The sequence below is a fragment of the Mesomycoplasma hyopneumoniae J genome (genome assembly GCF_000008205.1).
In the GTDB taxonomy this organism is placed as follows: domain Bacteria; phylum Bacillota_I; class Bacilli_A; order Mycoplasmatales; family Metamycoplasmataceae; genus Mesomycoplasma; species Mesomycoplasma hyopneumoniae.
In genome coordinates, this window is the sequence record NC_007295.1 from 288,358 (window position 1) to 403,700 (window position 115,343).

The 115,343-nt window shown below is 26.7% G+C and carries 100 protein-coding genes and 5 tRNA genes (2 of these 105 only partly in view); 53 read left to right on the forward strand and 52 right to left on the reverse strand.

From position 1 onward, the window contains the following. The 3 genes in view from MHJ_RS01300 to MHJ_RS01310 are tightly spaced (each overlapping or abutting the next) and all read right to left on the reverse strand, a layout consistent with a single transcriptional unit that may run on beyond the window. Window positions 1-1,200, reverse strand: the 5' portion of a protein-coding gene (locus tag MHJ_RS01300; protein ID WP_011284022.1) for an Mbov_0396 family ICE element transmembrane protein. It extends 1,047 nt beyond the left edge of the window; only the first 1,200 of its 2,247 coding nucleotides appear in the window; its start codon is at window positions 1,198-1,200; the stop codon falls past the left edge of the window. Beyond that, window positions 1,200-1,508, reverse strand: coding sequence for an Mbov_0395 family pilin-like conjugal transfer protein (locus MHJ_RS01305; RefSeq protein WP_011205969.1), 309 nt, complete (start codon window positions 1,506-1,508; stop codon window positions 1,200-1,202). The genes MHJ_RS01300 and MHJ_RS01305 overlap by 1 nt, the downstream gene beginning before the upstream one ends. After that, on the reverse strand, window positions 1,508-2,287 hold the full coding sequence (locus tag MHJ_RS01310) for a DNA-processing protein DprA (RefSeq protein ID WP_011284023.1): 780 nt from the start codon (window positions 2,285-2,287) through the stop codon (window positions 1,508-1,510). Before MHJ_RS01310 ends, MHJ_RS01305 begins: the two co-directional genes overlap by 1 nt. A 294-nt stretch (window positions 2,288-2,581) precedes the next feature. On the opposite strand from MHJ_RS01310, the gene eno reads away from it, so the two are divergent. The 3 genes from eno (at window position 2,582) to MHJ_RS01325 (ending at window position 5,839) form a co-directional block, all read left to right on the forward strand. After that, window positions 2,582-3,937, forward strand: a complete 1,356-nt coding sequence (gene eno, locus MHJ_RS01315) for a phosphopyruvate hydratase (protein WP_011284024.1) — start codon at window positions 2,582-2,584, stop codon at window positions 3,935-3,937. A gap of 11 nt (window positions 3,938-3,948) precedes the next feature. Beyond that, window positions 3,949-5,190, forward strand: coding sequence for a serine--tRNA ligase (serS, locus tag MHJ_RS01320; protein WP_011205966.1), 1,242 nt, complete (start codon window positions 3,949-3,951; stop codon window positions 5,188-5,190). Between the two features lie 112 nt (window positions 5,191-5,302). Beyond that, a complete protein-coding gene (locus tag MHJ_RS01325) occupies window positions 5,303-5,839 on the forward strand; it encodes a DJ-1/PfpI family protein (RefSeq protein WP_011205965.1) in 537 nt (178 codons plus the stop codon). Window positions 5,840-5,841: 2 nt separating this feature from the next. Here MHJ_RS01325 and MHJ_RS01330 read toward each other — a convergent pair whose 3' ends face one another. From MHJ_RS01330 to MHJ_RS01340, 3 genes are read right to left on the reverse strand one after another with little or no spacing between them, the layout of a single operon-like run. Further along, window positions 5,842-6,642, reverse strand: a complete 801-nt coding sequence (locus MHJ_RS01330) for an alpha/beta fold hydrolase (protein WP_011284027.1) — start codon at window positions 6,640-6,642, stop codon at window positions 5,842-5,844. Further along, on the reverse strand, window positions 6,643-7,641 hold the full coding sequence (locus tag MHJ_RS01335; protein WP_044284614.1) for a lipoate--protein ligase: 999 nt from the start codon (window positions 7,639-7,641) through the stop codon (window positions 6,643-6,645). Between the two features lie 16 nt (window positions 7,642-7,657). After that, window positions 7,658-7,993 carry a hypothetical protein gene (locus MHJ_RS01340; protein WP_011205962.1) on the reverse strand — a complete coding sequence of 112 codons (336 nt, stop codon included), beginning with the start codon at window positions 7,991-7,993 and terminating at the stop codon, window positions 7,658-7,660. Between the two features lie 120 nt (window positions 7,994-8,113). Here MHJ_RS01340 and dnaX point away from each other — a divergent pair, with 120 nt between their 5' ends. The 12 genes from dnaX (at window position 8,114) to MHJ_RS01400 (ending at window position 19,775) form a co-directional block, all read left to right on the forward strand. Continuing rightward, window positions 8,114-10,267, forward strand: a complete 2,154-nt coding sequence (gene dnaX, locus MHJ_RS01345) for a DNA polymerase III subunit gamma/tau (protein WP_044284615.1) — start codon at window positions 8,114-8,116, stop codon at window positions 10,265-10,267. 61 nt (window positions 10,268-10,328) lie between these two features. After that, entirely contained in the window at window positions 10,329-10,610 is a 282-nt protein-coding gene (locus MHJ_RS01350; RefSeq protein WP_020835642.1) for a YbaB/EbfC family nucleoid-associated protein, read from the forward strand. Between the two features lie 2 nt (window positions 10,611-10,612). Then, a complete protein-coding gene (locus tag MHJ_RS01355; protein WP_011284032.1) occupies window positions 10,613-11,197 on the forward strand; it encodes a toprim domain-containing protein in 585 nt (194 codons plus the stop codon). Between the two features lie 2 nt (window positions 11,198-11,199). After that, a complete protein-coding gene (gene tmk, locus MHJ_RS01360) occupies window positions 11,200-11,835 on the forward strand; it encodes a dTMP kinase (RefSeq protein ID WP_011205958.1) in 636 nt (211 codons plus the stop codon). Beyond that, on the forward strand, window positions 11,816-12,688 hold the full coding sequence (locus MHJ_RS01365) for a DNA polymerase III subunit delta' (RefSeq protein WP_044284743.1): 873 nt from the start codon (window positions 11,816-11,818) through the stop codon (window positions 12,686-12,688). Before tmk ends, MHJ_RS01365 begins: the two co-directional genes overlap by 20 nt. A 3-nt stretch (window positions 12,689-12,691) precedes the next feature. Continuing rightward, window positions 12,692-13,426, forward strand: a complete 735-nt coding sequence (rsmI, locus tag MHJ_RS01370; protein WP_011205956.1) for a 16S rRNA (cytidine(1402)-2'-O)-methyltransferase — start codon at window positions 12,692-12,694, stop codon at window positions 13,424-13,426. 32 nt (window positions 13,427-13,458) lie between these two features. Further along, window positions 13,459-13,995: a hypoxanthine phosphoribosyltransferase gene (gene hpt / locus MHJ_RS01375; RefSeq protein WP_011205955.1), complete on the forward strand. Its 537-nt coding sequence runs from the start codon at window positions 13,459-13,461 to the stop codon at window positions 13,993-13,995. A gap of 29 nt (window positions 13,996-14,024) precedes the next feature. After that, a complete protein-coding gene (locus MHJ_RS01380) occupies window positions 14,025-14,843 on the forward strand; it encodes an energy-coupling factor transporter ATPase (RefSeq protein ID WP_011284036.1) in 819 nt (272 codons plus the stop codon). Continuing rightward, on the forward strand, window positions 14,816-15,718 hold the full coding sequence (locus MHJ_RS01385; protein ID WP_011205953.1) for an ATP-binding cassette domain-containing protein: 903 nt from the start codon (window positions 14,816-14,818) through the stop codon (window positions 15,716-15,718). Before MHJ_RS01380 ends, MHJ_RS01385 begins: the two co-directional genes overlap by 28 nt. Then, window positions 15,708-16,670 (forward strand): energy-coupling factor transporter transmembrane component T family protein, encoded by a 963-nt coding sequence (locus MHJ_RS01390; RefSeq protein ID WP_011205952.1) that lies wholly within the window; start codon window positions 15,708-15,710, stop codon window positions 16,668-16,670. The genes MHJ_RS01385 and MHJ_RS01390 overlap by 11 nt, the downstream gene beginning before the upstream one ends. 3 nt (window positions 16,671-16,673) lie before the next feature. Then, entirely contained in the window at window positions 16,674-18,752 is a 2,079-nt protein-coding gene (ligA, locus tag MHJ_RS01395) for an NAD-dependent DNA ligase LigA (protein ID WP_044284616.1), read from the forward strand. 69 nt (window positions 18,753-18,821) lie between these two features. Beyond that, window positions 18,822-19,775 (forward strand): nucleotidyltransferase, encoded by a 954-nt coding sequence (locus MHJ_RS01400; protein WP_011284038.1) that lies wholly within the window; start codon window positions 18,822-18,824, stop codon window positions 19,773-19,775. Here the strand turns inward: MHJ_RS01400 and MHJ_RS01405 are convergent. Next, complete coding sequence (locus MHJ_RS01405) at window positions 19,772-22,387, reverse strand: cation-translocating P-type ATPase (RefSeq protein ID WP_044284617.1); 2,616 nt, start codon at window positions 22,385-22,387, stop codon at window positions 19,772-19,774. The two genes, MHJ_RS01400 and MHJ_RS01405, sit on opposite strands and share 4 nt — an antisense overlap. 89 nt (window positions 22,388-22,476) lie before the next feature. On the opposite strand from MHJ_RS01405, the gene smpB reads away from it, so the two are divergent. Beyond that, window positions 22,477-22,914 carry an SsrA-binding protein SmpB gene (gene smpB, locus MHJ_RS01410; protein ID WP_011284040.1) on the forward strand — a complete coding sequence of 146 codons (438 nt, stop codon included), beginning with the start codon at window positions 22,477-22,479 and terminating at the stop codon, window positions 22,912-22,914. A gap of 134 nt (window positions 22,915-23,048) precedes the next feature. Beyond that, on the forward strand, window positions 23,049-23,540 hold the full coding sequence (locus tag MHJ_RS03840) for a thermonuclease family protein (RefSeq protein ID WP_269076329.1): 492 nt from the start codon (window positions 23,049-23,051) through the stop codon (window positions 23,538-23,540). A 130-nt stretch (window positions 23,541-23,670) separates the two neighbouring features. Here the strand turns inward: MHJ_RS03840 and MHJ_RS01420 are convergent, their stop codons facing one another. Together MHJ_RS01420 and mhp107 are read right to left on the reverse strand one after the other, a co-directional pair. Beyond that, window positions 23,671-26,703 (reverse strand): P110/LppT family adhesin N-terminal domain, encoded by a 3,033-nt coding sequence (locus MHJ_RS01420; protein ID WP_044284619.1) that lies wholly within the window; start codon window positions 26,701-26,703, stop codon window positions 23,671-23,673. A gap of 50 nt (window positions 26,704-26,753) precedes the next feature. Then, the gene (gene mhp107, locus MHJ_RS01425) at window positions 26,754-29,852 is read right to left on the reverse strand and encodes a P97 family multifunctional adhesin Mhp107 (protein ID WP_044284620.1); all 3,099 of its coding nucleotides are present in this window, start codon (window positions 29,850-29,852) and stop codon (window positions 26,754-26,756) included. Window positions 29,853-30,349: 497 nt separating this feature from the next. Here mhp107 and MHJ_RS01430 point away from each other — a divergent pair, with 497 nt between their 5' ends. The 11 genes from MHJ_RS01430 to MHJ_RS01480 all read left to right on the forward strand — a co-directional run bounded on the left by MHJ_RS01430 (window position 30,350) and on the right by MHJ_RS01480 (window position 36,580). Continuing rightward, window positions 30,350-31,030 carry a hypothetical protein gene (locus MHJ_RS01430; RefSeq protein ID WP_014579732.1) on the forward strand — a complete coding sequence of 227 codons (681 nt, stop codon included), beginning with the start codon at window positions 30,350-30,352 and terminating at the stop codon, window positions 31,028-31,030. 10 nt (window positions 31,031-31,040) lie between these two features. Next, window positions 31,041-33,197, forward strand: coding sequence for a phenylalanine--tRNA ligase subunit beta (locus tag MHJ_RS01435; RefSeq protein WP_011284045.1), 2,157 nt, complete (start codon window positions 31,041-31,043; stop codon window positions 33,195-33,197). A gap of 58 nt (window positions 33,198-33,255) precedes the next feature. Continuing rightward, a complete protein-coding gene (gene rpmF / locus MHJ_RS01440) occupies window positions 33,256-33,453 on the forward strand; it encodes a 50S ribosomal protein L32 (protein ID WP_011284046.1) in 198 nt (65 codons plus the stop codon). Window positions 33,454-33,571: 118 nt separating this feature from the next. Next, window positions 33,572-33,646, forward strand: a tRNA-Asn gene (locus MHJ_RS01445). A 3-nt stretch (window positions 33,647-33,649) separates the two neighbouring features. Next, a tRNA-Glu gene (locus MHJ_RS01450) sits at window positions 33,650-33,725 on the forward strand. 7 nt (window positions 33,726-33,732) lie between these two features. Further along, a tRNA-Val gene (locus MHJ_RS01455) sits at window positions 33,733-33,808 on the forward strand. 4 nt (window positions 33,809-33,812) lie between these two features. Next, a tRNA-Thr gene (locus MHJ_RS01460) sits at window positions 33,813-33,889 on the forward strand. Window positions 33,890-33,924: 35 nt separating this feature from the next. Further along, window positions 33,925-34,008 (forward strand) — tRNA-Leu (locus MHJ_RS01465). Window positions 34,009-34,076: 68 nt separating this feature from the next. Continuing rightward, window positions 34,077-34,919 carry a tRNA pseudouridine(55) synthase TruB gene (truB, locus tag MHJ_RS01470; RefSeq protein WP_011284047.1) on the forward strand — a complete coding sequence of 281 codons (843 nt, stop codon included), beginning with the start codon at window positions 34,077-34,079 and terminating at the stop codon, window positions 34,917-34,919. A gap of 13 nt (window positions 34,920-34,932) precedes the next feature. Continuing rightward, a complete protein-coding gene (locus tag MHJ_RS01475; RefSeq protein WP_014579735.1) occupies window positions 34,933-35,742 on the forward strand; it encodes a YcsE-related riboflavin metabolism phosphatase in 810 nt (269 codons plus the stop codon). Between the two features lies 1 nt (window position 35,743). Next, window positions 35,744-36,580, forward strand: coding sequence for an FAD synthase (locus MHJ_RS01480; RefSeq protein WP_044284744.1), 837 nt, complete (start codon window positions 35,744-35,746; stop codon window positions 36,578-36,580). Here MHJ_RS01480 and MHJ_RS01485 read toward each other — a convergent pair. Further along, entirely contained in the window at window positions 36,577-37,392 is an 816-nt protein-coding gene (locus tag MHJ_RS01485; RefSeq protein WP_044284621.1) for a MurR/RpiR family transcriptional regulator, read from the reverse strand. The two genes, MHJ_RS01480 and MHJ_RS01485, sit on opposite strands and share 4 nt — an antisense overlap. 529 nt (window positions 37,393-37,921) lie before the next feature. On the opposite strand from MHJ_RS01485, the gene MHJ_RS01490 reads away from it, so the two are divergent. Continuing rightward, window positions 37,922-39,526, forward strand: a complete 1,605-nt coding sequence (locus tag MHJ_RS01490) for a CTP synthase (protein ID WP_011284051.1) — start codon at window positions 37,922-37,924, stop codon at window positions 39,524-39,526. Window positions 39,527-39,537: 11 nt separating this feature from the next. Here the strand turns inward: MHJ_RS01490 and pgsA are convergent, their stop codons facing one another. From pgsA to MHJ_RS01540, 11 genes are all read right to left on the reverse strand, one after another. Then, window positions 39,538-40,125, reverse strand: coding sequence for a CDP-diacylglycerol--glycerol-3-phosphate 3-phosphatidyltransferase (gene pgsA / locus MHJ_RS01495; RefSeq protein ID WP_044284745.1), 588 nt, complete (start codon window positions 40,123-40,125; stop codon window positions 39,538-39,540). Next, window positions 40,107-40,754: an MHJ_0274 family protein gene (locus tag MHJ_RS01500; RefSeq protein WP_011284053.1), complete on the reverse strand. Its 648-nt coding sequence runs from the start codon at window positions 40,752-40,754 to the stop codon at window positions 40,107-40,109. Before MHJ_RS01500 ends, pgsA begins: the two co-directional genes overlap by 19 nt. Before the next feature lie 30 nt (window positions 40,755-40,784). Further along, on the reverse strand, window positions 40,785-42,695 hold the full coding sequence (gene topA, locus MHJ_RS01505; RefSeq protein ID WP_044284622.1) for a type I DNA topoisomerase: 1,911 nt from the start codon (window positions 42,693-42,695) through the stop codon (window positions 40,785-40,787). Between the two features lie 4 nt (window positions 42,696-42,699). Then, window positions 42,700-43,065: a 50S ribosomal protein L19 gene (rplS, locus tag MHJ_RS01510; protein ID WP_011284055.1), complete on the reverse strand. Its 366-nt coding sequence runs from the start codon at window positions 43,063-43,065 to the stop codon at window positions 42,700-42,702. Between the two features lie 53 nt (window positions 43,066-43,118). Continuing rightward, window positions 43,119-43,802: a tRNA (guanosine(37)-N1)-methyltransferase TrmD gene (trmD, locus tag MHJ_RS01515; RefSeq protein ID WP_011284056.1), complete on the reverse strand. Its 684-nt coding sequence runs from the start codon at window positions 43,800-43,802 to the stop codon at window positions 43,119-43,121. Between the two features lie 21 nt (window positions 43,803-43,823). Further along, a complete protein-coding gene (gene rpsP / locus MHJ_RS01520) occupies window positions 43,824-44,090 on the reverse strand; it encodes a 30S ribosomal protein S16 (protein ID WP_011205932.1) in 267 nt (88 codons plus the stop codon). Between the two features lie 287 nt (window positions 44,091-44,377). Next, window positions 44,378-44,830 carry a hypothetical protein gene (locus MHJ_RS01525; protein ID WP_011284057.1) on the reverse strand — a complete coding sequence of 151 codons (453 nt, stop codon included), beginning with the start codon at window positions 44,828-44,830 and terminating at the stop codon, window positions 44,378-44,380. A 159-nt stretch (window positions 44,831-44,989) separates the two neighbouring features. Beyond that, window positions 44,990-46,939 carry an ATP-binding cassette domain-containing protein gene (locus MHJ_RS01530; protein ID WP_237697249.1) on the reverse strand — a complete coding sequence of 650 codons (1,950 nt, stop codon included), beginning with the start codon at window positions 46,937-46,939 and terminating at the stop codon, window positions 44,990-44,992. After that, entirely contained in the window at window positions 46,834-47,298 is a 465-nt protein-coding gene (locus MHJ_RS03845) for an ATP-binding cassette domain-containing protein (RefSeq protein WP_237697236.1), read from the reverse strand. Before MHJ_RS03845 ends, MHJ_RS01530 begins: the two co-directional genes overlap by 106 nt. Beyond that, a complete protein-coding gene (locus tag MHJ_RS01535) occupies window positions 47,285-49,081 on the reverse strand; it encodes a hypothetical protein (RefSeq protein ID WP_237697237.1) in 1,797 nt (598 codons plus the stop codon). Before MHJ_RS01535 ends, MHJ_RS03845 begins: the two co-directional genes overlap by 14 nt. A gap of 93 nt (window positions 49,082-49,174) precedes the next feature. Continuing rightward, window positions 49,175-49,717, reverse strand: coding sequence for a hypothetical protein (locus MHJ_RS01540; RefSeq protein ID WP_044284624.1), 543 nt, complete (start codon window positions 49,715-49,717; stop codon window positions 49,175-49,177). Window positions 49,718-50,206: 489 nt separating this feature from the next. Between MHJ_RS01540 and MHJ_RS03975 the strand changes: the two genes are divergently transcribed. Beyond that, on the forward strand, window positions 50,207-50,332 hold the full coding sequence (locus tag MHJ_RS03975; protein ID WP_269076328.1) for a hypothetical protein: 126 nt from the start codon (window positions 50,207-50,209) through the stop codon (window positions 50,330-50,332). A gap of 284 nt (window positions 50,333-50,616) precedes the next feature. After that, window positions 50,617-50,841, forward strand: coding sequence for a hypothetical protein (locus MHJ_RS03820; protein ID WP_044284625.1), 225 nt, complete (start codon window positions 50,617-50,619; stop codon window positions 50,839-50,841). 119 nt (window positions 50,842-50,960) lie between these two features. On the opposite strand, the gene ychF is transcribed toward MHJ_RS03820, so the two are convergent. From ychF to MHJ_RS01580, 6 genes are all read right to left on the reverse strand, one after another. Continuing rightward, window positions 50,961-52,064, reverse strand: coding sequence for a redox-regulated ATPase YchF (gene ychF, locus MHJ_RS01550; protein ID WP_011284062.1), 1,104 nt, complete (start codon window positions 52,062-52,064; stop codon window positions 50,961-50,963). 9 nt (window positions 52,065-52,073) lie between these two features. Then, a complete protein-coding gene (rpsR, locus tag MHJ_RS01555) occupies window positions 52,074-52,337 on the reverse strand; it encodes a 30S ribosomal protein S18 (protein WP_011206141.1) in 264 nt (87 codons plus the stop codon). Between the two features lie 17 nt (window positions 52,338-52,354). After that, on the reverse strand, window positions 52,355-52,915 hold the full coding sequence (locus MHJ_RS01560; protein ID WP_011284063.1) for a single-stranded DNA-binding protein: 561 nt from the start codon (window positions 52,913-52,915) through the stop codon (window positions 52,355-52,357). 17 nt (window positions 52,916-52,932) lie between these two features. Next, entirely contained in the window at window positions 52,933-53,658 is a 726-nt protein-coding gene (rpsF, locus tag MHJ_RS01565; RefSeq protein ID WP_011284064.1) for a 30S ribosomal protein S6, read from the reverse strand. Window positions 53,659-54,363: 705 nt separating this feature from the next. Continuing rightward, a complete protein-coding gene (locus tag MHJ_RS01575) occupies window positions 54,364-55,506 on the reverse strand; it encodes a hypothetical protein (RefSeq protein WP_011284065.1) in 1,143 nt (380 codons plus the stop codon). 38 nt (window positions 55,507-55,544) lie between these two features. Next, a complete protein-coding gene (locus tag MHJ_RS01580; RefSeq protein ID WP_011284066.1) occupies window positions 55,545-56,309 on the reverse strand; it encodes a hypothetical protein in 765 nt (254 codons plus the stop codon). A 180-nt stretch (window positions 56,310-56,489) separates the two neighbouring features. Between MHJ_RS01580 and MHJ_RS01585 the strand changes: the two genes are divergently transcribed. Then, window positions 56,490-57,242, forward strand: a complete 753-nt coding sequence (locus MHJ_RS01585; protein WP_011284067.1) for a hypothetical protein — start codon at window positions 56,490-56,492, stop codon at window positions 57,240-57,242. Between the two features lie 632 nt (window positions 57,243-57,874). Here MHJ_RS01585 and MHJ_RS03980 read toward each other — a convergent pair. Next, complete coding sequence (locus tag MHJ_RS03980; RefSeq protein WP_014579770.1) at window positions 57,875-58,006, reverse strand: hypothetical protein; 132 nt, start codon at window positions 58,004-58,006, stop codon at window positions 57,875-57,877. 119 nt (window positions 58,007-58,125) lie between these two features. Between MHJ_RS03980 and MHJ_RS01590 the strand changes: the two genes are divergently transcribed. The 6 genes from MHJ_RS01590 (at window position 58,126) to MHJ_RS03625 (ending at window position 62,791) form a co-directional block, all read left to right on the forward strand. Beyond that, window positions 58,126-59,190, forward strand: a complete 1,065-nt coding sequence (locus MHJ_RS01590; RefSeq protein ID WP_044284626.1) for an Mbov_0400 family ICE element protein — start codon at window positions 58,126-58,128, stop codon at window positions 59,188-59,190. A gap of 13 nt (window positions 59,191-59,203) precedes the next feature. After that, window positions 59,204-59,359 carry a hypothetical protein gene (locus MHJ_RS03760; protein ID WP_167513696.1) on the forward strand — a complete coding sequence of 52 codons (156 nt, stop codon included), beginning with the start codon at window positions 59,204-59,206 and terminating at the stop codon, window positions 59,357-59,359. Window positions 59,360-59,976: 617 nt separating this feature from the next. Beyond that, window positions 59,977-60,222: a hypothetical protein gene (locus tag MHJ_RS03850; protein ID WP_237697238.1), complete on the forward strand. Its 246-nt coding sequence runs from the start codon at window positions 59,977-59,979 to the stop codon at window positions 60,220-60,222. 152 nt (window positions 60,223-60,374) lie between these two features. Next, the gene (locus MHJ_RS01600) at window positions 60,375-61,808 is read left to right on the forward strand and encodes an MFS transporter (protein WP_011284071.1); all 1,434 of its coding nucleotides are present in this window, start codon (window positions 60,375-60,377) and stop codon (window positions 61,806-61,808) included. Next, a complete protein-coding gene (locus MHJ_RS01605; protein ID WP_011284072.1) occupies window positions 61,801-62,535 on the forward strand; it encodes a glycerophosphodiester phosphodiesterase family protein in 735 nt (244 codons plus the stop codon). Before MHJ_RS01600 ends, MHJ_RS01605 begins: the two co-directional genes overlap by 8 nt. Before the next feature lie 37 nt (window positions 62,536-62,572). Further along, window positions 62,573-62,791, forward strand: coding sequence for an amino acid--tRNA ligase-related protein (locus tag MHJ_RS03625; protein WP_406823296.1), 219 nt, complete (start codon window positions 62,573-62,575; stop codon window positions 62,789-62,791). 317 nt (window positions 62,792-63,108) lie between these two features. Here the strand turns inward: MHJ_RS03625 and MHJ_RS01610 are convergent, their stop codons facing one another. The 4 genes from MHJ_RS01610 to MHJ_RS04020 all read right to left on the reverse strand — a co-directional run bounded on the left by MHJ_RS01610 (window position 63,109) and on the right by MHJ_RS04020 (window position 68,652). Beyond that, complete coding sequence (locus MHJ_RS01610; RefSeq protein WP_011284073.1) at window positions 63,109-65,061, reverse strand: ABC transporter ATP-binding protein; 1,953 nt, start codon at window positions 65,059-65,061, stop codon at window positions 63,109-63,111. Between the two features lie 76 nt (window positions 65,062-65,137). Beyond that, the gene (locus MHJ_RS01615) at window positions 65,138-67,420 is read right to left on the reverse strand and encodes an ATP-binding cassette domain-containing protein (RefSeq protein WP_011284074.1); all 2,283 of its coding nucleotides are present in this window, start codon (window positions 67,418-67,420) and stop codon (window positions 65,138-65,140) included. Then, a complete protein-coding gene (locus MHJ_RS01620; protein ID WP_237697239.1) occupies window positions 67,386-68,189 on the reverse strand; it encodes a hypothetical protein in 804 nt (267 codons plus the stop codon). Before MHJ_RS01620 ends, MHJ_RS01615 begins: the two co-directional genes overlap by 35 nt. A gap of 313 nt (window positions 68,190-68,502) precedes the next feature. Then, window positions 68,503-68,652, reverse strand: coding sequence for an IS3 family transposase (locus MHJ_RS04020; RefSeq protein ID WP_225973034.1), 150 nt, complete (start codon window positions 68,650-68,652; stop codon window positions 68,503-68,505). 139 nt (window positions 68,653-68,791) lie between these two features. Between MHJ_RS04020 and MHJ_RS01625 the strand changes: the two genes are divergently transcribed. Then, window positions 68,792-74,719: an MGA_1079 family surface serine endopeptidase gene (locus MHJ_RS01625; RefSeq protein ID WP_044284629.1), complete on the forward strand. Its 5,928-nt coding sequence runs from the start codon at window positions 68,792-68,794 to the stop codon at window positions 74,717-74,719. Between the two features lie 306 nt (window positions 74,720-75,025). Here MHJ_RS01625 and MHJ_RS01630 read toward each other — a convergent pair whose 3' ends face one another. The 4 genes from MHJ_RS01630 to MHJ_RS01645 are packed head-to-tail and all read right to left on the reverse strand — an operon-like array spanning window position 75,026 to window position 78,411. Further along, window positions 75,026-76,198: an NADH-dependent flavin oxidoreductase gene (locus MHJ_RS01630; protein ID WP_011284077.1), complete on the reverse strand. Its 1,173-nt coding sequence runs from the start codon at window positions 76,196-76,198 to the stop codon at window positions 75,026-75,028. A gap of 2 nt (window positions 76,199-76,200) precedes the next feature. Next, on the reverse strand, window positions 76,201-77,232 hold the full coding sequence (locus tag MHJ_RS01635; RefSeq protein WP_011284078.1) for a lipoate--protein ligase: 1,032 nt from the start codon (window positions 77,230-77,232) through the stop codon (window positions 76,201-76,203). A 2-nt stretch (window positions 77,233-77,234) separates the two neighbouring features. Beyond that, window positions 77,235-78,098 carry a deacetylase SIR2 gene (locus MHJ_RS01640; RefSeq protein ID WP_014579759.1) on the reverse strand — a complete coding sequence of 288 codons (864 nt, stop codon included), beginning with the start codon at window positions 78,096-78,098 and terminating at the stop codon, window positions 77,235-77,237. Further along, window positions 78,079-78,411 carry a glycine cleavage system protein H gene (locus MHJ_RS01645; RefSeq protein ID WP_011206161.1) on the reverse strand — a complete coding sequence of 111 codons (333 nt, stop codon included), beginning with the start codon at window positions 78,409-78,411 and terminating at the stop codon, window positions 78,079-78,081. Before MHJ_RS01645 ends, MHJ_RS01640 begins: the two co-directional genes overlap by 20 nt. Window positions 78,412-78,823: 412 nt before the next feature. Here MHJ_RS01645 and MHJ_RS01650 point away from each other — a divergent pair, with 412 nt between their 5' ends. From MHJ_RS01650 to MHJ_RS01675, 6 genes are all read left to right on the forward strand, one after another. Beyond that, a complete protein-coding gene (locus MHJ_RS01650) occupies window positions 78,824-79,645 on the forward strand; it encodes a hypothetical protein (protein ID WP_011284080.1) in 822 nt (273 codons plus the stop codon). 2 nt (window positions 79,646-79,647) lie between these two features. Then, window positions 79,648-81,966, forward strand: coding sequence for an ATP-binding cassette domain-containing protein (locus tag MHJ_RS01655; RefSeq protein ID WP_011284081.1), 2,319 nt, complete (start codon window positions 79,648-79,650; stop codon window positions 81,964-81,966). Between the two features lie 91 nt (window positions 81,967-82,057). Next, window positions 82,058-84,010 (forward strand): ATP-binding cassette domain-containing protein, encoded by a 1,953-nt coding sequence (locus tag MHJ_RS01660; RefSeq protein ID WP_011284082.1) that lies wholly within the window; start codon window positions 82,058-82,060, stop codon window positions 84,008-84,010. 149 nt (window positions 84,011-84,159) lie between these two features. Further along, on the forward strand, window positions 84,160-84,546 hold the full coding sequence (locus tag MHJ_RS01665; protein ID WP_044284630.1) for a hypothetical protein: 387 nt from the start codon (window positions 84,160-84,162) through the stop codon (window positions 84,544-84,546). Next, window positions 84,524-85,861, forward strand: coding sequence for a site-specific DNA-methyltransferase (locus MHJ_RS01670; RefSeq protein ID WP_323749056.1), 1,338 nt, complete (start codon window positions 84,524-84,526; stop codon window positions 85,859-85,861). The genes MHJ_RS01665 and MHJ_RS01670 overlap by 23 nt, the downstream gene beginning before the upstream one ends. 4 nt (window positions 85,862-85,865) lie before the next feature. Next, complete coding sequence (locus MHJ_RS01675) at window positions 85,866-88,277, forward strand: DEAD/DEAH box helicase family protein (protein ID WP_011284083.1); 2,412 nt, start codon at window positions 85,866-85,868, stop codon at window positions 88,275-88,277. Between the two features lie 558 nt (window positions 88,278-88,835). On the opposite strand, the gene MHJ_RS01680 is transcribed toward MHJ_RS01675, so the two are convergent. Beyond that, complete coding sequence (locus tag MHJ_RS01680; protein WP_011284084.1) at window positions 88,836-90,494, reverse strand: IS1634-like element ISMhp1 family transposase; 1,659 nt, start codon at window positions 90,492-90,494, stop codon at window positions 88,836-88,838. 381 nt (window positions 90,495-90,875) lie between these two features. Between MHJ_RS01680 and MHJ_RS01685 the strand changes: the two genes are divergently transcribed. The 4 genes from MHJ_RS01685 (at window position 90,876) to MHJ_RS03855 (ending at window position 93,912) form a co-directional block, all read left to right on the forward strand. Beyond that, window positions 90,876-91,871: a hypothetical protein gene (locus MHJ_RS01685; RefSeq protein WP_014579752.1), complete on the forward strand. Its 996-nt coding sequence runs from the start codon at window positions 90,876-90,878 to the stop codon at window positions 91,869-91,871. 22 nt (window positions 91,872-91,893) lie between these two features. Further along, window positions 91,894-93,222 (forward strand): hypothetical protein, encoded by a 1,329-nt coding sequence (locus MHJ_RS01690; RefSeq protein WP_020835684.1) that lies wholly within the window; start codon window positions 91,894-91,896, stop codon window positions 93,220-93,222. After that, window positions 93,212-93,565, forward strand: a complete 354-nt coding sequence (locus tag MHJ_RS01695; protein ID WP_011206170.1) for a hypothetical protein — start codon at window positions 93,212-93,214, stop codon at window positions 93,563-93,565. The genes MHJ_RS01690 and MHJ_RS01695 overlap by 11 nt, the downstream gene beginning before the upstream one ends. 170 nt (window positions 93,566-93,735) lie before the next feature. Continuing rightward, on the forward strand, window positions 93,736-93,912 hold the full coding sequence (locus tag MHJ_RS03855) for an alcohol dehydrogenase catalytic domain-containing protein (RefSeq protein WP_237697241.1): 177 nt from the start codon (window positions 93,736-93,738) through the stop codon (window positions 93,910-93,912). A gap of 422 nt (window positions 93,913-94,334) precedes the next feature. Here MHJ_RS03855 and MHJ_RS01705 read toward each other — a convergent pair whose 3' ends face one another. Together MHJ_RS01705 and MHJ_RS01710 are read right to left on the reverse strand one after the other, a co-directional pair. Further along, window positions 94,335-95,807, reverse strand: coding sequence for a hypothetical protein (locus MHJ_RS01705; RefSeq protein WP_044284633.1), 1,473 nt, complete (start codon window positions 95,805-95,807; stop codon window positions 94,335-94,337). Further along, window positions 95,797-96,444: a hypothetical protein gene (locus MHJ_RS01710; protein WP_044284634.1), complete on the reverse strand. Its 648-nt coding sequence runs from the start codon at window positions 96,442-96,444 to the stop codon at window positions 95,797-95,799. The genes MHJ_RS01705 and MHJ_RS01710 overlap by 11 nt, the downstream gene beginning before the upstream one ends. 536 nt (window positions 96,445-96,980) lie before the next feature. On the opposite strand from MHJ_RS01710, the gene MHJ_RS01715 reads away from it, so the two are divergent. After that, entirely contained in the window at window positions 96,981-97,217 is a 237-nt protein-coding gene (locus tag MHJ_RS01715; protein ID WP_044284635.1) for a hypothetical protein, read from the forward strand. 131 nt (window positions 97,218-97,348) lie between these two features. Here the strand turns inward: MHJ_RS01715 and MHJ_RS03860 are convergent, their stop codons facing one another. The 7 genes from MHJ_RS03860 to MHJ_RS01750 all read right to left on the reverse strand — a co-directional run bounded on the left by MHJ_RS03860 (window position 97,349) and on the right by MHJ_RS01750 (window position 103,807). After that, complete coding sequence (locus tag MHJ_RS03860; protein WP_237697242.1) at window positions 97,349-97,699, reverse strand: hypothetical protein; 351 nt, start codon at window positions 97,697-97,699, stop codon at window positions 97,349-97,351. Beyond that, a complete protein-coding gene (locus tag MHJ_RS03865) occupies window positions 97,681-98,019 on the reverse strand; it encodes a hypothetical protein (protein WP_228365424.1) in 339 nt (112 codons plus the stop codon). The genes MHJ_RS03860 and MHJ_RS03865 overlap by 19 nt, the downstream gene beginning before the upstream one ends. 98 nt (window positions 98,020-98,117) lie before the next feature. Next, window positions 98,118-99,539 carry an Eco57I restriction-modification methylase domain-containing protein gene (locus MHJ_RS01725; RefSeq protein WP_044284636.1) on the reverse strand — a complete coding sequence of 474 codons (1,422 nt, stop codon included), beginning with the start codon at window positions 99,537-99,539 and terminating at the stop codon, window positions 98,118-98,120. A 168-nt stretch (window positions 99,540-99,707) separates the two neighbouring features. Then, window positions 99,708-100,595, reverse strand: coding sequence for a hypothetical protein (locus tag MHJ_RS01730; RefSeq protein ID WP_044284637.1), 888 nt, complete (start codon window positions 100,593-100,595; stop codon window positions 99,708-99,710). Window positions 100,596-101,628: 1,033 nt separating this feature from the next. Continuing rightward, window positions 101,629-102,537, reverse strand: a complete 909-nt coding sequence (locus tag MHJ_RS01740) for a hypothetical protein (RefSeq protein WP_011284096.1) — start codon at window positions 102,535-102,537, stop codon at window positions 101,629-101,631. Window positions 102,538-102,744: 207 nt separating this feature from the next. Beyond that, the gene (locus tag MHJ_RS01745; protein ID WP_011206179.1) at window positions 102,745-102,972 is read right to left on the reverse strand and encodes a hypothetical protein; all 228 of its coding nucleotides are present in this window, start codon (window positions 102,970-102,972) and stop codon (window positions 102,745-102,747) included. Window positions 102,973-103,174: 202 nt separating this feature from the next. After that, window positions 103,175-103,807, reverse strand: coding sequence for a hypothetical protein (locus MHJ_RS01750; protein ID WP_011284098.1), 633 nt, complete (start codon window positions 103,805-103,807; stop codon window positions 103,175-103,177). 412 nt (window positions 103,808-104,219) lie between these two features. On the opposite strand from MHJ_RS01750, the gene MHJ_RS01755 reads away from it, so the two are divergent. Both MHJ_RS01755 and MHJ_RS01760 read left to right on the forward strand, forming a co-directional pair. Further along, complete coding sequence (locus MHJ_RS01755) at window positions 104,220-105,284, forward strand: hypothetical protein (protein ID WP_044284638.1); 1,065 nt, start codon at window positions 104,220-104,222, stop codon at window positions 105,282-105,284. A 69-nt stretch (window positions 105,285-105,353) separates the two neighbouring features. Beyond that, window positions 105,354-106,001, forward strand: a complete 648-nt coding sequence (locus tag MHJ_RS01760) for a LemA family protein (RefSeq protein ID WP_011284100.1) — start codon at window positions 105,354-105,356, stop codon at window positions 105,999-106,001. Window positions 106,002-106,537: 536 nt separating this feature from the next. On the opposite strand, the gene MHJ_RS01765 is transcribed toward MHJ_RS01760, so the two are convergent. Continuing rightward, a complete protein-coding gene (locus MHJ_RS01765; RefSeq protein ID WP_044284639.1) occupies window positions 106,538-106,984 on the reverse strand; it encodes a hypothetical protein in 447 nt (148 codons plus the stop codon). A 495-nt stretch (window positions 106,985-107,479) separates the two neighbouring features. Here MHJ_RS01765 and MHJ_RS01770 point away from each other — a divergent pair, with 495 nt between their 5' ends. After that, complete coding sequence (locus MHJ_RS01770) at window positions 107,480-108,232, forward strand: hypothetical protein (RefSeq protein ID WP_011284102.1); 753 nt, start codon at window positions 107,480-107,482, stop codon at window positions 108,230-108,232. Window positions 108,233-108,299: 67 nt separating this feature from the next. Here the strand turns inward: MHJ_RS01770 and MHJ_RS01775 are convergent, their stop codons facing one another. The 5 genes from MHJ_RS01775 to MHJ_RS01795 all read right to left on the reverse strand — a co-directional run. Further along, window positions 108,300-109,958 (reverse strand): IS1634-like element ISMhp1 family transposase, encoded by a 1,659-nt coding sequence (locus MHJ_RS01775; protein WP_011284103.1) that lies wholly within the window; start codon window positions 109,956-109,958, stop codon window positions 108,300-108,302. A gap of 847 nt (window positions 109,959-110,805) precedes the next feature. Then, a complete protein-coding gene (locus MHJ_RS01780) occupies window positions 110,806-112,278 on the reverse strand; it encodes a hypothetical protein (protein ID WP_237697243.1) in 1,473 nt (490 codons plus the stop codon). A 1-nt stretch (window position 112,279) separates the two neighbouring features. Next, window positions 112,280-113,047, reverse strand: a complete 768-nt coding sequence (locus MHJ_RS01785; protein ID WP_237697244.1) for a hypothetical protein — start codon at window positions 113,045-113,047, stop codon at window positions 112,280-112,282. After that, window positions 112,981-113,721 carry a hypothetical protein gene (locus MHJ_RS03870; protein ID WP_044284640.1) on the reverse strand — a complete coding sequence of 247 codons (741 nt, stop codon included), beginning with the start codon at window positions 113,719-113,721 and terminating at the stop codon, window positions 112,981-112,983. Before MHJ_RS03870 ends, MHJ_RS01785 begins: the two co-directional genes overlap by 67 nt. Further along, on the reverse strand, window positions 113,708-115,343 hold the 3' portion of the coding sequence (locus MHJ_RS01795) for a S8 family serine peptidase (RefSeq protein ID WP_148166899.1). It continues 743 nt past the right edge of the window; 1,636 of the gene's 2,379 nt are visible here — the last part of the coding sequence; the start codon falls outside the window, past its right edge; the stop codon is at window positions 113,708-113,710. Before MHJ_RS01795 ends, MHJ_RS03870 begins: the two co-directional genes overlap by 14 nt.

Consider the following 115,343-nt stretch of genomic DNA (forward strand, 5'->3'; position numbering starts at 1 on the left):
TAAAGCCCCCATTATTGATGGTCCTCGCCAATTTGTTAATTTTGAATTACCCGGGGCAAGCGAGTTATCAACAACATTGAATGGATTTTTATTTTTATTTTTTTCAAACAAACCACTAACATCAAGTTTATCATTTTTACCATTTTTATTTAGAAATCCTAAAACACCGGCAGCTCCGGCAATTCCAACTGCTCCAACCTTTAATGTTGATGAAGCAAGTCTTTGTTGGTGATCAACTGCTCCTTCTTGACCAAATTGTGAGGCAATTTGGCGGGTAAAGGCAGCGATTGCCAAACCACCACCGATAATAAAAGAAATTCTGATTAAAAATCGAAAAATTTGCGAACTAGTTACTTGACTTAGATCAATTAAGTCTGCAATTTGGTATGTTGATCCAACCCAAATTAGAAACAAATTAAAACTAATTTGGTAGACAATAATTATTGCAAACTGTCCTAGAAAATTTTTAGTTCAAGTCTTTAGTCTGCGGCCATCATCCCAGATACTTGTCATTGCTCAGACAGGCATTGTCAAAAAATTCATAAAAAGTTGAGCCGATGAGGTAAACCAAGAAATAAAACTTATCCCTAAAATGTATGCAATAACAAGTGAGGAAGCCGAAAGTGTGATAATCAAACTAATCGCCTCACCGGATTCCATTCCGGAAAAAGTTGAATAACTAGGGGAACCATAATTTTCTGAGATTCATTTTATTTCTTCTTCAGGAATTTTATCGCTTGCTGATTTTAGCATCACAGTAATTAAATTTTGATCGCCGCGAATGTGTTGATTAATTAAAAAAAGTGTTGACTGAATTGTAATAAGTAAGGCAAAAAAAATGATTGGAAAAAGGAAAATAAAAGCAAAGGAACCAAAACCAACTCTTCCCATTGCAATTATTTCACTATCAGCTGACCTTTTTCGAATTATTAAAAATTTAATATATCGTAGAATAAAAACGATAAATCCCATTGAAACCGATGTGATGGCAAAAATTCAAAAGCCAACTGGTAAATTTTCAAAAGCAAAACTTTTCTTTTGAAAAATTGCATTTACAATAACATTAATTCCGATTTGATCAAAAATAAAATTAAAAAACGCAATAACTGATAAAGGCAGATAAACTAGTAAATATCAACCTAGTGTAAAAAAAGGGTAAGTAATTAAACTGACTAGACCACTAAAAAGTCAGCCAAACATTAGCCTTTTGCCCCTGAAGCCGCCGAGCTAGCAACTGAGATTATTACCGTTGAAAGTCCAAGGGCAACTAAAATGATTATAAAGCCGATTGAAGACCAAATTAGGGCTTTTTTTCATTTATCTCGTTTTTCAACATCATGTGAAATTGCTAACATTGTTGCAAAAAAAACTACGGATGCAACAAGTATCCCAGCAGCAATCGGCATTCCGATCTGTGTTAGATATTTTATTCATTTTTGTAAAGTGGTAGCTAATGTTGATAGCTCTGCACCCACTTGGACATCCTCAAATAAACTTAAAATATACATTATTCTCCTCTAGTTTGACTCTCATAATAGACATCTTTTATTTCGGTAATTCAATTTGCGCCTTGATAAATTAGATCAGAACAACCTGTATAATCGAGTTGATCTTCATCATTTTTATCAAAAAAGCAATAAATTTCCTTACCAAAATCAAGAAAATAGTTAACTAAATTTTGTGATCCACCTGATTTCCGAATTGAATAGACAACTAAAAAATTAGCAAGCGCTGCAATTAAACGGTTCCTTTCAATTAATCTTTTTTTATTAACATTGCATCCTGTTGGATATTCAGAGATAATTAAAATATTTTTATAATCCTGAAAATTCTCAAAAGGTCATGGATTTTTTATCCCATTTGCCGAAACAGCGATAATAGGTGCTTCATATAATCGGTAATATTCCATTATTTTTTGCTCAACACCTTTATAACCGTTTGTAACTAAAATATGACGCTTGATAATTTGATCTAATGATTTGTTAAAAAATTCCTGAATTTTACTATTATATTTTTCGCCAATAAGCGCGCTTTTTGGATTTTTATTTTCAAGAAATTCAATTTTACCTTGATAAAATAGAACATAAGGCGGATTTTTTAGTACTTGAAAGGCTTCAGGATAGTTTTCATCTAATATTGTAATTGCTTTTATTTTTCCTGAATCAAGTTTTTCTTGAAGTTTTAAAAATTCTTCTTTTGTTATTTCCTCTTTTGTTTGGATAGCATTCTGGATTAATTTATAATCTCCTTTATATTTAATGGCATAGTAAATTAGACTGCTCTTCATTTCCCTTCCTTTCATTTATAAATTAAGAAAATTTAGTTTTTATTTAATAAAAAAAACTTTTAACATAAAAAGTTTTTTTATGTCTTTTTTTTGAAATCAAATAAAAGAAATTATTTAAACTTAAGTTTAAGTCTTATTTAAAATTACCCTGTATTTATCATACTTATTTTTCATAAGAAACTTTAATAAAAAAAATAATTTAATTTTTAAATTATGGTATAATTTTTTACATTCTAAGTTTTTTAGTATTAATTTAAGATTTGAATGAATAAAAAATAAAATAGAGAGGTTATTATGTCAAAAATTACTAAAGTTTTTGCTCGCGAAATTTTAGATTCCCGCGGAAATCCAACAATTCAAGTTGATGTTTATACTCTAGCAGGTGGATTTGGTTCAGCAATTGTTCCATCAGGAGCATCGACTGGTTCCCGAGAAGCGCTTGAATTACGTGATACAAATACAAAATATGCAGATAATTGATATGGTCAAAAAGGCGTAATGACCGCTGTGGATAATGTAAATAATATAATAGCACCGGAAATTATTGGGCTTTGTTGTAAAAATCAAAGATTAATCGATCAAAAAATGATTGAATTAGACGGGACTCCAAATAAAGAAAAATTAGGTGCTAATGCAATTTTAGGGGTTTCACTTGCAGTTGCAAAAGCTGCGGCAAACGAATTAAGAATGCCACTTTTCCGTTATTTAGGAGGAACCAATCCGACTTTAATGCCAGTTCCGATGCTTAATGTTATAAATGGGGGCGAACATGCCTCAAATACACTTGATTTTCAAGAGTTTATGATAATGCCACTTGGTTTTAGAACTTTTAAAGAGGCATTACAAGCGGCAAATAAAGTTTTTCATAATTTAGCAAAACTTCTTAAAAAATCAGGTTTTGAAACGCAAGTAGGCGATGAAGGAGGGTTTGCCCCTAACTTTAATTCCCACGAACAAGCGCTTGATTTTTTAGTTGATGCGATCAAGGAATCCGGATTTAATCCCGGATTTAAAGGGGAAAATGCTGTTGCAATTGCAATTGATGCAGCTGCTTCTGAATTTTATAATGGGCAAAAATATGTCTTTAAGAAACTAAAGTCTGCCTCTTTAAATAAAAACCAAGCAGATTTAGATGAAAAATTTGAATTTAATTCAGAGGAATTACTTAATTATTATGGTCAACTTTTAGCAAAATATCCAATAATTTCAATAGAAGATGGATTTGCTGAATCTGATTGACAGGGTTTTATCGCCTTTAATCAAAAATATGGTAATAATCACCAGATTGTCGGCGATGATTTAACTGTTACAAATGTAGAAATCCTCAAAAAAGCTATAAATTTAAAAGCAATTAATTCAATTTTAATCAAATTAAACCAAATAGGAACCTTAAGTGAAACACTTGATGCAATTCATTTAGCACAAAAATCTGGGATGACCGCTGTAATTTCCCATCGTTCAGGAGAATCTGAGGATACAACAATCGCCGATCTTGCGGTTGCAGTATCTTCAGGACAAATTAAAACAGGTTCACTTTCCAGAACGGATCGGATTGCAAAGTATAACCGACTTTTAGTAATCGAGGAATATCTAAATTCTTATGCAAAAGCCGATTATATTGGTAGGGAAGTTTTTTATAACTTAAAATAATAGTCTAAATTATGAATATTCGTTTAATTTTGAATAATAAATCCTTTGTTGAAAAAAAACTCGCGACCCGCGGTTTTGATATTTCAATAATTAACGAATTATATATAAAAGGTCAAAAAAGAAATATTTTACGTCAGAAAATTGATGCCTTATTAGCAAAAAAAAACTTAATTAGTAAAGAAATTGGAGCTTTTTCAAGACAAGAAAAGGATTCAAGTTTTCTTAAAAGCCAAGTTAGTAAAATAAAAACTGAGATCGAAACCCTTGAAGCTGAATGATATCAGCTTGATACTTGATTAAATCAAAAAATTTTAGAAATTCCAAATTTACCCGATGATTCAGTGCCTTTTGGGACTTCAGAACTTGATAATCAAGTAATTTCACATTGAGGAATTCCAAAAAAATTTGATCAAAAATGTAAACCACATTATGAATTCGGGATTTCTAATAAAATTTTAGACTTTAAGCGAGCAGTAAAAATTTCCGGTAATCGCTTTGTAATTTATAAAAATCTTGGAGCTAAATTAGTAAGGTCCTTGATTAATTTTATGATTGATACTCATATTGCAAACGATTATCAGGAAATTATCCCAAATACTTTAATTCTCTCGGAATCACTTTATGGTACTGGCCAACTTCCGAAATTTCATAATGATTTATACCCATTAAAGGATCCAAATCGCTGGCTAATTCCGACTGCTGAGGTTCCGTTGACTAATTATTTTCGTGAAGAAATAATTGATTTAGCAAAACCAATTTCACTTGTTGGTTATAGTAAATGTTATCGTTCCGAGGCTGGAAGCGGAGGCAGAGACACAAAAGGACTAATTCGCCTTCATGAATTTCATAAGGTTGAACTAGTAAAAATCACAAAAGAAGCAGATGGTTTAACTGAATTTGAAAATGTAGTAAAGGATGCTTCGCGAATTTTAAAATTACTGGAAATCCCATTTCGTGTTGTAGTTTTATCAACTTATGATTTAGGATTTTCATCAAAAAAAACAGTTGATCTTGAAGCCTGACTGCCTTCAGAAAATACCTATCGAGAAGTATCATCAATTAGTTATTGCGGCGATTTTCAAGCAAGAAGAGCAAAAATTCGTTATCGTGATGGTAAAAATAACCATTATGCACACACAATTAATGGTTCTGGCTTGGCAATTGATCGTCTAGTCGCAATTTTATTAGAGCAATATCAAAATTTAGATGGTTCCTGAACGGTGCCAAAAGTTTTAGAACCTTATTTTCGCTAATTAGCTCTTATTTTACAAAATTAAAGGACATTATATCATAAATAAATTTTTAAATTACAGAAAAGAATTTAAAATTTATTTATTTATTTATTTTAAGTTTAAAGGAAGAATAATGAAAAAATTATTAGTTATTTTGCTTGATAAATTCCAGGATATTGAACTTACAACTTTTATTTCCCTGATTAAAAAAGCAGAAATTTTTACAGATATTGAATTTTTTAACCCTAAAAATAAATTAGTAATAGGTCAATTCGGAGTTGTATCAATTCAAGCACATAATCACTGGAAATCAGATGACTTTGATGCTGTTTTTATTCCGGGGGGTTTTGCGGCCCAATTATTCCGCAAGGATTCAAAATCAATTCAACTTGTGAGCGAGTTTTTTGCGCAAAACAAACATATTTTTGCCATTTGTGATGCACCAAATGCAATTTTTGAACTAAAATTAGCAGAAAATTATCAATTTAGTTCATATCCAAACCAACATAATTCCAAAATTAGACTAAGACAAGATTCGTTAGTAACTATTGACCGCAATTATATTTCGGCAAGAAATGCAGCAAGTTCGGCAGATTTTGCTTTCGTTGTAATTGAAAAGCTGGGATCAAAAGAGTTAGCTCAAAAAATTAGAAATGGATTTTATCTTTAAATTTATAGTATTTTTTCAATTTCAGCATTAATTAGGTCACTTTTTTCATAAAAAATTGCATGGCCAGTTTTTTCAAATTTTACCACCTTTTTGCCAAAAGTAGCTCCAACTTTTTCAACACTTCTTAACGGGACAAATTTATCCATTTCAGCCCCGATTAAAAAATATTCATTTTTTTGCTCATAAAGCGGTAAAAGCACATTTTTGTGTCAATCTAAATTAAGAATTTGATCAAAAACCATATCTGAAAAAAGTTCCTTTTTTTCCTCAACAAGTTTGAAAAAAGCAATCGCACTTTTAAATAAACTAGCCTCAGAATTAGGTTTATCCTTATAAAATAAATTTGTAACTGTTTCTTTTGCCTCATATAAATTTCGTGGTAGAAGTCAGAAGCCTAATCTTTCCATTTGTTTTTTAAAGCTTGAATCAAAAATAAACGGGTTTAAAGGTCCGGCTAAAATTGCTTTTTCGACAAGATTTTCTTTTAGAATATGCAGTCCAATCGCGGCCCCAAGTGAGTGGGCTACAACAATTTTTACTTTTAAATCAAGTGTTTTTATAAAATTTACAGCAATTTTTTGGTAATTTTCAACACTAATTTTTTGATTATTACTACTTTTACCACAGCCTGGAAAATCAAAGGCAACAATATCATATTTGCGTTTTTTGTTTTGCCGAAGTTGAAAAGTAAAATTATGGCTTGAGTTAAAACCATGGAGAAAAAGTACTTTTGGTCGATTATTATCTTCTAAAAAGTAGAAAATTTCTTCATTGTCAATTTTAATTTTTCGATTTACTACCATTTAAACTCCAAAAATTGTATCTAAAATTTCATAAGGCAGAATTTGACCAAAATACTCATTTAAATTATGAATTTTTTCTAGTTCTCTTTCAAGACTATCACGGTCAAATTCTTTATTTTCCAAAATTTCTTCTATTTCTTCAATTGGCCTTTGTGATAAAAAATCACCTTCAAACTTAATTTTTATAATTATATTTTTTTCAATATTTGCTAAGACCTTCAAAATTCCGGCACTTGTTCGTTTGATATTTTCATAACTAAAAAATGGGTTGGTTCCAAAAATTCAGTTTTTTGATTCTCGTAATTGACTTATTTCCTTGAATTTTTCAGTATTTGAAATTCCTATATCAAAATGATTTTCAACATCAACTGATTTTGTTTGATATTTTTTTTCAAAAAATGAAATTAAACGGTAAATAAATTCATTATCATCAATTTGCTCTTCCATTTCATAGAGAATGTTTGTTACTCGTTGGCGGACAGATTTAATTCCTTTTGATTCAATTTTTAGTCGACTTGGCTTTAAAACTTGTGCTAATTTTGCTAAATTAGCATTAAATAAAATTGTTCCATGATGAACAATTTTATTTTTAAAAATTATCTGGGCATTACCTGAAACTTTTGCGCCATTGACAATTAAATCATTTCGTCCCTTAAATTCAGCTTTTAGCCCTAAGGATCGAAAAAATTCGATAATTGGTGATAGAAATTTTTGATAATTATGATTTTGCTTTTGACTAATAAAGGAAAAATTTATATTACCTAGATCATGATAGACCGCCCCACCCCCTGAAAGCCGACGGTAGATTTCAATATTTTCCTCTTCAACTTCCTCGAGTTTAATTTCTTCGTAAATATTTTGATTTTTTCCAATAATTATCGCATTTTTATGTTGGTAGAAGTAAAGAATATCCTCTTGGTTTTCTTCATCTTTTAGAATAATTTCTTCACAGACTAGTGTATAAAACGGGCTTGTATTTTTTGTTGTATAAATTTTCATAATTATCTCCAAAATTTTAGTTATATTCTAAATTAAAAGTCGTAATTAGTTTAAATTTTGATTTAAAATCGGCTAGATTTTCGCCTAGTCGCAAATTTTCTAAATTAAAAATTTGCACTTTTTCATAATCCCAGCGTAAAGCATATCCACTTTTTGTCAAAAAAAAGATTAAATCTTCTACAAACCAGAAAAAATAGTTCGAATTATATTCTAATTTATCATCTACACTCTTAACTGCGATTTCTAATTGCCGAAAATGGTAGTTTAGAACTCGGAATTCAAAGGATAATTTTCAATTTTTACTACATTTTTTAGCTTCTTGATTTTTTTCCTTTAAAAATGAGGTTGACATAATTTTTCCTTTTATTTATAAAATTAATGTTTTTATTTTATTATAATTTATAATTATAAACTATTAAAGAATTAATTTTATTTATAATTAAATTTATTTTATAATTTTGAAAGGGTTCTTGTGGAAATAAGAAAAGATTATATTGCTTTCTATCGGAAATATCGGCCAAAAAAATTTTCTGATATTGTCGGTCAAAAATTTTTGCTTGAAAGTTTAAAAAATATCATCAAATCAGGTAATTTTTTTCATGCCTACCTTTTTTCAGGACCTCATGGCACTGGAAAGACAACTGTTGCAAAAATTTTTGCAAACGCTATAAATTGCACCCACAAAACGGATTTAATTGAACCTTGTCAAAACTGCATTAAAAATTTTAATAATTCACTTGATATTATTGAAATGGATGCCGCATCGCATAATGGCGTGAAGGAAATTAGAGAAATTATCGAAAATTCAATCAATTTTCCCCAAATTAGCCCCTATAAAATTTATATTTTAGATGAAGTTCATATGCTTTCAACTTCTGCTTTTAATGCTTTTTTAAAAACCTTAGAAGAACCACCAAAACATATGATTTTTATTCTAGCAACAACAGAAGTCCACAAAATTCCTTTAACAATTCTCTCCCGTGTCCAAAGGTATAATTTTCTAGCGCTAAAAGAAGACGAAATTTGTCACCGATTAGAATTTATTCTTGAAAAAGAAAAAATAAAATACGAAAAAAATGCTTTAAAATCAGTCTTTTTATTAAGTCAAGGTAGTCTTCGCGATGCAATTTCAATTCTAGAGCAAGTAGCAACATTTGGGTCAGGGTATGTTAATCAAAAAAATATTAATGAACTTTTTGGTCTAGTAAATAAGGAAATTCTTGTCAATTTTGTTAATGCCTTATTTTTAGCTGATTCTAAAATTTCTTATGAAATTTTAGAACAAATTTCATTTCAAAGTAAAAATTTCCAATTATTTTTAGAATCATTAATTAACCTTGTAAAAGAATGAATTATTTGAAAGTCAACCAAAACAAATGAACTACTTGAATTTTATAGCAATTTTGATTTAGAAAATCTAAAAATAAGCCAGGATTTTGCTTTTAAATTTTTAGAAATTGCATTTTCAAGTCTAAAAGATATAAATTTTGCTGATTTCCAAAATTTAACTCTTGAAATTTTTATTATGCGCATATTATCGCTAAGTAATTTAGAAATTAGTGATCAAAATAATATTAAATTTAAAAAATTAGAAGAAAATAAAGTCGATAAAAGTGATATCCCCGAAAAAATTACTGAGAAAGTTAGTGAGATTAAGTCTAGCCCTACTAATTTTTATAAAATTGAGGATCGGCTTGAAAAGTTAGGAAAATTGGATCTAAAAAATTTAGAAGAAGATATGCAAACAAAGCAAAATAAAAATTATTCATCAATTTTTAATCGAAAATTAGAACAAAATTTGGAAAGACCACCTTTAAAAACAGAGGTTTTTTCCAAATCAACAACTGAATTTAACCAATTTGGACAAATAGGTAATCCATTTATTGAAACTGAAAATCATAAAAAAATTGAAAATCAAAATCTGAAAAATAACGGTGAATTTGATGGTGAAATTGATTTTTCTAATTCTTTTATGCCTGAAAATGGTAATAAAATTGATGAAAATATAAATTCTGTGTCTGATTTTAGTGATATTTCGGCTAATTTATCAGAAGATAAGACAAATTTTGCCCAATCCTTTAATAACAAGGATACTAATTTAATAAATTTAGATACAAATTTTGGTAATAATTCTAGTAAATTTTTAAAAAAAATTGGTTCAAAAGACTATTTGAGTGCTGAAGAAGTTTTGAATTTTATATGATTAGGTAAAAATTTTCGTAGTCAAAATCAGGTGGAATATGAAAATTTAGTTCAAAATTGAAGAAAAAATTTGCCACTTTTCGAGTATAATGTTGAATTTATGGAAATTGTTAGCGTGTTAAAATATGCTAAAATTCTCTCATTAGGTGCAAATTTTGTTTTTTTTATGGCCGCTCGTGATGAATATGAAGATTTATTAATTGAAACTATAAAGGAAAAATATCAAGTCAATGAGTTATTATTACAAATTTTTAACGTGGAAATGCATCCATTAGTTGCAAGCAAAAACCTTATTAATAAAGCTAAAATTTTGCCTACCAAAATGCGGAATGAGGGCAAACGAATTGTTGCAAAACCTTTTGAAATCCCCAAAAAAACGACTATTTCAAAGGAGGATTTGGAAAAACTTTTGTTTGATAAGTAAAATTTCTAATAAATTTATATAATTTATTTTGTAATTTTTAAAATTATCGAAAGGACCAATTATGAATTTTCAAAAATTATTAAAACAAGCACAAAAAATCCAAAAAGATCAAAAAGTTAAAAAAAATGCACTTGCAAAAATGGACTTTGACTTTGAAAATCAAGGAATTTCATTAACAATTACCGGTGATTTTGAACTAAAAAAAATAAAAATTTCACCAATTTTAGTAGATAAAGACGATATTGAAACATTAGAAGATTTACTATCAATTACATTAAATCAAGCATTATTGAAAATTAAAGAAGAAAACGAAAAAATAAGCGATTATCCAAATCAAGTTTAATTATGATCAAAGAAACATTTAAAAATCTTGCTGAGGATCTAAGAAAAATCCCGGGAATTTCCAAAAAACAAGCAATGCGAATTTTGTCTTTTTTGGTTGATGTTCCAATTGAAAAAATTGAAAATTTTGTTAGAGCAATTTATGATTTAAAAAAAAACACACAATATTGTGAAAAATGTGGGTATTTAAATACTAATCCAGTTTGTGAAATATGCCTTGATTTCCAACGGTCTTTTAAAATTTTAGTAGTTGAAAATACCGAAATGATTGCTAAATTTGAAGAATATGGAAAATATGATGGTCAATATTTTGTTTTTGGTAAATATGATATTAAAAATTTAGAAAATCATAATGCCCAAATTAAAAAATTAGCTGATTTAGCCGCTAATAAAAGTGAGATAATTCTTGGTTTATCTTCGACAATGGAGGGACTGATTTTTGCAAATTATCTCGCAAAACACGAGTTTTTATCCGGCCTTAAAATTACTCGGCTTGCAACTGGAATTCCATTTGGAGCAATAATTGATTATATCGATAATATCACCTTAGATCAAGCGCTTAAAAATCGACAAGAAATGGAAAAATAAATATGTTTATTAGTTTTGAAGGAATTGATGCAAGCGGAAAATCAACCGTGATGGACTTATTTGCAAAGTATTTAAAAATCAAATTTCCCGAAAAAGAGATTGTTACTACTTTTGAACCAGGAGGCAAAAATTTAAAAGAGGCGCTGCAGATCCGTGAATTTTTACTAAGTAAGAATAATCAAATCAGCCCTTATGTAGAAATGCTTTTATTTGCAACCGCAAGACGAATTCATCTAGAAAGACTAATTTGGCCCGCACTAAAAGCAGGAAAAATTGTTCTTTGTGATCGCTATATTGATTCCTCGATTGCCTATCAAGGTTTTGGAAATGGTCTTGATATTGATTTAGTTACTAGTTTAAATAGTTTGATATCTGAGAATACTTTTCCTGATTTGACAATTTTTTTAGATATTAAAATTTCAAAAGCCTTTGAAAGAATGGGCATTTTTCGCGATCATAATCGTGATCGCCTGGAGAATAGAGGTGTTGAATTCTATGAAAAGGTGATTAATGGTTATGAATTTTTGGCTAAAAAAAATAAAAATTTTTTTAAAATTGATGGAAATGGTACTTATGATGAAGTTTTAGACCTCATAATTGATTTTTTTGAGAAATATTATGCAAGCTGACCAAAATAATTGAAGTAGTTTTCTTTATAATCTTGATAAAAACGGTAAAATTCCTCATGCCATTTTACTAATTTCAAATTATCCTAACTTATTAGATAGTAAAATTAACGAGTTTCTTGAAATTTTTGAACATAAATACGAAATTTTCCTATATGATATTTTCGATAAAAATCTTTCAAAGCAAGAATTTCTTGAAGATATTAATAAATTATATTTTAGCACTTTTGCAGATTCTCAGTCAAAAATTTTCATCCTAAAAAATATTGAAAAAACACATATATCCTTGTTAAATTCGCTTTTGAAAATTCTTGAAGATCCACCAAAGTCAACTTATTTTTTATTAATTGCCAAGTCACAAAATTTAGTTATTCCAACAATTGTTTCGCGTTGTCAAGTTTTTTGATTTACTGAATTTGACCGCCAAAAAGATCTTAAAAAAAAATTAGATCAGTGGAAAAAAACGCCATACAATTCGGTTTATGCAAAAATTTTTTCAAATTTTGAAACTGCAATTACTTCAATTGCGAAAATTAGTGAAAATGATTTGGTAAAATTTGAGTCCTTATTTAATAATCTGGCTAAAAAAAAATTTGAATTTTTAATTTTTCTGAATAACATTTTAACAAAAGAAAATGCGCTGATTTTGGTTAAAATGTTAATTTTTTATTCTAAATCAATTTTTTTGAATAAACCGAAAAAAAATTCAAAAAATTCAAGAAAAGAAACATTTATGCCAGAAAATTTCAAAAAAATAACTAAAGTAATGCAGTCCTCACACAAATTTTTAACTACCTTAGATCAGAACGAAAATTTTAATGTTCAAAAATCCGCATTTTTAGTACGGTTGAACATTATTTTATAAAAAATGTCAGCAAAAATTACTGTTTTAGCCACCCCAATTGGAAATTTAAAGGACATCAGTCTCCGCGGAATTGAGGCCTTACGTGAAGCCGAACTAATTTTATGCGAGGATTCACGGGTTTCGCGAAAATTATTAAATTTTTTAGAAATTTATGATAAAAAACTTATTTCTTATCATAAATTTAACGAAAATTCTGTTATTTCAAAAATTTCGCCGTTAATTTTTTCGGGAAAGAAGGTCTTATTAATTTCAGATGCAGGTTCTCCCTTAGTTAGTGATCCAGGGCAATTTTTAATAAACTGAGCACATAAAAATGAAATTGATGTTGATTTTTTGCCAGGACCTTGCGCATTTGTTTCTGCTTTTGTCCTTTCCGGTTTTGATTCACCTCTGATTTTTATGGGTTTTTTTAATTCACGAAAACAACAAATAATTAAGCAAATAACTATTTTTAAGCCAAATTTTAGTTATATTTTTTATATTTCACCGCATAAATTAATTAATATTCTGGAAGTAATTAAAGAAATTTATGGTGATAATATTGAAATATTTTTGGTAAAGGAGATGACAAAATTACACCAAAAATATTTTTTTGGCACACCAATTTCTATAATTAATCAGCTAAAAGACTCATTAAAAGGCGAATTTACAATGGTTTTGCGGCTAAAAAATGAGAAGGATTTGCAGATAAAAAAAAAGAAAAATAAATATCAAAAATTTTCTAAAAATAATGTATAATTAAAAGTTAAAAATATTTGAGGTGTTAAAAAATGATTAATAAACATATAAGTCAAATTCTCTATAACCGTGATCAAATTAAAGCGAGAATTGCTGAAATCGGGAAGTGGATAAATGAAACTTATAAAGATTCTAATGAAATTGTTTTTATAGGTGTGCTTAAAGGTTCGCTAATTTTTTTAACTGAATTAATTCAGAGTGTAGATGTGGATTCAATGGTTGATTTTGTGATTGCAAAATCATATTTTGGTGGGTCAGAATCAACTGGTGAATTAAAAGTTATTACAGATATTGATATTCAAATCCAAAATAAAGATGTAATTTTAATTGATGACATTCTTGATTCAGGGATAACATTATCAAAAATTAGGGATCATTTAAAATTAAAAAACCCAAAATCCTTAAGGGTTATTACTCTTTTTGATAAAAAGGTAAAAAGAAAATACGATATTCAAGCAGATGTTTCTGGCTTTGTAGTTCCGGATGCTTTTCTTGTTGGATATGGTCTTGATTATCAGGATAAATATCGTAATTGACCTTTTGTAGCTATTTTTGATCCTAATAAATAGTAAAAAAAAAAAAAAAAAAAAGGTAATTAATGATAAAAGTTTCCGATGTTTGCTTTAGTTATACAAACAACATGGACCAGCTTGTGCTGAAAAATATTAATGTTGTTTTTGAAAAAGGTAAATATTATGCAATTCTAGGGCATAATGGTTCAGGAAAATCAACGTTTTCTAAGATTCTTTCAGGAATTTTTAAACCTCAAAAAGGTAGTATTGAAGTTGATGGAGTTTTACTAAATAAGGAAAATTTAACGAAAATTAGGAAAAAAATTGGTATAATTTTTCAAAACCCAGATAATCAATTTGTTGGGGCAACGGTTGAAGATGACATCGCTTTCAGTTTGGAAAACATTAATGAGGATCCAAAAAAAATGAGTCAAATAATCGCAAATTTAGCTGCAAAAGTGCAAATGGAGTCATATTTAGACCGTGAGCCACAATTTTTATCTGGGGGCCAAAAGCAAAAAGTAGCAATTGCATCAGTTTTAGCACTAAATCCTGAGATTATAATTTTTGATGAAATAACTTCAATGCTTGATCCCAGAGGTAAATATGATGTTGTTAAAATTCTTGATGATCTAAGAAAAGATAAAACAAAAACTTTAATTTCAATCACCCACAATATGAATGAAGCAATTTTAGCTGATGAAATTATTGTTTTTGCAAATGGGGGAATTATCGCTCAGGGGGATCCAAAATTAATTTTAAATGATAAAAATATCATCGAAAAAGCGAAAATTGACTCCCCATTTATCTATAAAATTTCCAGCGCACTTAAATTAGTTAGTCCAACTTATGACGAAAATGAATTGCTAGAGCAACTATGAAAATTAAAGCAAAAAACATCGTAAAAATTTATGATCAAAAATTACCATCAGAATTAAAAGCCCTTGATAAAGTAACTACTGAAATAAATCAGGGCGAGTTTATTGCAATTATTGGCCAAACTGGTTCAGGAAAAACAACTTTTATTCAGCATATGAATGCACTTTTGCTACCAGATCAAGGCGAAATTGAGTATCTCTATTTTGATTCAAAAAATCAAGAAAAAAAATTAGTTGTTCAAAAACCGCGTTTTTTTAGAAAAAAACTAAAATTTATTAATGAAATTCGTCGGCGTGTGGGCGTCGTTTTTCAGTTTGCTGAATATCAGCTTTTTGAGCAAACAATTGAAAAAGACATCATATTTGGGGCTGTTTCAATGGGAACTCCAAAAAATGAGGCAAAAAAAATTGCCGCAGAAATAATTGAATTAGTTGGTCTTGATCAAAGTTTTTTACAAAAATCACCTTTTGAACTTTCAGGTGGCCAGAAACGCCGAGTTGCAATTGCCGGAATTTTAGCAATGGATCCTGATATTATTTTTTTTGATGAACCCACGGCCGGACTTGATCCCCAAGGAACGCTAAAAATGCTTGAAATTCTTGATACTTTATATAAAAAGGGCAAGACAATCATTCTGGCAACTCATGATCTTGATAGTGTTTTAGAATGAACAAAACGTTGTATTTTTTTTAAAGATGGTAGAATTATTTATGATGGTGATACTTATTCAATTTTAGCAAATAATAAATTTTTAATTGAAAATAAGATGTTACCAACTAATTTACTCAATTTTCGCGAAAAATTAATCAAAATTGGTTATCCAATTTCTAATGTTAGATCAGTATCTGAGTTAATCAGTGAAATTAATATGCTAATTCAAAAGGAAACAAATGCAGATTAGTGTTGCAAAATATGTAGCTCAAAATACAATCATTCATAAAATGGACCCGCGGCTAAAAATTGCTTTTAACATCCTTTTTGCGGTACTTTTTTTTGTTACAAGTCATCTAATTACAATTTTAATCTTGCTTTTTGCAGCATTAGTATTTTTTTATATTACTACCAAAAAAATAAAGCAAATTTTTACCTTGATGAAACTGCCTTTAATAATTTTTCTGATAATGATTATAATTTATGGATTTATTATTGACCAGAAAAATATTAACATAATTTTAGGGATAACCGCACCAGATAAAGCGCCACAATACCGGGTTTTGGGTCTAAATGAACAACAGACAAATGATTTTATTTCCTGATATTTAGTAAAGCCGACTGTTTTGTTTTCAAATCTTAAGTTCTCAATTGGCACTGTTAGCATAATTCGCTCATTTGTTTTGGCGATCCGAATTTATGCAATGATAATTTCAACAACAATTCTGACCTATTCAACCAAACCATTTTTATTAACTAGGGCAATCGAGGACTTAATTCTGCCTTTAAAACTTTTATTTATTCCCACACACATTATCGCAATGATTATTTCAATTGCAATCCGGTTTATTCCTACTTTGTTATTAGAAGCAACCCGAATTATGAAAGCACAGTCTTCACGCGGAGTTGATTTTAAACACGGAAAAATTAAGGATAAAGTTAAGTCATTAATTACCTTGATAATCCCACTTTTTGTATTAGCGTTTTCTCGAGCTGAAGATCTTTCAAATGCAATGGATGTAAGAAATTACGATGTTTATGCAAAAAGAAGTCGTTATCGCAGGCTAGTTTTTAATAAAATGGATTATTTATTTGCCCTAATTTTTATTAGTTTAATTATTTTAACAGTTTTAATGGAATTAAATATAATTCCAATTTCGCATCTGCCAAAATGATGATTATACACTAATCAAAAAATTTAAATTATGAAAAAAAACAGTCAAATTCGCGCGAAAATTATTGAACTAAGAGAAAAAATTGAAAAATGAAATCACCATTATTACCAATTACAGAACCCACTTGTCGATGATTTAGTATATGATAAAACTTTAAGAGAACTAGAAAAATTAGAACGCGAAAATTTTTTCTTATTTAGTCTTGAAGAACTAAATCAATCACCAAGTCAAAAAGTTGGATCAAAAATTACCTCAAAATTTGAAAAAGTTGCTCATTCAAGTCCGATGTTATCGCTTAATAAGGCTTATTCAAATGAGGAATTGGAAAAATGAGCAAAAAAAGCTAGCGAAATTCTTAAAACAGTTACATTTTTTGTTGAGCCTAAAATTGATGGGATTGCCCTATCACTTTTTTACCAAAATGGCAATTTGATTAAGGCATTAACACGCGGCGATGGAGTTTTTGGGGAAAATGTTTTAGTTAATGCACTTAAAATTAATGATGAATTTATTCCGAAAAAAATTAATTATCTTGAAGATTTAGAAGTCCGTGGGGAAATTTATATTGATAATTCCACATTTGCAAGTTTACAACTTGAGACAAAAAAATTTAAAAACCCCCGTAATGCTGCAAGCGGAATTCTGCGCCGTTATAAAAATCACAAGCCAAAAATTGATGCAAAAAGTATTAAATTTCTTGAAGAAGAATCCGATTTTAGATATTTAAAAAGTTTTTTTTATACTTTAGTAAACCCTGAAAAACATAAGATAAATTCCCAATTTGATAGCATTAATTTTCTAAGAAACTTAGGTTTTCAAGTAAATCCTTTCCAAAAAAAGTGCTCTGATTTAAAAGATGTTTTTAATTTTATTAGCATAATAAAGCAAAAAAGAGATTTCCTAAATTATAATATTGATGGTGTTGTAGTTAAAGTTAATGAATTTTCTATCTATGAAAAATTAGGCTCAACTTCTAAATTTCCTCATAGCGCAATTGCTTTTAAATTCGAAGACGATATTGCAAAAACTAAGCTTTTAGCGATTTTTGCAACAATTGGAAGAACAGGAAAAGTTACTTATAATGCAAAAATTGAGCCAGTAACACTGGCTGGAAGTAAAATTTCATCAGCAATTTTACCAAATTATTCTTATATTGAAAATTTAAAATTGAATTTAAATACAGAAGTTTATATAAAAAAAGCCGGCGAAATAATCCCACAAATCATTGGTAGCGTTCATAATTATCCAAAAACTAATTTTTCAATAGTAAAAAATTGTCCAAAATGTAATTCAGAATTAGTCAATAGTGAATCTGGACTTGATCAGTTTTGTCAAAATCAATTTTGTCCTGAAATTATTTTGCAAAAAATAGTGCATTTTTGTTCAAAAAATGCTTTAAATATTGAGTCCTTAGCCCAAAAAAGAATTGAAAAATTCCTTGAAAAAGGTTTGATTTCTTCGGCTTGCGATATTTTCTATCTAAAAGATAAACTCGAATTAATCTATGAAAGATTATCTAATAAAAATCAACTACTTACCAAGCAAAATGCTTCTCAGTCAATGCAGATTAAGTCAATTATGAAGCTATTAAATGAGGTCGAGAGAGCAAAAAATATTGATTTTTATAGACTAATTTTTGGTTTGGGCATACGAAATGTGGGTCTAAAAGCAGCAAAAATTCTTTCACGTTATGCAAGTAATCTTTCAGAATTGAGAAATTTAGACTTTAATTTACTTAAAAATCAGCATGATTTTGGCCCTGTTATTATTGAATCTCTAATCGATTATTTTAATAATCAAAAAAATTCTGAGCAATTAAATTGTCTTGAAACTGTTGGGTTTAATTTTAAAACTACTTTTTTAACTAATCAGTCAAATTCCTGAGCTAGTTTTGCAATTTCGGGAAAATTGAGCAAGCCACGCGATGAATATGTTAGAATTATTGAGGAATCAGGCGCTTCTTTTCATGAATCACTTACAAAAAAAACTGATTTTTTATTGCTAGGCCAATCTGCGGGTTCAAAGATAGAAAAGGCTAAGAAAGCCGGGATAAAAATCATTAACGAGGTACAATTTTTTGATTTAATTAAAAATTCTAAAAAAACTTAAATTAAAAAAATACTATAAATTACGTTGTTTTTTTATTTTTTCGAATCACAATAGAAGAAAGTTTAGACTATGGCAATTGCAATAATCGCTGAATATAACCCGTTTCATAATGGGCATATTTATCAACTTGAATATACAAAAAAAAATTTCCCTAATGATAAAATTTATATAATTTTAAGTGGAAATTTCACCCAAAGAGGTGAAATTTCCCTTGCAGATTTTAAAACAAAAAGTAAAATAGCACTTAAATATGGGGCTGATTTTATAATTAAACTCCCTTTTGAGTATGCAACTCAGGCCGCTCATATTTTTGCAAAAGGCGCAATAAAAATTGTTAATCAGCATAAAATTGATAAAATTATTTTTGGATCCGAATCAAATGATGTAGAAAATTTATATAAACTTGCAAATTTATGAAATCAAAATCAAGAAGCCTATAATGCATTTTTAAAATATGCCCTTAAATTAGGTTATTCCTTTCCAAAAGCATCAGCATTTGCTTTAGAAGAAATAAGTGGTCAAAAAATTGTTTTTCCAAATGACATTCTTGGCTTTGAATATATCAAGCAAATAGTTGCAAATAATTACCCAATTCGCGCTTATACTTTAAAAAGAAGTGAAGAATTTAGCCTGAAAAATCCTGAGCCAAACATTGCATCAGCAACTTATTTACGCCAACTTGTTAACGAAAATAAGTCAATTTCGCGATTTTCGCCGATGAAATTTATACACCCGGTTTGTTCTTTGGCAAATTTATACCCTGAATTTCAAAAAATAGTCCGTGAAACTTCCCCTGAAAATTTAGCAAAAATTTGACTAATTAGCGAAGGGATTGAAAATTTATTTAAAAAACATATTAATGAGCCAAATTTTGAAAAATTTTTAAATGCTGTTAATTCCCGAAGATATACAAATTCCCGAATTAAACGAGCGATGGTTTATATTTTATTTAGAATTGAAGATCCAAGTCAATTTGATGAAGAAAAAATTCAACTTGATTGCTGAAAAAATCAGGGTTTTTAGCGTTTTTTTTGTCAGGAAATAAAAATTTTTCAAATCTGATCAAGGAAAATTGCGGCTGGGATTAAAAAAAGTAGAAAATAATGATTGTTATTTTTCAGTATTATCAAATTAGAAAAAACAAAATCTTTTGGCGAAAAAACGGCGTTTAGTCCAGGAGTTAAACATACTAATAAAATTGATAAAAAGCTTACACTAAATCCAAGATGTAAAAATTTTAAATCAGAAAAATTATACCTAATAATTGGCTTGTTTGTAGCTAAAATATAAGAAAGACTTCCAAGATTTAAGCTGATAATTATAAAAGAAATTACTGAAGATTTTGTAATCCAAAAACTAAAAAGACCTAAAAAAGTAATAAAAATTGCCCAAAAACCAATTTTTAATAACAACTTTTTATTAAAAAGTTGTTGATTTTCCTCTAGAAAATTTTTATTCATTACATTTGTTACAATGTTTGTAAGTCCTAAAGCTATCCCACCAAAAGTTTCCGAGACAACGTTAATTCAAAGAATTTGCAGACTTGAAAAAATTTGTTCCCTGAAAATTAAAGTAGCAAAAATCACCGATAAAAGCATCGTAAAATTAGCAATTAGTAAAAACGCAAAAATTTGCTTAATATTTCGAATAATATTTCGTCCTGTTTTGATAGCCAAATAAAGAGTTTTAAAATTATCATCGGCAAGAATAACATTTGCTACCTGTTTTGATACCTGTGAACCTGTTATTCCCATTGCAAAACCAACATCAGCTTTTTTAAGCGAAGGCGCATCGTTTACTCCATCACCGAGCATTGCCACAACTTGTTTTTTTGCTTGTAGGGCGCTGATAATTTCTAGTTTATCCTCTGGTTGAGATCGTGAATAAAGGTGAAATTTTTCGACATTTTCTTGTCAAAAGTTGTCTTTTTTCCAATTTGATGCATCAACAAAATAGGAATTATCTTTAATAATTCCGACATTTTTTGCAATTGCAAACCCAGTATGAAAATTATCACCTGTTATCATCACTGTCGAAATTTGCGATTTTGTAAGTGAGTTAATAATTGATTTTATTTTTTTTCGGGGTGGGTCTTGGAAACCAATGAGGCCCGAAATTTTAATATTTTTAAGATATTTTTCTAAATTTGAATCAAAATTTTGACTATTACTAATTTCGAGATAACCAAATGCAAAAATTCGGTAACCTAATTTTTGCATTTTTAGAAGTTTTTCATTTAAATTTTGCTCAAGATTATCAGCCATTTTAAAAATAATTTCAGGCGCGCCCTTTATAAAAAGAAACTTTTTCTTGTTAAATTCATAAAAAATTGCTGAAAATTTCCGCTTTGAACTAAAAGGAATTTTATCAAGGAATTTATATTCTTTTTCTAATTTTTCTTTTTCAATTTCAAAGTTTTTTGCCGTTTTTAAAATTAGGATCTCTTCAGGGTCACCAAGAAATTTTTCAATATCTCCTTGAAAAAAACTATAGGCACTTGTATTTAAAACTGCCTGTTTTCAAAAAGTTTTTTGCTCAATTTGGTAATAGAAAATATCAGTTATTTCCATTTTATTTTCGGTAATTGTCCCTGTTTTATCAGAACAGACAATCGAGACTGCTCCAAGAGTTTCAATTGTCTTTAAATCTTTGACAATTGCATTATTTTTTGCTAATTTTTTTATTCCAATAATTAAATTTATGCTTACAAGTGGGACAAGTCCTTCGGGAATAAATCCAATTGCAAGCGAAAGCGAGACTATAATTCCTTCTTTAAAATGGCTAAAATCACCAGAAGCTATTAGAAAAATATAAACAAAAAAGAAAAAAATCGCTAAAAAAGCTGCAATAAAAGTGATAATTTTAATAAATTTTTGAATTTTTTTCTGTAAAGGTGAGCTAGCTTCTTCTGTTTTTTGGACAAGGTCGGCGATTTTTCCTAATTTTGTTTTTGCACCAATAGCAGATACTAAAATTTTTGCATTTCCACTTAGGACACTTGAGCCACTAAAAACTTGGCAATCCTGATTATCTCAGTTTGTCATTTTTTCTTTATATACCGAGGTTGACTCGCCGGTTAGAATTGATTCAGAGACTGCAAAATCCTTCATTTCAAGTATATAACCATCGCCACTTATGAGATCGCCAGCGCTAACTTCGAGAATATCGCCTACTAAAATATCCTTAGAATTCAGGCTTATTTTTTTACCCTGACGAATTATTGTCGAAACTGGTGAGTTAAGATCTGAAAGCGCTTTGATTGCTTTTTTTGATTTTGCCTCTTGGATAAGTGAAAAAAATACATTAATTGTGATAATAATTCCGATAATTACAGGCTCAAGATAAGAAATTATTTTTGATCAAAAAGGCAGATCAGATTCAAAAATTAGACTAATCAAAATCGAGATAATAATTACAAAAATTAAAACAAGGGTAAGCGGTTCTTTTAACTGATTTAAAATCCGAAAAAACAAGCTTTTTTCGCCAACTTTTGGTAAGCTATTTTGACCAAAAGTTGTTTGTGAAAATAAAATTTGTTCTTGATTTAGCCCTTTTTCCCTATCAACTTGTTCTAAAAAAGGTAATAAATCTAAACTTTTTGCATTATTTTCTTGATTTTTTACTTTTTTTGACATTTTAGTCCCTTTTTTTATAAAATTGTATAAATTAGATATAAAATAAATTACTATTAGGTTATAATTATAATATTATTTTAGGTTTAAAAATGGAAATTTTAATAAAAAATAAGCGCGCCAATTTTGACTATGAAATTATTGATAGATTTACTGCCGGAATTGTTCTATTTGGTTGAGAGGTTAAGTCAATTCAAGCAAAAAACATTTCGCTTGTTGGTGCTTTTTGTTATTTTAAAGGTCATGAACTTTTTCTTTCGAATGCAAAAATTAGCGAATATAAAGGTTCGCGTGGTCAAACTGATCGAAGTCGTAAACTTTTAATGCACAAACACGAACTCAAAAAAATTCTAAAAGAAAAAATTACAAGAAAACTAGCAATTATCCCACTTTTTATTGGCCAGAAAAATCGAAAAATTAAACTCGAGATTGCACTTGCAAAAGGAAAAACAAAACTCGATAAACGTAATTTGATTAAAGAACGCGATCAAAAAAGGGAGGCAGCAAAATTTTTAAAAAATTATTACTAATTTTTAGTTTATTACCGCTATTTTCAATTTCAAGTTGTTATGATCTTTTCACTAGCTCCTTAAAAGATGAAAATACTATCAAAGATGGAAATAATCCAATAAAAAACTTTCAAGTTTTCGAAAAAAATTCATTAATTCGCAAAGGTCTAAAATATACAACTTTTGTACAAGATGTCTATGATGGTGATACTTTCACTGATAAAAACAACCGTCATTTTCGACTTTTTGGGATAGATACTCCTGAACTTCAACTTCAAAGACCCAATCCAAGAATAAATAAAAAATTAATGAAATTTCACGGTCTACGGGCAAAAAAAATACTTCAGGATTTAATTCTTGACCGTTGAATTTCCTTTGAGATCGTAAATACCGATCCATATCATCGACTTGTAGCAATCATTAGCAATGAAAATGGTGAAAATATTAATCTGAAAATGGTAGAAGGTGGTTTTGCAATTAATCGTTATAGTCAATATGAAAATCAAAAAAAAAATTATTATTACCCGGAATACCGCGATTTAATTAATGCATTGCGAAATGCCCAGGAAAAGGCAAAAAACAAAAATTTATTACTTTGAAGGGATGGAATTCTTCCAGTTTATGGAATAAATCCAGTGCTAAAATAAATTTCTAATTCATTTCTAATTTAAAAAACACTATAAAAACAAGTGTTTTTTAAATTAGAATTATAAAAATAGAACTAATAATTTTGTCTAACAAAGCAAAGTTATTAGTTCATAAATTTTTGAAAAAATTTTATTTTATATATGCTTTAATAAAGGCGTTTCTTATTTGATCGCGGGCAAAATTTCTTGTCTTTGTTGTTAATTCTGGATCGTTATAAACTGCTATTCCTTTTAAAATTATGCTGCTATTTTTGTTAATTTTTTCGTTGTTAGAACCATTTTTATCCGTTGTTTTTTTTGGATTTGGCCCAATTTGGGCCCAGTCAAGATTTAGATAATTCGGAAATGGTGACCATTTTTGACTTACTGGGTTAATATTATAGATAGTTTTTCCATTTAAATTAAGTGATGTTTTTGAATTTAGCTGATAATTTGATGATGAAAAAGCACTAATTTCAATTGATCACGGAGTTTTGATAATTTCAAGGACAATATCTTGGTCATCTTCGATTATTTCTTTACTTTTTTCAAGTAAAAAAGGACTAGAATTTCTTAGTTCCTGGCGATAAAAACGATTTTCGCCAGTTCGATTTGCAAGTTCAACTATGGCTAGATTGTCTAAATTTTGATTTATTTCAGCGCTAAAATTTTTTATTGGCTTTCAGGAATTAGGCCCAAGAATTACTGCTTGCTTATCAATTAATTCAGGTGGGAATAAATTAGCTAAGGAATAAAGGCTTTTTTTGTTCTGGTACAAATATGACTGAAATGATTTAAAATTTTTTATCTGTTTAAAGTCAAGTCCGATAAAATAACCATCAACTTGTTTTTGTTGTGTTTCATCTTTGTTTTTTTGGTCTAAATTTTCGGGTTTGATAAAGGTAATATCCGAATTTTCCGTAGTTTTTTCAGTTTTTAGTCCTGCAATCCCTTGGATTGTGGTATTTTTATTTATAAATTTAAAATTTTTAATCTTTTGAATAAAAAGACCGTTTCCATCTGAGTCTGCAAGTAGGTAATGTTTTTTATAGTCATTGATATTTTTTGGTTTAAATGCTAAATAAATTAGCCCTGAATCAAGCCGTGAAAATGGTGCTGATTTGAAACTTGGGCTACTTATATTGACTGTTCTGGCAATATTTTCTTTTGTTTTTGATTGGTTTTGCTGAAATTTAATCGGATTTGTTAGTTTAAAACCTTCTTGAGTTAGTTGATTTTTACTATCTAAATCATCCTCAAAATGAATATTATTATCAGATAAATCTATAATTTCATAGCCTTTTTTATTGTCTGATTTTGAAAAAGATGACTTGCCATCAAGAAAAAAAGTTGGATAAAATTTAGCTGCATCATCAAAAGCGCTCATTTCAGAACTGACAATATTTGAAATTTTAATCTTTCTTGTGGCTAATTTTTGCTTATTTTTATTTGAAATTAGACTAAATTTGATAGTAAAATCACCTTCCTTATTATCAAGGATAAAATCAGAGCTTATATCATCATTTATTAAATTACGCTGAATATTAAGCACTTTTCAAATTGCTTTTCCTAAACTTTTTTCATTGTTTTGTGCTTTATTAACCTGATCATCACTAAATTCTTGGACTTTAACTAGTTGATTTTTAAGGATTTTAGCAGTTCTTATTAATTCTCTTTTATAATTTTCTATAGCAATTTCATCACCAATTTTGCCAAAATCAAGTAAATAAAGTTGGCTAACTAACTTTATATCAGGATTTTCTGGGTCTAATTCATTGTTAAATTCCTTAATTTTATTTATTATATTTACTAGTTTTTTACTAGTTCACGCTGCTGAATTTTCATCTTTTCTTAGTAAGAATACCTCAGATTTTGGCTCGGGTAGATTTTGTGCAAAAATCCGGGCATACTGATTCAGGTCTGGTTTTAGGTCCCAATCAAACTTAAAACTTAAAATTTTAATTAGTTTTTGTTGGACTCACTTTGAGATATCAACATTTATTTCAAGCCGAATTTTATCATCTTTTAGCAAATTATTAAGTTCTAAAGCAGGTATTTCACTATTTTTTTTGATTTTAAAATTTATGTTTGTGATATAATTTTTTATTTTATTAGTATTAATTAGATGCTCGCTTTGTACATAATCAAATAAGTTTTCAAAATTTTTTGTTGTTGATATCCAAGGATTATTATTTTTATCAACATAAAATGATTTTGCAAGTGATAAATTTTCCCTAATTAATTCAGCTTGAATACTTTCCTTGAGCTTGATTTTTTCTTCTAGTTCCGCTTTTATTCACTTAATTATTTCATTTTTAATCTCTAAATCAGGGGTTATTCCGTTAATTTCTAAGGGAATTTCTGTTTTTTTTCCTTCATTTGTGAAGATAAAATTAAGGTAATTTTTATTCCCTTGGTTTGTAAAATTAAGATTATTATCAAAAATTTTTGGTTCTAAAATTTGCCCTTTATGAATAAAAGTTGGTAAGCCGAGACTGTTAACTAAATTATACGAACCTCCAAGTTGAATAAGCGCCTCTTCAAAAGCAATAAATGTTTGTTTTTGGGTTTTGCTAGTTTTAATAAATTGATTTTGTAATTCCTTGCTAAACTCAGCAAAACTTAAAAAATTTTGCGGTTTAATTGAAATTGATGATTTTTTTTCATCAATTTCAAATTTAGCAAGATTTTTTTCAATATTTTTATCAGAAAAACCTTTAATTTCAACTGCTTTTGAAAAAATTTGCCGTTGATCGCTAGTTCTTATAAAAAATACAATATTTTTAATTGCAGTTCCACTTGCTGTTGCATTACTTAGATCATAACTAATTTGGTAATTTTTTTGGTATAGTTTATCAAGATTAATTAACGTTAAAAGGTCAAGATTATAAATCTTGCTTTTTGCTAATTCAAATGCTGTACTAGCTGATAATTCTTTGAATTGATTACTAATGAATAAATTATCAAAGAATTTTCCAAGATTATTTTCAAAGGGATTTTCAGTTTGACTAATACTTAAATTTTGTGATTTTTCATTTAATTTTTGATAATAAGCGCGATTATATGACCAAATACCTAAAGGAATTGCAGTTGAAATAGTTATAATACCACTTAGAAGCAAAATGCTAGTTACAATTTTTGCTGGTTTATTAAAAAATCCTTTAAAATTAGGTATTTTTTTCATTTTAGACCTCTTAATTTTGTATTTTTATTTTTCTAAAAATTAATTTTTTATTAATTTTTAGAATTTTTTGTTATTATAATTTTTAATTTCTGCCTTGCAATAATTGGATTTATCTGGCTATTTTCATCATTTTTATTATCAGCTTTTAAATCTTTGGGATTTTTATCCTTCTTATTAAGATAAAAACTTATTAAAAAGGTTAGTTTATCCGTATTTAGTGAGTTTTCAAAACTTGGTTCAAGTAAAAATTTTGTCTCCTCTTTGGGAAATTGTTCTTTAAAATAAGAACTAATTTTATCAATATTTATGGAAGTTTCTTTAAAATATAAATCTAAATCGTTATTATTGTCATTATTTTTTGGTTCAGGTGAATGCTTATTTGTTAATTTTTCCTTAATTTTTTTAAAATTTTCTTCACTGACACTATAACTTAACAAATCAGCCGGAACACTTTCAACTACCTTATCGAATTTTTCTTGTATTTTAGAATTTTCATCAATTTTTTGAGTTGAGAAATTTATTAAAATTTTTTGAATTGGGCTTTGAAAGAAAAATTTTTTCTGACTAGAATCACCAATAATATAGTAAAAATTTAATGTTAGATATTCATTATCAACATTGGCATTATAAGTATTATCTTTTTCTAAATTTCCATTTATTGATTTTTTTATGTTATTATCAGAGTCTAAATTTTTAGATTCTGGTTGAATTTCAGAATTTTTATTTAAGTTTTCCTGTTTTTCTAAAGAATTTAATTCGGGTTTTTTTAGCTTCTGAATTTCAGAATCATAACGAGCTTTTGAAATTTCATTTTCTTTTTGAAACACAATTTGATAATCTAAATTGGTATCTAATTTTGTTCACCCTAAAAAATTATCAAGTTGACTAGCCTTATAATAAAAAGCTAAAAGAAGGTCGGCCAATGTTGTGAATTTAACACTTGATTTTAGGTTTTCCTCAATTTGTTGTCTTGTAAATTTTCTAGCTGTTTCTTTAAAAAGTTCTTGGTCTTCTAAAATACTAATTACATCAGAAATTGACTTGCTTTTTAGATTATTGAATTTATCTTTTATTGATTTTGGAAGAAAAAGGGATGAAAAAAACCCTTGATTATAAAAATCAGCGAAATGATTATTAAAACTTAAAATATTTGTAGTTTTATTATCAAAATGAACTTTTGAACTAGCTTCAAAGATATTTTCTCCAGCCAGGTTATTAAAAATTTGCGAAGCAGTCCGATTTTGATTTAAAAGTCCAAAAGCCTTTGCAATTAAGAAAAAACTATTTGCTATTTGGCTTGGTTTTTTCTGAATTAAATCAGCAAAAAAAGCTGTTACATCCGAAGGATTTATAAAAAAACTTTGTGAATGTAGTGTTTTTAGTTCAATTTTTTGCTCTTGATTTTGTGAATTTATATCAATTTTTTGTTGATTTAATCGAAAATTTGCAATTTCTGTTAAACTAGGTAAGTATGTCTTACCAGATCAAGCCCGAACTTTGGCCTCAAAATTATCAAAATTAAAATTATACCGTGATAATGAATTTAGCTGTCTTTCTAAACCTTTATAATCTTGTTGCAATAATAAATTATCAATTTCTTCTTTTTTTAAGGGATTATTCGAAATGACCGGTTGACCAAAAGTTGAAATAAATTTATTTTCATGACTTTCCTCATCATTAAAAAGTGAATTTCTCCGATAAATTAAAGCTTTCTGGCTTCCGGGAATTATTAGATTTTGACCATTTTTATTTGATATACCAAAGCCGCCAATACTTAAAAACAACTCTTTTTCATAGATAATTTTTTGTGAACCAGGTTTAAATAAGGATTCTCTAAGGAAAATTTTATAGGGAATTTCAATTATATAATTATCATTTTCATTTTTTAATTTAGCATTTTGTTGGATAATTTCAAAACTAATTCCGTTTTGATTTTGTGGAATTAGTTTTGAAGTCGGCCCAAAATCTAGAGCTAAATCCTCTTCTAATAAAGAATTAATAACCCCTTTTATGTAATTTTGGTTAGTATTGGCAGATAAAATTCCGGATTTAATTTTTGAAAATATGTCAAAAGGATTCAGTTTAGTTATTATTAATTTTCCGTCTTTTTCTTCAGTGTTAAATTTTAGTGGTTTTAGTTTAATATTTTGAAAAAAATTCTCAACATTGAAAAATAATGATTTTTTATCATTAGTTTCAAATCTAATTTCAAAGATTTTTTCGCTAAAGTTTTGACCAATATCACCTAACATTTTTGCGGCTTGATCAGTTAATTTTGCCTCAAGATACATAGTTGGGATATTATCTTGTAGATTTACAAATTGATTATTAGTTTTATTTTTTATAAATTTAAGACTAAAAATCGGATTTTCTGTTTTTCCAATTTTATTATCTTTCGATTCGCGTGCTTGTAAAATCAAGTTAGATAATTCAGGGAAAATTTCATTTATTTTGACCTCAACCTCGTTTGGATTTTCAATTTTATTAACTTCTTGCGCAAAATCAATTGCTCTGTATAACTTTTTTAATTTTTTTTTACTAGTTTGATCAGAAAAATTTGTGGTAAAATTACCTATATTTAAAATATTTTCATTAATTTGGCGAAACATTTTTTGAAGAACAAAGTTAAAATCTGCTTTTAAAAATTTATTTGATTCATAAAATGTAATTGGTTGGCTGAAAAAATCCGAATATGCATATTGATTATTTTTTTGTTTTTGCCTAACACGAAATTTAAGATTAAAATTTTGGTTTAAATCATCAAATTTTAAATCACTAAATTCAAATTCAATAGAAAAAGGATTTGAATCTTTTGAGAATTTAACCAAATCATTAGAATTTTTATCAAAAATATAAAATTGGAGATACTCTTCAAGATTTATTTCTTTTTTAAGCTGATCACCGGAAAACAATTTTTCTTTTATTTTTCAGAAATTACTATTTTTACTAATTTGCTCAGGTTTAAAACTAACAAAACTAATTTTTTGTGCAAATTCATTAACTTTTGCCCGCGGGTGAGAACCATTATATTTAATTGTTAAACTAATTCCGACAGAAGTAGTAAATAAAATTAACCCAGCAAAAGTTGAAGCTAGTACCAAAATTGCTTTTTTATTTTTGATAAATCTGCCAATCAAATTAGCCTGCATTAAAAGCTCACCTCCGCGAATTTACAATTTAATTAAAATTATACCATATTTTAATTTTTTAGTAACTAAAATCCGAAAAGGATTGTGATTTTAACCAAAAATTATTAGAAGCCACTAAATTATTCAAGATCTAAACTTATAGTTTAGAATTTTTTTCTATAGGATAATTTAGGTGATTTCATGTTATTAAATCTGATTAATTTAAACCCGAGTAAAAAAAAAAAAAAAAAAAAGTTAAAAATCAACCTTGAATTTCTATAAGCAAGTATAACTTGAAGACATTAAAAGTTATAAAAAATTGTTTATTTTTATTAGCTAAAAGGTAAAAAGTTGCTATTTTTAAACATTTTTTTAAAAAAATGTAGGAATTTTAAAGTATATTTTTTGAAAATTTTTACCTATTATAGTATAATTGATAAACATTATAATTAAGTAATTGAAATAATAAAATTTTAATTCTTAAGAAAACCAACATTTAGAATCGAGATTTAAAAAATATGCCATATTCCCTTAATTTAATTTCAAGTTTGCTAAAAAGAATGACAGATTTTCTAACTATCTTTGGTTTTAAATATATTAAATCTAACGAATTAACAACTTTTGAGTATAATTTTATCAAACTTAATATTGACTCAAAACATCCAGCTTTTGATCCTAGTCAGAGTTTAGTTTTTAGCGATAATCAATTGCTTGCAACTCATAAAACCGGAATTTCAATCGAAATTATAAGTAAATACCCTAACCAAAAATTAGCCTTTTACTCCTATGGAAAAGTTTTCCGTAATGACGAAGAAGATGCAACGCATTCGCATCAATTTAATCAACTAGATTTAGTAGCAACTGGAAATTATAGTGTTTCTCATCTTAAAAGTTTAATTAGCGACTTACTTGAATATGTTTTTGAAGAAAAACTTAAAACTCGGTTTCGCCCTTCTTACTTTCCATTTACTCAACCTTCTTTTGAGGTTGATATTTTCTATCATAATCGCTGAATTGAAATTTTAGGTTGTGGACTTTTACATCCAAAGGTGATGAAAAATGCAGGATTTAGTGCAAAAAAAATCTATGGAATTGCTGCAGGAATAGGAATTGAACGGCTAGCGATGGTCAAATACGGAATTAGCGATATTCGGGAATTTTATAAAAATGATTTACGTTTTTTAAAACAATTTAGGTAGGTAGAGAGTAATGCTTTTTTCATTAAGAAGACTAAAAAAATTAGCAAATTTAGAGGCTTTTAGTGACCAAAAAGTAATTGATAGTTTAATAAATCTTGGTTTTGAAGTTGATCAAATAACAAAATTAAATGAAATTTCCGGGATTAAATTCGGTCAAATTTTAGAAATTAGAAAAAATCCAGAAGCTGATAATCTCTGAATTTGTAAAGTTCAATTTGCTGATAAAATCAGAGAAATTCAAACAGCAGCAAAAAATGTTATAGAAAACAAACAAGTTCTTGCATTTATCCCTGGTTCAAAAAGTGGAAATACTACTTTTTTGGCAAAAAAATTACGCGGGCATATCTCCGAGGGAATGTTAATATCTGCAGTGGAGCTAGGTTTTAATAAGCATTTGTTAAATTCAGAATTAGATCAAGGTGTGCTTGTTTTTGATCCAATTTTTGATCTTGAATCTAATCCACTTAAGGTTTTAGAACTAGATGATCTAATTTTGGATATAAAACTTTTATGAAATCGACCAGATGGTAATTCATATTTGGTCTTGGCAAATGAGCTTGCTGCTTTTTTTAAGACAGATTTTAGTCTAATAAACAAGGAAATTAGTGGTAAATTTTATTCAGAGCTTAAAATTATTAATAAAACTGATAGTAAAATTTTTGCCCTTGAGATTCAAAAGTTACCTAAACTAGCATTAGTTGACATTTTTTTGCTTTTAAAATCAGAAGTAAAAATTGGCAATTTAGCTCAAAATTTCTCTAATTTTATCCTAATTTATACAGGCCAACCTTCCTATTGTCTCCAATTAGAAAAACACCAGCAAAAAGTTGAACTAATAGAGCAAAAAGTTAAAATAAAATACGAGCCTGATACAATTTCAAGTTATCATTTTCTTAATCAAGAAAAAAAACCGTTATTAATTCCCGAGTTTTCTGATCAAATAATTATGGAAAATAATAGTTTTTTCCTAATAATGCCAAAATTTAATTTGCTGAAGGTAAAGCAAATTAAACAATTTTTAAAGAAAAATAGTCTAAAATTAACCCAGTTAGGAAAAAATTATAATTATGGGACAACTTTTATCGCCCTATCTTTTCTAAATTTTTTTCTAGAAGATCAAAAAATTGACTTTTCCTGACCAATTAATTTTGATAAGAGTTTAATTTCCAAAAAAACTTTTCTTGATTTAAATTATAACGAGCTTAAAGAGATTTTAGGTCTAGAACTTAGTCAGGAAGATATTAGTAAAACTAATTTAATTCTTGAAAAAATCGGGTATAATTTTGATAATACTAGTTTTAGTCCCCCTTTTTATCGGGTTGATATTGAATTTTTTGCTGATTATGCGGCTGATTTTCTAAGATTTTATGGCCTTGAAAAACTAAAAGACTGCAAATTAGAGCAAGTAAAAGCCAAAATTCCAAACCCGGATTTTGAACCCGTGAAACTTAAAACACTTGGATATTATGAAACAAATTCATTTCTTTTGATTTCAAAAGAAGAAAATTTTAATCCACTAGAACTTAAAAGTCAGGATCTTCTAACTTTTCCATCTCAAGAACATACAAAAATTCGTTATTCCTTAGCCTGACAGCTTGCAAAAATTACCAAATACAACCAAAAAAGAAAAATAACTGAGATTAGTCTATATGAAAAAGGCTCAATTGCAGGCTGAAATCATTCTTTAGCGCTTGCTTCAACTATTTATACAAGTGAAGACTTAAAAAAGCATTTAAAAATATTGTATAATTATGATTTCGATTTTCTTCCAGCAGATTCAGAATTCCTCAATCCCGAAAAGTCACAATTTATTTATCTTGATAATGTCTTAGTTGGTTGACTAGGTCAGGTTGCGGAAAAATATAACTATGAAAATGTTAATTTTTTAGAGATTTTGCTCTCAAAAGTGGAAAAAATCCCTAAAAAAGAGGGAGGGAAAATTAAATTTAGACCTTATGATAACTCCCAACTAAAATATCGTGATATCACGCTTTCACTGCCTATGAAGGATATTCCTGATCCTTATCTAAAAGTAATTCAAAAAATTCCAGAAATTTTTTCGGTAAAATTAATAAATTATGTTATAATTAATAATCAACAAAAAATTACTTATCGAATCACAGGACCTGATCAGGTTTGTGCAGAAATTGATAAATTCTATAAATAATTTCATTTTTTTATTGATATTTTTATGAAAATGAAATTATTTATAATAAAGGAAAGAAATGGCGATAGTTCCCAAGAGAAAAACATCAAAACAACGTAAACATAAAAGACAGTCGCATTCAGCGCTGAAATTACCAAATTTAGTCAGTTGTAGTAACTGTGCAAATAAAAAGCTACCTCATCATATTTGCCAATTTTGCGGTTTTTATAAGAACCGCAAAATTATAAGTTTTAAAGCAGTAAATGACAAAAATTAATGAATTAATTAATTTTTGTCAATCTTTTTGTGTAAAACAAAAAAAAAAAAAAAAAAAGTAAGAAAAAATTTGTTAAAATAAAAATTTATAGTATAATTATTAATACTTTTATTACTATGCCGATTTAGCTCAGCGGTAGAGCAGCTGGCTGTTAACCAGTTGGTCGCAGGTTCGATCCCCGCAATCGGCGCCATTAGGCCCGTTGGTGAAGCGGTTAACACACATGGTTTTCATCCATGGATTCACGGGTTCGATTCCCGTACGGGTCACCAAAATAAAGGAAGATTAGCTCAGTTGGGAGAGCAACGCCCTTACAAGGCGAAGGTCAGGGGTTCAAGTCCCTTATCTTCCACCATTTCGCCACTTTAGCTCAGCAGGCCAGAGCAGTCGCCTTGTAAGCGAAAGGTCGTAGGTTCGATTCCTATAAGTGGCACCAAAAATAAAATTATTTCTTAAACTGCGTGTACTTTTGCGCGAGTGGTGAAATGGCAGACACGCTAGATTTAGGCTCTAGTGCCTTCGGGTGTAAGGGTTCAAGTCCCTTCTTGCGCACCACGATGATAGGTCAACCTTGTGTTGATTTTTTTTTTTTTTTTTTTTTTTTTTAAAAAAAAGAAAAAAAGATGATTACATTTTTATATAAACCAAAAAAAATTAGCTCCGCAAAATTTCTAAGGCAGTGATCAAAAACTAATTTGATTAAAAAAGCAGGCCATGCAGGCACTCTTGATCCATTAGCATCCGGACTTTTATTGGTTGCAACTGAAGATGATACAAAATTATTACAATATTTAGATCAGAAGACAAAAACTTATTTAGCAAAAATTCAGTTTGGTTTTTGATCAACAACCTATGATGCCGAAGGTCAAATTTACCCGGTGGAACAGGCGATTAAAGTTACTAAAGACAATTTAGAACAAGCATTAAATAGATTATCAGAAAGCCAAAAACAGGTTCCACCAGTTTTTTCAAGTAAAAAAGTATCTGGAAAATCGGCTTATCATTATGCTCGTCAAGGTAAACAGATTGAATTAAAACCGATTAGTATTAAAATTAGTAAAACAATTTTAATAAATTTTGATGAAAAGCTGCAAAATTGTGTTATAATGTGACAAGTTTCTCGCGGTTGCTATATTCGCTCACTTGCTGATGATTTAGGAAAAATGCTAAAAACTAGGGCATACTTATGTGATCTTGAAAGAACAAAAATTGGGAATTTTGATAAAAAATTTTTAAATCAATCTTTAAAACCTCAAGATTTATTTGATTTGCAGCAGGTAAAATTAGATCTTGAAAATTTAGAATTATTATTACAAGGTAAAAAAATTAATTATTTTGCCAAAAACAGCGAGCTAAACACCTTAATTTTCAAAGATGAAGTTGTTGGTTTTGGTAAAATAATTAATAATGTACTAATTACGAAAAAATTGTTTGGCAACCGTATAAAAAAAATAATTAATACTTAAAATTCACTACAAAATGAATAAATTTAAACTTTTTGCCACAGATATCGATGATACAATAGTGCCCCATGGTGGTCAGATAATTCCTGATCAAATCCAGTTATTATTTGCAAAATTAAAAGAAAAAAAGATAATTTCAACTTTTGTAACCGGCCGTGATTTTATCACAATTGGTAATTTGATAGCGGCAAAAAATGTTGATTTTTTTATTGGTGCTAACGGTGCCTTTATTTATGATTTTCAAAAAAAAGCAATAATTTATGAAAAAACTATTGGGATAAGTGATTTTTTAAGAATAGTCGAATTTTTTGATCAGCGCAAAACACCTTATGTAATTATGGGAATTAAATCCATTTATACCTCAAATTACTATCCAAAAATTTCCTCTAAGTTCTTACGAATTTATCTAGATAAAATTAAACCTTTATCTGAATGTGATTTTAAAGAAAAATTTCATATTTTTACAATATTTGATGACCACGAAAGGGTATCACAGATTCAAATTGATTTTGAAAATTTTATTAATGAGAAAAAACTTAATGTATCGGTGAGCTCGCGTTGGTCATGAGGTTTTTTTATTGGAGCAAAAAATGTTGATAAAATGTCAACTTTAGAAGTTTTAGCCAAAATGAATAATATCAAAACAAGTGAAATTATTGCTTTTGGTGATTCCCGTAATGATACAAGGATGCTAAAAAATGTCGGTTATGGGATCGCAATGGAAAACGCCCTGGATGAGGTTAAGGAAGTAGCTGATGATCTAGCCCCGCCGATGGAATCATTTGGGGTTTATCTTAAAACAAAACAGTTAAAAATAATTGACTAAAATGGTAAAAGTTTATACTTATCCGTTAGCTAATTTCGATTTAAAGAAGCCAGTTTTTGTCCTTGGTGGATTTGAAGCTTTCCATTTAGGGCATCTTAAACTATTAAAAATAGCCGCAGAAATCAGTGATGAAATTGTTTTTATGGTAATTAAGGACCCGTCAAAATTACCTAAAAATACAAAGGAAAATTTTTCAGATTTAAATGCTCGAATTCAGATGATGGCAAATTCAGGGGTTAAAAATATCATCCTTTTTGATTTTAATACTGAATTACAACAACTAAGAGGTGAAAAATTTGTCGAAATTTTCCTTAAATTACAAGTAGATTTTTTTGTTGTTGGTAAAAATTTTGCCTTTGGAAAAAATGCTAGTTGAAATCCAGAGCAATTACAAGAATTTTTTCCAAGGACAAAAATTATTGAACATCTAAAAGATGGACAAAAAAAAATTTCAACTAAAAATTTAAAATTATTTCTTGAATTTGGTGATTTTGAAAATTTGAACAAATTTTTGGCAACAAATTTTTTAATTAGCCTCAAAATTGATGCAAATAAGGAATTTGTTTGGGATAAGAATCTTATTTGTCCACCCGCTGGATTTTACCTCGCTTATTTGGTGGTAGTTAATAAAAATTTAAAATTTCCTGTAATTTTACAAATAAAATTTGCAAATAAAACTGGAAAAATTCATTTTTTTTCCAAAAATGAACATTTTACGGGTTATTTAGAAATTATTAAGCAAATTCGTTATATTTATTCAAACCATACTAATAATCTCAGAAATGATGATATAGAAATTGCTAAAGATTTTTTTCTAAAAAATTATAAAAAAAATTAATGATTTTTAATTTTTTTATACCAAAGACGTCTAAATTCATTAAAAAATTCTGAACGAGAACTATTTAATTTTTTTCGAATTTTTAACGAAATTAGATCACCAATAAAAAGTTGTGATACTTTAGAACCAACTGGAAAAATACTATTATTTTGTTCTAAAGTATCAAAATAAACTACTTCTGAGAATGAATTCTTTTCCAAATTTGTATTTGAAGTTATAAAAATGGTGTTTATTTGGTGTTGTTTTGCCAATTTAGTAAGCGCAACTGCATCGCGAGAAGCCATTGAAACCGAAAAAATAACGAGGCAAGTACTACCAGGATTGCCAATCCATGAGGCAATATCGGAAATATTTTTTGCGCATAGGCTATTAAGGTGTAAATTTCTAAGATTATTTGAAAATTCTGTAGCAACAGTTATTGAAGAGGCTGTGCCATAAGTAATAATTTTATCCATTTTAAGAACAGTATCAACAATTCGATTAATTTGCGAAACATTAAGAATTGCTAGTGTTTTCTCGATACTGTGTACATAAAGCAGGTTAATATTTTCAATTTGGTCGTTTTCGTTATATAAATTATTATCCTCATCAAGCTTAAGTCATTCAATTACGAATTTTTTTAATTCTTTGAAATTGTTAAATCCAAGCTTTTTTGTTAATTGTGTAATTGTTCCGACACTTATAAATAAGGTTGATGCAAGTTCATTGATAGTTTGCTCAACAAATTTTCGTGGTTTTGTTTCAATAAATCGGATAATTAATTTTTCAATGTGAGTTAATTTAAAATTTTTTGAAATGGTTAGAACACTCATAATTTAACAATTTTACACTATTTTTAAAAATTTTTAAAAAAAAATCTTAAAAATTTTTAAAATATTAAAAAATTAAAATATACTTAACTTTTATAGGAATTAACAAGAAATCCTTTGCGCCATTATTATAACTTAATTTCAAGAAAATTTAGTTAATTTATTAAAAGGTTTCCAATTTATTATTTCTGAGACTTTTAGTGAAAATAAATTTTTCTATTAATCAAAAAAACTATGTTTTTATAGTATTTTTTTGACTATTAATCAAAAAAAAAAAAAAAAAAAAAAAAAAAACCCTCAATAGTCCTAATAAATAAGGCTAAAAATCAATAAATTTTTTGTGATTTTATGATATAATTATATTAAATTAGAAATCAAAAATTGGTAGAACTTTTTGATATTTTTTATAAGTTATATTTATTTTTAAGGTTCGAAATTAGTTTATAATATTTTCTTTTGAAATTAATTAAACTTAATTTTTTATGCAAAAAACGCTTAAATTTATAGTATAATTTTTAATTTAAAGGAAATTATGGCTAAATTTATTTTCGTTACCGGTGGTGTTTTATCTGGAATTGGTAAGGGCGTATCAGTTGCCTCAGTTGCTAATTTATTAAAAAGTTGTGGTTATTCTGTTTATATTCTCAAATTAGATCCGTATCTAAACGTTGATCCTGGTGTTTTATCCCCTTATGAGCATGGTGAAGTTTTTGTTACTGCCGATGGAGGTGAAACGGATTTAGACTTAGGCCATTATGAAAGATTTGTTGCCCAAAATTTTTCAAAGGATTCAAATCATACAAGTGGCAAAATTTTACTTTCAATTATTGAAAAAGAACGTAGAGGCTTTTATCAAGGAAAAACAGTTCAGATAATTCCACATGTAATCGATGAAATAATTTTAAGAATTAAAAATGTAGCAAAAAAATATAAAACTGATTTTGTTCTAGTCGAAATAGGCGGAACTGTTGGCGATATGGAATCAAATCCGTTTTATTTTGCAGCATCCCAAATGGCATCCGAATCGAATTTTAAGGATGTTTTTTTTATTCATACAACTTACATTCCATTTTTAAATGCATCCGGGGAGTTTAAAACAAAGCCGGCACAATTTTCAATTGCTAAGTTAAATTCGCGCGGAATTCGTGCGAATGCAATTTTTCTTCGCTTAGAAAATGATAAAATTGACGAAAAAATTGCTAAAAAGGTAGCAAAAAGCGCCTTTTTATCATTAGAAAATATTATAATTATTCCTAATTTACAAAATATTTATCAACTACCATTATTACTTGAAAAAACAGCTTTATTAAAATCAATTTTTTTACATTTTCAGTTGGAATTTCGCCAACCAAAATTAGAAAAATGAAAAGAATTTACTAATTTATTACTAAAAAAATGGGAAAAAACAGTGAAAATAGGTGCGCTCGGCAAATATACCGAATTTCTTGATGCTTATAAGTCAATTTTAGAGGCTTTTAAAATTTGTGCTGCGCACCAAAAAGTTAATCTTGAATTAGAGTTTGTTGATACGGCAGATAAAAATTTTTCTCTGGCCAGACTAAAAAATTTTCAGGGAATTATTATCCTTCCTGGTTTTGGCTTTCGCGGCTTTGAAAATAAAGTAGAAGCAGCAATTTTTACCTACCAAAATAATATACCAACAATTGGAATTTGTCTTGGAATGCAGGTGATGACAGTAGCGATGGCCAGGCTTAACGGAATAAAAAACGCCCATTCAGCCGAATTTTTAGCAGAAAAACCTGATCAGATAAGCGTTCTTGATTATAATCACCAAGAAGGTTCAAAATTACAGATTGGCGGGACATTAAGACTGGGTGAATATCAAGTAATTTTTGCAAAAAATTCAAAAATTGCAAAAATTTATGGTAAAAATTCGTCTTTTGAACGTCATAGACACCGATTTGAGGTGGTTAAAAAATATTCGGCTAAAATTGAAAATACTGATTTTATCTTTAGTGGTAAAGATGCAAAAACCGACTTGATTGAAGTATGTGAGTCAAAATCACATATTTTTTATATTGGAGTTCAATATCATCCTGAATTTATCACGCGTCCACTCGATCCACACCCACTTTTTAATAGTTTTATAGCAGCTATTATTGAGAATGTTTACTAATTTTTTATTTTTTATTTAATTTTAGCTATCCGAAATAGAATTTTTAAATAAATAAACCCCGAAATTAATGAAACTAAACAAGCCAGAATTACTGGTGAGTTAAAAAAATAATAATAGTTTTGAAAAATTTCTCTACTGGTAGAATAACCAGTAAAAATTGTTAATATGGCACCAATTTGTAGGATAGTTTTAAGTTTTCCTCAAAAATTTGCAGCAACATTAACGTTTTTTTTGGCTAAAAAGATACGAAAACCATCAATAATTATATCCCTAAGAACAAAAATCAATACTAAAAATCAAGGTACTAAGGTTAAATAAGCAAGAAAAAAGAAGGTTGTTGTTGTTAAAATTTTATCAGTAATCGGATCAAAGATTTTACCAAATTCAGTAACAACGTTTCATCTTCTTGAAAGAAAACCATCAAATAAATCAGAAAAACTACCTATGATAAACAAAAAAAAAGAACCTAAAAAGAGAGAAAAATTGTCGGTTTTGCTAAAAAAATAAAGGAAAAAACCGATTATTGTTGCTGCAATTATCCGAAAAAGAGTTAGGAAATTAACAAAATAAGCACGGATTTTTAGCTTTTTCTTCTTCATTTTTTTCAAAAAGATCGTTTTATATTATTTGGTGAAATTCGGTACGTTTCAAAATATTCATCAGAAAGTTCTAAAATTTGTTCACTTTTAATTTTACCTTTTTTTAGATCGTTAATTAACGACTGATAATATTTTTGAAATTTAATTTTTTCTTCATTAAAAAAGCTGAGAATTGTTTGATCAAATTCCTTTAAAAATGAAAAAAAATCAAAAAAATACTTAATTTCATCAGAATTTCTTTTTTTTCATAAATTTGACTTTTTTTTAATTAATAAATTTAAATTATCAAAAAAAATTTTTTCTGTTTCATAGCCAGATTTTAAAATCTGATCAACAATTGGATCTTTTTCAATTCTTAGTAAATGGATTTTAGCTAAATTATTTAAATCTGACATTTTTAATTTACTACCAACTACGAAGTTTTCTACTAATTCCTCGTTTTTTTCAATAATTATAATAATTCTGGCTAAAAAAATTGCCAAGGATTTATTTGCCAATTTTTTCATTTCCTCTTTTTCAGTTTTTAATTTTCTTAATTTTATACGATTTGTGATAAAACTATAAGCAAAAAAACCGATAATTAAAGTTACAAGTAAAACAACTACAACAATTAAATTAGTATCAACCATAACATTTTCTTATATTTTTTTAAAAATATATTATTTATTTGTTAAAATTTTGGTATTTCTCTTTCTGAATCGGTAAACTTTTTTAGCATTTTCATCAACTTTTATAAAGCGACAATTTGGGAAACTAGAACAGCCAATAAAACGCTGATTTGTTTTCCGATTATAACGATAAACCAAATCAGCATCACATTCTGTGCATTTTTCTCCAGTAGTTCTGGCTTCCATTATTACCTTTTCAACTTCAACCGCCTTTTCTATAGTATTTTCAATTTTTGATCACATTGAATCAAGATATTTTTTATAATCTTGTTTCCCTTGAGCGATTAAATCAAGTTCTTCTTCAACTTGAGCTGTAAATTTTGCATCAATAATTTCTGGCGAAATTATTTTTAAATTTTCATAGACAATTTTGCCAAAATCACTTAAAACAAGCGATTTTGATTCAGAATCAACATATAAATGATCCTTTAATTTTTTTACTGAAATTGCAAAAGTTGAGGGGCGACCCACTTTTTCATCATCTAATTTTTCAATTAAAGTTCCATCACGAAAATGGGCTGGCGGTTTCGTTTGATGTAATGAAGATTTTATCGAATTATCAAAATTTTTATCGACCTGAAATTTTTTGCTAATTAAACTTTCTATATCAGAAAATTCAGGTTTAAATTTTAAACTTGGTTTTTCAGTGGCTTTATAATATCCATCAAAAGTAAACTCTGAATAACTATAAGAAAAAATATGATCTTTTATAGGTGTTTTGAAAGTCAAATTAGTAATCTTTCGTTCCGGAGATCTCATTAAGGCTTGAATTGTTGTCTGGTAAATTAGTTGATAAATTTGAAATTCAATTTGACCTAAATGATATTTTTCTCTTGCTAGTTCCGGACTTAGCTCTAAATTTGTTGGTCTAATGGCCTCATGGGCATCTTGATCGCCAGCAAATCCTTTAATACTTTTAGTAAAATATTTAGGTCCAAAATTTTTAATAATAAATTCTTTACCTTTTTCAATAAAAGTTTGACTTAGCCTTGTTGAATCAGTACGCGGATAGGAAATCAAACCATAATCGCCATAACCCTCATAAAGTTTTTGAAGCGCATTTGAGACACTAGCAGATGAATATTGTGACATTTTCTTAAAAATTGTCGCCTGTTTTAGCGGGATAACTTTTGGGTCCTTCCGGGTTGCTTTGCTATATTTTTTAAAAATTAGATAAGGATTTTCTTTAATTTCAGCAATTATCTCAGAAAGTTCTTCTTCTGAATTAATTCAGTTGACTTTCTTTGCCTCATTTTGTTGATTACAATAAATTGTATCAAAAAAATTACCATTTTCGTCATTAATTTTAACTTCTAAATTAAAATATTTTTCAGGTATAAATTCACGTATTTCTTTTTCACGGTCAAAAATAAGGCTTAGAGCAAATGATTGAACGCGACCTGCTGCCGGATTTTTAGGTGGATTTTTAATTTTATTTTTCAATAAGGCAGTTAGCCGAAATCCAATAATTCGATCTAACATTCGCCTTGTTTGTTGGGAATTTATTAAATTTTGATTAAGTTCACCAGGGTTTTCCAAGGCTTCGAGTATTGCTGTTTTGGTAATTTCGTTATATTTAATCCGTTGGTATTTATCAGTAATGGCTAAATGTTCGACAAGTGAAGCGCCAATTGCCTCGCCTTCGCGGTCGGCATCGGTGGCAATTATTACAGTTTTTGCTTGTTTTGCTAACTTTTTAATCTCATCAATTGTTTTTTTTTTGGTCTTGTCAAGAACATAAGATGGAGTTCAAGTGTTAATATCAATTCCTAAACCAAACTGTCCAGTTTTAGCAAGATTTGTGATATGACCGACGCAAGCTGTAACTTTATAACTTGAATCAAGATACGATGAAATTGTATTAATTTTATTAGGGGATTCGACAATAATTAATTTTTCCACGATTTTATAAATTTTTTAATTCTTTTCGTTTAATTTCTTTAAGACGAGCAGACTTTCCAGAACGTTTTTTCATATAATATAATTTCGCGCGGCGAACTTTATTTGACCGGATTACTTCAACTTTATCAACAAGAGGTGAATGTAATAAAAAAGTTCTTTCAACACCAACATTATGCGAAATTTTACGAACAACAAAATTGGAAGATAGCCCATTTTTTTTGAATTTAATTACAAGGCCTTCGAAAATTTGGATTCTAGTTTTATTACCTTCTTGAATCTTAAAATAAACCCTAACATTATCTCCTGGTTGGAATTGAGGATATAAACGGATTTGGCTTGATTCAAGAATTTCGATTAATTTTGCTTGCATTTTGAACTCCCTATTTTTAATTTGTTTTTAAAAAATTATAATGGAAAATTAATTTATTTTTTATTTTTTATTTTTAAAAATTTTTCTCATAAATCTGGTCGTTTTTTTTTAGTAATTAGCTCTCGCTGTTCTTGACGTCATTCTCCAATCTCTCTATGATTTCCAGAAATTAGAACTTTAGGAACTTCTAGGCCGCGAAAATTTGCTGGTCGCGAATATTGCGGAAAATCTAATAAAAAATCATTAAAAGTCTCATTTTTAAGTGATTCTGGGTTTATTATATCTGGTTTTAACCGAATAATTGCATCAATTATTGCCATTGCAGCAATTTCGCCTCCAGTTAGAATAAAATCGCCTAGTGATAATTCAAAATCAATAAAATTATCGATAATTCTTTGATCAAAACCCTCATAATGACCACATAAAATCGTAATTTCATCTTCTTTTGCAAGCTTTCTCGCAACGCTTTGATCAAATTTTTGTCCTTGTGGACTAAGAGCAATTTTAAGACCACCTACCTTTTCAAGAGCATCAACAACTGGCTGAATTTGTAAAAGTAAACCAGGACCGCCACCATAGACATAGTCATCAACTTTTTTGTGCTTATTTTTACTAAAGTCTCGAAAATTAACAACATTTATTGTTATTTTTTTTTGCTTAATTGCTTTTCCAATTATTGATTCTCTACAGAAAACCTCAAAATAACGGGGAAAAAGTGTTAATATGTTAATTTTCATCTGTTGTATTTAGAAAAAAAATTAAGCTCTTGATGATTTTTGTTCTAGAAAATTTTTAAAAACACCCTTTTTAGAGAAAATATTTCTAACGGTTTGAGTTACTTGTGCGCCTATATGCAATCAGCGATAAGTTTTTTCTAAATTTACTTTTGCAAATTTTTGCTGTGGATTATAATATCCAAGCGCTTCAATAAATCTTCCATCCCGTGGAGCGCGGGCATCTGCTACGACAATTTTGTAGAACGGGTTGAATTTTGATCCCATTCTTTGAAGTCGAATTCTTACCATTTTTTCCTCCTTTTTTCAATTTTTATTATTATATTAGGCACAGGATTATTAGGCACAGGTTATAGTTTTCTAAATTATACCATATTTCAAACTTAAAACAAAAATTTTTTAAGTTATTTTTTTTTTTTTTTTTTTTTTTTTTTTTTTTTTTTTTTTTTTGGCAAAACATAAAAAATAAAATTCAGCAAGTCGTTTCCCAAAAAAAAGATTTAATTTAAAAAAGTAAAACTATTATATCAAAAAAATTCCAAAATAAAAGTTTTTTTGGAATTTTAATTTTTCCATAGCTAATCTAACTCATTTTCAAGCCCCAAAAATCGTTTATTTCAATTTTTGATATATTTTATATTGTAAAAACTACAAAATTTGCGAACAATTTCATCTCAGATATTAAAATTTACCATCATCAGAAAGCCAAAATTTGGAGATGTTGTTTGCGCACAAACAATCAAATAATGCAAAAAGGCATGCTCTTTTCAGTTAACTAATACCGTTAGGCCCTTATCATAAATTTCCTGATTTGCCATCAAAATTGCCCCAGATGTATGAATTTCGTCGATATGATGTCGCTGCCAGAACCAAATTTTCTTATTTTGATTATTTTTTAGTAAAATTTGGTAATTTTTTGTATAATCGCTAATTCCTAATTCCGAATAAGGTTTAATTGGCCTGCCTAATTTTTTTAGAAAATCAAAATAAGCATTGATAAAATAGTCATAATCACTTTGTTTGTAAAACATTTTAAAATTTTCCTTATAAAATTTTTAGCTAAAATTTTACCCAGTCAATAATTTTAACTAAAAACTGAAATTTTTTGTAAAAAATAAGAAAAAATTATGAATTTTTGTTTAAAAATTCATAATTTTGACAAAAATTCGACTTAATTACTTTTTAAAAAACTAGCGAAAATCATATCGTAATAATTCAGTAATCGGTTTTTTATAAACTTTTAATGAAATAAAAAAGTAAATCAGAAAAACAAATAAACTAATTACAAACCAGGAAATGATAAAATTTATGAAAATTTGTAGAAAGCCCGGCGTGCCAAAGTCAACATTTGTGATTAAGGTATAAAAATATGGCATTGTTCCAAGAGTCAAAATTAGGCCAGAAGTCAGCATAAGCCCGCAAATAACAAGAATATTTAATAAATGGATAATAAAAATTTTTCGCTTTTTAAGACCTAAAGACTTAAGAATTCCGATTGATTTAGTTTTAAGCCGCACTAGGTTTTTGGAAAATAAGACAGAAAAAGTTATAAGTGCAATAAGTAAAAGCAACTGAATCCCTAAAAGGATCGATTTTATCATAAAAGTTCCACTTAAAAGTTTTATTTTTACTCATTCAAGATCTCTAAAGAAGATAAAATTTGGATTTTCGGCTTTAAATCTTGCTAAATTTTTGTCAATATCATCAGTTCTAAGGAAAATTTTAGCCCCTGAAGGGTATAAAGTTTTCCTTAAATCATTACCATTTTTATAAAAAATGACAAGATTTTCTGATTTTAGTTGCTGATTTTTACTAAGTAATTCCGAATTTTGTGTTAGATTAAAGACTCCGGAAATCTTATAAGGAATTGCCTGCCCAAATTCTGAATCAATCATAATAAAATCACCTATTTTGATATTTTTAGAATTCTTTATTGAGTTAAATAATTTAGTCGATAAGAGCAATTCACCTTTGTTTTCCGGGATTTTTCCAGTTTCTAATATCAAATTTTTGACGGGAATATTTTCTAGGACCTCTTCATTTTTTAGGTTAAGACCTGCATTCAAAACATTTAATAGGCTAATTTGAATATGATCAAAATCAGCAAAAAATGTATCATTTCGACCAAACTTTTGATTAATTTTTTCAACTAATTTATAATGAATAAATGAAGGAATTTTGCCTGAGACATCTTTTAGATAATTAACCCCGGCAATTATTACTTCAAAAGTTGTTGGATTTTTGTTAATATTCGAGTTACGAAGTTTATGAATTTTTACTATCTTTCCAATTGGATCTATTATTTTTAGTTTATCAATAACTGTTTTTGAAAGGATAATTTCATTCTCATTTTTAATAAAATGACCTTTTAGATTCTTATTATCAAAGAAAAATCGTTTTCTAAAAAAATCGCTCTCATCGATTAATTCAATTGGGGTTCCTGAGGAAATTAGTGCCGGTTTTAGGACATTATTTTCTGGAATCTCGTAATTTTTATCAATAAAAATTAGATTATTAGTCGGAAAAATTGGTAAAACTTTGACAGCAATTTCTTTTTGCCTTTCAAAATTTTGAAAATCCTTATCAAAAAAAGCAATATTTTTTTTCTTTGCAAGTTCGACTGAATCTAACTGGTATTGCTGAATCTTTTCACTATTAAAATTTGATACTTTCGAATCAAGGACAAAAAAAAGATTAAGACTTAAAAGATTAATTAAAAAAAATATTAAAACAAAAAGCGTTGAACTCCCCCTTGTTTTAAAATCAGTTTTTAAAAATAAAAACAATGATTTAAATTTATCAAATAAATTTAAAGGTTTTTTTTTAAAAAATAAATCAATTTCTACTTGTTTTTGGTTAACTTTTACTTGATTATGTTTAATTTTTAGAATCTTTACAACCGGTTTTCTTTCAAGTGATATTATTAAGTCCCCGTATTTTTTTGCTAGTTCTAAATTGTGGCTAATTATTAAAATTGTCTTGTTTTTCCTTAATTGGTAGAGTTTTTCAAAAATAATTTCGGCATTTTCTAAATCTAAATTACCTGTTGGTTCATCAAGTAAAATGAAATCTGATTTTCGCGCAAAGGCACGTAAAATTGCAATTCTTTGTTTTTCCCCACCTGATAAATCAGAAACCACTGTATCCAAATTTTCCTTAGAAATATTCAAAAAATTTGCATTTTTAATCATATTTTTTTTGCTGATTTTTTCATTACTTGCTTGTATTCCAATTCAAACCCTGTAAATGAATTAATAAGGTTAAAATCCTGAAAAACTACATCAATTAAAGGGTTTTTTTCTTCTTTGCCATCTTTAAAAAATAGAATTTCACCACCATCTTTTTTAGTAAAACCGGCAATTAAATTAATTAAAGTAGTTTTCCCAATACCAGATTCTCCGGTTATAAAAACAAGTTTATTTTCGGGAATTTCAAGACTAAAATTATCAAAAATTTTTCTTGGGCCAAATTTTTTCGTCAAATTTTTAATTTGTACCATTTTTTACTAACCAATCAATTTGATATGCTAGATAAATTGTTTTAATATTTAAAAATGGTGTTTTGCCACTCTTTTTACTAATTTCCTGAAAAATTTCATTTTTTATACCCAAGATAAAATTTTCTAACTTCTTATAATCAAGTTTATTTTCTGAAATTATTTTAATTGATTTTATAAATTCAAGATAAAGAAACAATAATTCAAAAAATTGCGGATTTTTTATATTTTTGACCTCAAGATTTGCGTTTAGGTAATCAACAATTTCTTTATCATTGATAAATTCATTTTTTACTATAAATTTTAAAAATAAATTAATAAATTTAAATAAAAAAGGTGAATTTTTTTCTAATTTTGCATTAATAACATTGTTTGCCACTGCTTCAGAAATTGTAATTTTTGTTTTTGTATCAAGAAAAGCACTCAATAATGCGACTGTTTTGAAAAAATAGAAAAAATCAACTGGATTTTTAACAAATTTAGCATAGCTTAAAATATTTTCTAAAAAATCATTGTTAAGTATAAACAAATTAGAATCGTATCTTACCTTAAAAAATACAAAATTATATAAATCTAAAAAGAAATCATCATAATTTTGTGCCTGCTTTAATGTTTTATTAAAATAGTCTTCAATTGTTGGTTTCAATTTTGAATTTACATTATTTTTTTTATTTTCAGAATCAAAAATTTGATATAAAAAAATTGTCTGTGAAATATCAGGTTTATTTGGAAATAATTGATAATCAAAGTTGTAATTAACTAAGTCTTCTGTTTTTTTAGTAATTTCAAAGTCTAAATTATCCTTATTATAAAAATAATAATTAATTATTGGTCAAACATAAAAAGCTAAATCCCTATTTTTGTCAAAATCAAGAAATCATTTTTTTATAGCATTCATTTTCGCTATTCAATCCTGATTAGGATAATCATAAAAATTTTTACTAACAAGATAAAAAGAAATTACCCCTGGAATTGCAGGATGGTCCAAGTCTCAAACTGAACCATTTTTTAAACTTTTTGTAAAAACATTATCTCAGCTCTTTATTAAAAAAATAATTGACTCATGTTTTTCCTTAATTATATCAGCAAAAAAATCTTTTCCTAAAAGAGAAATTAGTGATAAAATCGGAGAATATTTTATAAAAAGCAAAGTTTGTTTTTTTGAAGTAATTATGGGATCTTCGTTTATTTCAGGGATAATTTCATCACTTTTGAAGTCTAATTCCTGCAATGATTTTTTTATTCAATTCTTAATTTCAAAATATTTTTCAAAATCCAAATTATTTAATTTAAAATAAGAGACAAGAAAATTTAAATCACGAAATATAGGGTTATATTCCTTAGGAGGTTCTAATTTGTATTTAAATAGTTTCTTATCCTTTTGGTAATATTCGGAAATATATCTAATGAGTTTTGAAATATTATTTTTTGGTTTTATATTTATATAAAGATTTACAATGTCATAAATTCTTTCGAAATCATACGAAATCGCATCTTGAGGAATATTTTTTAATCCATTAATAACTTTTTCTTCTAATCTTTTGTTATTGACAGTTTTTGTAATCCCAATAATTTTATTACCATCAAAATAATCATATTTTCCTAATATATTACTTTTTATTACAAAACTTTTATTGCGATTTAATTCTTCAGTTTGAATAAAATCATCTATTTTCTGAAATTTGCTTGAGTAAAAACCTGAAGGTTTTGAATTATTTTCTAAAATTTTTGATCTAAATGGAAGAATATCGATCTCAACAGTTCGATTTACAAAAAAGTATATCAAAGGAATAGAAATTCCCATTGATAGTATACTTAAACTAATAATAAAAAATCAAAACCGCTTTTTGTAAAAGATCTTGAATTTCATTGGTATATTTTATTCCTGAATATCCTCCGATAGTTTTTCGACCCTATAATTATCTGAATTTGATGATATATTAACACTTAAATTCCCATAATCAGCTCATGCATGTGCTGATTGACCAAAAGTTGTCACCTTATATTTTCAACCTTGAAATTCATAATCAAGTCCAGCATAATTAGAATTATGTGTTGTTTTATCATTTATTAAATAGCCATTTGAATCAATTCCTATCTTTGTTCCGGCTGAAGCAGAAAAATTCCCATCATATTTAATTTCGCCACCAACCTCAAAGGACGGACTACCAATACCGCTGATTCATGATGTTACTTTTAATCTTAGTCTGTCTGCTGTATCTCTTTGGTACCAATTTCCTAATTTTTTATATCTAAATTTAGTACGAGCTATTCCATCTCAGACAATTTTGTCTTGAAAAAATCAGCCGCCATAATAAGATAAATATTGGACTCCAGATAATCCGATTCCAAAATAATAGTCGGTAGTGTTTCTTTCAGCTAGTTGAATTACCCGGTTTTCATTTGCCAAAAGCGCAATCAAAGGAAAAAGAATAGCATCAGCTTTTTTCGCTGGGTCGCTATAATTGTTGGTGTGGCAATCGCTAATGAAACAGATAAAAAAACAGTTCCATATAAGAAGAAATTCTTAATTCTGTGTGATAATTTCATAAAATTACTCCATAGGTTTTTGGTTTTTGTTAATTATACCACTTTTTGGGAGAATAAAATTTGATTTTTTAAAAAAATTAAACTTTGTTCTCAGTATTTTATAATTTAATCACTTTTATAAGACAAAATTATAAAATTATAAAATTTATTAAAAAAGATTTTCTTATTATGGGGCAGTAAAACCAAAAAACTCTTTAAAATTAAGTATTTTTTTAGTTTTTATTAGACTATCACGTCCTTAAATTTTTGAATAAAATTCAGTTATAAAAAATTATATTATAATTGTAATTATAATTTTATCTAATAAATTTGCTCGAATTTTTGCTAAAAATAATATAATTAATAGGTAATTTATGTATTTTTGTCTTTAGAAAATCCTTTAGAACTAAAACAGGAGCAAAACTATGAAGGAATTAGAGAGAGATTAAAGGATTTATTTTCAAAATCCGCTGAAAACAGTTTGAAATTCGGGAATTATTTAACCTAACTAGTTCAAAAAAATCCATTGATGCAAATAAAGTTAAAATTTTTGATCAACAAGTCCCAAATTCTTATCCCTATATTGTAAGAAAATCCGGTGATAATGGCACTCGCGGTTATATAATCGAAGATCAAAAATTTTTAAATCCGGCTAAATCATTAAGTTTTGCTTATGTAACTTATTTTGTTTTTTATCAAAAAACAAAATATTATACAGGCCAGAATCTTAAAATTCTTACGTGAAAAAAAGGTATAATTTCTGAAAAGGCGCTTTTGTTTATTGCCGTTTGCGTGCAAAAATCAATATCAATATTTACTTGGGGCGATCAAAATACAACTAAATTTATTAGGAAAATAAAGTTTTTTCTACCTGTTAATAATCAAGGACAAATCGATTTTTACTTAATTGAAAAAATCATCTTAGAACTAGAAAAATTGATTATTAATGATTTAGCGGTTTATTCAACCAAAAAAATTGATACTTATAATATAGTTATTAAGCAAAATTTAGCTTAAATTTTCTAAAAAATAAGTCAAATCAAAAGTAAAATTGGATTTTTCTTAGTTTAAGAACAACATTGTAATGATCTTGAAATGATTTTTTTAGATTGACTAGTTAATAAGAAAAATTAGAATTAATTACCAATTCGAAAGTGGCAAATTTCACCATCTTTTATTAAATAATCCTTACCTTCAAGTCGCATTTTACCATTTTCTTTAACCACTTTTTCGCTACCAGCTTGAACAAAATCATCAAAACTAATAATTTCAACACGGATAAATTTTTTTTTAAAATCGGAATGAATAATTCCGCTACATTCAATTGCGGGTGTGTTTTTCCGAAAAGTTCAAGATCTTACTTCTTTTTTGCCAACAGTAAAAAAAGTTGCTAGATCTAGAAGATAAAAACTATGTAGAATTAAAAGATCAAGTGAAGATTTTTCAAGTAAAAACTCCTTTAAAAACAAGTGTTTTTCTTCTTCATCGAGCTGGGAAATTTCCTGTTCTAAAGCAATACAAAGCGGAAGTAAAATTGCTTTTTCTTTGACTAAATAACTTTTTAGTTTTCAAAAATAAGGATTTGCATCTGGATTCTGGATTGATTTTTGATCTAAATTAGCAACATATAAAACCGGTTTGATCGTTAGAAGTTGTCAAGATTTTATTTGTAAAATTTCGGTAGAATCTAACTCTAAATCCCTTAGTGATTTACCATTTTTTAAATGAATTTCAACTTTTTTTGCAAGTTCAAATTCAAATTTAACTTGTTTATCATTAGTATTATTTGCCTTTTTTGCAAGTCGGGAAATTATTGTCTGAATTGTTCCAAGATCTGCAAAAATTAGTTCAAGATTTATAGTCTGGATATCAAAAATTGGGTTAATTTCGTTATTGACATGAATAATTTTTGGATCCTGAAAACAACGAACAATATGCACTAAACAATCCACATTTCTTACATTTGCAAGAAATTTATTACCCAAACCTTCGCCTGTAGAAGCCCCTTTAATTAGTCCAGCAATATCAACAAAAGAATAGGTAGCAAAAACGGTTTTTTCGGGTTTTACTATTTTTGTTAGTTGAAGAATTCGCGGGTCATGAATTTCAACAGTGGCAATATTTGGTTCAATTGTTGCAAAAGGATAATTTGCAATTTCAACATTCATTTTTGTTAATGCTGAAAAAAGTGAAGATTTTCCGACATTTGGAAGTCCAATGAGACCTGCTTTTAAATTCATTTTTTCAATTTAGACACGGGTTTTATCATAATTTCCGCGGATGCGATCACCGATAAAAGGAAGAAGAGCCACAAAACGGGCTCTTTTAACTGCAAGCGCTAATTTTCTTTGGTGTTTTGCGCAATTACCAGTAATTCTTGAGGGTTGAATTTTGCCAAAAGTATTAATAAAACGCTGGAGAACTTCGATGTCTTTATAGTCAATATAAAATAATTTAGCCTCACAAAATTGACATGGTTTTTTTTTGAATTTTTTCGCGTATTTTTTATTCATTTTAACTCCTTTATAATTTAGTCATCACTATCTGGTTCAATATCAGAAAGATCTCAGTCAGCAAAAGGATCTTCATCGTCTTGAGAATTGCTTTTATTCTTATCAGCTAAAAAACTTGGAAAATCAGAGTTTTGTGATTCATTCGGTAATTCTTGATCGTGTTCGGGGATTTCAAGACCTACCTGATTATCATCATAAATAGGTTCAAAAGTTGGTTCAGATATTTTTTGGCTCAACTTTTGCCGTCTAATTTCTAGTTGTTCTTTTGTCTCAAGTGGTTGAAATGAATCAACATTTACTTCATAATTCGTCAAATAAGCATTTGTATTATTCATTACCCGATTTCCCTGGATACTGCCTTCAAGTGCGATTAGAGTGCCAACTGTGATTAATCGTTCTAATAAAGTTGCGTTTTGTCTTCAAGCAACAATTGGAATAAAATCAGTTATTGGAGTAGCATCTTGACTATATCTTCGACGGGAAACAGCAAGACTAAACCGCAAAAACGGTACATTAGATTTTGTATTTAACAAAATCGGTCTTGAAGAAACCCTACCAATTAAAATAACTTTGTTCATCGTTGTTAATAATAATTTTAGTTTGAACTTTGTGGTTTTTTATTATTGTAGTTTTCTTTTTCTTTTTGATTAAATTTTGGATTTTTTATGGGTTGATATTGTCGGCGATTTCGCTGAGTTTGACTAGTTTGATTTTGGTGATTTTTGTTATTTTGGTGCATATTTTCTTGATTATGTCGGTTATTCTCACGATGATAACCGCTTTGATTTTGTTGATTTTGCCCGAAATTCTGTTGATTGCTGCTCACTTGTTGGAAATCATCTTGATTTTGCCTGCTATTTTCTCGATATTGACTAGCTTGATTTTGCTGATTTTGCTGAAAATTCTGTTGATTTTTTGTTGCTTGTTGGTCTTGTTGATCAAAACGTGATTTAGGATTTCCCCGAAAATTTGGCTTATCAAAACGATCACGTCTAAGTGTGTATTTTCTGTTCCGCTCACGAATTTTTGGTTTTTTATTTAGACCTTTTTCACTATCAAGATTCACAATTAGATATCGCCAAATTTCTCTTGTGATATTTGCCCGACGTACAAATTCCTCGATTAAATTAGTTGGAGCATTTAAATCTACTAAAAAGTATTGCGCAATTTTTGATTTTCTTATCGAGTAAGCAAGATTTGTTGTTTCAAGTTTACGTAATTTTTCTGTTGAATTATCACCAAAAACAGTTTTAAGCAAATTATCAATAATTGCCATTTCTGCTTTTGGATCTAAAATTGTCATAATTTCGTATTTAGGCATTTTTTCTCCTTTTGGACTTAAGGGTTAGAAAAACTAACCAAGGATAATAATTAAAAAGTTTTAAAATTTCTAGTTTACAATTTTTTTAAATTTGTATACAAATTATAACACAAAAAAAAAAAAAAAAAAAAAAAAGTAAAATTTGTGAACGGCCCTGATATTATTAATTCTAACACAAAGAAATCAAATTCCAAATTTTTTTATTTTTTTTAGTAATTAGAAAATTAAATGACAATTTTCCAGTTTTTCTTTTATAATTATCATTTATCATTTAATAGGCAGGCACGCCCCGAATTTTTCTAACGAAAAGGCTGCCCTCTCTTGTTTTTCCTTATAATATCTTAGATATTATAAGGAGGAAATTACTTTTTTGAAGGAAATTTAAATAATTATACATAATTATAACATAGATATATAAGAATTACACAAATATGAAAAGTTTAAAAAAATCCTTATTTTACTAGCTATTTTAGCATTATAAGCCCTTTGTTTTTGGCTGTTTCTTGTCCAACGGTTTAATTAGCAAATCTGAATTATCAAAAAAAGAAAGTAATGTTTTTAATTTTATAATAAAGGAAAATGAAAAAAATTTAACTATATTTACCGCAACTTTAGTAAAAAAAACTAATAATAACTTGACTTTTGTCAGCGCTTATGGTTTGTTAAATTCAATAAAACACAAAAGACAGCGGTAAATATTAAAATTTAAACTAAAATAGTCTTGTTTTGTTTATATTCTATTAGGTTATAAATAGAAACTATAGGCACAAAAATGTCTAAAATATATAAAATTAGTGAAGTTCGTTTGGAATGCATATTAACAGAATCTGCTAAATAACGAGGCCCAATGTATATAAGGTAAGTCATAGTTGAAATATTAAATAAATTAAAGAAAATTAGACTAACACCGGTGTTACGAAGAATTTCATTTTTAGTTATAACTAGCCACATTGTCGTTGTAAAAACTATAAGAAAAATTAAATGGAATATATTTTTTACAACTGTAAATTGATAAAATTGTCGACTAATTTTGTTATTAATTACTTGTTTTTCTACTTCATTTTGACCTGCTAGTGTATTTTCTGCAATTTTTAATTTTTTAGAAAGTCTCAAAACATTTTTTCAAGCATTGAAGTAAAAAAATGGCATGAAAAAAACGTAACTAGCTGATTTTCAATAAGTTTTTTCTCTTTTGCTGATTAATCTGTATATTTTAAGAGAATAGGAAGCCAAAAAATAAAATGGAATTAAAAAATAGAAAATCCCAACAAAGATTGTTATAATCACAACCTCTTTAAATTTTTCAAACATTGTATTATCTAGGCCAAAGCGAAGAATTAACGAAACAATAGCAAGTACAATCGAGCAAAGTCAAAGAAAAACAACCAAATCCTTAATAAAGTTAATAATTTTTCATTTAAGTATTAATTGTCTTGTAGTTCAATCATTGCCAATTGAAATTTTGTCTCTAAGTGACTTAGTAATTAATAAAATTGAAGTAATTAAAGGAATAAATTTAAAACCAATCGAATATTGCTTAACATCTAGCCCAGTTTGTCTAAATACTTCATCATTCCTTAAATTTCAAGCAAAAATGATACGCAAAACCAATGAGGCAAAAAATGATAATCAAAATATGCTACCTATTGCGGCTTTTAATCTTCCAATTGGTGTCGCTAAATCCAATTGATTTGTTGGTTTGCCCTCAACATCGTTAACACTATATAAAATAATAAGTGAAATAAAAATTATTGTTTTAAAAATTGACAACAAAAAAACTAATATAAATTTTATGGAATTATCATAATTAAATTTTGTATTCATTTTTAAATTAATTAAATTACGCATATTTACACCATTTTTTAATATACACTTATGAATATTAATTAATTTTCCCTATTTACCCCTCAATATAAATTGTAATAATAGATGTAATTTGCTCAAATTTTAACCTTGTCAAAGCTAATATATGCACTTAGACGTCTAATACCTTCTTGTACTAGCTGATTTATAGGATTAAAAGCAAGATTAATAATACTGTTTTTTAAAAGTTTAACAATTGCTGATCGCACATCTGAATTGTTTATAAAATTAGCTAAAGAATCGAGGCTTGCATCATTGATCGAGTTAGATATAATGTTTTTTTCGTTCATATACATTGAGTTTAATATTTTGGTGGTTAAAACGAGATTATTCACCATTCCGGCTTCATAGTTACCAGTAGCGATATTTGAATAAATTTCAACTGCATCTAAAATGGTAGGGAGTTGGTTGAATAGTGCCCCTAGAAAATTTAATGTTACATCAAAAACAGTAGCAACTCCATAAAGGCCATATCAAAATGCCATTGGAAATCAATGATATCAAGCTTCTTCCAGAACTTCTTTATCCTTAAAATGATCTTTGGTAAAAGAAATTAAATTTTCAGCAAATTTATTTAGATCTTCTTCTGAAAGATCATTGAGTTTATTTAATTTTACGAGTTTATTTAGTTCAAATTTGATAGAATCAATGTTTTTTTTATCATTTTCAAAAACATATTTAATAACATTATTTTTTAAAATCTCGGTGCTTGAAAATTCATTGCTTTGAATCTTGATTTCTGGAGCAATTTGTTTTTGTTGTAGTGGTGCGATTGAAGTAAATAATAATGGACTGGCCAACGTTGTTAGCATTAATCCTGATGAAAAAATTTTAAACTTATTCGATTTTATAAATGAGTATTTCATAATTTTCCTCCATAAGACTTAAATATTTTGTATAATTTATTATAGCAATTATACCATATATAAGAATTATTATACCATATATAAGAATTATACAAACATTAAATGCTTAAAAAAATCCTTATTTTTACTAGCTATTTTAGTATTATAAGCCCTTTGTTTTTGGCTGTTTCTTGCACAAACATTATAATTAGCAAATCTGAATTATCAAAAATAGAAAGTAATATTTTTAATTTTATAATAAACGAAAATGAAAAAAATTTAACTAGATTTACCGCAACTTTAGTAAAAAAAACTAATAATAACTTGACTTTTGTCAGTACTTTTCATTCGCTAAATTCAATAAAAAACAATATACAGCAACAAGTTTTTGATATTTTTTTACAACAATTTAGTGTGAAAAATTTAGAAACTAAATTAAAATCAAAAATTAGAGTTGAATATGAAAATAAAGAAAAAGATATCATAGTTTTTTCGCTAGATATAAAGGAACCCTTATTGTTGAGAATTTCGGATTCTATTGATTTTCAGGTTCTAGAGGATTTTACAAACACAAAAAATAGCCTATTTAGCTTAGGTTTTCTCACGATCTTAAACGAAGATTTTAAACCTAAAACATTAAAAACATTATTTTATGTAAATGACAAAGTTGTTGAACTGGATAAAGAAAATGTTTTTGTCCAAGATATCAACTACAGGCAAGGTTCGTCAGGTTCTCCTCTATTTTACAAAAACAAAATTGTTGGTTTGTATAGGGGTAAAAAATTAAAAAACGGAAAATTAACCCCCTTTTTTAGACTTATTGATTTAGCTACTTATCAACAAATTAAATCTGTAGCTTCAAAATTAAAAGATTAGAATAAAAATATTAATTATTTACTAAATTAATATATTAATTTATTAATTTCTTAGTTTTATTAGAATAAATTTTTACCCAAATAGTTTTAGCCCATAATAAAAAAATATTTAATATTAGGCTATTTTTCCAAAGTTGTAACCTAATAAAACTTGCGACTGGCCTTGATATTATTAATTCTACCACAAAAAAAATCAAATTCCAATTTTTTTTTATTTTTTTTAGTAATAGCAAATTAATTTACAATTTTCCATTTTTCCTTTTATAATTATCCTTTAATAGGCAGGCACGCCCAAATTTTTTCTAACGAAAAGGCATTCCTCTTTTTCTTTTCCTTATAATTATCTTTGATATTATAAGGAGGAAATTACTTTTTTGAAGGAAATTTAAAAAGTCCATTTCTTATTTGTTTACTTTTTAAGCTCTTTTTGAATCTATATTACGTAGTAATATAAAAAATTCCAAAAAAACAGAATACACAAATTATATCTAAAAATTTAAACTAAGACAAGATTAGCTCTATTTTTTTGATGGTGTAAACTTAAATTATTAAAATATCTATCAAAAGAAAAAGTTGAATATTTAATTTTTGGTATTAAACTTTACTAAACTAGCAACAAAACTTTCGGTATAACTACTTGCGTTTTGAATGAAAACCTTGACCTTGCGTTTGTTTAACTTTTTCTAAAAACTTTGCATCTTCTGCTTTAATTTTTTCTATTAAATTATTAATTAAAGTCGTTTTTTCTTCAGCTGTGTAAAACATAATTTTTTATTTTATATTAGAAATTTTTTTAAAAAGAAGAAAAATTTTATGAAAATTTAACTTCTTTTCCTTTATAATTTAAATTTATTAGGAATAAATTTTTGCCCAAAGGGGGAATTATGGCAAATAAAGATCAACCAAAACTAAAAAAATTTAGTCCATTTCAAACTCTTGTTTTTAATAGTTTGGCACAAGAAATAAAAGAAAGACCGGTAATTATTTTTCACGATACCGAAGAAAATTATTACTATTATATTAAAGCCCGCGATGCCCGTTTGGATAATGGTAGATTAAAAAACCCTTTTCAAGGTGAAATTTTGATTCCAAAATCAGATAAGCCTAATACTTTATTTACAAAAGATTCTTATTTAGATTGTTCGCAAATTTTTTATATGCGAGACAGCGAACTAGAAGAATTAGTTAAAAATAACCCAAAAACAGAAATACTTGATTCAAAAGAATTAGAATTTGATCAAGTAAAAAAAATGTTTAATAAAATTAATGAATGTTTGAAATCTAAACCGCCTTTTATTGTAATTTCCAAAGTTTCTTATGATTCAAAAACAAAAACAACTAAGTCCGAAGTTCAATATGCTAGTGATTGGCATTTAAAAAACGATTATGCCCAAGCAATAGCTGAAGTTGATAATATCGAAGAAATTAAAGAACTCGAAGAACTAAAAAATAAATTACACAACGAAAAAAACCAATTAAGGTTAGATTTATTTGAAACTGTTTTGCGGGAAGCTCGAAGAGAATATAGAAAAGAAAAAGTGTATAACCCTTTATTTGAATGAATAACAAAAAACAAATTTATCCAAAAAGGATTAAACACAATTGAAATTATTCATGAATATAATAAGTTATCAAGCCCATTAGTACCAGAAACAATTAACGGCGATACAATTTATATTTGTTTAGTTAATAACAAATGGGAAGATAGAAGAGATTTTAGCTTATCTGAAAGATTAGAGCAAACTAATTTTAAATCTATGATTGATTGATTTAAAAAAAATGATTTGGATATAAATATGGAATCATTTAGGCAATTTCGTAAGTCAATGCAAGAATCACAAGATTTAGGTGAATTGTTGTATTTTTATAAATTAGAGGAACAGCTGAAACAAGATTTATCCAAACTAGAAAAAAAATATAAAAAAGATGGACCAAAAATGAAAATGTAAAAAGGAGAAAAATATGGAACTCGGTCATTTAATAGGCGCGATTTTTTCTCTAGTTTTTTGGTCTAGCTTTGGAATTTATATTAAAAAAGTTAAGCAAACAAACAAGATAAAAGCATTTATTTATAAAACAACAAAGCGCAAAAGAAACTTAACTTATTTTTATCAATAAAGTAAAAATAAAAAAAGTTCATACCTTACTTAGTCAAAGTATTTATAAATACAAAAAAGTAGATCCGCAAAAAGTAGAACCAGATTTAGGCCTTGTATGTGATTATAACGGACTTTTTACAAAAAAATCAGGAGAAAGTTTAAGAGGAATACCAAGAAATTTAGATGATTCAAATTTTATCGGTTATATTCAAACAACAAGTTTTTCACTTCATTTTGCCTCAAGCGCTTTGATACGAGCTAAAGCTTACAATGAAAATGGGTTTTGAATTAACAAAAATAATTTTCTTGTTGGTTTGATTGCTTTTAGCACCGCTATTTATAAAATAATTGATAGTGATTGAGTAAAAAATTATTCTAGCAAAAACCGGCGATGGCTTTAATCGTTTTTTATTAGATCTAGAAACCCAAACAAGACTAGAACAATTTTTACTTAGAAATTTATTTTTTGTTTCACTAACAAATTTAAATCATATTCGAAGTCTTGAGGATCCTAAAGATAAAGACAAAATTTATTTAAACGAGTTATGACTTGATAATTTAAATCAAAAGCCAACATTAGCTCTAAATACATTAAGAAATTATCAACGTAGTCCTGAAGAATTAGAAATTGAAAATTTGTGATTTAGCATTCTTGAACATGCAAGCACAACTAGCAATTACCGGTCTGATTTTAAATATGGCTTATACCAAATTATTGAAGAACTAAACACAAAAACTTTAATAGACAGCACAAAATCAAATAAATACTCTTATGACTATCCAGAATTAAACGGTAATATCGAAGCTATCAAACAAAAACTTAAAAAATATTATCTTGAAGAAATTGCTCCTATTTTACTTGAATATGAATTTTTAAAATAAAATAAAAAAAAAGAAAAAAAAAAAAAAAAAAAAAAACCGCTAAGTTAGTAGAAAAAATTCAGACAATTAGTTTATATACTAACTTAACTTTCTTGAAAAATTTATTATATAATAATTAATATAGTAAATTTAATTTTTTGAAAGGAACAGTTTTGGTTAAAACAAGATTTTTTAGTAAATTTAAAGATTTTACTTGATCACAAATTTTTGCTTTAATAATATTAGCAGCTGCTGATGTTTTTGTTATTGCTGCCCCTTATTATTTAAAAAATATCGTGCCTAACTTGCACACATATTTAGGAATTCGTGAAGACCAAGTAGCTTCTTTGACAGCCATTATTGGTTGAGTTACACTTGCAACTCAACTACCGGGTGGATTTTTATCTAATAGGATTAGTTCGCGTCGACTCTTATTTATTGCTGTCTTATCAACAGGAATTATTACATTTTGATTTGGTATAACCATCAAAAATGCTCAAAACTTAGGTGAAGAAAGCGCTTTGACTCAATATAAAATTATTTGAGGTCTTTGAGGAATCACATCAACTTTAATCTTTTGAACCCCACTTTGAAAGCTAGTTTCACAGCAAACCGACCAAAAAAGCCAAGGTCTTGCTTATGGGATTCAAGGTAGTGCAAATGGTATAGTTGGATTTTTCCTAGTTTTTGTTATTGGTTTAATTATTACTTCAATTTATTATCCAGACAATCAAAATACTAATGAAATCAATAGCACACCTTTTGCTGCTTATACTTTTATAATTGGTAGTTTTTTAGTAATTACTTCATTTTTGGTTCTCTTTTTTGTCAAAGAGAAAAAAATTGAACGTTATACTAACAAAATTAGTTTAGAATCGATCAAGAAAAATATTAGCCAAATTTATGTCTCACTTAAAAATTGAAAACTATGAATGCTTTCAATTTTTGTAATGGGAATGTATACTTTCCAATCAGTTTTTGCCTATTACTTAGTTCAAGTGTTAAATAATGTCTTTTTAGCACCGACAATTTTAGTTACAATTCTTGGTGGAATTAGAACTTATGGACTTCGAGGTTTAATTAGCTCTTATGTTGGTTACTATGCTGACAAATTTAGAAGCTACATTCTCATTTTAGTTTTAACAGCACTGACAGGAATTTTTGTTATTTTAACTATTTTACTTCTTACCTTAGCTGGAATTCAAGAGCCTGGAACCCCACTATTTATCTTCTTTATAATATTGGCTACAATTTTATTCTTAATTGCAGGTTCTCTATCATGAGTAATGGTAACTCTTAGATTTACTCAAGTTGCTGAAATTGAAATTGGTAAAAATAACTATGCAAGTTCAGTTGGAATTCTTTCATTTATTGCGTTTTCACCAGATGCTTGATTCTATGAATTATCAGGATATATTGGAAAAATCTATACAATTGAAGGTCAAACAAATACTTCGCCTTTAGGTTATCAATTAATTTTAACAATCGCATTAGGTGTTGCCTTATTTGGGACAATTTGTGGATTAATAGTGTTTTTATACAATCGAGCTGAACTTAAAAAACTAGGTAAAACAAATTATCGTTGAAGGGAATTAGATAATGCCTAAAAAACAATTATTAATAGCACATCGTGGTTATTCAGGAATCGCACCTGAAAATACCAAACTAGCTTTTGATTTAGCATATGAATTTAATTTTGATGGAATCGAATTAGATGTTCATTTAACTAAAGATAATAGAATAGTTGTCATTCATGACGAGGATACTAAAAGAACAGCTGGTGTTGATAAAATAATTGCAAATAGCACTTTATCTGAATTATATAATGATGATCATAGTTCACATTTTCAACTTGAGACTCGTAAACAAACCATTTTAACACTTGAAGACTTTTTAGATCTTTATCTTGATAAGTTTGAAGTAATTAATGTTGAAATTAAAACTGATCAAACTGAATACATTGGAATTGAAAAAATTATTGATGATTTATCAATTAGATATGGAAAAGACTTTTTTAACAAAATAATTTTTTCATCTTTTAATTTTTCTACACTTGAACGTATGTTTAAATTAAACTCTAAATATCGCCTTGGTTTTTTATTTTGAACTAAAACCCAACTAACAAGACTAAGCGAAAAAAAAATTAAACAAATTTGCAAGTATCTCCATCCTTGAGTGGATTTATATGACGAAGAACCAGCAATGATTGAAGCTTTTGGCCTACCACTAAACTTATGAACTCTCAAATCAAAAGCCCGCTACCAAAAATATTTAGATAACAAACATGTATATAGTCAAATAAGTAATTACAAATATAGTAAAGATATTAACTAAAATTCAAGATCAAATTAACCTTCAATTTGGCAGTCTTTTAAAAGCTTTTAATTTTGGGGTCCCACCTCATGGAGGCTTTGCTTTTGGTCTTAATCGTCTAATTATGATTTTATTAGAAGCAAACTCAATTCCTGATGTTATTGCTTTCCCATTAAATTCAAGAGGTTTAGACCTATTACTAAATTCACCTTCATCAATAAATCCTGAGTTATTATCTGAATACAATATCAAAATTAGCGATGCAGATAAAGAATAATTTCCAAAAAGTTGAAAAATTTTAAAAAATAAGCAAAAAGCAACTAATTTTTACCTTTTAAAACAGCACAAAAATTCCTAAAGAATTTAAACCTTGAAGCAGTTTTAAATTTTTAGGAATTTATAATAAATAAAAAAGAGATTTGGCTGAAACAATCTCAAATTTTTTTATAAAAATTTATTAAAAATTTGAATTAAAGCCCGTTTTAGATAAGCAATTGCTCAAAAATCAAATAATAATTTACTAAAGTAACAAAAGGTGAATTTTTGCAAATTTAGATAAAATTTAGTCTTAATTATACAAGTAAAATTGAAAAATTAGAATTGCTCAAATTTTAGCAATTTAATAACCGGCTTACGATAACTTATTCAAGAAATTATAAGGTAAATTACCGAAATAGACACAAACATTATAAGTCATATTATTATAAGTAAATTCCCAACTTGCGTTAATGAGGGCAGCAAAATATCTTGTCCCATTATTGAGGTATAAATTTTTCCCATTGACGGAATGAAAACAACCGAATTAATAAACAAAATAAAGAGTGAAATTATAATAATATTTAGCCAATGGTAAAAGAAAATTTGTCAGGTTTTAGCACTTAATGCTTTAAGAATTCCAATTAATTTCATTTTTGAATCGCTCAGATTTTTGGCATAAAACACTGTTTGAATTAGCAAAATTATAATAAATAAAACTAGAATAGCACCAATAACTATATTTGTAAATGATTGTGTATTTAATATTGATTTGGATATACCACCTAGAGCCGATTGGGTTTCAAATTCTTTGTTGTTTTTAGCAAAGTTTTCAATATTATTAGCTAAATCATCATCAATATTAAAATACAGTTTTAATATTGATGGGTCAATTTTTTCTGGCTTATTGTTATTAAGATTTTCATTTGTTCCATTCTTTTTTTGCACAGGTTTGCCTAATTCATTAAATTTATGATGTAAAAAGCTAAAATTTAATCTATTTAAAGTAGTCAAACTACTTATACCAACTACTTTTAGATCTACAACTGTTCTTCGTAAAGTAGAAACGGTAATTTTTTGATTGTTTGGTTCTTTTATATTAAATTTTGTTGCCAGCGATTTTGAAATTATTATTTCATCTTTGTTTTGAATATTTCTGCCTACCAAATTTTTGTTCTCAAAAATAAATCTATTTTTAAAAAAATCACTTTCATCAATATAGTCAACAGAAGAGTCAAACTCTATTTTATCGCCATAAGAGAAAGTAACCTTAGGAAAATTAAAAAAAGGAACAATTTTTACAATTTTTGGGTTATTTTCTTTAAGTTTTGTGATTTCATCAGTTGAAAATGCTCCTATTTTTCCATTTGGTTTTTTGTTTATTACAACCGAATCTAATTGATATTCAATCGTTTTTTGCAAATTAGTGCTGCTAATATTTAAATTTAAAACCCCAAATAATAATGTCCCAAAAAAACTTGTTAAAAAAAGCATTAAAAATAAAATACTTGAAGTAAATTTTGATTTAAAATCTGTAATTGTTAATAAAAAACCTGTTTTAAATTCCTGTTTAATTTTCGAAAGTTTTGAATTTTTAGCAGTTTCTTGATATTTTAAATCGCTGTTTTTAGCAATTAGCGGTTGATTTTGACTATTTTTGGCAAAAATTTCCTCAGTAATTTTGCTTGTTTCAATATAGACAATTTTGTCGGCATATTTTTTTGCTAAATCGAGGTTATGACTAACTACTAAAATAGTTTTATTTTTGGCAATATTAGTTAAATTTTCAAATACAATTTTTGCATTTTCAATATCTAAATTTCTTGTTGGTTCATCAAGCAATATAAAACCACAATCACGTGAAAGTGAACGTAAAATTGCTATTCTTTGCCTTTCGCCCCCAGATAAATTATTTACTTTTTGCTCTAGTTGTTCAGTTTTTATCGACATTAAATTTGCATTTTGACTTAATGCATTTTTGTCTAAAAGTTTATTTATTACATTATTTCCTATTAAAATATTGTCATTAGATGTAATTTTTTCAATTAAATTAAAATCTTGAAAAACAACATCAACTAATGGTTTTTTAATTTCAGAACCATTTTCATCGAAAAAAGAAATTTTTCCACTATCTTTTTTTGTAAAACCGGCAATTAAATTAATAAGAGTTGTTTTACCGATTCCTGATTGGCCAACTACAAAAGTCACTTTGTTTGAAGGAATTTCAAGATTTAGTGAACTAAAAATAAATCTATTATCAATTTTTTTTGTTAAATTTTGAATTTTAATCATTTTTCCTCAGGCCTAAAATTAAAAAACTTGTAAATTTTTTTATATAAAAATAAAAAATCACGAATGTGATTTTAGATTACCTTAATAAAGTTGCGACATCTTTTCGATATGTTTTATAAGAAATTAATAGGTAAATAAATGACATAGAAAAAAAACTAATTAACCAAGTCAAAAGAAAAATTACGATAATTTGTAAATAATCGGGCTGAAATAAGTTTTGATTTAGAATTATTTTGTAAAATTCCGGGACAATCAAAATTGATAAAACAATACCTACAAAAAATACAAAAACACTAATAATTATTAAATTTAATCAATGGTACATGAAAATTTCTAGCGTTTTGCCGCCTAGTGATTTTAAAACTGCTATCGATTTTTTCTTAAAATTAGAAAGATTTACAGCATAAACACTAACAAAAATCAATAAAGTAATACCAAGAACAATAATCGATGCAAAAATAGACATAATTAAGGTAAATTGGGAGGCAAAGAAAAACTGCCTTACTTCATCAGGTCCGCCAGAGGTGAAATAATAACGTTTGACACCAGATTTACCATATTTATCTAAAAAATCCTGAATGTTATTATAAAGATTTTCTTGATTAAAAAAGACTAAAAATTCACTAGGATGTACATGGTTGAAAAAATTTTCAATTTCACTATTAAAAATTACTATATTCTTTGGTTCTTCTGAAGCATTATTAGTAGTTTTATCAGCATCAAAAATACCAACAACTTTAAAAATATAATAACTATTAAAAGTAGTATTAATTTCTATTAATTTTCCAATTTTATTAGTAATATTAGAGCTAACTGCAATTTCATCAAATGACCGAGGTAAATTACCTTTAGTTAAATTTATTGAATTTGCCTGGCTTGAATTTTGATAAAAAGATTTGCTAATAGTCGGAGTTTCAATTGTCGTATTACCACTTGCCCTTCAATCACTAAAGTCAAGAGAATAAAAATTATCTGGTAAAATTTCGAATTGATGAAAATTTTTGTATGATTCTTCATATCCCTTTTCATATGTTGTCTTTAATTTATTTGTATGAATTAAAGAGAACTTAGGCTGATCATAATTTTTTTCTTCAATTACTCCAACAATTTTTACTTCTTCAAAATGGTTAGAATAAAAAATTTTTATTTTTTTTCCTATTGGGTTTGAGATTTCAAGTTGATTAATAATTTTCTCAGGTAAAATAACATCGTCTTGATTAGATATAAAATTATTATTAAATTTTTGGCTTTTAATAATGTCAGCAAATCTATTTTTAAAAAAATCTGACTCATCAACAGGGAAAATTGGGCCTGTTGAAACTTTTTTATCATCATAACTAAATTTAAATGATTGTAAATCAGAATATATTGGTATTATATTCTCTATTTTTGGGTTTTCCTTTTTAAGTTTTTCTAATTCATTAATATGTAAGGAGGCAAGCCCCTTTTCGCTTACGTTTAAGGTGTCTAAATTATATTGAACAATGTTGTCAAAATTAATATTTTTAGCAGAAATATTTAAGTTAACAAATAAAACTACCCCAAAAATCATTGCTAAAAATGAGACCAAAACAAGAATAAGAGTAGTAATTTTCGATCTAAAATCCGCAAGAGATAAAAGCAACGCGACTTTCACTTTTTGGTAAAAAGACGGTTTTTTATATACTTTATTTTCAGAATTTTCTAAAAAATTATTCGTAGATTTTTGAAGATTTTTTTGGGGTTTGTCTTTATTTTCTATTGATTTAATATTTTCTTTTTCTACATAAATAATTTGATCGGCATATTTTTTTGCAAGCTCTAAATTATGACTTACCACTAAAACAGTCTTATTTTGCGATATTTTAACTAACAAATCAAGTAATGCAATTGAGTTTTCTTGATCTAAGTTCCCAGTTGGCTCGTCAAGCAAAATAAAGTCGGCATTTCTTGATGAACTTCTTAAAAATGCAGCTCTTTGCTTTTCACCACCTGATAAATTCTTAACTAATCGATTTAATTTTTGACTATTTATGTTAATTGCACTAGCTTCGTTTTCAATTTCGTGATTTTCAACATAACGATTTAGAATATGATTTGCAATTAAAATATTATTTTTAATTGAAAGTGATTCTATCAAATTAAAATCTTGAAAAACAACATCGACCAAAGGATTTTCAATTTCATTACCATTTTTAAAAAAAGAAATTTTTCCACTATCTTTTTTAGTAAAACCGGCAATTAAGTTAATCAAGGTGGTTTTCCCAATCCCTGATTTTCCAACAATAAAAGTTATTTTATTTGATGGAATCTCAAGATTTATTGAATTAAAAATAATTTTATTGTTAAATTTTTTTGATAAATTTTGAATTTTTATCATCTAAATAAACCTTTTGCTCGGAATTAAATAATTCAATAGGAACTCTGCTTATATTTTTAGGCCATACTATGCTACCATTCCCTCTTCTGTATCACAATTCATCCTCATCTTCATCAACAACATCAGGCAAAAACGGATCATTAGATTTTATTGAGCTAAACTCATTTTCATCAAGTGCATAACCGCTTGCGTATTGACCAAATCCAGTAATTTGATAGTTTCACCCTGCGGCATGATAATTAATAAATAGCTCACCCCCTTCCTTTTTTTCAAGGGAATTAATAAGTTCTTTAGTATGAGTATCAATGTGTACCGACATATTTGTCATACGGGTCGCTCCCTCGGTAAAAACTCCGCTATATTTTGTTTCACCGTTAAATTCAAAAGAAGGACTAGCATAACCGCCAATTCAAGAATTAACAGATAGTTTTATTTTATCTACAGTATTATCTGTGTTGTTTTCTCATCAATATGAATTTCTTTTAAACCAAATTCTAGCTTTACCCCTCCATTCAACTTTGTCTTGTCTAAAAAAACCACCACGATATACAATTTTTTTTCGGCCATCTATTTTAATATGTAGCTCACCTTTGTTAGTTTTTAATTTTTTGTGTTGGCGATCTCTTTTAGCGTTTACCGAAAATAAAGAAACATCATTATTTCAGGATTGTTGATTTTGATATGAAAATTCTTGAAGTTTATTTTTATAATTATTGCTCGAAAAAGTTTGAGCTTGTATTTTATTATTACCGTTATTACCGTCATGCATAACAAAATTACTATGTGTTGAAGTTGTTAATGCGAATATTGAAAAGGATGCAATTATTAAGCCTAGTAGTTTAGATTTTACTTTGTTCATTATAAGTCACGCATTTAATTAATAAAATTATAACAAAATTTTAGTTTTTTAAATACATTTATTTATTAAATGAAAAAAAATTTAAAAAAATAAAAAATCAAATATTTTTAAAAAAAATTAGCAGAAAGAATTCAGACAATTAGTTTCTTATCTATGATTTTGATTACACCACTTTTGTTAATTTTTTCTAGTATGTTCACTTTAAAAAAATTGGACAAATAATTTACCTCATATAAAAACTTGGGCTTTTATATGATAAGCAACTTTGAAGTCTTTCATTGTTATACCAATTAATAAATGAACTTATTTTTTGATAAGTAATAGTTATATTTTCAAAATTTTGATGTTCAACATTGATTAATTCTAGCTGCAAAATGCTATGAGAATTTAATAGGATTGTTTAAAAATTATACTAATTAAAATTGAAAAATATTTAGTTATTTGTTATATAATTGTATAATTGTATAATTATATAATTAAACAATTAAAACTCTCACAAAATAGGAAAAATAATGTACAGAAAAAAAGCAAAAGCCAAACCAATATTTTTACTTGGGGTTGGTATTTTTTCACTTGTTGTTGCCTCTTGTTCAACTTCAAACTCAAATCCATTTCAAAATTATGTCGATCCAAATCAAAGTCTTCCAAAAAATCAGATAGATAATTTTTTTCTTCAGTATCCTAATTTTCCTGAAGCTATTAAAAATAAAATAAAAGATTCCTTAAATATTTCCTCACAAAATTTTTCAAATTCAGAATATTTGCCCAAACTTTCTCAATTTGTAGAACAATACTCATCAACATTAGTTTTGTTTCAAAAATTCGAGTCTAATTTTAAATCTAAGGCAATTGATAAGTCTTTTAGTGTTAACGAGGAGAAATACAATAATTTAAAAGGTGAAATTGAATCGTTTAATCAAAAAATTCTAAATTCAACTAATTTTGAAACTAAATTGGATGAGTTTTTAACCAAAATAAGCCAATTAAGCGCGGAAATTACTAAAACCAATAACACCCTTAGTCAGGAATTTTCAACTTTTAGCTGATTTAAGACGGTTTTAAAACATGCAAACCTTGTTAATCTTAAAGCCTTAAGTGCGCAAATTAATAACAAAATTACCACTTTATATAAAAATGATAATAAAGAAGAAATTCAAAATTTCACCTCAAATTTACTCATATTGGAAAATATTATTGCGCAAATTAAATCAATAAAAAATGAATATTCAACTGAGAGCAATGAAATTTTCAATAATTTAATCACAAATTTTAATTCAAATATAAATTCTAGTAGCTTAATTAACAATGTCACTGATTCAATTAGAAACTTTAAAAATATCCAAAATAATTTAGAAAAAATTGTTAATAAGTCAGCACAGAAAAACCAAAAACTACAAGAATTAAAGAAATCTGCTATTTTAGATGTTGAGAAAGCCGCTAATTTATCCCAAACAGTTCAAAGTAATTTTAAAGAAAAAATAAATAACTCAATTGCTGAATCACAAATTAGTCAAATTAAAACATTTATTTCAGAATTAGAACATGTTGCACCGCTTCTATCTTCATTGAAAACAGAAAAAACAAGGCTAGAAAATGAGCCTAATTATTTAAATTCTGAAAATAAAACAGAATTAGATGATCTAATGAATTCCTTAAATTTATTAGATCAAGAAAATAAACTTGCATTAAATGATGAAATTTCCACTAATACAAAATATTTTTTATCTAATGTTTTAACAGTCAATGAAAATGTACAGTCAGAATTAGCACGTCTTAATGGTGATGCTCAATTAAAAGAAGCTAAAAAAAGCTTGGAAAATCAATTATTATCGAACAAATTTAGCCCAAATTTTATTTCTAATATTAAAACACTGGCAGATTCAAAAAAATTAGTTTCTGATATTAAGCATATAAGCTCCAATATTTTAAAATTAGCAGATTCTCTTGATTTGTATAGTGTTGAATTGAAAAATTTTCAATCTTTGTTAAACAACTCAAGTACATCTATAACAAACAAGCAAGAACTTGAAGAAAAAAATAACAAAATTAAACAAAAATTAGACCAAGATCACCGACTCAATGGACTTGATAATGAAAATTTGGCCACATTTGTTGATCAATTTGCTAATTTAGTCACTTCATTTTCTCAAACAATTTTAGATTCAAAAACGCAAAATTACCAAATTTTGCAAGAAAAAACACCAGCAAAAATTGTAGAAAATTCATCAGATTTTAAACAACAAGCCCAAAATGCCCTAAAAATTAGTCTTGATGACCAAGGACTAGACAATCATAGTATAAAAAAATATCTTACTTCTGCTTCTTTTAACCTTCAAAATGCAAATCTTTGATTAAAAAAACCACAAAATAATGAAATAAATTTCAAATTATTAGACTTATCACTAGATACTAACAACAGAAATATTTTAGTCCTTAAATATCAGGCGACTTCAATAAAAAACCCTTTACATTCAACAATTTTATCCACCCAACTTTTAATTCCTAATGATAATGTTGACATAAATGCGATAATCTCTTCATTAAAAATAGATCTTCTTGATGACTATTTTGATATTAAGTATACTTCTTTCCTTGATTTTGAAAAAGAAGGGTTTCTCAAGCAAGAAGTAAAAAAATTTATTTTAGAAAATTTTTCCCAAACAAAACAAACAATCGAAAAATTTTTCCATGTTGTATTACCAGAGCAACCTGAATTAACCTTTACCAGTGATAATAAAATATCTTTAAATTTAGATATTAAATTTAATAACCAAGTTATTAAAACAGTCAGTGCTAAATCCAAGAATCAAGTTAATTTTAAACAAAAAGATAACTTGCCAGTAAAAATTGGATATACTCAAAACTTTAAAAACACCAGTTTTTATAATCAAACTTACCTTAGCGATTCTGAATATATTGATTATGATTATACAAGGTCAGATGATTCATCATCTTATTTTTGGGGAATCGAAGAGCCTTATGGGGCTGGCGGACTTGGAAGTTATTGATTTTATAAATATTTATTAAAACCAACTTTAGAAACATTGCAACAAGCCGGGGAGATTCCTAAAAATAAAAAATTTAAAACTTTTGAAAAACACCCAAAAGTTGTAAAAGTTTCAGAAATTGGTTTAGAAAAGCCAACACAACAAGATGAATTAAGTAAGGCTGAGCTTGATAAAATTTTTGATAAAATTTTAAAAGATCAACATTTTTTTACTTACGAAATTCCTGAAAATGCCACAATTTCGTTTTCAACATTTGATGTTGGCAAAGAAAAAAGAAGAGTTTTAACCTCAAGTATTACCCAAAGTATTTCCCTAAAATTATTAATAAAAAATGACAAACACACTAGAGAAGAAATTCTAGAATTTGCGCCTAAAAATTACTTAAAACCAACTTTATCACCGCGTGATAAAGCTGATTTATCGTTAATTGAAGAAATTTTAAGCGATTCTAGTGGTAAAAAATTATTTAAAAACACAATAATTAACGATATTGATTACACCCACGGTCAAATTTCGCTAGCCGGAAAAACGAATTTAGAAATAATAGACTCACTTAACAAGCTTTATACATTTGGTAAAATTGGAAAATTTGAAATTTTTGCAAAAGAAGTTATTTCTACAGACATTTTAAAAGGTGAGGCAAAAATTTTCTTTTGATATAAATTTAACGGCTTAGAATTTCCGCTATTTTTTAAAGGAACTAAACCTATTAGAACTATCAAAACTGAAAAAGCCATTAGTTTTTCAAATTGATTGCCACCTACTTATAGTGATATTAAACCTAAAAATGGTTCTAATTTCACCAGTGAGGATTTTTTACCAATTCCAGAAGAAACAGGTCAAATACCAATAAGGAGCCAAACCTTAAAATCTAATCAGATTCCCAATGATCACAAATCAATAATTGATAATATTAATAGTCGCCACTTTGATTATCGTAGAGTAAGCGCTGAATTTTATAAAAAAGCGCAAAAACACATAAAATATAGACTAATTGACCCTGCTGATATTGTTGAACAAAAAGCGGAATCAAAGTTAAATTATCTACTTCAAATTAGAACTAACAATGACAGTGTTAAAAATAAAGATTTAGATAAGTTTAAAAATGAAGAAGTCAAACTTGAAGATGAAAACAAAAAAACTGAACAAAATAGTGAAAATTTACCAATAATTGTCGAAAAGCAAATATTTTTTAATACCGATCCTGAAGTTAGACTTGATACTTCAAAAATTTTAAAGAATTATTTTGTCTATTATTATGATGTTAAAACCACTGACAAACCAGGGGAAATGACTTTTAAACTTGGTTTTATTAACAAAAATAACACAAAGATCCGCTATAGTTCTAATAAAGTCATAAAATTACAAAACTTAGAAAACGATTATAAAAATAAACTTTATCCTGAAATAATTCTAAATAGAATCAAATATTCTGATTTTGTTCCCAAAAATAATAGATCACTTATAACAAAGGTGTTAAATAACAGCGATTTTCAAAATTTCTTTGAAATCAAAGAACAAGCTCTTAAGTATAATAATTTTAAAATCTCAAGGCAAAATTTGCAATTTCTTGAGACAAAAAAACATAATAATAAATTATATTTCCGTCTAAAATATGTTAATGGACCACATATTGTTGAAGGATCGACTTGATATTTTCTAACAAATATAAATAACCAAAATAATCAAGCCAATATAGATTTGGACACACAAAAGCCATTAGTTACTTTATTTGACTCTGAAAAAGAAGTAACTAGAAGTCGTGAAATTGAACCTTATTATAAAGATTTATTCTGAAATTACAATAATTCTACAAAAACAGCTAAATGAATATTAAAAGAAAAATATTTTTCTCAAACATTTTTAAAGAATAATCCTAAAAACCGGAAAATAAAACTACAATTATTTGCAAATGCTTTAGTTCAAAACACCCAAAGACTTACCCGAATTAGTGGCGGAGTTGACTTAATCAAAAACAAACCAATTAAAGGCGGTTATGACTTTATTTTTGACTTTGAAAAATTAGTAAAAGGCCAAACAATAGCAATTACTGAAAAAACCAAAAATGTATTTTTTGAAGATGCAAGGAAAAAATTTGAGGACTTTAGCTTTACTTTAAGTGCTCAATATAACAAAAATCAAGGGATTGAATTTAAACTATGACTAAATAATCCAAATCTTGGTTTAATAGTCGATAATGTTTTCAATCATGTTGAAAAAGGTCTTGCCTTTTATAATAGCCCAAAATTTGACACTTTTGATCCAAAAAAAGCCTTTATTTTACATAATGCCGGAGCAAGAGTTCATATTGAATACACAAACTCGCTTGAAAATGAAGATTTTGGTTCTAAAACAAATCAATTTGATTATAAAAATATTGACTACACTAATGAAGAGCAGCCAATTTCATTTTTTACCAGTTCAGATGTTTACAATTTAGAAAAATATAATCCAAACCAAAATGTTCCTTATAAATTACATGAAGGATATTTACAAGATTTAGACTTTTTACATACATCTTGGGATACTAACAAATTCCCACTGGCAAAAAATTTATTAGCTAGAACCTTTGGCTTTTCTTTTGGAAGCGCAACTATGCTTGCAAAAGTAAATGATGATCCAAATGATGGTAAATTTTACATAATCACAAATAATCATGTCGAAGGTGGTGGAAATTTTGATTTAAATTCTCTTTTTGGTAAAGATTTAACTAAATTTTTATTAAATACTCGTTACATGGCTATTGGAAGTAAATATTATTCTAATTCAATTCAAGGCGGTTATAGCTATTGAGGTGGACAAAATAGTGTCAAAAAAGTTCCTACTTGATTAGTTTGAACCGGTACTAAGCAGCCGGATGTAAATCAAAAAAATCCAAAATTTGTTGACATATCTGTTTTAATAGTTGATATTAAACCTTTAATTCAAGCAGCTTATGAAAGTGGTGAGTTCAAAAAAGCAGCCTGATTATTAAATTGATATAAATTACCTAACTTAAAATTAAATTCAAATGGTCAATCGGATTTAACATTTTTTGGTCAAAATGTTAAACATTTTGGAATGAATGGATTTCCTTATGCAAAACAAAGTGGTTATATAATAAATAGGGCTAATTCAGATCAACAAACTGTTTATATTTTAAATCAAAAAGGTTATACTCCAACATATTTTAATGCTGGTAATTCCGGAACTGGAGTATTAGGGCTAAATGATGAGTATATATCAACGATTAATTCAGGTTCGCCGCTTACATCTTTACAAAGTTGGAATTATTCAACAGCAAGTCATAATTATTTTGGAATAAATTGACAAAATGAAAAACCTCTTGAACTAAAAAATAAATTTAGTTTATCATCGATGATAATGAGACTTAATGCTCAAAATCCGCGTGAATATAATCTTCCCTGGTTTTTCAAGGATTTTGAAAAATAAAATAATTTTAAAGTCTAAAAAATTAGTTTATTAATTTAGTCTATTTATTTAAATTTTTCTATTTTTGCTGATTTTATTGCCATTAAAACTAAAAAATTCAAAAATTAATTTAGTCTAGAAAGTCATAAAAATTTGAAAAAAAATACTAAAAAAAGAGTAAAATTTACTTTTAAAAGATAAAATTAAGTAAATTTTACTTCCCAAATTAAAAATATCTGTGTGTTGCTTTTATATTTTGAATTTGGGAATATATAATTAATAAATGTATAATTGTATATTTTTTTATTGATTTTTCAAAGAAAAAAATTATTCTGCTTTTTTTGAATTATTTAAAATAGTTTTTCGAGCATTTTCAGGTAAAGATTTGCCATATTCAAAATAATGACCAATTTCTTTAAATGCGTTTTTACTTATTTTTAATTTTGCAAAATCTTCCGGCTCAAGACTTAATTTTATTGGCTGATTTTTCTCAATTTTTTCAACAAAATCAGGATCAGGCACAAAGGCTGAAGAAATTCCGATAAAATCAGCAAATTGAATAGCTTTAACTGATTTTTCTAAGGAATTTATTGAACCACTAGCAATAACAGGGATTTTTCCTTGCAATTTTTCATAAACTACATCAGAAATTAAACGGTTAAAATTATTTGATTTTGACCGAACTTTGTCACGAAAAACGTCAAAACCTCAACCGGCAATTGCAAGGTAAGAAATTTTTATCCCCCTTTTTTCAATTAAATCTAAGAAATCTAGGAAATTTTCGACTGTATAACCTAAATTATCGCCTCTTCGTTCCTCAGGTGTTGCCCGGTAACCTAGCAAAAAATTAGGATTTTTTGATTTTAAAATAGTTTTTTGTACTTTTTCTAATATTTCTAGCAAAAACCGAGATCTATTTTCAATATTTTGACAGCCATATTTATCATTTCTCTTGTTAGTATAATTTGAGAAAAATTCTTGAGGTAATAATTTTTGGGCCGAAGAAATTTCAACTCCATCAAAACCTGCCTTAATTGCCCTTAGACAAGCATCTGCATATTGTCTAACAATGGTTTTAATTTGCTTTTGTCTAAGACGATAAACCTTGTATTTTACAGGATAATTTCGCTTTTCAGCACTAGGTCCATAGCAAAAACCATCTTTTTCAATTTTTGAAACAGAGTGAGAACCAGCATGAATTAATTGCAAAATTGCGATACTTCCTTTTGATTTTATTGCCTTTGCAAGTTTTGCTAGACCTTCAATATCGCAATCATTTTCGATACTATGACCATATTTGAACAAACTACCTGATTTACAAATATAAACTCCCCCTGTAATTGTCATTGGTGCACTATGGGCTCTAGCGCTAAAAAAATCTAAATCTGCTTGGCAAACTTGGCCCATTTCAGAAAGATTAAGATTAATTGGGCTAAAAACAAATCGGTTTTTTAATGTGAAATTACCAATTTGATACGGTTTAAAAAGTTTATTTTTCATATTTAGTTTAAAAGTAAGTTACAAATTTCTTCTTCATCAATTTTTTGACTAAAATAATCTTCCAATTTTGCATCTTTTAGCCGATTTAATAGTTGATCTTGAGTTAATTTTGTCCCCATTAAGAAATTTTCTAACTCTAAAAGCGACTTTTTCGGGAAAAAATCACCTGAAATTTTAATTTTACTAATTTTTCCTTCATTAATTTCTAAAGAAAATGTTATTGTTCCAACTTTTGTTCTAATTGATCTATTGAAGGAATAATTTGGGCTAAGTCCTCAAACAAAATCCCAATTTTTGTATTTTTCAGCGACCATTTTGTCAATTTGGACTCAATCGCTATCAGTAAGCTCGTATTTTTTAAACTTTTCTACTGAATTTACTTTCAAAAATTCGGTCAAAAATAGGTCTTTTATTTCAAAAATTGAAAAATTTTGATATTCTTTTGAAAGCTTATTTTTTAAATTAGTTACCCGTTGAGAAACAGATTTTATCCCTTTTGCTTCAATTTTTTTCTGGTTTGGAGTTAGAATTTTGCCAATAAAATCAAAATCTACATCATATAAAAGTGAAAAACCTGCATAAATTCTATCATTTACAAGCGACATTGCCGCACCAGAAACTTTTTTTCCTTCAATTTGAAGGTCATTTTTTCCACTAAATTGCACATTTTTTATCCCTATGTTTTGCAAAACTTTAATAACAGGATCGTAAAATTGTGCATAATTTCCGAGTAAATTTTTATTTTTTTCATATGGAAATGAAAAACAAAAATTTACTCCATTTCTATCTAAATAAATTGCACCACCACCAGTGTCGCGTCTAACAACTTCAATATTTTTTTGCTTTAAAAGTTCAAGGTTAACTTCAACACTTGGATTTTGGAAATAACCAATTTGTACATGTGGATCACAAATATAAGGAAAAACAATTGTTTCATCTAGTTTTAAGTTTTTGATTGCTCAATATTGAATTGCAAGCAAAATTGCTCCGTCAAAAACTCATTTTCCATTGCGTTTTGGTTCGATTAAGTACATTTTTATTCCTGTTCTGTTATTTTTTGTAGAAGTAATTTAATATCCTCATGAAAAAAATAGGATTTTTCAAGAATATCCTTGTTAGTACGGTATTTTTTCTGATTTATAACTAGATATTTTGCATTTTTGAATTTTTTTGTCATCTCTTGAAATGGCAATTTAATTAATTGCGGGGTTGTAAAACCGACCCCTATTTCAAGAAAAACTAATTTTTTATCTTTATTTTGTTCAATAAAATTATTGTAATTTGCTTTTTGGTTATTGAAGTTTTGATCTTCAACCATTCCTTTAAACGAAATTCTTTTGTTTATTTCTAAAAAGGCATTACATTTTGGGCATTTTGGCAATAAATTATAATCAACCTTCATATTTTTTTGATTTTCTACCATTTTTAGAATTAATTCATCATCTTGGTATAAAAAATTTTTACACATTTTTGAGCACTGCATTAAATTATATTTGCCCTGGATGTAAAAAATTTTTTCATTGTCAAATCCTGATTTTTCGAAAAAACTATCAGAATTTGTGGTTATTATAAAAAAATTTTTATTTTCTAAAATTTTTCTTAAATTCAAAAAACTTTCTGATTCTTTAAGATCTAAAAAATTAACTTTCGCAAATCTACTATGAAAAGCTCAGTATGTTTCTCATGATCCAAAATCATAAAGCGAAGCTTGAAGCATATCTAAAAAATGATATTTTTCGATAAAATCTTTAAAATTATCACTAAATTTTGATCCATAATAATTATTTCCATCTGCACTTGTTAGTCCTGAACCAACTCCAACAACAATTGCATCAGCTGAATCAAGGATTTTCTTGATTTTTATCGCTTGATCTAGAATACTAAAAGTCCTCAAGTTCATCAAATTCACTTTGGTCTATATCTTTTGCTTTAAAAAGTCAATTTTTGTCTGAATCATGTGAATTCAAAATTTTTGGATCCTTTTCAGCTAATTGATTTAGTTCAATAATTCTACATTTTAAGGGTGTTTTTATTGAAAAAACAGTTTTTGACGCTTCAATTTTAGCGACAACATCATCTTTTTCTAGTCGTTTTTTATTGGTAAATTTTAAAAATCCGATTGTTCCAAGATCATCTTGTAATTCGGCCGTTAAATAAATAGTAAAAATTTCATTTTTTTGTTCAATTATCAAGAAATTAGCAATTTTTTTCATAGCAATCCTCTTAAATTTTTTGTTAATATCTAAAATGATGTTACCACAAAAAAGCAACTAATGGCAAAAAATCTATAAATTATAAATATAGATAAATCAGTTAAAAAATTCGATAAATTAGTACATTAATTTCAAAAAAATCAAAAATACAGTGTCAAATTGAAAGAATGGAAAATCACATTTAAAAACAAAATATTTAATATTCCCGACTTTTTTACAAAATTATAAAAAATTATTGTAGATAAAATTAAAAATCAGCATGCTCTAATTAAATAATTATTTACTTGCTTAGCAAATTATAGATTTTAATTAAAAAATTAATTTGGAATACAGAAATATTTTGCAAAAATGGTATAATGGTAAAAAAACATTATTGACAATTATCATTATTATTTTTCAGAAAAGTACAATTATGATTATTTCCAAGTTAAAAAAAATTTTAGGCTTCACACTTATTGGCCTTATTCCTGTAACATTTTTTTCCTATAGTAGCGTCCATAACAACATAAATTTAACAAACGAAAACTCACAACCTCAATTATTTTCATATTATCATTATAAACCAGACAAAGCATGAAGAGCAGGAAAAGCATGGGGTATTTTACAAGAACTTCGCTGATCAAATCACAAGGGACTATCTAAAAACACTGATTACTTTAATCCAGAAGATCTTGATTTTGAAGATAATCACAAAATCTTAATAACCGATCAAGGAGAATTAGAAATTCTTATTAGAGGTGTTAAACAAGTTGTATATTGGGGCGGATTATTTTGGCAAGATAAAGCTGCGTGAATAGGAAGAACGGAAATTCAGTACACCAAAAACAGAAATTTTTCCAATTATTATAATTATAATCCAGATCAAATTAATTTAAAGACGCATGCTTGAATTTCTGGACTAGCTACCCCGTCTTTTGTAATAAATGGTAAGGTAGCTTATGCTACTGAAAAAAGGGAAGTAACTGCTGAAATTGGTGCATCAGCAAAATTTGAATTTAATTCCTATGAATTAATAGAAACTTTTGAAAAAAGAAATGCTAATAGACTAGTAATGAATTATCAAGGGGTTGGATGGAATTACAAAATATCAGATTTTGGTCAATATGCAACCGGATTAGTGATAGATGACTATGAATATACTTCAATCGCAACAAATAACCCGCTAATTCCCGACAAAAATTCAAATTATAGACCCACCATATACCCATATTATATGGACAAAAGCAAATTTTAATAATGATAAAAATAGAAAAATTAACTAAAAAAATTGGTAATAAATTTATTTTTGATAATTTAAATCTGGAAATTCCTTTAAATAAAATTACATTTGTAATTGGAAGATCTGGAATTGGTAAATCCACACTAATTAATTTGATTGCCGGATTTACAAAAAAAGACAGTGGAAAAATTTCTTTTTTTGACAAAAATGGTTCTGAATTGGAAAAACCATTAGTTGATGTTGTTTTTCAAGACTTTAATTTAATTGACTCATTAAGTATAAAAAATAATATTTTAATAGCAAATCACATTTTGAATCGTGAATCAGATGATTTAGAAATACAACAAGCCGCTAATTCTATTGGTATTGAAACCAACAAATTAGATCAGATAGCGAAAAACTTATCGGGCGGCGAAAAACAGCGAGCTGCATTTTTAAGAAGTTTATCAAGAAAAAGTGATTTTATTTTGCTTGACGAGCCAACTGGTAATTTGGACCATGAAAATTCCATTGCTTTACTCGATTTATTAGTTAAAGCTTCTGAAAGTAAAACAATTTTAATTGTTAGTCATGATTTAGAATTAGCAAACCAATATGCTGATCAAATTATTAATTTAGAAAATTTATCCGTTAATGTTATAGAAAACAATAAACAAATTAATGTTGAATCAAAAAATAAACACTTAAACCTAATATCAAACCAGGTCTATAAAAAACCTGGTTTCTTACAAAAATTTAAAGTAGCTTTATTGCTTGTGCTCGCCGATTTTAAATCAAAAATCACGAGTTTTATTTTAGTTTTAGTAACATTTTTTGCCTTAATTTTTAGCATAGTTGTTTTCATGAACTTACATTTTTCAGCAAAAAATATAGTCACTGACACGCTTGCCCAATCAAATTTTGACGCCATTAGAATTGGAGAAAAGGATATTATTTCTTTAGTCCCTGAAGAAATCGACCAACTTAAAAAGGATAATCCCAAAATAAAACACACTAGTTTATTATATAGTAGACTTCAAGATTATACATTCATTTATAATGATAACGTTTCTCTTGAGAATCGTTCTATTAGATCAACTGATGAATCCGATTTTTTTAAAAACAGATTTAGTTCATTTAGTAAAAATAAAAATTTTAATAACAGGTTTATTACCAATCCAAATGAAGTTATTCTCTCACAAAAATTAATTGAAGAATTAGAAATTGATAATCCAATTGGAAAAACAATTAAAATTGTTCACCTTAATCGATTAACTTTAGGGAAAAACTTTGAAGATTTAGATCCCTTTTCTGAATCAGCAACAATTGTGGGAATTTTGGATAAGTCTCTTGATAATGGCAACAATTTTTCGCTTGTTCACATAGATAAACTAAAATCAGTATATCAAAAATCAAATCCAAACGAAAAAGAAAGTAAGTTTGATGAATTTGAGTTTTTACCTGATGATTATTTTTCATTAGACTTTTTAGGGTATGTTTCTAGTAGACCATTAACCGTAGAAACTGACGAGACACTTGCAAAACCCAATAAAATACATAAGTCTTTCTATGAGAATTCAAATCAAGCCAATTCAATAAACTTGAAAAAAGGTACATTGCCTAAAAATTTTAATGAAATAGCAGTTAGCTCGAATATAACTGACAAAACAGGAAAACTTTTAAAAATTTCTAACAATAAAAATACTTTAATTTTTAAAGTTGTTGGAGTTTTTGATCCTGAAAAAGATGACGAAAATATTGCTATTTTTAACAATAATATTGAAAAATATTCTAGTGAATTACTTCCAATAGCTGCTGTGGTTTATTTTGATCATGATAATTTATATAATAATATTAATGAATTTTTAAATAAATATAGCAAACCGGGCGTTAGTCGTTATTACTCGACAAATGGCGGTCCGGATCAAATTCTAAATCGAGCAATTAACTCTCAATATGTTTTGTTATTAATTATTTTTGTGTCAATAATAATTTTTGGAATAAGTTTGTTAATTTTTGTGTCATTATATGCAACAAATCTTTCTAAATTCAAGAAAAAATCAATTGGTATTCTAAAGTCTCTTGGTGGCAAAACATCACAAATTTTCTTGTATCATTGATTAAATTTGGTAATACTTTCTGCTTTTGTTTTCGTTTTTGGTATTATATTTTCAATTTCTTTTGTGCCCTTAATTTATGGTGCAATTTCAAATCAAAATTCAGTTTTTCCTGATTATCTGCAAATTAGTGTTATTTTTATAATTATCTGGTTTGCTAGTTTCTTTATTTTATCAATCATATATTCATTAATTTCTTATATAACTTATAAAAAAGATATTGTGACATTATTAAAATAATTTTTAAAAATTATTAAAACTAATATTTTTTTTATCAAAAGTCTTAATTTTATAATGTTAAATAAGAAAAATACAGCGAACTTGGAGCAAAATGATAAAAATTGAGAATTTAACTAAAAAGATTGATAACAAAATCATCTTTGATAGTCTAAATCTTGAAATACCTTCAAGAAAAATAACATTTATAATTGGTAAATCAGGAATTGGTAAAACAACTCTTATTAACTTAATTGCCGGTTTTACTAAAAAAGATAGTGGAAAAATTACTTTTTTCGATAAAAATGGTTCTGAAATTAAAAAACCATTAGTTGATGTTGTTTTTCAAGACTTTAATCTAATTCCTAAGATTTCATCAGAAAATAATATTTTAATCGCAAATAATGTAATAAATAGAGTTTTAGATCCAAAAGAATTGGAACAACAGGCTAAATACGTGTCAATTGAAACTCGGCAATTAAAGCAAAATGTAAATAATTTATCAGGTGGCGAAAAACAAAGAATAGCAATTCTCCGTTCGCTTTCAAGAGATAGTGATTTTATTTTACTCGATGAACCAACTGGAAATTTGGATTTTGAAAACGGTATTTCTGTATTTGAAAATCTAAAAAATATTGCAAAAAATAAAACAATATTAGTAGTCAGTCACAATTTAGAATTTGCAAAAAAATATGCCGACAAAATCATTCGTATTGAAAAAGGAAAAATTTCCGAAGAAAATATTGACAAAACTGAGGAAAATTTAGCAAACAACAATGAAAAAAATAGTCAATTAGTTTCTTTTAAGAGTTCTTCCTATTCAAAAATTGCAAAAATTAGGCAAGAATTAAAAACAGGTTTATTCCTTACTCTGGCAGATTATAAATCAAAATGAGTTTCAACCATTTTATTTGTAATACTTTTTCTAACAAGTATTTTTGGGACATTATTATTTGCTGTTTTAAATTTAAATATTTCCGCTTCTAATTCTCTTAAAGTTAATGAATATCAACTTGATTCTGTTTTAGTTAGCAAAAAATCAGAAAGAAATTTGACAACCTTCACAGATAATGAAATTAATAATCTCAGAGAAAAAAATAAAACCATAAAAAAAATTACTCCTTTCTTTACTTTGCCATCATTAAGTTTTGAATATAATGACAAAAGAAGGTTAGGAGCACCTATTGATTATATTGATGAAAGTGAATTTTTTAAAAATAGGTTCAATTTTGATCAAAAAAATTTAATTGGAAGAAACATTGAAAAATTAGATGAAGTTATAATTTCAAAAGAATTAGCTACACAATTTGATATCAAAGAACCAAAAGAACAAGAAATTGCTGTTTTAACTGGCCCCAAAGATAAAAAAACATTAAAAGTTGTTGGAATAAATAATTTAGTTAATGCAAAAAAATTAAACCTAACTTTTTTACATCATAAATTCGGTGAAAATATCGAATTACAGAAAAGTAAAAACAGGAAACCAGACAATTCACAAGCCAGTCAAATTAAAAAAATAGAACCAATTATTTTAAGGTTGTATTTTGAAAATAATAATTTGGAAAATAATATTGATAATTTTATTAAGAATAATAAAGACTATCAAATTGACTCCTCATTAAAAGGTATAACAAAATTAACTTATGATTTACAAAATTTTATAAATTTAATTGTTGGAGCAATTTTAATTGTTTTTATAGTAGTTTTGTTAATACAAACGATTTTTTATACAAAAAATCTAACTGATTCAAAAGTAAAATTAATAGGAATTCTTAAGGCGCTTCGGGCTAAGACATGGCAGATTTTTCTTTATCATTGATTAAATATAATTATAATTTCATTTCTAATTTTAGTCATTAACTTATCAGTGTCTCTCCCGTTAATTCCAAAAATTTACATCTGAATACTCGGTGAAGATGCCATATATCCTTCGATTTCACAGATAGTAATTTTAATTTTCATAATATGAATAGCAATGTTTTTTATAATTTCGTTTATTTACTTATTGATTTCATGGTTTAATTATAAAAAACCTGTTACAAAATTACTAAAATTCGATCATTTTTAACGATCATTTTTTTAAAAATATATAATTTACTAACAAATATTTTTTTTAAAATATTTGGTATTTTATTTTTTTAGTTTTATTCTGTTTAGATTCCCTTAATAGCCGGAAAATGGTAAAATATTAAAAAATAAAATTAAAAGGTCTAAAATATGAATCAAAATAATCTTTTAGAAAAATACAAACAACAAATCGAGGAAATTTCCTCAAAAGAGCTAAATTCAGACCAAAAAAATTTAGCAATTCAAATTTTAGAAAAATTTGAACCAAATAAACTTGAATACGTTTTTCAGTTTATTTCTCAACGAATCAAAACTGGTTTTCGTTTTGATGCAGCTCCTGAATCTGATTCAGATTTAGTTGCAATTTTACAAAAAAATGAAAATTTATCTTTTGTTTTAGACAAAAGTCAATCTGAAGAAAATACTTTAATAATTGGCGAAAATTATGATGCTCTTAAAAATCTTTTAGTTCTCGAGAGAGAGAGAGAGAGAGAGAGCGGCTGGTTATGATATAATTTATATTGATCCACCTTATAATACTCAGGCTAGTTTTAATGAAGGTAATCAGGTTGCAAATGATAAAGAAAATATTTTACCTTCAAAATTTATTTATCGAGATAAATACTCGCGAAATGGCTGGCTAAATTTATTAAATGAAAGACTAAATTTAGCCAAAAAACTTTTAAAAGAAGATGGAATAATTTTTATCTCAATTGATGATAATCAGCAAGCTTATCTAAAAGTTTTAATGGATGAAATTTTCGGGGAAGAAAATTTTGTTGCTAATATTGTGTGAGTTAAAAAAAATAGTCCAGGTGGAAATACTAGTTTTGATTATAAAATAACACAAAACACAGAATATATTATTACTTATGCTAAAAATTTAAACAAATGTAAGTTCAATTACCAAAAATATGATGAAAAAACTCTTAAAAAATTAGGATATACACTTAAAGATAAATATTTTGACCAAAGAGGTTATTATAAATTGACTGACCTTCATCGTACATCATCTACAGGCGCATTTCAATATATAAAGTCTTTGGATTATCCTATTATTGCCCCTGATGGTACTAGTTTTACTTTGTATTTAAATAAGAATAATCCCGAATCAGCTTGTTATACTTGAGGGAAAGATACTTTTGTCGAAGGGGAAAAACAAGGATTTATTGAAATTGTTAAAAATTCTCGTGGCGATTGGGTTGCTAAACGTAAACAGTATCAATATGTTAAATTTAATCCAAAAACTAAAAAAATTGAAGAAATTGTCGCTGGTGTACCGTTTAAAAATATTATTAGTGATTTTTATTCATTAAACGGTGGCCTAGAACTCAAAGAAATTTTTAATAGTAAAAATATCTTTGATTTCCCCAAACCAATTGAATTAATTAAGTATTTAATTAATATTCATCCCAATAAAAATGCAAAAATTCTTGATTTTTTTGCCGGTAGTGGAACAACCGGCCATGCAGTTTGAGAGTTGAACCGTCAGGATGGCGGAAACAGAATTTTTACTTTAGTCACAAACAATCAAAATAAAATTGCCGAAAATGTAACTTATGAAAGACTTTTTAGAATTTCAAATGGAAAAGGAACCAAAAATGAAGAATTTAATTGAAGTAAAAATAACAAACCTTACTTGGAAAATTTAAAGGTTTTTGATATAGTTTATTATAATACTCAAATTTTTAACTCAGAAAGTGAACTTAATGATTTGGTTAATTTACTTTTAAAACTTTTTAAAGATTTTGATATTAAAGTTGACTTAAATCATATAGATACTAAAAATACCAGGTATGTTGAACTTTTAAATCATCTTTTAGCACTAAAACCACAAGAAAAGGATTTATAAAATTATGGAATTAACGCAATCTCAATCTAAAGCGGTTGAACAATTAGTTGAAAAAACAACTTTATATCTGACTAGTAGTGAAGAAATTGAGCCAAAATTAGAAAATGATAAAAACCAAACAAATCCAGCAAAACTAAAAAATGCAATTTATTTTAAAGCGCCGACAGGATCGGGAAAAACTTTCATGATTCTAAACTATATTGATAAATTAATTGAATGAAATAAAGCGAAAGTTGGTAAAGAATTAGTTTTTGTAATTGTAACATTATCAAGTGCTGAATTACCCAAGCAAATGGAAGAAAGTTTTAATGAATATAAAATTTTTATAAAAAATACAAATTTGAATATAGAGAGAATTGAAAGTCCTTCAAACTTGAAAAGAACGGCAAAAGTTGATAAAAACTATGAATTTTTTGCCAAACCTGATTCAGTTTTTATTATGGGTGGCGCATCTTTTAAATCAAATTCTATTTTACGTGAACAAGGATCAATTGAAGCATTTTTGTCTGAAATTAAACGAAAAGGGCAAATTCTTATTTATATAAGAGATGAAGCTCATATTGGTTCTGATATTAAAATTAATTTAAAAGACAAAACTTTTGAAGAAAAAATGCAAGAAAATGCATCATTTATATTAAAAATGACAGCAACTCCAAAAACTGATTTGCCATTAGTTCATTTATCTGAAAAAGATTTAAGTCAAGATGATATTCAACTTTTAAAAACTCAAAAACATCATAATTTTGACTTAGAAAAAGGTGAAGATTATGATGATGAAGAAATTTTGGAAATAGCTTGTAAAAAATTTAACGAAATTAAAAAACAATATAATGATAATATTAAAGAGCCTGGTTTAGTCGGTATTAACCCTGCAATGCTAATTCAAATTGATAATAGTAGTGAAAAAGATGCTCAAAAAGCGCAAAAATTTGATGAAAATATTGAAAAAATAATTAAAATACTCGAAAAGCATGATCTTAGTTGGGTCAAATATTTTGACCAAAATAAAAAAGAAAGTAATTTGCGCCAAAAATCTAATTTCACATTACGTGATATTTCTAGAAATATGTCTTCAGTTGATGTAATAATTTTTAAAATTGGCCCTGCAACAGGATGAAATATTCCAAGAGCATGCATGTTAGTCCAACTTAGAAATATTTCATCTTCTAATTTAAGTATTCAAACAATTGGTAGAATAAAAAGAAATCCTTGCCCTATGTATACTTTAAAAGATAATTCCATTGCTCGTAAATATTTTATTTATAGTAATGTTGACCCTGAGAGAAAAAATGTGCTTAAACTTTATTTGAAGGAAAAATATAAATATGACAAATTTATATGAGGCCAAATCCAAATTCCCGGAATGCCTGACGAAACTAGAAGTAAAATAATTAATTATAAACAATATGAAAACGAATTTGAACATAAATTTAACGATAAGAGGCAGAATCAGGTTAAAGAAATTTTTAAAAACGATTTGAGAAAATATGAAGACGACTATAAGGCCAATAAATTTATTTCTATTGATACTGAAAAATATGGTTCAGCAAGATTAATTAAATCAAAAATTTCCAACATTATTGAATTAGAATTAGCAATTATTAGACTTAAAAACAATTTAAAAAAGTATTTTACTTCCAAAATTGAAGACTTTTTTGCTAAAATAAAACAAGATTTTTTATCAGATATAAAAACAAATAAACAAATTTTAGATTTAATTATTTTGTTAAAATACGGGCCAGAACTTGCTAAAATTTATAAAAAAACAATTAAAGACCAAGTCAAAAACGCTCAGTATAAACTTTTTGAAGAATGTTTACCTAAAGAAATTGAATTTAATAGTGCTGAAAATGATAAATTGGTGAAAACTAATGATTCTTCTTTTGCTTATAAAAAAATTGATGACAAAACACCAGAAGATAATCTTCCATTAGATTCAGAAGCAGAACTGTTTTTTGCAAAAGAATTAATAAAAATTAGTAAAGCAAAGCAAAATATTCATTTTTGAGCTAAAAACCCAGTCTATACTAAATTAGGTTTTCAATACATTAACGGAAATGAAATTGCAAAATCAAATCCTGATTTTTTGGTTAGCAAAGATGGAAATTATTTTTATTTTGAGATCAAACATTATAAAGATTTTGATCCTGAAAAAACTCAATTATTAATAAGGGGATATAATCAATATTTCAAAGAAAATCAAATAAATCAAAAAAATTTAACCTTAGCTGTTTGTTGAGTTGTTCCTAAATACGGAGACCTTTATTTTGCTGGATCTTCTAATTTAGAGCAAATTCGAGATAAAATTGATTTTAATAAAAAAACAAATAGCGATATTAACGATATTAGCGATAAAGAATTTGAAGAAAAAAGAAAAAAAATTGCCCCAATGCTTTTAACCGACATTATAAATTAAATAATAAATAATCTTTCTTAAAGATCAAAAAATCTATGATTCATTCATAGGTAATTTAGTATATTAATTTATAGTTTGTTCAATCGTTTTTATTATAGATAATAAAATTATTAATAATGTGTATTCTTGAAACTAGTGATAAAACAGAGTTTTTTTTGTAGTTTTCAAACAAAAAAACCTAAATATTTTTTATTTTTCAAATATTAATTAAAGCCATTTTCAAATTTGAAAGTAATTTGAAAATTGCTAAATTTATCCAAATTTGTGTAAAAATTTATTTTTAGCTTAATTTCTAAAAAAGGATAAAAACCTGAAATTATAACTAAGTTACTATACTAACTTAGTTATTTTTAAACGGTAATTTCCACTTTGAATTTCGCCTTTTGTTTTTCTATTTTCCCTAATCGGTTAAGTAATGTAAAATTAAATTAGATTTCTATTTGAAAAATCCATAAAAATTTAAACCCGAGTTTCCCAGTTTGATGAGATAATTTTAAAAAAGTGTCCGGTTTCCCGCGCTTTTTTAAGTTTTTTGCCAAAAGTTAATTACCTATTTTTTTACTGATTTATTAAGATATCAAAGTAGAAATCATACCTATTTCAAATATTGGGATCACTAGGAACACCATCGCGATTTTTAAATATCATTTGCTGATCTAAAGTGTTAAATTCAACCCTTTGCCTTAATTTTTGCAACATCGTTACTAAACCAACTTCAGTTAATTGACTGTTTGCAAATAACTTGTTATCACTAATATGCTTGTTGATTTTAAAAATTATAGTTTTTAAAATAACTAATGAGATAAAGCACAAAAATGTATGAGCTAGGATATGATCATCTATTCTTAAAAATACAGGACGAATATTCAATAAACCTTTTAGACTTCTAAAATTAGCTTCAATATTTCACTGTTTTTGGTATTTTTCAACTATGTCTAAGACATTTAAATTTAGTATATTTGTTTCATAGACATAGTAACCATCAAATTGTTTGTCCTTGTCAATTTTACTTTGATCTAATTCAAATTTCATATTTGAAATTTCCCTAAAATATTTAGGTTTTTTACCAAACAATTTGTTTACTTCAATAAAACCATCTTTATTTTGTTTTTTAATAAAACTTTGGATTTGCTCTTCGCGAGCCTTGCTGTCTTTTATTGCTCTTTTTCTACTGTAAGTAATAATTCTTCTTCTAATATTTTCAGTGTATCTTTTATTTTTATAAGATGAATAAAATTCTTCTTTTTTATACTTAAAATCTGCATTTAGATCAACATAATCGCTAGGATCTAATAAATAATTTTTAAATTTTTGACTGCCTATCTTTGCACGATAAGAAATAATGAAATTATATTCTTTTGATTCAAGAAATCGAATATTTGCAGCAGTGGACATGCCACGGTCAGCAATTATTGTCATATTTTTGATATTATATTTAGATTCAATATCTAATACAAAAGGGATTAGGGTACTAGAATCGGCTGTATTTCCTTTAAAAACTTTAATATGAAAAGGAATGCCATTTTTATCGCATGCTAAAGCAATGACAATTTGATCTTCTTTGAATTTAGCATCTTTAGAATAGCCAGGAATTCTTAATCCATTTCTTTCAAATGTCTCAAAATAGACTGTTGATGAATCAAAATAAAATTCATTGTCCCTTTTTCCAAGCTCGCTTATAACCATTTTGTTAAGACTATCTAAAAGTTGATTTTGTGATTCATAGACAAGATCTAAGAGTCTATAAAAGCTATTTTTGGAAGTATTTATTTGATTTGAGTAATCATCCTTTTTATCAAAAGCATTAATAATGCTACCAGGATCAGTAATTCGCTTTGAAATTAAGTAGTTAAAAATTTGTTTCATATTTTTATGCCTACTTTTAGGAAGTGATTCAAAAATATTGTGCTTTTCTATAAGTTTTTCAATTAATTCCCCACCAATAAAAACCGAACCTTCGATTATGGCAGAATTTTTAAGAGAATCAAGTAAAGTAGTCTTGATTTTATCTTTGTCATCTAAATTTGAAAATAATTTCAATTTTTCTTTGATAATTTGAATAGCATTTGGATTAATTTTTTCCAAAGTTTGCACATTTCCTATACTAAATCAACGTTTTGGAGCTTTCCCATAACCTTGTGTTCAGCCAACATATTTATATATTTTATCTTTTGAAGATCCTCAAACATTAAACAAAATCAAATTATGCTTTTTCATAATTTATAATTATACCATAAAATTACTTTAAAATTGTAATTAATTGTAATTAATAAAAATTAAGGTTTTACGGGTAAAAAACACCGATTTACGGCGATTTCTGCATATTCATATTCACTAAAAAGTGAATTTTCGCCATCAAACTGGGAAACTCAGGATTAGATTTCTATTTGAAAAATCCATAAAAATTTAAAACACAAAATTATAAACACTCCCAATCCAACCAGTTAATAAGCTTAATCAATGGTTTTCCTATAGTTTTAATAATATTTTTTAAAAAAATTTGATAAAAAAATAGTTGAATTTAGATTATTAATTTGATTTATATATGCTATAATTTTTTAATTTAATTTAAACCTAAAACAATTTTTCGGGGACAAAATGCATATAGATTTACATTTAAATACCAAAAATGATTACAAAAATTACTCATATTATCAAAGCTCTAATTACTATTCAAATGGATGAAATAGAAAACCTAGCAGAAGTGAAGTTTCTGATTTTATAAACGAACTAATGAATGAGGCTAAAAAAAGTGCAAAAATATTTGATAAAGAAATGATTTTTTCAGTGTTAAGTGATCTTGAATCTAAAAATATAGAAGTTGGTTTTAATATTAACTCACAAAATACAAGTGATTTTAATAGAGTTTTTTTTAATTATTTAGAAAATAATCAAGGCTCAAGCTTTGACAAATATGTGCTTGAGTCTGATTGAGAGAATTTATCTTACTGACTTAGAACATTTGTTGAGAATGTTTTAACATACAAGTATTATTTATCGAAAATATCAAATATTATTTCTACAGTTATTGGGCTTTTGAGTGGAAGTTGGTTTATCGATAATGCTATTAATTTTCTTTTTGGTGTAGACACTAGCGATCCTATCTATGCTTTTGGATTATCTAAAATTTTAGATAAATCCGAAATCAAAACGCCAATGGCAAAAATTAAGGAAGCATTAAGCAAAAGTGGGTTAGACGATAAAATTGTTCAAAAATTGTCGTCTAAGTTTTCTTGGGCTAAATCAATTAATCCTGCTAAAATCGGGAATATGTTTCTGTTGTTTACATCTATTTTCACTTCAGCAGAATCTAGCCAATATCAAGATAGAAATGGTAATCTTGATTATTTTGTCCAAAAAGCAAGAAAATTAATAGATGGGAGACGTTCTATTGGTAAATTAGCGTTATTATTGAAAATGATCGATTACAAGGTATATGATGTTCCCTGATATCGTTTTTTAGAACCAAGTGTTTGATTCTTAATTAGCGGAACCAGAAAACTTTCTTCATTAGTAGAAGAAGTCTATAAACGTTCTACTGATAAATATATAAAAGAACTTTATCAAGAATATTTAAATCCTTCATATTATTAATGTTTAATAAAAATGGTGTTTAATGAATATATCTAAGCATTCAATAATTTTAAATAATTATGTTAAATTTTCAAACTCTTATTTTATTAAAAAGGGGCAAAAAGAACAGCAAATTCTTACACTTTCAATAATTTCATTCGTCTTTCTTATCATTTTTTTTATTGGGTTTGGCCTGCTTTGAGAAAAGAATATATGATGATTAGGTCCTGCAGTATTTTGGCCCTTACCCTTTGTTTGACTTTATTTTGTTTTAGGTATTTTGCTTAGAAAAAAATTTGTTGAGTATTTTGATAATAATTCCATTCTTAAATCTATAAAATTTTTAAAATTATTTTTAATAAGCCGCTTGAGTTTTGGGCTTTTGTATAAATTAAGAGATGAAAATTTTGAGAAATATTATAAAAAAGCCAAAGAATTAGCAAAAATTGACCCCTCAATTGTTTTTTATGGCTCATTCGCCGAAAGTATGACTTTTTTAAAATCTCGTGAAATTAACGATCTAGATTTTTGCTCAAGTTCTAATTTACGTTATGATTTAGGGATTAAAAAAACAACAATTCTTGATAATAAACAAATCATTGACCCTTATATTTATAAAAAAAACGATGAATCAACGAGAAGTGAGGGACTTAGTTTTATTTTTGTACCAAGAAAATATCAAACAAATGTTGAAAATTTAACAATTACTTCATCAGTTTACCAAATTGCAAATAAAATTAATAGATTAGTATTACTTCCAAGTATGATGAATTTGAGTGAAAATTATAAAATTAAATTCAAAAATACAATAGATGATTTAAAAGAAATTTCCAAATTTAATTTGCCTTTTACAAAAGCTAAACTTTGTCAATGTTATTTTGATGCAATTTTGCAAAAAAGCCAATATATTTGTGTTTTAAATCAAGATAAAATATTAAATAATATTCAAAAAATTGATTTAAATTTATTCATTGAAAATTTCACTGAAAATGTCGAGTTAACCTTGGAAAATCCGTTCACAAACTATGGAAAACCCTTCAAAATTTCCGTTTTAGAATTGATAAAAGAATTTGAGAATGACACTAAAATTAAAAATTTACGTCTTGCATTTGATAATGATTTTCATAAATTTTTTAACGATATAATTTTGCCTGATCCTCATTATAAATCTGATTTGCCATTGCTCGAATTTAGCTCAAAACACGAGTTTAATATTTTCAAAGAAAAACTCGGAATAAGCAATTTATCATTAAATTGCTTAAGCCCAAATTTAGTATTTTCATATAAAAATGATCATAGCATTGATATTAGGCATATTTTTGCAATTTTTATTGCTAAGAAATTTAAGGAATTAGAGGAAAATGAAAAATAATTATAAAAAAATTTCCTTATATTATAAATCAACAACTCCCTTTACATACATCATTTTTCGCTGATTTATTTTAGCAATAGTGGTGGGATTAATAGCAGCAGGAATTTATTTTTGGGATAATTATGACCGTCTTCCGGTTCCGCCATATATTTATGTTTTTATTCCACTTTGTATTTTGGTAGTGCCTTTGTTTTTACAGACATTAATAAATTCTGTTTATTTTTTTGTTAGCCCAAAAATTCTTGGTAAATTATTAGAAAAAAATTGGTTTTTATGATTAAGCACAAAATTAATGTCAAAATCTCGACTAAATAAGGCAGAAATTTTACGCTACGTTGACTAAAAAAATTTTTCAATAAAAATACTTATTTACTATAAAAAAAGTTATATAATTATTTATGCAAATAATTATATACGAGGTCATTAATATAAAAATGAAAGCATTAGTTTACCGTGCCGATCACAGCATTGCCCTCGAAAATGTTGTCAAACCAGTTATACAAAAACCAACAGATGCAATTGTTAGAGTTACCAACAACTATTTGTGGTACAGACTTAGGAATTTTTAAAGGGAAAAATCCTGAAGTTGCCTCAGGTAGAATTTTAAGTCACGAAGGTATTCGGAGTGTTTATAATTTTGTGTTTTTCTTAATTAATTTATTCAGTGATCCAATTGAATTTATTGGATAAATTGATTGTCTTAATTCATATGGATAATTTAAAAAATGTCTTTGTGAAAATCTAAATTAGTAGAAAAAATTCAGACAATTAGTTTTTTATCTATGATTTTGATTCCACTGTCTTTGTTAATTTTTGGCATTCTATTTTTAAAAAATCTAAATAAATAACTTATATCATATAAAATTTAAGCTCTTATATGAAAAGCAATAGTTACATTTTCAAAATTAATTTAGATGCAAAATTGGCTCATTTTTCTTGTTTTTTGCCCCGCAGAAACAAGTTAATTATTTTAGATTTTAACTTTATATTTTTTAGATTTTTTTTCTAGAAGTCTAGAAAAGTCTATAAAAAGGTTGCTTAAAATGCAAATGAGTTTTTACCACAAACTACAAATAAAAATTATTTGCCTGATTTTTTTTACTAATTTAAACTTATATGTAGTTTTTTTCTTTTGGATCTTCTTCATATTTATCTAAATAATTGTTTTTTAAATCTTCAATTAGTTCAAGTCGGCTAACTTTTTTATCAAAAACGACATTTTTATCCTTAGGAAAAGCCAGGATTTGGAAGGCCACTTTATCAAAACTAGATTCGGGACTTCTAACAAAATTTAGTGTTAAATCCGTTTGAAAAATTGCTGTCAAAAAAATATTATTATTTTCTGTTTTTCTAAGAACCAATTTTTCTCATTCCGCCCTTTTTGAAAAATTAGTAGGGGGCGATATAGGCTGGAGAACCCCTCCTCAAAATGGTTCATAACCAATTCGCTCCCAAGTTTCGTAAATAAAAATATTATTATTTTTTAGAAATTCATCAAGTTTTTCGCTGTTTAGAAATTTTTCTTCAAAATCAGAAATTAAATCATTTTGGTCAAGTTTTAATTTAGGATCTAATTTTAAAATTCGGTCAATAATTGTTGTCTTAAATTCGTCAATATTTTTAATAATTACATGTTTTTTTGGTAAAAAACTGTTAGATCAAGGATTAATTTTATTTGTAATTAAATCAAGAATTTTTGGCTTTAAAGTTTTAATATTATTAATTTCTTGGCTAAAATCGATAATATTAAACATAAAAGAGGGGTAAGAAGTACTAATCTTGTTTTTTGATAAATTGTACTTTTTTGCGAGTTTATTATAAATTTTTCTAGCTTCTCCTTCAATTAATATTTTCTTTCTTTTATAGTCTATATTTTTATCATTATGGCCAGTGTAAATTTTTTCTTCAATGTTCCTAAAGGTGATTGTTTTATTTTTAGGGTAGACTATAACATTAAAAAAAGGTGAATCTTTAAAAACTACAGCGGGCTCAATTAAATCTGCATCTATAATATAATCTGGTGTAAATCTTGTGGCTATAATGTTTGAAAAACCATTTTCTTCAAAATAATAGTGGGTAACACGAGTTGGCATTCAATAGCTGCCACGCTCGCCTATTATAATATTGTTTTTTTCTAAGACTTTTTCAAGAAGCTCTCCTTTTAGAAATTTGTCTTCAAATTCTGACTTGAGTTCAGAACTATTAACATTGGCAATATTAGGATTATTTTTTATAATTTCTTCAGTTCTATCAACAATATTTTTTTGAAATTGCTCTAAATTTTCAATTGTTATTCTACTTTGTTCACCAAGGAATAAAAATTTGTCCCGTTGTTTTTCGGGTTGATTATAAAACAGATTTAAGGCTGAAAAAGTACCATTTTTTGCATTAAATTCTTCATAATGCTTCGCTAGTAAATTTAAAAAATAATAAGAATTATAATTTTCTGGATTGTTAATTCCCTCATCTTTGTTAAAAATTTGCTTAACAATAAAAGGAATTAAATTTCTGCAGGAAGTTAAAAAAAATGCCGGAATTAAAAGGGTTATTCCCAAAAATTTACTAAGGATTAGTTTATTTTTCATTATTAACCAAATAAGAAAGTGCTAATTTATCTTCAACAGAATTATTAAAAGTTACAGATTTAAATTTTTTGATATAAAGCCGATAGTAGCCTGATTCTTTTGCTCTAAAATCAATTAATTCATCATTGCTTTTAATACTTGTTGACCAAGAAACATCAATTCAATTATTGTTTGAATCAAGTTTTTGCAAATACAAATCATAATCTGAAACCCAAGTGTCATTTTGATTTTTTTTAGTAGCTTCTAAGTTTAAACGTTCAGAATTAATATGTGTTTTTGACCATTTGTCAAAGTCATTTTTATATTTGTCCATCTTAGCTTTTTTGAATTTTAATCTTGATTTTTCTATTTTTTTAATAAATTCAAGATTAAAATTACTTATTTCTTTAGATTCAGTACTCCCGAAATTAGGGTTTAACAATAGTTTTAATTCGAATTGATTATCAAAATCATCAATTTTTGGCGAGTTACTTAACTGTTTGGCAAAAGGTTCTCTTATATCGATTTTATTACTAAAATTTGAAGCATATCAATATTTTTTAGTATTAAAATTTATAAGAAAAGAGTGATATATTAAAAAAATTGATGGTCAAAACATCAATAATAAAATTATTTTTTTAAATTTCGCTAATTTCATTTTCATACCCAATTAAAATTATTTATAAACATTATAACATGTTTTATGTTTTTAATTTAATTATATTCATTTTATTATCGCTTTAATTTTTTTATTGAAAACCCGACTTCTACTTTTAAATAAATATTTATCATTATACTTTTATTAACAAATTATGACTAATAATCATGAGCTTTATTTATTAATAATTTGCAATATTCTAAAAAATTTTAAAATTCTCACAATAAATTATTGGCCTTTTGCCACATAAAAAAAATAAAATTAAACGAAATCTAAATTAGTATATTAATTTCAGACACATTCGAAAAGAAGGTGAGTCAAAATGAAACAATAGAAATTCACAGTTGAAGACAAATTTAAATATATCAAAATTGCTGAAACCAAAGGGTTAAAAATTGCAATTTTGCATTTTGCAGAAAAATTTAGAGAAATTTACAAAAACAAATCTAAAAGTAAAAATGCGCATAAAGAATGGATTTTACATATATATGGTAATAATTTGATAAGAAATTGGAAAAAAGTTTTATAATAATGGTATGAAAAGTCTAATAATTGCTCGTGGGAAAAACAAATCTCAATGCAGACCAAAAAAGGAATATACAATTAACGATCTCTCTGAAAATGATCGTGGAATTTATCAAGAAATAATGGAGAATGTTCTTAGAAGATCCGGAATTGACCCCGCAATTGTTCTTGAAGAGCTCAAAAAACGAAAACAAGAACTAGAACAACAACAAAAGCAAGAACAAGAAAAAGATAAAATGGAAAATTAAGTTAGTATATAAGCTAGTTTTCTGAATTTTTCTACTAATTTTTAGGAATTTCTACTTAATACTTTATATAAAATAGCGTGTTTTTACCTTCGTTTAATAGAAAAATTCACAATTTAAAAATATTCAAAAACTTAATTTCTTACATGACCTTTAATTAAATAACTGATTCTATTAATAAAATCATCATAATCATTTATTATTACTGAATTTTGAATTTGAGTTTCTATTGGTTTTAGTATATTTGAAAATTCAAAAGCATTGAAAGGATTGTCAAGGTGAAAATTAGCGACCGTTTTATAATCTTCAAAATTTTCAATTTCATTTATATTATTGTGTTCAGAATTATTTTCTAAATTTAAGCAAACAAAATTGATAATTACAATTAAAACTTTATTAGGTATATGTCTAAAATCTGATTGATTTTCAGTTGAAAGTTTTGCATATTTAAGAAAGTTCTTATAATTTAATTTAATTTTCCCCATTTTTTATTAATTCTATTTTTAGAAAAATAAGGAATCTGTTCAAAAATAATTAAGATCTGAAAATATAATTTATCATTTTGACTACGAATATTGGCAGTTTCTCCAAGCATATTTTCAAAATAATTTATTGAATTTTGTAAATAATTTTGCACAACAAACTTAAGACCTATACCAGCAATTATTTCGTTTTTATATTCAATTCCGATATCTACTTTTTTATCATAATACCGACCGATCATTTTAGCTTCTTTTTGAAATTGATTTCCGCTATCAACACCTAATGAATATATTTTAAAATCTTGCCCTAAGTTTTGCGACATTGAACTAGCAACAAAACTATGAATTATCTTTATTTTTTCAGTTGATCTTGACGAACCTTTATGAAGATAAGTTATAAAACTTTCTTTAATTTTTTCATTTACGTCCCTAACATAAAGTCTAAATATTTTTTAACATCTTTTGTTGAAAAAGTATAATAACCACCATTTTTGTACTTTCCTAATAATTCTACAAAGTCAAGAAAAACTTTACTTTGTAATCTTTCAGCAATTGATTTATAGTCAATTTTCTCGCTTATAATGTAAAAACCACTATAAATACAGGTGTTTTTTTGGATTAAACTTATTTTTAAAGGTCTGTTTTCCTTGACTAATGAATTTAAAACCAGTCTTTCTTTATCAGTGTCTGAAATAGCTTGTCTTCGACCAAAACTATACCAAAAATTTTTATTTGAATGATCAAAGCTACGTTTTTGCAGTTTTTCCTTAAAAAAACTAAGGTGTTCAAAAATTTCTAACTGCTGTTTTAATTCAGAATCTGAAATAATTTGGAAATTTTTAGTATTATACGGAAAAATGATTTTTGCCCATTTTCCATTTGATGCTTTTAAAACGGGCAAAATATATTTAGAATTAAATTTAAAATCGCCAATAAAAACTGAATCAGCCAAGGTTGCCAAACCATTTTTGACACTAATATCACTTTTTTTCTTGTTGTAAATAATTTCCTTTAGAAAAGATAGCTTTTCTGGAGTTGAAAAATAAAAATTCTTATCTAAATAAAATTGTTCATATTCTAATTTAGAAACAAGAAAAATTGAATTTGTTTTATTATCAAAATTAAAATAATCGACCACTTGTTTTCTAGCTGATTTATCAATTGTGAAAATCGTTGTATAAGTTGTTGCTTTAAAAAATTGGTGATGTTTATGATCAACAACTGATTTTATGATTTTATTTTTGTATAAAAATTCCCGAAAAATTGAGCCTGCTTTGGATGTAAAAAATGAAGATGGACTAATATAAGATAAAATTCCATTTTTACTTAACATTTTAATACCAATTTCATAAAAAGCAAGGTAAATATCTGTCATACCAATTGTTGGAAAATTAAAATTTTTCAACAATTTATTATTATTTAAATTATGAATGCGAATATAAGGTGGATTTCCGACAACAAAATCCATTTTTCCGTTAAAATGTTCAATTTCAAGGGTATTTTTAGCTTTAAAATCTCAGTTTACTCCTTCAATTTTATAATTTTGAACAACTAAATTTGCACGGAAAATGGCATTTTTTATATGTTTTTCTTCAATATCAATGCCATGAATATAAGTTTCTAATTGATGTTTAAGCGATTTTAAATTCGAATTTTCTCTAAAAAAAGCTTTGCAATAACGTTCAATAATTTTAACTAAAAATTGACCATTACCACAACTGTTATCAATAATATGTTTTTTAAGTATGTTTTCTTTGTAACCAGCTTGATCTAAAATAAGGTCAACCAATAAATCTGGTGTAAAAACTTGCCCATTTAATTTTTGACTAACATTCTCATGCATAAATAAACTTTTATTTCTTATTTTATTTTAAATTACGAAGTTAATATAAAATTATACCAAAAATTAGCAAAAGTTATGCATTCAAAATCATTGATAAAAACTAATTGTCTGAATTTTTTTCTACTAATTTAAAGTTAAAATTAGAACATTCTTAAAACTTTACAAAAATTAAATTTTAAATACAAAAAATTTAATTAGGCGTTCTGGAGTAAGCCGCACTATAAAAATAGCGAACAAAATTATACCAGTATAGTTGATGATTAAGCGAGAATCATCAAGTAGTGTAAAAGAATAACTTAATATTCAAAACGAGTATCAAAACGTAATAAAATTTATAAAAGCTGAAAATAAATAAATAATTAAGAAACGAACTTGCCGTTTTTTAATAATAGGATTTAAATCAGCGCTTTTTGTATTAAATGAGAAGACATGTAAAAATATATCTAAATAATAGGAAGGCAAATATACTTTTGTAGTTAATTCCAAACCTTCAATCATAACAAAAATATTTTCAATGATTTTATCAGGGTTATATCTATCTTTTTTGCGTACGTTGATTCAAATATAAACGTTTTTTTCCTTTATAAGATTATAATTTTTTTCAAAATCAAAATTAGCTAAGAAATCAAATTGCTTATTTATATCTAATTTACCTAATTTTTTTTTACATTTCTTTATTAGGTAAAAATTAAAAATTTTTTGGAAAAAACTACACAAATATGAATAAGGCAACAACAGGAGCGAGTAAAAAATTGCTTCGATAAAATGTCGAAAAAAGTAATTATCAAAAATTTTTGCATTAAAATGAATTAAAAAATCAAATTTAAGCGTAAAAATTAGTATTAAAATAATTAAAAAAAATGGTAGTGGATAACTTATTAAAAACAGTGTGAATAGCAAAACAAAGTGTTTGATTGTTTTTTTATCAGGATTAAATTTGAATACAAGAAAGGAGAACAACCTAAAATACAAAATATTACCTAAAATAGGAACTTTTGAAAATTCTCTAGGAATTTTCAAATTAATAAATTTTTCAACAGTTAATCAGAAATACATTTTTACAAAACAAATTTCCTTGAATTAAATTAATAAACTGGTTAAACAAGTCTAAGAATCAAACATTTTGTCTTTAATAATACTATCAAAAAAATCAAAAATTTATTCTTCAAATAGTCAAAAAGTTATTCATAATTTAGGATAATAAGCCACCCAGGGTATCGTGATATAACCAAAAAATATAGTAGAAAAACTAGAGAGTAATAATTGTATTGTTTCGTTATTAGTATCATTTAAATTGCCATCTACTTCAGATATATGTTCCATTATAAAATAAGATATTATTCAAAACGGATATCAAGTTAGTATAAGATGTATAAAAACAAAAGCAAAATAAATGTATAAAAAGATTTTCCAGTTTTTTTTAGGAATATTTGAATTTGTAAATTCAGTAGTGTTAAACAAAAAAACTTCCAAAATTATATGTGCAAAATATTTTGGCAAATTTCAATTAATTACTCACCATCAATATTGGATATAGATAAAAATATTTTCAATTATTTTTTCTGGATTATACCAATGTTTTTTTTCAATACCAATATAAAATTTTCGTTGACATAGAAATTCATAATATTTAGTATAATTAAAATTGTTTAAAAATGGGAATTTATTATTTGCGTCCAACTTGCCAAGATTTTTTTTAACTTGTTTTACCAAGTATAAATGAAAAATTTTTTGAAGAAAACCTGAAAAATAAGAATAAGGCAGAATTAAAAACGAGTAGCCAATTACTTCGATCAAATGCCGAATAAAATAATTATTAAAAAATTTTAAATCTAAATTCCTTAGAAAATCAGCATTATCGGTAATTAACAATATTATTATAATTAAAAAAAGAGGAGTCGGATAACTTATTAAAGAAAGTACTACAAATAAAAAGTAATTTTTTATTGTTTTTTTATCAGGATTAAATTTAAAAACTAAAAATGAAAATAGTTTAAAATACAAAGTATTACTTAAAATAGGAATTTTTAAAAATTTTTTCGGTATTTGAAGGTTTATAAATTTTTCAACTGTTAATCAAAAATTCATTTTAAGGTATAAACTCCATAATTAAGGAAACAAAAGACTGCAAAACATCAAGCCAAATCAAGGCAATTCTAACTTGCGGCGCAACTAAACTTGCAGTGATTAATGTCGCTTTTGTTGTAGATTGCGCACTTTTTATTTTTTTTATTGCTGATCGTGCATTTAATATTGTTTTCAACGATAGCCCCATAGACCCGATTTTAAGGCCTGTTACATACAACTTTGTTTTAATAGCGGATCAATTTTTATCATATACAAGACTATTATAAGCCTGTTTATATTCAACAGAAAGTCAGGTTAAGACACTTCCAGCTGCTGTGCTAGCGCCGGCTTGGGGAAACATAAAAGCAAAGCCATAGGCAACCGCTAGGCCAAAATTTATAGCAGCAAATGAGGCGCTAGTAACATGTTCTTTCCATAATTTATTTGCAAAATCTTCTATCGTCATAGAATTGGGCGAATTATTTGAAAATGTTTGCGGTTTTAGATTTGTTATTTTATTAGCGTTAGGTTGGGAATTAGAAGGTTGATAATCAAATATTTCTTTAATTTTATTGGAAGGCACCCCTTTCTTTTCCAACATTTCTTTGGCAAGTTTTTTTGCATCTAAATCTGGATTTTGCGAAATTTTGTCGATAAACTGTTGAAAATCCTTCTCAAATTTTGAGAAATCCTTAATATAGGGCTTAGAATTTGGGTCAGTTGATGAGAAGGATTTAACATTAATTTGCCTTAGCTCGGTAATTACCTTTGAAGATTCTGATTTTAGTGTGTCCTTAAAATAGGAAGGAAATATACTTTGGTCATCATTAATTGCTTTTTGTGATTTGCTTAAAAATACAAAAGGCAAAGAAACTGCTACTGATCCGATAGTTACACCAAATAAAATTGATAGTTTTGCAAATTTGGTCATTTTTTTTTTTTTTTTTTTTTTTTTTTTTTTTTTTTTTTGCCTTTTTAAGCACTATTATAAGTATAAATAATATAATAAATTCTGTTAAGTTAGTATATCAATTTAGGTTTTTTAATTAATAGGAAAAATTCAGATAATTAGTTTTTATCTATTATTTTAATTATACCACTTTTGATAATTTTTTCTAGCATATTCATTTTAAAAAATCTAAAGAAATAATTTGCCTAATATAAAAACTTGAATTTTTATATGATGGACAACTCTTTCAAGTTTTGAATAGTTATACAAATCAATAAATGAACTTATTTTTTGATAAGTAATAGGTACATTTTCAAAATTTTTACTTCAATATTGATTAATTTTTGCTCCCAAAAGGCAAAAAAATTCAATAGAAATAATTAGGATTAGCCCTATCTTTCTAAGAAAATTTTCCATTTTTCCTGATAAATTCGGCTATCATTTTTTAGAAACAGTCTTAATTTTCTATTTCTTTTTTGGGTTAACGGGATTTATTTTTCATAGACTTATCAAACTTTTTTGCCAATTTATTATTAAATTGTTTCATTTTGACACCTTTTTTTAATGTGTCTGAAATTAGTATACTAATTTAGTTTTTATTTTGAAAAACTTTCAAATTTTACTCAGTTGCTTGAAAAGTATCGTTATTTTGCTCAATATGTCTTGAATTAAAAACAATTTTTTCTGAACCATCATCTTTTCAGAAAATAAATGTGTAAAATTTGCCTTTTTCTAGTTTCTGATCTTGCTCATCTCATCTAAAAACTAAGGGAAACTCAATATTTTCACCTTCAATTGCGGTTGTACGAGCGACCTTAACTTTTAAAGGATCAACTAGAGTGTTGTCAGTTAATGATTTTACCTCAGTAGCATAAGCGCTTCATTTTCCTGTAACACCTTTTACCGGTGAGTGATGCAATTGAAAACGGAAAACACCTTGACTATCTAGTTTATTTTCATTTCTTGCAGCTGGAAATAATAAAGTTCGAATTTTGACATTATCTTTTTTTGGAATATTAAATGGAGCAGAATGAAAGTCGATTGTTTGGTTAGTTTTTTTAGTTTTTGTTGCCTCTTGATTGCCCATTTTTATGGCTTTATTTTTATCTTCTTGACTAGTTTGGGCATCTTTTTTGGTAGTTTCAGGAGCTGTTTGACTTTTATCGTGGCATGATAAAACAATAAAAATAGGCAGTACAGAAGCTATTGGAACAAGCCTTAATTTAACAATTTTTTTTATATTTTTGAACATTTTTCTCCTTTTTTGCTCAGTTTTTTATTTTTTTTGCTTTGAAAAACAAAGAATTTAAATAAACCAATAAGATTTTATAGCCCCTAAATTTAAAATTACTAAATTATACCATTAATTTTGAATTTATTAATGCTTAACTCTAAAAAATTTTATAATTTTGGATTTTAAGAATTTATATGGTATATTTTTATTATAAAATCAAAGGAAAAAATAGCAATAATTACTAGTAAATTAGTGAAAAAAAATTGATAAAAATGGTAAAATCAAAATTATAGATAAAAAGCTAGCTGTCTAAATTTTTTCAACTAAATTAGCCACTTTTTAGCTATTTTTATTGGAAAATAACTAAAAACTGGATTAAAAAAGAGTATTTTTATAATAATTCCTTTTAAAATTGAACCAAGGAGTAAAAATGAAAATAATAAATGATTATTTTAAATTTGAAGACTATAAAAACAAGGCAAAAGCGGAATTTCACCCTAAATTAGATGAAATTATCAAGAAAAAACATTCAAAGTCTCTTGAAAAAGTTGCTGGATTACAAAATGAGGCAAAAAAACTTAATATTACCTCGTCAATTTCATTCTTTTTAACTATGATTGTTATTCTTGTTGCTACCAATACCCAACTAGGATATACTAGCATCATTTTTGCCATTATTCCCGGAATAATTGCAATTGTTTCTACTTTTTACTTAGGATTCAAAAAAAAGGAAATTAGAAAAATCACCGATGAAATTTCAAAAGACGTCCTAGTTAATTTTAGACCAGAAGTTGCTTATAAAGCTGCCTTTTCAATTTTAGATAAAGGAATGGATTATTTAGGTTTTAATGACCAACCTAGCAACAAAATTCAAATTTCAAAAAACGAAATTACTAACCTTACTCCCGTAGAAATAATTGGCTCATCAAGGGCTTGAATTAGTCAAGTTAGACCTCTGAAGGAATTATTAATTGATGAAAAATTCCATGTTAGCTTTACAAATGTCCACTGACAATGAAAAGAAACAAGAAAAAATGAAACTGTGACAAGAGAAAGTTTTACTGGAATTTTAAAAATTGATACTTCAATTTTAGGTGAAAAGGCATTTGATTTTAAACTTTTAAAACCAGGCAGCTGATTTTTTCAAAAAAACAAAGTCAAACTTGAAAACGAGGAATTTAACCAGGTTTTTAGTCCAGAATCAAATGATAGATTGAAAATCAGAAAAATGTATACACCCCTTGCAATGGAACTTTCGCTAAAAAGATATTTTGACCGTGATGGCGTTAAAGTTTTGGATGTTAGCATTGAATCTTTTCAAAATGCGATCTATTTTACCTACAAATGCGACTGAAATTTTATGTATCTTGATTTTCCAACATCAATAAAAAGCCCTGATGACTTTATTAATCATATTTTCAACGATTTTTTGATTGACACTTACAGTTTGTATTATCTTTTGTGTCTTATTTACGTTACTTTGTATTTGGATTAGTTAAAAACATAATATTTTCAAAAAAAATATGGTATAATTTTTAATTTAATTAATATTTAAAGGAAAAAAATGTCAAATTTATACAACCCTAAAAATTCTGCAAATATCGAAGGATTTGAACCTCGAATTGATAATGACTCCAAAAAACCGGTTGTTTCAACAGCGGCTAAAGTTGCATTTTGAACTTTGGGGACATTGTTTTTATTTATTGCTCCAATTTATTACATTTCACAAAAAAATAATTTTATGCGACAGCAGAATTTAATCAATGAATCAGCTGGTACAATCGAAGTTCAACTTGAGCAACGTAGCGCAACTTTATTAAAATTAGCTGACCAAGTTCGTTCATATCGTGAATATGAAAAATCAATTTTAAGCGACATTACAAGATTAAGAAGTTTAAAGTCAAACATAGAAAATGCTCAAGAAATTGAAGATTTAAACAATTCATTATTTGGCAGACTAATTGCAGTAAGTGAAAATTACCCAGAATTGCAAGCATCAAAAATTTATCAAGAATTAATCCAACAAACAGCCTATTTAGAAAGAGAATTGGCGGCTGCAAGACGACTTTATAATAGCAATGTTAATTCTTTTAATACCCAAATTTTTATCTTTCCTTCTTCAATTGTTGCATCTTCGATGAATTTGACAACCTACCCAATGTTTAGCACAAGCAACCAAAATCGCCAAGATGTATCATTCAAAGATTTTTAATTTCTTATATTAAAAACAGACATAATTTCTCAATAAATTTGCAATTTAAACAATAAAAATTTTAGGAATCAAGGACTAAAATCCCACAACAATAATTAATTTTAGATACTTATTGTTATATTTTTATACTAAATACACAAAAAATAATCCTAAAACAGTATAAAATTTAAAAAACACACCTTTAGACAAATAATATCGCTTTTAAATCCAAGAAATATTTGCTTAAATTAATTCTTCAGGTTTCGTGAGATTTATTTGCCTTATTTTTATATTAATTTAAGTTAGATTAGCTCGTTAATTTTCTATTAGTCAAACTAATAATAAAATGTATTTTAAAAATCTAAAAAAACTCTTACTTTATAAGAAAAAAACAAAAAAACCGTGAAATTAAATTAGTAGAAAAAATTCAGACAATTAGTTTTTTATCTATGATTTTAATTATACCACTTTTATTAATTTTTTCTACTAATTTAAATGTTTGGCCTTGCTTTGTTAGAGAAGTGTGATTTCTAATTTTTTAAAACTATTAATGTGACTTATGCATTTTTTGGTGTGAAATTGTCTAATGATTCTCTTTTGTCGATGTAGGCAAAAAATAAAAACATTACCATTGAAAATACATCAAACAATGGTATGAAAAAGCCAATAATTGCTGTAATTTTAATTATTGAAAGTTTTAGTGATTTTGATGAATTTGGTTCTATATTCATAAAAATTTTGTCAGGGAAACTTACTTTTACGATATAACTAATCGTTAAAACTCGGCTTACAATAGTAACAAAAATTCAAATAAACATAGTTGCTATAAGTTCAGAACCAACAATAAATGAGTCGCGATTTGAAAATCATGTGATAATGAAAGGGATAACAAATAAGAAAAATAAACTAGTGCCTAATATAAATTTAAGAAGACGCACTACTAGTGATAAAAAAGTTAGATTTTTAACATTGGCCACTGGTTTTATTGTTTTACTAATTTTCATAATATAATAAATTATACTTTATTCTTGTTTAAAAGTTAGAAAATTATTTTTAAATATTTAAATTCCTGTTGTTCTGTAATTTAGACTTTAAAAATATTGTAAATTTTGAGGTGCAAATGTTTGTTGCTCCAAATAAAATTTGAATAAAAATTCAAAAAATTGAACTTTTTAAATTTTTTGATATAAAAGTTCATATTTTTACTAGATTTTCCTTTATTTTATAAGTAATGTTATAATTAATTATGTAATTCATAAAATATTTAGTTATTAGGATTTTTTATGACATGAGCAAAAAAATATAGATAGTAATTTGCTTAAAGATCTAAAAGAAACTCTAAATATAGAATTTGTTGATTTAAAAATATTAGATAAAAATATTAATTTAATTAGTAAGTCAACTAGTGGTAACAAAAATCTTGAAATTACTGAATTTAAAATTCCAAGCATTTCGTTATGATTCTAATGAAAATAATCTTCCTGAGCTGGTTATAACTTATGTCAAAAAATAGTAAAAGAAATTTTTGAACTTTTTTCTCCCTTGGAACCTGGTTTTGAATTCAAAGCTCAATTTTAGTTGCTATCGGTGGGTATTTAATTTATGTTTATGATTATCAAAATCAACAGCAGCTGTCAAAAATAAGTGAATATCGATTTTGAAATGATAAAAAGAATGTCTTAACATTTGAAGGTGAATATCCTCGTTTTTTTATAGATAACATCCATAAATTAACTGATGAAGAATTAAAAACAAAAACAGGCTCTAAAAAATCATTGAATATCCATGATTTTAGAGATGAGTATGTATTTATTAGAAAAAATCAGTTTTCGTTTAAAAAGGAAAAACAGGAAAGTGAAAATAATAAGCAATTATATAATACTCATTTAATTAAAAATACGCAAGATCTTGTTGACTTAATTATACCTAATAAGCAAAAATTATCCTCACTAACTAATAGACCTGGTACGGGATTTCCTGATGAAAAAGAGATTAATGAACTAAGTGAAACAATTGATTTATCAAATAAAGATGCAATCATTTTGAATAATTATGTTAGTCAACTTTTTGGTTCTTGAGGTGATCGAAGAGCAAAAGGGCTAAATCTTATTGATTTTAGTTTTAATGAAAATACAAAAACAATAGAATTAAAATGGAAATTCCAAGACTACCGTAGCAAATCTACAATTGTTCAAGCAATAGGGTACGATGATTGGTTCAAAAGTCCCGAGTTTCCCAGTTTGATGAGATAATTTTAAAAAAGTGTCCGGTTTCCCGCGCTTTTTTAAGTTTTTTGCCAAAAGTTAATTACCTATTTTTTTACTGATTTATTAAGATATCAAAGTAGAAATCATACCTATTTCAAATATTGGGATCGCTAGGAACACCATCGCGATTTTTAAATATCATTTGTTGATCTAAAGTGTTAAATTCAACCCTTTGTCTTAATTTTTGCAACATCGTTACTAAACCAACTTCAGTTAATTGACTGTTTGCAAATAACTTGTTATCACTAATATGTTTGTTGATTTTAAAAATTATAGTTTTTAAAATAACTAATGAGATAAAGCACAAAAATGTATGAGCTAGGATATGCTCATCTATTCTTAAAAATACAGGACGAATATTCAATAAACCTTTTAGACTTCTAAAATTAGCTTCAATATTTCACTGTTTTTGGTATTTTTCAACTATGTCTAAGACATTTAAATTTAGTATATTTGTTTCATAGACATAGTAACCATCAAATTGTTTGTCCTTGTCAATTTTACTTTGATCTAATTCAAATTTCATGTTTGAAATTTCCCTAAAATATTTAGGTTTTTTACCAAACAATTTGTTTACTTCAATAAAACCATCTTTATTTTGTTTTTTAATAAAACTTTGGATTTGCTCTTCGCGAGCCTTGCTGTCTTTTATTGCTCTTTTTTTACTGTAAGTAATAATTCTTCTTCTAATATTTTCAGTGTATCTTTTATTTTTATAAGATGAATAAAATTCTTCTTTTTTATACTTAAAATCTGTATTTAGATCAACATAATCGCTAGGATCTAATAAATAATTTTTAAATTTTTGACTGCCTATCTTTGCACGATAAGAAATAATGAAATTATATTCTTTTGATTCAAGAAATCGAATATTTGCAGCAGTGGACATGCCACGGTCAGCAATTATTGTCATATTTTTGATATTATATTTAGATTCAATATCTAATACAAAAGGGATTAGGGTACTAGAATCGGCTGTATTTCCTTTAAAAACTTTAATATGAAAAGGAATGCCATTTTTATCACATGCTAAAGCAATGACAATTTGATCTTCTTTGAATTTAGCATCTTTAGAATAGCCAGGAATTCTTAATCCATTTCTTTCAAATGTCTCAAAATAGACTGTTGATGAATCAAAATAAAATTCATTGTCCCTTTTTCCAAGCTCGCTTATAACCATTTTGTTAAGACTATCTAAAAGTTGATTTTGTGATTCATAGACAAGATCTAAGAGTCTATAAAAGCTATTTTTGGAAGTATTTATTTGATTTGAGTAATCATCCTTTTTATCAAAAGCATTAATAATGCTACCAGGATCAGTAATTCGCTTTGAAATTAAGTAGTTAAAAATTTGTTTCATATTTTTATGCCTACTTTTAGGAAGTGATTCAAAAATATTGTGCTTTTCAATAAGTTTTTCAATTAATTCCCCACCAATAAAAACCGAACCTTCGATTATGGCAGAATTTTTAAGAGAATCAAGTAAAGTAGTCTTGATTTTATCTTTGTCATCTAAATTTGAAAATAATTTCAATTTTTCTTTGATAATTTGAATAGCATTTGGATTAATTTTTTCCAAAGTTTGCACATTTCCTATACTAAATCAACGTTTTGGAGCTTTCCCATAACCTTGTGTTCAGCCAACATATTTATATATTTTATCTTTTGAAGATCCTCAAACATTAAACAAAATCAAATTATGCTTTTTCATAATTTATAATTATACCATAAAATTACTTTAAAATTGTAATTAATTGTAATTAATAAAAATTAAGGTTTTACGGGCAAAAAACACCGATTTACGGGGATTTCTGCATATTCATATTCACTAAAAAGTGAATTTTCGCCATCAAACTGGGAAACTCAGGAAAAGTTATATTCTTCTAATTGATAAAAATAAAATTAATAGTCTTGATAGTATAAAGTTTAGATCTACCTTTTCTTAAAATTTTAGATAGTTTTTTTAAATCTTCATCTTTTTAACTTGGAGATTTTGATCAAAAAGTCTCTAATATTTGCAACTTTGCTTCATTAGATTTAACTCTTATTTTTGCTTAGTTGGCAGATATTATTGTTTTGCGCTTTAATCCTGGTAGTCTTAATTTATTCCAGAAATTTATAATTATAACTAGTGGTTGAGTTAACAAGATACCTGTTTGAGTCAATTAAAATATCTAAATTGTGTTCTTGCTATTCCATTCCGTGAAACTTTATCTTAATAAAAACAACCGCCATAATATGATAAATATTGACGGTTATTTAATGATTTTGCAAAAATAATAATTATTTATATATTTTAGCAAGTTGTTCTATACTATTTTTGTTTGCTAAAAAACTATTAGGAAAAACCAAAAAAAGGTTTCTGCAATTTATATTAAGTTTCTTGGTTCTAAATTCAGTTTGTTATTCTTTATTATTAGTGAAATTTTATCATTTTAAATCAAATAGTAGAGAATAAAAACTAAAAAATATAAAAATTAGTGCATTAATTTATAACAACGTCATTAAATTTTTGTCTTATTTTACATTTTTTTTATTTTTTGTATAGCAAACTAAAATTAAGCTGTTCCTATTTGATTATGCAATGAGTTAAATTCCTGTAATGTTTTGATTTTTATGTACTTTAGCTTTTTAATATCAGTATTTCCAATATCTATTTTTTCAAATTTTTGAAGATCATTAACTATAAAATTATCTGGTTCAACCGCAAAATTAGGAAACAAATCTTTATAATTAAAGGTATAAATTTTAATTATATCTTTCTCTATCTGCCAATATAAAATCTGATCGTCAAAAATAATTTTTGGATTTTGTTTTTTAAGTATGAATTTATTAAATTCTTCAGAGTTGTTATCGTTGTTAATGAACAAATTTGAAGGGTGAAAAGCCTCGCCCCAATCCCAGCTTTTTAATAGCGAATTATTACTAATGAATTTTTTTGTTTGATCTAATGTAGAAAAAATTTGGTTTTCTTCAGTGCTCTGCTTTGATAGATCTAAACCCTGCATAGCATATAAACGAGTAAGTTGAAAAGGGTTTTTCTTAAAAATTTCTTGCTTTTTTACAAGAAATTTTTTAAATTCATTTGATTCTTTATGGCGAATAATTTTATTGTAAAGTACAAGATCTTCAATATTACTAATATGAATATCTAGACTATGATCAAAAACATGTTTGTTTGACTTATCTATAATTTTATAAAAAATATCGAAATTTGTAGTTGTTGAATTTGAAAACAGAGAAGCTCTAGCAAAATTGTAGTTAATTACTTTTGGCGGACCGGTCTCTCTGTACTTTTCTCCTGTACGAAAAAAATTATCAAATTTTGAGTCAAAAGAAATAATACTTGTTTTTCCATTATTTTGTTTGTTTTGGAAAATATGATTAGGGTTTAATGATGATATTTTTGATTTTGAATTAAACGATGAATCATCAGCAATATCATGAGGACGTATATAAATAATAATTGATTTTTTCTTAAAAAAGTCAGGTGTTGACAAAATTCTTTTACTTAGTTTTTCAATTTTTAATTTAGAAAAAAAAGATACAAAATCATTTTTATTATCTAAGACAACGAAATTGTCTACAATTTTCTTGTCTTTTAATTGCCCTTGATCCCAAATAAGATTAAATTCCATTGTGTCTTTGTTTTTGGCGCTCTCAGAACGAAAGAAACTTGATAATTTTCTTAAAGCGTTATTGTTAAATGAATTATCAAATAAATTGTTTTCAAATAGGGGGTATTTTTGAATTAATAAATCCACTTTTTGGGGCTGTTTTGTCAAAATGTTATATCAATATGGGTTATTTAGTCATAAAAGTTTATTAAGATCAGTTATTTTTTTAGAGTCTGAGATACTAAAAAATTTATTATTATCATCCTTAATTTTAAATTGGGTTTCATTTTTTAAATTATTTTTATAGTTATTATAAATATTAAGAATCAAGCCAAGAGAAACCGCGGTAGCGGCGGCTAAGTTGGTTAATATAAATCCTATTAGAAAAAATTTTTTATATTTTTTTAAATCCATGCTAGCCTTGTATTTTTTTATATATATTATTAAATTCTTCGAGTGAATTTACTGTTTTTAACTCCACATCTTTAATATTTATATCACCAAAATCAATTTTTTCAAACATTAGTAAATCTTTATTATTTAATTTTTCAATATTTTTTAAGGTTTTTGGAAAAATTGATTTGTAGTTTAAAGAATAGAGTGTAATTTTGCCTGAGTTTTTATCAATTTCTGAATAAAAAACTTCATCAAGAAAAATTTCATTTACTTTTTGAGATTTGAGAATGAATTTATTAAATCTTTCAGGTTTATCAATATTTTTGCTGGGAACAAATAAATTAGAGAGGTGAAATGCTTCTTCTCATTCAAGGTTTTTAGATAAATTTTTATTATAAATAAATTGTTTTACATCGTCAAAATCTAAAAAAATTTCTGTTTTGGGTTCATCTTTTGAATATTGTTCATTTTTGGACCCATATAATGTGGTTATCTTCAAATTATTACGCGCTAAAATTTTCTCTTTTTTGGTCATTAGATCTAAAAAACTCTCAAATTCTGACGATGTTTTATCTAAGAAGTTATACAAATATAAATCCTGAATTTTATTTAATTTTATAGTTGATAAATCGTTTGTTTTTTGAAAATTGTTTTTTGAATAAACCTTAAAATAAACATCAAATTTATCATCTAATTTTGTAATTTTGTTACTATTTTTACTTACATCTTTATAATTAAAAAGTTGTTCTGGTAGTGAAATAATAAAATTATGATTTTTATAAGTCATAAATTTAATAGGGGACAATTAGTGGGTAAATATTTTTCATTTATAAGTAATGGGTTAGCTAATGTTTTCTCGGCAATATATATAAATAATAAATTTTTAGTAAAAAAATTTTTATCATATTCATTTTTTAAAAAGGTTGGCTTGTCAACATATTCCTTAAAAAATTCCTCATACTGGTTAAAATCATTGATAATAAAAAAATTTTTAGTAAATATTTTTTGGTAATCACCAAAATTTGGATTTACTTTTAATTTTTGGAAATTTTCGCCTTCAGTAGTAGCTTTGTCATACTCTTTGGAGAAAAAAGTAGACAATTTATTGAATTCTTTGTCGTTGTAAGTTTTAAAATTGTCACTTTCAAAATAAAGATATTTTTTGATTATTTCTTGAATTTTTTCATGGTCGTTCAAAAAAATCGGCATTCAGTCACTATTTTTAAGCCAAATAGTCTTTGTTTTATCCATTTGTATTAAATCATTATAGGAAAAAATGTTAGATTTTAAAGCTTTACTATCCTTTGCGCTTATAGTGAACAAATCATTATTGGTAGGGTTTGAAGTTTTTGCTTCAAAATTGTAATTTTTATTTTGAAGCGCAAAAATTATAGCTGGGAAAATCCATGGCAAAATAATTGAAGGTGCTAAAAATAAATATTTTTTGTTATTGAATGACATGTGAAACCGCCAAATCATCATCTATGGAATTTTCAAACAAAGAGGATTTATGTTTTTTAACAACTAACCGATAAATTCCTGTTTTTTCAGCTCTATACCTTATTAATTCTACATTTGATCTTAATGAGCTTCCAGAGTTCAATTTAATGTTTTTTCAAATTCCTCCTTCTTTTCTTTGCAAAATTAAATCATAATCACTAAATAATGTATCTTTTTGTTTTTCAAAAAGTGTTTTTCTATTTAGCCACTCATCAGGGTATTTTGAGTTATACTCTTTTTCATATTTTTCTTTTAAAAATTGGTTATATTTATTTTCAGTGATTTTATCAATAAAATAAGAGGCACCGAATGTTAATAATTTATAAACCCAAGAATCAATTTTACTTTCATATTTTTTTAATGGTTTAGTTAATCCAGCATTAAAGGCTCAAGCAAGCGAAGCTTTTAACTTTTTACCTTTTTCAATTTCTATATCTGGGCTTAGATAAACATACTGACTATCATTATCATATGAAACACTAAATGTTTTTAAATTTGAAATAGCTTTTTTTATGTTTTTAAAACTAATTTGGCCGGCTCCAATAGCTGAATCCAATCCATTTGACTTAGTTTCTCTTTCATTATCGTAGTTTTCTAAATATGATTTTTTTGCTGGGTCTGAAAAATAATCATCAATTGAAGAAACAACACCTTCTTTTTCATTGGATTGTTTTGTTGACTCAATATATAACTTAATTCTATCCAAATCAAAACTACTGTCATTCGCCGAAGAAGAAAGCAAACTCATTATTGCGGGAATAAAATTTTTATCATTAAACATTCACGAATATAATGAATCAATTGTTGATATTATTCCAGTTACAATCGGTGCAGAAAAACTAGTCCCAGAAACAGGGAATTTTTGACCTATTATTCCAGTTATATTTTCTCCGGGAGCTGAAATTAATGGTTTTGGTAATTGATTTAGTCTATAAGGTAGTAATCTATTGCTAAAATTACTAGCAAAAAAATTGTCTTTAGTGCCAAAAGTTGAACCAACCACAATTGAATTTAGAGCATTTGCATACCCAGATATGTAACCATATTTTTTTGCAGAATTATTATTTTTTCATTTATCATCATATTCATTTCCGGCTGCAAAAATGTTTATAACACCATACTTTCTTGATAAAAAATCTAAATAAAAGATGTGATCGATGTATTGAACAACTGAATTTTCCATAATTGAATCAAGGTTATAAATATTCTCAAAGCTAGCTTCAATATCTCTTTTACTTATAGAATTAAATCCATAACTATGATTTATTATTTTAATTCTATACTCAATTATAAGTCTTTCAAAAACTGTCATTCAAATTGGAGAGTCAAAATTTGCCTTGGCTAAATTTACTATAAACATATCTGAGCCACGAGAAAACCCGCTTCTTCCACCTATTATTCCTGATACTAATGTTGCATGATCATTTTGATCATCTTTTAGCTTTTCTTGTGGCGCTCTACCTATGTTAAAATAGTGTATTTCATTATATTCAAGCTCGGCTTTTTTTGCATCGTTTTCATCAAAGGTGCCACTCATATCCGCTTCAACTACACCAACCCTTTCACGTGGGGCGCCATTAACG